This window comes from Pigmentiphaga humi, from assembly GCF_900606115.1.
Classification (GTDB): Bacteria; Pseudomonadota; Gammaproteobacteria; order Burkholderiales; family Burkholderiaceae_B; genus Pigmentiphaga; species Pigmentiphaga humi.
In genome coordinates, this window is record NZ_UWPJ01000016.1 from 1 (window position 1) to 113,618 (window position 113,618).

General features: G+C 68.3%; 102 protein-coding genes (1 of these 102 running past the window's edge). 44 read left to right on the plus strand and 58 right to left on the minus strand.

What is annotated here, in order from left to right; translation table 11 throughout:
- Positions 1-167: 167 nt before the first annotated feature.
- From phoU to PIGHUM_RS09200, 7 genes are all read right to left on the minus strand, one after another.
- Positions 168-869 carry a phosphate signaling complex protein PhoU gene (gene phoU, locus PIGHUM_RS09170; RefSeq protein ID WP_124079282.1) on the minus strand — a complete coding sequence of 234 codons (702 nt, stop codon included), beginning with the start codon at positions 867-869 and terminating at the stop codon, positions 168-170.
- A 123-nt stretch (positions 870-992) separates the two neighbouring features.
- Positions 993-1,679 (minus strand): ribose-5-phosphate isomerase RpiA, encoded by a 687-nt coding sequence (gene rpiA, locus PIGHUM_RS09175; protein WP_124079283.1) that lies wholly within the window; start codon positions 1,677-1,679, stop codon positions 993-995.
- A gap of 109 nt (positions 1,680-1,788) precedes the next feature.
- The gene (locus PIGHUM_RS09180; protein ID WP_124079284.1) at positions 1,789-2,811 is read right to left on the minus strand and encodes a hypothetical protein; all 1,023 of its coding nucleotides are present in this window, start codon (positions 2,809-2,811) and stop codon (positions 1,789-1,791) included.
- 24 nt (positions 2,812-2,835) lie between these two features.
- On the minus strand, positions 2,836-3,795 hold the full coding sequence (locus PIGHUM_RS09185; RefSeq protein WP_187697769.1) for a UDP-glucuronic acid decarboxylase family protein: 960 nt from the start codon (positions 3,793-3,795) through the stop codon (positions 2,836-2,838).
- A 144-nt stretch (positions 3,796-3,939) separates the two neighbouring features.
- The gene (locus PIGHUM_RS09190) at positions 3,940-4,530 is read right to left on the minus strand and encodes a cupin domain-containing protein (RefSeq protein WP_124079286.1); all 591 of its coding nucleotides are present in this window, start codon (positions 4,528-4,530) and stop codon (positions 3,940-3,942) included.
- Positions 4,531-4,546: 16 nt separating this feature from the next.
- On the minus strand, positions 4,547-5,524 hold the full coding sequence (locus PIGHUM_RS09195) for a Bug family tripartite tricarboxylate transporter substrate binding protein (RefSeq protein WP_124079287.1): 978 nt from the start codon (positions 5,522-5,524) through the stop codon (positions 4,547-4,549).
- Between the two features lie 5 nt (positions 5,525-5,529).
- A complete protein-coding gene (locus PIGHUM_RS09200; protein WP_124079288.1) occupies positions 5,530-6,393 on the minus strand; it encodes an amidohydrolase family protein in 864 nt (287 codons plus the stop codon).
- Between the two features lie 122 nt (positions 6,394-6,515).
- Here PIGHUM_RS09200 and PIGHUM_RS09205 point away from each other — a divergent pair, with 122 nt between their 5' ends.
- Positions 6,516-7,424, plus strand: coding sequence for a LysR family transcriptional regulator (locus PIGHUM_RS09205; protein ID WP_160142218.1), 909 nt, complete (start codon positions 6,516-6,518; stop codon positions 7,422-7,424).
- Positions 7,425-7,548: 124 nt separating this feature from the next.
- Here PIGHUM_RS09205 and PIGHUM_RS09210 read toward each other — a convergent pair whose 3' ends face one another.
- From PIGHUM_RS09210 to PIGHUM_RS09245, 8 genes are all read right to left on the minus strand, one after another.
- Positions 7,549-8,526, minus strand: a complete 978-nt coding sequence (locus PIGHUM_RS09210; RefSeq protein ID WP_124079290.1) for a Bug family tripartite tricarboxylate transporter substrate binding protein — start codon at positions 8,524-8,526, stop codon at positions 7,549-7,551.
- Positions 8,527-8,576: 50 nt separating this feature from the next.
- A complete protein-coding gene (locus tag PIGHUM_RS09215; RefSeq protein ID WP_160142219.1) occupies positions 8,577-9,368 on the minus strand; it encodes an IclR family transcriptional regulator in 792 nt (263 codons plus the stop codon).
- The gene (locus PIGHUM_RS09220; RefSeq protein ID WP_124079292.1) at positions 9,365-9,940 is read right to left on the minus strand and encodes a VOC family protein; all 576 of its coding nucleotides are present in this window, start codon (positions 9,938-9,940) and stop codon (positions 9,365-9,367) included. The genes PIGHUM_RS09215 and PIGHUM_RS09220 overlap by 4 nt, the downstream gene beginning before the upstream one ends.
- A gap of 163 nt (positions 9,941-10,103) precedes the next feature.
- Complete coding sequence (locus tag PIGHUM_RS09225; RefSeq protein ID WP_124079293.1) at positions 10,104-11,777, minus strand: isovaleryl-CoA dehydrogenase; 1,674 nt, start codon at positions 11,775-11,777, stop codon at positions 10,104-10,106.
- A 104-nt stretch (positions 11,778-11,881) separates the two neighbouring features.
- Entirely contained in the window at positions 11,882-13,366 is a 1,485-nt protein-coding gene (locus PIGHUM_RS09230) for a DNA recombination protein RmuC (protein ID WP_425466702.1), read from the minus strand.
- Between the two features lie 68 nt (positions 13,367-13,434).
- A complete protein-coding gene (locus PIGHUM_RS09235; RefSeq protein ID WP_124079295.1) occupies positions 13,435-13,866 on the minus strand; it encodes a group II truncated hemoglobin in 432 nt (143 codons plus the stop codon).
- Between the two features lie 134 nt (positions 13,867-14,000).
- Positions 14,001-16,532 (minus strand): ABC transporter permease, encoded by a 2,532-nt coding sequence (locus tag PIGHUM_RS09240; RefSeq protein ID WP_160142220.1) that lies wholly within the window; start codon positions 16,530-16,532, stop codon positions 14,001-14,003.
- 142 nt (positions 16,533-16,674) lie between these two features.
- Positions 16,675-17,874: a BMP family ABC transporter substrate-binding protein gene (locus PIGHUM_RS09245; RefSeq protein WP_246013058.1), complete on the minus strand. Its 1,200-nt coding sequence runs from the start codon at positions 17,872-17,874 to the stop codon at positions 16,675-16,677.
- 219 nt (positions 17,875-18,093) lie between these two features.
- Here PIGHUM_RS09245 and PIGHUM_RS09250 point away from each other — a divergent pair, with 219 nt between their 5' ends.
- Entirely contained in the window at positions 18,094-19,542 is a 1,449-nt protein-coding gene (locus PIGHUM_RS09250) for a catalase (protein WP_124079296.1), read from the plus strand.
- Positions 19,543-19,726: 184 nt separating this feature from the next.
- Entirely contained in the window at positions 19,727-22,144 is a 2,418-nt protein-coding gene (locus PIGHUM_RS09255; RefSeq protein WP_124079297.1) for a penicillin acylase family protein, read from the plus strand.
- 10 nt (positions 22,145-22,154) lie between these two features.
- Here the strand turns inward: PIGHUM_RS09255 and PIGHUM_RS09260 are convergent, their stop codons facing one another.
- Genes PIGHUM_RS09260 through PIGHUM_RS09270 form a run of 3 tightly spaced genes read right to left on the minus strand, consistent with a single transcriptional unit; the run spans position 22,155 to position 25,640 of the window.
- Positions 22,155-23,078: an ABC transporter permease gene (locus PIGHUM_RS09260; protein WP_124079473.1), complete on the minus strand. Its 924-nt coding sequence runs from the start codon at positions 23,076-23,078 to the stop codon at positions 22,155-22,157.
- Complete coding sequence (locus tag PIGHUM_RS09265) at positions 23,078-24,151, minus strand: ABC transporter permease (protein WP_124079298.1); 1,074 nt, start codon at positions 24,149-24,151, stop codon at positions 23,078-23,080. The genes PIGHUM_RS09260 and PIGHUM_RS09265 overlap by 1 nt, the downstream gene beginning before the upstream one ends.
- Positions 24,138-25,640, minus strand: coding sequence for an ABC transporter ATP-binding protein (locus PIGHUM_RS09270; protein ID WP_124079299.1), 1,503 nt, complete (start codon positions 25,638-25,640; stop codon positions 24,138-24,140). Before PIGHUM_RS09270 ends, PIGHUM_RS09265 begins: the two co-directional genes overlap by 14 nt.
- A 232-nt stretch (positions 25,641-25,872) precedes the next feature.
- Here PIGHUM_RS09270 and PIGHUM_RS09275 point away from each other — a divergent pair, with 232 nt between their 5' ends.
- A complete protein-coding gene (locus PIGHUM_RS09275) occupies positions 25,873-27,729 on the plus strand; it encodes a sensor histidine kinase (protein WP_160142221.1) in 1,857 nt (618 codons plus the stop codon).
- A 75-nt stretch (positions 27,730-27,804) separates the two neighbouring features.
- Here PIGHUM_RS09275 and PIGHUM_RS09280 read toward each other — a convergent pair whose 3' ends face one another.
- Positions 27,805-28,248 carry an SEL1-like repeat protein gene (locus PIGHUM_RS09280; RefSeq protein ID WP_246013060.1) on the minus strand — a complete coding sequence of 148 codons (444 nt, stop codon included), beginning with the start codon at positions 28,246-28,248 and terminating at the stop codon, positions 27,805-27,807.
- Positions 28,249-28,364: 116 nt separating this feature from the next.
- Between PIGHUM_RS09280 and PIGHUM_RS09285 the strand changes: the two genes are divergently transcribed.
- On the plus strand, positions 28,365-29,270 hold the full coding sequence (locus PIGHUM_RS09285; RefSeq protein ID WP_124079301.1) for a LysR family transcriptional regulator: 906 nt from the start codon (positions 28,365-28,367) through the stop codon (positions 29,268-29,270).
- Between the two features lie 132 nt (positions 29,271-29,402).
- Here PIGHUM_RS09285 and pnp read toward each other — a convergent pair whose 3' ends face one another.
- From pnp to PIGHUM_RS09300, 3 genes are all read right to left on the minus strand, one after another.
- Positions 29,403-31,496: a polyribonucleotide nucleotidyltransferase gene (gene pnp / locus PIGHUM_RS09290; protein WP_124079302.1), complete on the minus strand. Its 2,094-nt coding sequence runs from the start codon at positions 31,494-31,496 to the stop codon at positions 29,403-29,405.
- 207 nt (positions 31,497-31,703) lie between these two features.
- The gene (gene rpsO, locus PIGHUM_RS09295; protein WP_087841341.1) at positions 31,704-31,973 is read right to left on the minus strand and encodes a 30S ribosomal protein S15; all 270 of its coding nucleotides are present in this window, start codon (positions 31,971-31,973) and stop codon (positions 31,704-31,706) included.
- Positions 31,974-32,084: 111 nt separating this feature from the next.
- Entirely contained in the window at positions 32,085-33,344 is a 1,260-nt protein-coding gene (locus tag PIGHUM_RS09300) for a branched-chain amino acid ABC transporter substrate-binding protein (protein ID WP_124079475.1), read from the minus strand.
- 72 nt (positions 33,345-33,416) lie between these two features.
- Here PIGHUM_RS09300 and PIGHUM_RS09305 point away from each other — a divergent pair, with 72 nt between their 5' ends.
- Together PIGHUM_RS09305 and PIGHUM_RS09310 are read left to right on the plus strand one after the other, a co-directional pair.
- On the plus strand, positions 33,417-33,929 hold the full coding sequence (locus PIGHUM_RS09305) for a hypothetical protein (protein WP_124079303.1): 513 nt from the start codon (positions 33,417-33,419) through the stop codon (positions 33,927-33,929).
- A gap of 63 nt (positions 33,930-33,992) precedes the next feature.
- Positions 33,993-35,348, plus strand: coding sequence for an alpha/beta hydrolase (locus PIGHUM_RS09310; RefSeq protein ID WP_124079304.1), 1,356 nt, complete (start codon positions 33,993-33,995; stop codon positions 35,346-35,348).
- A 24-nt stretch (positions 35,349-35,372) separates the two neighbouring features.
- On the opposite strand, the gene PIGHUM_RS09315 is transcribed toward PIGHUM_RS09310, so the two are convergent.
- The 3 genes from PIGHUM_RS09315 to PIGHUM_RS09325 all read right to left on the minus strand — a co-directional run bounded on the left by PIGHUM_RS09315 (position 35,373) and on the right by PIGHUM_RS09325 (position 37,753).
- Positions 35,373-35,654, minus strand: coding sequence for a DUF1330 domain-containing protein (locus PIGHUM_RS09315; protein ID WP_124079305.1), 282 nt, complete (start codon positions 35,652-35,654; stop codon positions 35,373-35,375).
- Between the two features lie 77 nt (positions 35,655-35,731).
- Entirely contained in the window at positions 35,732-36,739 is a 1,008-nt protein-coding gene (locus PIGHUM_RS09320; RefSeq protein ID WP_124079306.1) for an isopenicillin N synthase family dioxygenase, read from the minus strand.
- 33 nt (positions 36,740-36,772) lie between these two features.
- Positions 36,773-37,753: a Bug family tripartite tricarboxylate transporter substrate binding protein gene (locus PIGHUM_RS09325; RefSeq protein ID WP_124079307.1), complete on the minus strand. Its 981-nt coding sequence runs from the start codon at positions 37,751-37,753 to the stop codon at positions 36,773-36,775.
- Positions 37,754-38,004: 251 nt separating this feature from the next.
- Here PIGHUM_RS09325 and PIGHUM_RS09330 point away from each other — a divergent pair, with 251 nt between their 5' ends.
- Positions 38,005-38,895 carry a LysR substrate-binding domain-containing protein gene (locus tag PIGHUM_RS09330; RefSeq protein ID WP_124079308.1) on the plus strand — a complete coding sequence of 297 codons (891 nt, stop codon included), beginning with the start codon at positions 38,005-38,007 and terminating at the stop codon, positions 38,893-38,895.
- A gap of 51 nt (positions 38,896-38,946) precedes the next feature.
- Here PIGHUM_RS09330 and PIGHUM_RS09335 read toward each other — a convergent pair whose 3' ends face one another.
- Both PIGHUM_RS09335 and PIGHUM_RS09340 read right to left on the minus strand, forming a co-directional pair.
- Complete coding sequence (locus tag PIGHUM_RS09335; RefSeq protein ID WP_246013062.1) at positions 38,947-39,357, minus strand: cupin domain-containing protein; 411 nt, start codon at positions 39,355-39,357, stop codon at positions 38,947-38,949.
- Between the two features lie 153 nt (positions 39,358-39,510).
- Positions 39,511-40,212, minus strand: coding sequence for a class II aldolase/adducin family protein (locus tag PIGHUM_RS09340; protein WP_124079309.1), 702 nt, complete (start codon positions 40,210-40,212; stop codon positions 39,511-39,513).
- A 181-nt stretch (positions 40,213-40,393) separates the two neighbouring features.
- Between PIGHUM_RS09340 and PIGHUM_RS09345 the strand changes: the two genes are divergently transcribed.
- A complete protein-coding gene (locus PIGHUM_RS09345) occupies positions 40,394-41,368 on the plus strand; it encodes a Bug family tripartite tricarboxylate transporter substrate binding protein (RefSeq protein ID WP_124079310.1) in 975 nt (324 codons plus the stop codon).
- Here PIGHUM_RS09345 and PIGHUM_RS09350 read toward each other — a convergent pair.
- From PIGHUM_RS09350 to PIGHUM_RS09360, 3 genes are all read right to left on the minus strand, one after another.
- Positions 41,355-42,278 (minus strand): LysR family transcriptional regulator, encoded by a 924-nt coding sequence (locus PIGHUM_RS09350; RefSeq protein WP_124079311.1) that lies wholly within the window; start codon positions 42,276-42,278, stop codon positions 41,355-41,357. The two genes, PIGHUM_RS09345 and PIGHUM_RS09350, sit on opposite strands and share 14 nt — an antisense overlap.
- Before the next feature lie 125 nt (positions 42,279-42,403).
- A complete protein-coding gene (locus tag PIGHUM_RS09355; protein ID WP_124079312.1) occupies positions 42,404-43,378 on the minus strand; it encodes a Bug family tripartite tricarboxylate transporter substrate binding protein in 975 nt (324 codons plus the stop codon).
- An 8-nt stretch (positions 43,379-43,386) separates the two neighbouring features.
- Positions 43,387-44,400, minus strand: a complete 1,014-nt coding sequence (locus PIGHUM_RS09360; RefSeq protein WP_246013064.1) for a Bug family tripartite tricarboxylate transporter substrate binding protein — start codon at positions 44,398-44,400, stop codon at positions 43,387-43,389.
- Between the two features lie 239 nt (positions 44,401-44,639).
- Between PIGHUM_RS09360 and PIGHUM_RS09365 the strand changes: the two genes are divergently transcribed.
- From PIGHUM_RS09365 to PIGHUM_RS09380, 4 genes are all read left to right on the plus strand, one after another.
- Positions 44,640-45,428, plus strand: a complete 789-nt coding sequence (locus PIGHUM_RS09365) for a helix-turn-helix domain-containing protein (RefSeq protein ID WP_160142222.1) — start codon at positions 44,640-44,642, stop codon at positions 45,426-45,428.
- A 121-nt stretch (positions 45,429-45,549) separates the two neighbouring features.
- Positions 45,550-46,533, plus strand: coding sequence for a fumarylacetoacetate hydrolase family protein (locus tag PIGHUM_RS09370; RefSeq protein ID WP_246013065.1), 984 nt, complete (start codon positions 45,550-45,552; stop codon positions 46,531-46,533).
- 103 nt (positions 46,534-46,636) lie between these two features.
- Positions 46,637-47,317, plus strand: a complete 681-nt coding sequence (locus PIGHUM_RS09375) for a Fe2+-dependent dioxygenase (protein WP_124079314.1) — start codon at positions 46,637-46,639, stop codon at positions 47,315-47,317.
- 14 nt (positions 47,318-47,331) lie between these two features.
- Positions 47,332-48,456: an alpha-hydroxy acid oxidase gene (locus PIGHUM_RS09380; RefSeq protein ID WP_124079315.1), complete on the plus strand. Its 1,125-nt coding sequence runs from the start codon at positions 47,332-47,334 to the stop codon at positions 48,454-48,456.
- Positions 48,457-48,505: 49 nt separating this feature from the next.
- On the opposite strand, the gene PIGHUM_RS09385 is transcribed toward PIGHUM_RS09380, so the two are convergent.
- Together PIGHUM_RS09385 and PIGHUM_RS09390 are read right to left on the minus strand one after the other, a co-directional pair.
- Positions 48,506-49,252, minus strand: coding sequence for a phosphatase PAP2 family protein (locus PIGHUM_RS09385; protein WP_124079316.1), 747 nt, complete (start codon positions 49,250-49,252; stop codon positions 48,506-48,508).
- On the minus strand, positions 49,249-50,898 hold the full coding sequence (locus PIGHUM_RS09390; RefSeq protein ID WP_124079317.1) for a phosphoethanolamine transferase: 1,650 nt from the start codon (positions 50,896-50,898) through the stop codon (positions 49,249-49,251). Before PIGHUM_RS09390 ends, PIGHUM_RS09385 begins: the two co-directional genes overlap by 4 nt.
- Before the next feature lie 127 nt (positions 50,899-51,025).
- On the opposite strand from PIGHUM_RS09390, the gene PIGHUM_RS09395 reads away from it, so the two are divergent.
- Positions 51,026-51,709: a response regulator transcription factor gene (locus PIGHUM_RS09395; protein WP_124079318.1), complete on the plus strand. Its 684-nt coding sequence runs from the start codon at positions 51,026-51,028 to the stop codon at positions 51,707-51,709.
- On the plus strand, positions 51,699-52,967 hold the full coding sequence (locus PIGHUM_RS09400; protein ID WP_124079319.1) for a sensor histidine kinase: 1,269 nt from the start codon (positions 51,699-51,701) through the stop codon (positions 52,965-52,967). The genes PIGHUM_RS09395 and PIGHUM_RS09400 overlap by 11 nt, the downstream gene beginning before the upstream one ends.
- Before the next feature lie 22 nt (positions 52,968-52,989).
- Here PIGHUM_RS09400 and PIGHUM_RS09405 read toward each other — a convergent pair whose 3' ends face one another.
- The 15 genes from PIGHUM_RS09405 to PIGHUM_RS09475 form a co-directional block, all read right to left on the minus strand.
- Complete coding sequence (locus PIGHUM_RS09405; RefSeq protein WP_124079320.1) at positions 52,990-54,531, minus strand: 2-isopropylmalate synthase; 1,542 nt, start codon at positions 54,529-54,531, stop codon at positions 52,990-52,992.
- 38 nt (positions 54,532-54,569) lie between these two features.
- Positions 54,570-55,325, minus strand: coding sequence for a CDP-diacylglycerol--serine O-phosphatidyltransferase (gene pssA, locus PIGHUM_RS09410; protein WP_124079321.1), 756 nt, complete (start codon positions 55,323-55,325; stop codon positions 54,570-54,572).
- Between the two features lie 138 nt (positions 55,326-55,463).
- Complete coding sequence (locus PIGHUM_RS09415) at positions 55,464-56,381, minus strand: LysR substrate-binding domain-containing protein (protein WP_124079322.1); 918 nt, start codon at positions 56,379-56,381, stop codon at positions 55,464-55,466.
- Positions 56,382-56,432: 51 nt separating this feature from the next.
- Positions 56,433-57,416: a tripartite tricarboxylate transporter substrate binding protein gene (locus PIGHUM_RS09420; protein ID WP_124079323.1), complete on the minus strand. Its 984-nt coding sequence runs from the start codon at positions 57,414-57,416 to the stop codon at positions 56,433-56,435.
- 65 nt (positions 57,417-57,481) lie between these two features.
- Positions 57,482-58,528, minus strand: coding sequence for an aromatic ring-hydroxylating oxygenase subunit alpha (locus PIGHUM_RS09425; protein WP_160142223.1), 1,047 nt, complete (start codon positions 58,526-58,528; stop codon positions 57,482-57,484).
- Between the two features lie 375 nt (positions 58,529-58,903).
- A complete protein-coding gene (locus PIGHUM_RS09430; protein ID WP_124079325.1) occupies positions 58,904-59,737 on the minus strand; it encodes an NAD(P)H-binding protein in 834 nt (277 codons plus the stop codon).
- A gap of 7 nt (positions 59,738-59,744) precedes the next feature.
- Positions 59,745-61,280, minus strand: a complete 1,536-nt coding sequence (locus tag PIGHUM_RS09435) for an FAD-dependent monooxygenase (RefSeq protein ID WP_124079326.1) — start codon at positions 61,278-61,280, stop codon at positions 59,745-59,747.
- Between the two features lie 167 nt (positions 61,281-61,447).
- On the minus strand, positions 61,448-62,329 hold the full coding sequence (locus PIGHUM_RS09440; protein WP_160142224.1) for an ABC transporter permease: 882 nt from the start codon (positions 62,327-62,329) through the stop codon (positions 61,448-61,450).
- Complete coding sequence (locus PIGHUM_RS09445) at positions 62,322-63,149, minus strand: ABC transporter permease (RefSeq protein WP_124079328.1); 828 nt, start codon at positions 63,147-63,149, stop codon at positions 62,322-62,324. Before PIGHUM_RS09445 ends, PIGHUM_RS09440 begins: the two co-directional genes overlap by 8 nt.
- A complete protein-coding gene (locus PIGHUM_RS09450) occupies positions 63,146-63,934 on the minus strand; it encodes an ABC transporter ATP-binding protein (RefSeq protein WP_124079329.1) in 789 nt (262 codons plus the stop codon). The genes PIGHUM_RS09445 and PIGHUM_RS09450 overlap by 4 nt, the downstream gene beginning before the upstream one ends.
- 38 nt (positions 63,935-63,972) lie before the next feature.
- A complete protein-coding gene (locus tag PIGHUM_RS09455; RefSeq protein ID WP_124079330.1) occupies positions 63,973-65,040 on the minus strand; it encodes an ABC transporter substrate-binding protein in 1,068 nt (355 codons plus the stop codon).
- A gap of 270 nt (positions 65,041-65,310) precedes the next feature.
- A complete protein-coding gene (locus tag PIGHUM_RS09460) occupies positions 65,311-66,525 on the minus strand; it encodes a MarR family winged helix-turn-helix transcriptional regulator (protein WP_124079331.1) in 1,215 nt (404 codons plus the stop codon).
- Between the two features lie 102 nt (positions 66,526-66,627).
- The gene (locus PIGHUM_RS09465) at positions 66,628-67,599 is read right to left on the minus strand and encodes a tripartite tricarboxylate transporter substrate binding protein (protein ID WP_124079332.1); all 972 of its coding nucleotides are present in this window, start codon (positions 67,597-67,599) and stop codon (positions 66,628-66,630) included.
- A gap of 55 nt (positions 67,600-67,654) precedes the next feature.
- A complete protein-coding gene (locus PIGHUM_RS09470; RefSeq protein ID WP_124079333.1) occupies positions 67,655-68,452 on the minus strand; it encodes an alpha/beta fold hydrolase in 798 nt (265 codons plus the stop codon).
- Positions 68,449-69,051, minus strand: a complete 603-nt coding sequence (locus PIGHUM_RS09475; protein WP_124079334.1) for an amino acid synthesis family protein — start codon at positions 69,049-69,051, stop codon at positions 68,449-68,451. The genes PIGHUM_RS09470 and PIGHUM_RS09475 overlap by 4 nt, the downstream gene beginning before the upstream one ends.
- A gap of 106 nt (positions 69,052-69,157) precedes the next feature.
- Here PIGHUM_RS09475 and PIGHUM_RS09480 point away from each other — a divergent pair, with 106 nt between their 5' ends.
- Entirely contained in the window at positions 69,158-70,066 is a 909-nt protein-coding gene (locus PIGHUM_RS09480; protein WP_124079335.1) for a LysR family transcriptional regulator, read from the plus strand.
- A 160-nt stretch (positions 70,067-70,226) separates the two neighbouring features.
- Here the strand turns inward: PIGHUM_RS09480 and ilvC are convergent, their stop codons facing one another.
- From ilvC to PIGHUM_RS09495, 3 genes are all read right to left on the minus strand, one after another.
- Positions 70,227-71,243, minus strand: a complete 1,017-nt coding sequence (ilvC, locus tag PIGHUM_RS09485; RefSeq protein ID WP_124079336.1) for a ketol-acid reductoisomerase — start codon at positions 71,241-71,243, stop codon at positions 70,227-70,229.
- A 170-nt stretch (positions 71,244-71,413) separates the two neighbouring features.
- Complete coding sequence (ilvN, locus tag PIGHUM_RS09490; RefSeq protein WP_124079337.1) at positions 71,414-71,905, minus strand: acetolactate synthase small subunit; 492 nt, start codon at positions 71,903-71,905, stop codon at positions 71,414-71,416.
- Between the two features lie 9 nt (positions 71,906-71,914).
- Positions 71,915-73,636, minus strand: a complete 1,722-nt coding sequence (locus PIGHUM_RS09495) for an acetolactate synthase 3 catalytic subunit (protein ID WP_124079338.1) — start codon at positions 73,634-73,636, stop codon at positions 71,915-71,917.
- Between the two features lie 420 nt (positions 73,637-74,056).
- Here PIGHUM_RS09495 and PIGHUM_RS09500 point away from each other — a divergent pair, with 420 nt between their 5' ends.
- The 5 genes from PIGHUM_RS09500 (at position 74,057) to PIGHUM_RS09520 (ending at position 79,976) form a co-directional block, all read left to right on the plus strand.
- Entirely contained in the window at positions 74,057-74,488 is a 432-nt protein-coding gene (locus PIGHUM_RS09500) for an RDD family protein (RefSeq protein WP_124079339.1), read from the plus strand.
- Positions 74,489-74,842: 354 nt separating this feature from the next.
- Entirely contained in the window at positions 74,843-77,053 is a 2,211-nt protein-coding gene (locus PIGHUM_RS09505) for a TonB-dependent receptor (RefSeq protein ID WP_187697772.1), read from the plus strand.
- Between the two features lie 283 nt (positions 77,054-77,336).
- Positions 77,337-78,101 (plus strand): tetratricopeptide repeat protein, encoded by a 765-nt coding sequence (locus PIGHUM_RS09510; protein ID WP_124079341.1) that lies wholly within the window; start codon positions 77,337-77,339, stop codon positions 78,099-78,101.
- Complete coding sequence (locus PIGHUM_RS09515) at positions 78,098-79,012, plus strand: esterase/lipase family protein (protein ID WP_124079342.1); 915 nt, start codon at positions 78,098-78,100, stop codon at positions 79,010-79,012. Before PIGHUM_RS09510 ends, PIGHUM_RS09515 begins: the two co-directional genes overlap by 4 nt.
- 64 nt (positions 79,013-79,076) lie before the next feature.
- Entirely contained in the window at positions 79,077-79,976 is a 900-nt protein-coding gene (locus PIGHUM_RS09520; protein WP_425466706.1) for a UDP-2,3-diacylglucosamine diphosphatase, read from the plus strand.
- Positions 79,977-80,050: 74 nt separating this feature from the next.
- On the opposite strand, the gene PIGHUM_RS09525 is transcribed toward PIGHUM_RS09520, so the two are convergent.
- On the minus strand, positions 80,051-80,269 hold the full coding sequence (locus PIGHUM_RS09525; RefSeq protein ID WP_124079344.1) for a hypothetical protein: 219 nt from the start codon (positions 80,267-80,269) through the stop codon (positions 80,051-80,053).
- A 250-nt stretch (positions 80,270-80,519) separates the two neighbouring features.
- Here PIGHUM_RS09525 and PIGHUM_RS09530 point away from each other — a divergent pair, with 250 nt between their 5' ends.
- From PIGHUM_RS09530 to PIGHUM_RS09560, 7 genes are all read left to right on the plus strand, one after another.
- Positions 80,520-80,771: a FeoA family protein gene (locus PIGHUM_RS09530; RefSeq protein WP_187697770.1), complete on the plus strand. Its 252-nt coding sequence runs from the start codon at positions 80,520-80,522 to the stop codon at positions 80,769-80,771.
- Positions 80,772-80,782: 11 nt separating this feature from the next.
- Entirely contained in the window at positions 80,783-82,630 is a 1,848-nt protein-coding gene (feoB, locus tag PIGHUM_RS09535; protein WP_124079345.1) for a ferrous iron transporter B, read from the plus strand.
- Between the two features lie 113 nt (positions 82,631-82,743).
- A complete protein-coding gene (locus tag PIGHUM_RS09540) occupies positions 82,744-83,028 on the plus strand; it encodes a DUF6587 family protein (RefSeq protein WP_124079346.1) in 285 nt (94 codons plus the stop codon).
- 205 nt (positions 83,029-83,233) lie between these two features.
- Positions 83,234-84,205 (plus strand): Bug family tripartite tricarboxylate transporter substrate binding protein, encoded by a 972-nt coding sequence (locus PIGHUM_RS09545; RefSeq protein ID WP_124079347.1) that lies wholly within the window; start codon positions 83,234-83,236, stop codon positions 84,203-84,205.
- Between the two features lie 13 nt (positions 84,206-84,218).
- Complete coding sequence (locus PIGHUM_RS09550; RefSeq protein ID WP_124079348.1) at positions 84,219-85,991, plus strand: thiamine pyrophosphate-binding protein; 1,773 nt, start codon at positions 84,219-84,221, stop codon at positions 85,989-85,991.
- Positions 85,992-86,017: 26 nt separating this feature from the next.
- The gene (locus PIGHUM_RS09555) at positions 86,018-87,490 is read left to right on the plus strand and encodes an aldehyde dehydrogenase family protein (RefSeq protein ID WP_124079349.1); all 1,473 of its coding nucleotides are present in this window, start codon (positions 86,018-86,020) and stop codon (positions 87,488-87,490) included.
- Between the two features lie 29 nt (positions 87,491-87,519).
- Positions 87,520-88,737: a citrate/2-methylcitrate synthase gene (locus PIGHUM_RS09560; RefSeq protein ID WP_160142225.1), complete on the plus strand. Its 1,218-nt coding sequence runs from the start codon at positions 87,520-87,522 to the stop codon at positions 88,735-88,737.
- A gap of 6 nt (positions 88,738-88,743) precedes the next feature.
- Here the strand turns inward: PIGHUM_RS09560 and pncB are convergent, their stop codons facing one another.
- Positions 88,744-89,922 (minus strand): nicotinate phosphoribosyltransferase, encoded by a 1,179-nt coding sequence (gene pncB / locus PIGHUM_RS09565; RefSeq protein ID WP_124079351.1) that lies wholly within the window; start codon positions 89,920-89,922, stop codon positions 88,744-88,746.
- A 2-nt stretch (positions 89,923-89,924) separates the two neighbouring features.
- A complete protein-coding gene (gene panB / locus PIGHUM_RS09570; protein ID WP_124079352.1) occupies positions 89,925-90,773 on the minus strand; it encodes a 3-methyl-2-oxobutanoate hydroxymethyltransferase in 849 nt (282 codons plus the stop codon).
- Between the two features lie 209 nt (positions 90,774-90,982).
- Between panB and fdxA the strand changes: the two genes are divergently transcribed.
- The 6 genes from fdxA to PIGHUM_RS09600 all read left to right on the plus strand — a co-directional run bounded on the left by fdxA (position 90,983) and on the right by PIGHUM_RS09600 (position 95,295).
- Positions 90,983-91,306: a ferredoxin FdxA gene (gene fdxA, locus PIGHUM_RS09575; RefSeq protein WP_124079353.1), complete on the plus strand. Its 324-nt coding sequence runs from the start codon at positions 90,983-90,985 to the stop codon at positions 91,304-91,306.
- Positions 91,307-91,426: 120 nt separating this feature from the next.
- Positions 91,427-92,236 (plus strand): ferredoxin--NADP reductase, encoded by an 810-nt coding sequence (locus PIGHUM_RS09580; RefSeq protein ID WP_124079354.1) that lies wholly within the window; start codon positions 91,427-91,429, stop codon positions 92,234-92,236.
- 86 nt (positions 92,237-92,322) lie between these two features.
- Positions 92,323-93,570, plus strand: coding sequence for a polyhydroxyalkanoate depolymerase (locus PIGHUM_RS09585; protein ID WP_124079355.1), 1,248 nt, complete (start codon positions 92,323-92,325; stop codon positions 93,568-93,570).
- A 5-nt stretch (positions 93,571-93,575) separates the two neighbouring features.
- On the plus strand, positions 93,576-94,226 hold the full coding sequence (gene rsxB / locus PIGHUM_RS09590; RefSeq protein WP_124079356.1) for an electron transport complex subunit RsxB: 651 nt from the start codon (positions 93,576-93,578) through the stop codon (positions 94,224-94,226).
- A gap of 34 nt (positions 94,227-94,260) precedes the next feature.
- Positions 94,261-94,899 carry an endonuclease III gene (gene nth / locus PIGHUM_RS09595; RefSeq protein WP_124079357.1) on the plus strand — a complete coding sequence of 213 codons (639 nt, stop codon included), beginning with the start codon at positions 94,261-94,263 and terminating at the stop codon, positions 94,897-94,899.
- 117 nt (positions 94,900-95,016) lie between these two features.
- Entirely contained in the window at positions 95,017-95,295 is a 279-nt protein-coding gene (locus PIGHUM_RS09600) for a MatE family transporter (protein WP_124079358.1), read from the plus strand.
- A gap of 203 nt (positions 95,296-95,498) precedes the next feature.
- Here PIGHUM_RS09600 and PIGHUM_RS09610 read toward each other — a convergent pair whose 3' ends face one another.
- Together PIGHUM_RS09610 and PIGHUM_RS09615 are read right to left on the minus strand one after the other, a co-directional pair.
- Positions 95,499-96,881: a sigma-54-dependent transcriptional regulator gene (locus PIGHUM_RS09610; protein WP_124079360.1), complete on the minus strand. Its 1,383-nt coding sequence runs from the start codon at positions 96,879-96,881 to the stop codon at positions 95,499-95,501.
- A gap of 82 nt (positions 96,882-96,963) precedes the next feature.
- Positions 96,964-97,284 carry an ElaB/YgaM/YqjD family protein gene (locus tag PIGHUM_RS09615; protein ID WP_124079361.1) on the minus strand — a complete coding sequence of 107 codons (321 nt, stop codon included), beginning with the start codon at positions 97,282-97,284 and terminating at the stop codon, positions 96,964-96,966.
- A 428-nt stretch (positions 97,285-97,712) separates the two neighbouring features.
- On the opposite strand from PIGHUM_RS09615, the gene PIGHUM_RS09620 reads away from it, so the two are divergent.
- A complete protein-coding gene (locus PIGHUM_RS09620) occupies positions 97,713-98,780 on the plus strand; it encodes a sigma-54 interaction domain-containing protein (RefSeq protein ID WP_124079362.1) in 1,068 nt (355 codons plus the stop codon).
- Here PIGHUM_RS09620 and cls read toward each other — a convergent pair.
- Positions 98,740-100,128: a cardiolipin synthase gene (gene cls / locus PIGHUM_RS09625; RefSeq protein ID WP_124079363.1), complete on the minus strand. Its 1,389-nt coding sequence runs from the start codon at positions 100,126-100,128 to the stop codon at positions 98,740-98,742. The genes PIGHUM_RS09620 and cls overlap by 41 nt on opposite strands.
- A 203-nt stretch (positions 100,129-100,331) precedes the next feature.
- On the opposite strand from cls, the gene PIGHUM_RS09630 reads away from it, so the two are divergent.
- Positions 100,332-101,762 carry an RNA polymerase factor sigma-54 gene (locus tag PIGHUM_RS09630; RefSeq protein ID WP_246013088.1) on the plus strand — a complete coding sequence of 477 codons (1,431 nt, stop codon included), beginning with the start codon at positions 100,332-100,334 and terminating at the stop codon, positions 101,760-101,762.
- A gap of 47 nt (positions 101,763-101,809) precedes the next feature.
- Positions 101,810-103,774: an AsmA family protein gene (locus tag PIGHUM_RS09635; protein WP_124079365.1), complete on the plus strand. Its 1,965-nt coding sequence runs from the start codon at positions 101,810-101,812 to the stop codon at positions 103,772-103,774.
- 15 nt (positions 103,775-103,789) lie between these two features.
- Here the strand turns inward: PIGHUM_RS09635 and egtB are convergent, their stop codons facing one another.
- Positions 103,790-105,046: an ergothioneine biosynthesis protein EgtB gene (egtB, locus tag PIGHUM_RS09640; RefSeq protein WP_124079366.1), complete on the minus strand. Its 1,257-nt coding sequence runs from the start codon at positions 105,044-105,046 to the stop codon at positions 103,790-103,792.
- The gene (gene egtD, locus PIGHUM_RS09645) at positions 105,043-106,047 is read right to left on the minus strand and encodes an L-histidine N(alpha)-methyltransferase (protein WP_246013071.1); all 1,005 of its coding nucleotides are present in this window, start codon (positions 106,045-106,047) and stop codon (positions 105,043-105,045) included. Before egtD ends, egtB begins: the two co-directional genes overlap by 4 nt.
- 350 nt (positions 106,048-106,397) lie before the next feature.
- Between egtD and cydD the strand changes: the two genes are divergently transcribed.
- The 7 genes from cydD to PIGHUM_RS09680 form a co-directional block, all read left to right on the plus strand.
- Positions 106,398-108,083 (plus strand): thiol reductant ABC exporter subunit CydD, encoded by a 1,686-nt coding sequence (gene cydD, locus PIGHUM_RS09650; RefSeq protein ID WP_124079368.1) that lies wholly within the window; start codon positions 106,398-106,400, stop codon positions 108,081-108,083.
- Positions 108,080-109,744, plus strand: a complete 1,665-nt coding sequence (locus tag PIGHUM_RS09655) for an amino acid ABC transporter ATP-binding/permease protein (RefSeq protein WP_124079369.1) — start codon at positions 108,080-108,082, stop codon at positions 109,742-109,744. Before cydD ends, PIGHUM_RS09655 begins: the two co-directional genes overlap by 4 nt.
- A gap of 16 nt (positions 109,745-109,760) precedes the next feature.
- On the plus strand, positions 109,761-111,359 hold the full coding sequence (locus tag PIGHUM_RS09660) for a cytochrome ubiquinol oxidase subunit I (RefSeq protein ID WP_124079370.1): 1,599 nt from the start codon (positions 109,761-109,763) through the stop codon (positions 111,357-111,359).
- A complete protein-coding gene (gene cydB / locus PIGHUM_RS09665) occupies positions 111,356-112,510 on the plus strand; it encodes a cytochrome d ubiquinol oxidase subunit II (RefSeq protein ID WP_124079371.1) in 1,155 nt (384 codons plus the stop codon). Before PIGHUM_RS09660 ends, cydB begins: the two co-directional genes overlap by 4 nt.
- 21 nt (positions 112,511-112,531) lie before the next feature.
- Positions 112,532-112,651, plus strand: coding sequence for a cytochrome bd-I oxidase subunit CydX (gene cydX, locus PIGHUM_RS09670; RefSeq protein ID WP_124079372.1), 120 nt, complete (start codon positions 112,532-112,534; stop codon positions 112,649-112,651).
- Between the two features lie 40 nt (positions 112,652-112,691).
- Complete coding sequence (locus tag PIGHUM_RS09675; protein WP_124079373.1) at positions 112,692-113,297, plus strand: methyltransferase domain-containing protein; 606 nt, start codon at positions 112,692-112,694, stop codon at positions 113,295-113,297.
- Between the two features lie 62 nt (positions 113,298-113,359).
- Positions 113,360-113,618, plus strand: partial view of a GntR family transcriptional regulator gene (locus PIGHUM_RS09680; RefSeq protein ID WP_124079374.1) — the beginning only. The gene runs 470 nt beyond the window's last position; the window shows 259 of its 729 coding nt (coding positions 1-259); it begins with the start codon at positions 113,360-113,362; its stop codon lies beyond the right edge, outside the window.

Here is a 113,618-nt window from a genome sequence, read left to right on the forward strand (position 1 = left end):
GCCTCGCCCCGCCTTGCGTCAGATCAACTCCCCCACCACTCCGCACGCGTCACGCCCTCAATACAACAGAACGCACCCCGCCCCCCAGACGGGCACAGCGGATCCGGCTCCGCCGGTCCGCCAGTGCCGCCCCCTGGGGGGCGCGCGTAAGCGCGTAGGGGGGGGCTTCAATTAGCCGCGGCCTCCCGCTCCACGTTGTCCACGCCCGTATGGCGCACGTCGCGGCCCTTGACCATGTACACCACCAGTTCGCACATGTTCTTGGCGTGATCGCCGATGCGCTCGAGGGCCTTGGCGATGAACAGCAATTCGATGGAGCGCGATATCTTGCGCGGGTCTTCGATCATGTAGGTGATCAGCTGGCGGATGACGCCCTGCCACTCGGCGTCCACGCCCTTGTCCTGGCGCACCACCTGCGCGGCGGCCTGCGCGTCGAGGCGGGCGAAGGCGTCCAGCGCCTTGCGCAGCATGGTCACGACGGTATTGGCCATGTGCCAGAGCTCGACCGCAGGCATGTTCATGCGGCCGGCTTCGTGGATCAGCTTGGCCATGCGGGCGATCTTCTCGGCCTCGTCGCCGGCGCGCTCCATGTCGGTGATCATCTTGATCACGGTGATCATCATGCGCAGATCGCCGGCGGTAGGCTGGCGGCGGGCCAGGATATGGCTGCACGCCTCGTCCAGCTCGATCTCGAAGCGGTTCACCTCCGCGTCGCGCGCGATGACGCGCTCCAGCGAGGCCAGGTCGCCGTTGGCCAGGCCGTCGATGGCGCCCGTGATCTGCGATTCGACCAGCCCGCCCATTTGCAGAAAGCGCGACCGGACCTCTTCGAGTTCGGCGTCGTATTGTTTGTGGGTATGTTCAGTCATGCCGGCTCCCTGCTCAGGACTTGTGGACGAGCGTGCGTGCCCGCGGAAAACGGGCATCGATCGCCTAGTTTATGAACGTCATGTGACAAGAATATGTCGCCCGGCCGCGCTGCCCCGCAGACCTCACACGTGGCGCGGCTTGTCCAGGCGGCGTACGCCGGCCTGCGTGGCCAGCAGCGCGACGTCGGCGCCGTGCAGCGCGAACAGCCCGCAGGTGACGACCCCGGGCAGATCGTTGACGACCTTCTCCAGGCCCTGCGGCTCGGCAATGCGCATGCCGTGCACATCCAGGATGACGTTGCCGTTGTCGGTCACGAAATCTTCTCGCAGCCGGGGCTGGCCGCCCAGCAGCCGCAAGGCGCGGGCCACGGCTTCGCGCGCCATTGGAATGACCTCGATGGGCAGCGGAAAGGCGCCCAGTTCGGCGACCAGCTTGGATTCGTCGGCGATGCAGATGAAGCGCTCGGCCACCGACGCGACGATCTTCTCTCGCGTGAGCGCGCCGCCGCCGCCCTTGATCATGTGCAGATGGTCGTCGATCTCGTCGGCGCCGTCCACATAGATGGGCATCCAGGCGACGTCGTTGAGGTCGAGCACCCGGATGCCATGGCCGGCCAGGCGCGCAGCGCTGCGTTCGGAGCTGGCTACGGTGCCCAGGATGCGGTCCTTGTAGGCGGCCAGGCCGTCGATGAACAGATCCGCGGTCGAGCCGGTGCCGACGCCGATGACCGCGTCGGGAGCGGCCACTTCGGCCACGAATGCCAGCGCGGCATCGGCCGCCTGCTGTTTGAGTTCCTGTTGGGAAAGCATGATGAGGGCTGCAAGAATGCGCAAGGGTTCCGGACGGGGACACTTTAGCATCTGCCGGCCGCGGCGAGGGCTGCCGCCCGGCCAGCCGCGGGGCGCGGCCCGCCTCGCCCTACCCGCTGGCGGACGCGCCGGAGCGGGCGAATTCCTCGATGCTCATCCGGCGCGCCGGCGGCAGCGGGCGGCGGTGGATCCTGGCCGTCCAATGCGCCAGCTCCAGGCGCGAATAATCGTAGGTGCAGGCAGCCATGCGCGCCAGTTCCCGTTCCAGCCTGGCAGGGGTGACGTCGGCCCAGTCTTCGACGATCAGCACTGGCAGATCGTCGAACAGCTCATCCAGGCTGGAGTGCTTGACGATGGGAATGGAGCCCAGGACCATGGCCTCCCAGGTACGGTGGCAATCCATACCGATGCCGAACGGGCTGAGCGTGAAGGCGTGCTCGGCATTGCGGCGCCAGGTCTGGTCGCGCGTCGAGAACTCGGTCTGGTAGACCATCGCGTCGGCATGCGCGCGCTCCATGCATTCGCGCCTGTCGCCGCGGTCGAGCGCGAAGTGCCAATTGCAATAGGCCTTGGGCACGCGCGCCGCGAGCGGAGGCGCGGCGGCGCACAAGGCCTGGATCTGGCGCTCCTGCTCGCGGGGAGGAACCGCTCCCCCCCACGGATGCGGGTCCTTGCTCTTGGTCCGCGTGGCCGTCGAGATCGTGTGGTAATCCATGCCGATCGGAATCGAATGGAGCTTGGGATGCTCGAACACGCGGTTCTGGGCGAACCAGTGCGTCAGCAGCGGGTTCTCCAGCAAGGCCGCGATGGTGGCCTGCGCGAGCTGCCGGCCCGGCGCGATCGCGATGTCGGAATCGCCGGTCACCAGCGTGAACGGACGCGAAACCGCCGGCATATGCTTTCTGACGAAGCGGTCCAGCATCTCCGGCGTCAGATAGAAGCTGTCGAAGCCCGCCCGGAAACCGATGCGCACCGGAACGGGAATGCGGCCCGACGACGATACCGGCGTCGGCGCGTGCAGCTCGCAAGACCTGAGCAGCCCGCGGCTGGAAACGAACCGGCAGGCATGCTCCAGTTCCGCGCCGTCCGGCGTCCCCACCAGGCCGGATGCCTGCAAGACCTTCTTCAGCATGCCGCTTCCTCGCCCGGTTGCCGCTCACGCCAGGGCGGCGGCATCATGCTTGAGCAATTCGTCGAAATACGCAATGGTCTTTTCCAGGCCCTCGCGCAGCGGGATCGCGGGCTCCCAGCGCAGGATCTCCCGCGCACGCGCGATGTCGGGCTGGCGCTGCATCGGGTCGTCCTGCGGCAGCGGCTTGAAAATGAGTCTGGACCTGGAACCGGTCATCTCGATGACCAGTTCGGCGAGCGCGCGTATGGTGAACTCGTTGGGATTGCCGACGTTGATCGGGCCGGTAACGTCGTCGGGCGTGTCCATCATGCGGATCATCGCTTCGATCAAATCGTCGCGGTAGCAGAACGAACGGGTCTGCAGCCCTTCGCCGAAAATGGTGATGTCTTCGCCGCGCAAGGCCTGCACGATGAAATTCGACACCACGCGCCCGTCGTTCGGATGCATGCGCGGCCCATAGGTGTTGAAAATGCGCACGACCTTGATGCGCAGCCGGTGCTGGCGGTGGTAGTCGAAGAACAGGGTCTCGGCGCAGCGCTTGCCCTCGTCGTAGCAGGAGCGGATGCCGATGGGATTGACGTTGCCCCAGTAATCCTCGACCTGCGGATGGACCACCGGATCGCCGTAGACCTCGGAGGTCGAGGCCTGCAGGATCTTGGCGCGCAGCCGCTTGGCCAGTCCCAGCATGTTGATGGCGCCGTGGACGCTGGTCTTGGTGGTCTGCACCGGATCGTGCTGGTAGTGGATGGGCGATGCCGGGCAGGCCAGGTTGTAGATCTCGTCCACTTCCACATAGAGCGGGAAGCAGACGTCGTGCCGCATCAGCTCGAAGCGGGGATGCCCGATCAGGTGCTCGACGTTGCGCCGCGTGCCGGTGAAGAAGTTGTCCACACACAGGATCTCGTCGCCGCGCTCCAGCAGCCGCTCCACCAGATGCGAGCCGAGGAAGCCGGCGCCGCCGGTCACGAGAATTCGTCTTACCATTGAATGTCCTATGTGCCGTTCCAGGACATGGGGCGGCGGAAGGTGGCGGGATTCGGAAAGGTGCGTATTTTAACGTACGTCCCCTATTCCAGGACTGCATTCGCCTGGCAAGCCGCATCAGCAAGACCAGGACCCGGACGCCCGCTAGTCCGGCATGCTGCCCAGGTCCTCCTCGTACTCCCCGTCGAGCAGGACGAAGGCGATCCTTGCCGGCTCTTTGCCCCGGTTCGACCAGGCATGGTTGGTCCCGCATTGAACGAGGACATCGCCGGCATGCAAGGTCACCTCGCCATCATCCAGCAGCATGGTGATTTCACCCGCAAGGACGATGGCGTAATCGACGGTCTCGGTCCGGTGCATCATCGGATGCCTGCCCGTTTGCCCGAAGGTGGAACCCTCGGCATTCCCCATTCCCTCGAACAGCCGGGCGACCTGCTCCCCGCTGAAACTCCTCGATGCGTCGGTTTCCGGTACCAGGGTATTGATGCGGATGACGCTGCCCCGCTTTGCTGGCAACTGCCTGCGAGGTCCCATCGTAGGCTCCTGCGCCACAGCGGGGATGGGGACGGGCATGGCATCGGTTCGCCAGATGTCCGTGGAGGCATACCCTGGACGCAAATCGGACGTATGGACGAAGGGCGCAGGCCCATCGGATATCACGACGGCCCGGCCACGCTCGTCATGGCCGGTCACGACGCGGCGGACATAGCCTGGATCGCCGGGTTTTGCACTCATCGGGCATTCCTCGTTCTTACTGGACAGTGATTTTCTTCGTGGCAACGATTTCGCTCCATCGCGCGATCTCGGATTCGATGTCGCGGCGCATGTCCTGGGAGGATCCCGAGAGCGGCGTTCCCCCCAGGCTGGCAAAGCGCTGCTGGATCTCAGGCGTGGCAAGCACCCTATGGATTTCCCGGTTCAGCCGCTCGATCACCTCGGCGTTCATCCCCGCCGGCCCGGCAATGCCCAGGAACGATGACGCTTCGTAGCCAGGATAGGATTCGGCAACCGCGGGTATGCCGGGCAGCAAGGGCGAACGCGCGCCGGAAGTGACGGCAAGCGCCCTCACCCGGCCCGCCTTCAATTCGGGCTCGATGACGGACAAGGTGTTGAAAGTCAGGTCCAGGCGGCTGCCTCCCAACAGCTCCGTCAAGGGCGCCGACCCGCCCTTGTAGGGCACGTGCATCATATCGATGCCAGCGCTCGACTCGAACGATTCGGTGGCGAGATGGAAGAGCGATCCCACCCCGGCCGAGGAATAGGCCAGCTTGCCCGGAGACGCCTTTGCCGCCGCGACCAGGTCGGGAATCGTCTTGAAGGGCGAATCCGCGGGCACCGTCACGACCAGCGGGTAGCTGATCATCATCGAGATCCAGGAGAACCCCTTGATCGGATCGAAAGGCAGTTTCGCCGTGGTGGCAACCAGCGTCGGATAGGCGCCGCTGACCAGCAGCAAGGTGTAGCCGTCCGGACGTGCGCGGGCGACGGCATCGGCCGCGATGACGCCGTTGGCCCCCGGACGATTCTCGACGACCACCGCCTGGCCCAGGCCTGTGCTCATGCGAGCCGCGACGAGCCGCAGGACGATATCGGCGTTGCCGCCCGGGGCGAAGCTGTTGATGACCGTGATCGGCCTCGACGGATACTCCTGTGCCTGTGCGCCGAGAGCGCCGAACACCAGTAGCGAGGCGGCCAGGCTGCGTGAGAGATTGATCGCGAATGTAGCCATATCGTTCAGAAACCGTAGAGGATGGAAGGATTGGTGACCAGGATCCGACGGCGCAGCGCTTCGTCCGGCACCCACTTGGAGAACGCATCGAGCAGGTCCCCATCGTTCTGCATGTCGTCGTACTGATTCGGGTGCGGCCAATCCGTGCCCCACAGGACGCGGTCCGGGCGCAACCGGACCACCGCACGTACGAGCGGCTCCATGTCGGACCAGGGGAAACCCATTTTCGACATGCGGTGCTGGCCGGATATCTTGACCCAGCAGTTGCCCGCTTCGAGCAGCCGGGCAAGCGCATGGAATCCGGGCGAAGCCAGCCCTTCGCCGAGGCGTATCCGGGCGATGTGGTCGACGACGAGCGGACAACCGGTCTCCGCCAGACGCTCGGCAAGATCGGCAAGCTCCTGGGACCGGTCGACATGCACGACGAGATGCCAGCCGAAAGGCTTCACCTTGGCAGCGACAGCCTCCAACAAGTCGAAGCCGGGGGTTCCTTTCACGACGGTGGAAAGCCTTGCGCCGCGAAAACCCAGCTCATGAAGCCGGCGCACATCGCGCTCGGGAGTGTCGGGGCGAATGATCGCAACGCCGCGCAGGCGGTCTCTGGCGGATTCGACCGCGGCGGCCACGGCCCGGTTGTCGGCGCCGTGGACGGAACCCTGGACGAGAACCGCGCGCTCGATGCCTATTGCATCGAGCATGCGCAGATAGTCCGTTACCGACGCATCGGGAGGCGTGAAGCTTCGGTCTGCGATGAACGGGAAAAGCGCAGAAGGCCCGAACACGTGGGCGTGGCAATCGGTCGCCCCGGGCGGCGCTCGATAAAGGGGCGTGCGCGGACATGGGTCCGGGCCCAGGCAATCTCGGATCATGCCGTCTCCTGTTCTGTCTTCTCGTTTGCATCCATGGCGGCCATGATCCTGTAATCGTGCCGGGAAAGGAAGCGCGTCTAAGGCATAATGGTTTTTCCTCTTATTCCGAACAGCGCCCTCGCATGGACAAATTCTCCGCGATCGCGGCGTTCGCCAAGGTCGCCGGCCTGGGGAGCTTTACGGCGGCCAGCGGCCAATTGGGCGTAAGCCCATCCGCCGTCACCAAGAACGTTTCCCAGCTTGAGAAACACCTGGGTGTGCGCTTGCTGAACCGCACCACCCACGGCGTTGCCCTGACCGAAGAAGGCTCCGCCTTCCTGGCGCGCTGTCTACCTATCCTCGGCGACCTGGCGGATGCGGAACGGCAATTGTCGGTTCAACGAGGCGCCGCGGCAGGCCGGCTCCGGGTAGGCATTCCCCACGCAATGGCGAGGCTGTACGTAACGCCGCATCTGCCTGGCTACTTCGCATCGCATCCGGACATTCGGCTGGAACTGATCCTGGTCGATCACGTCACCGATCTGCTGCAATACCAACTGGACCTCGCCATACGCGTGGGCGCTCCGCGCGACGGCAGGTCCATCGCGAAAGAACTGGCGCGCACGCAGCGGGTGACGGTCGCCACGCCCGGCTATCTAAGCCAGCACGGCGCGCCGCGCAGCGTTGCCGAGCTACGCGGCCACAACTGCATGTGCCTGCTGTTCAATGGCAAGCGCAGGCTCTGGCGGTTCTCCGTGGGCGGACGGACCCGCTCCTTCACGCCGCACGGAAATTTTGTCGTCAACAGCGGCGACGAACTGCGCGAGGCTGTCCTGCAGGGAATCGGCATCACCCAGATCAACTCGATCCTGGTAGAGAAAGACCTGGCGGACGGCAAACTGGTGCCCGTCCTGGCGCGCCACGCCGTATCCAGCGATACGCTCTACGCCGTCTATGCGCAATCCCGCTATATGCCTCCGCGGGCCCGATCCTTCGTCGCGTTCCTGGAGGAAGTTTTCAAGCCGTTCCGTCGTCCGTCGCGGCTGGGCTGACGCAGTCCCGAGACAGGGTCGTCCAGGCGGGCGGCCTCTATACGAAAGCGCGGCACGCCCCTGCCGGGACCGTGCCGCGCTCCATCGGAGCCTGGCGCGAGGCTCCTGTCGGGATGGACCAGCCTCAGTCGGCCTGGATCTTGCGCTGGACCACCACGGCGCGCAGGCGCTCGATGTCGCTTTCGACCCGGGTCCGGAATTCGTCGGGCGACGAGGCGCGCGGCGTGCCGCCCCAGTCCACCAGTTGCTGGTGGACGGCGGGGATGTCGAGCACGGCGCGCAGTTCGCGGTTCAGGCGCGCGATCACCTCGCGCGGCGTGCCCGCGGGCGCGGCGATGCCGAGCCACGAGTCGTACACCACGGCCGGCAGCGAATCGGCCACGCTCGGCACGCCCGGCAGGGCCTGCACGCCCTTGGGCGCGGTGCTCGCCAGCAGCCTGACGCGCTGCGACTTGTAGAGCGGCGCGGTGTTGGTCATGGTGTCGATCATCACGTCGACGCGGCCGGCCAGCAGCTCGGTGATGGGCGCGGATCCGCCCTTGAACGGCACATGCAGCGCGCTGCCGCCGCTTTCGGCCATGATCCATTCGCCTACCAGGTGCATGGCGGTGCCCACCCCCACCGAGGTATAGGTATAGCGGTCCTTTTCCGTGCGGATGCGCTGCAGGAAATCGCCGAACGACTGGATGGGCGAGGACGGTGCCACGGACAAGGCGAGCGGATACGTGGTGATGGTGGACACCCACTCGTAGCTCTTGACCGGCTGGAACGGCAGGTCTTTGCGCATGGCGGCGTTGGTCGCGTGGCCGCTGGTCATGAGCACCAGCGTGTAGCCGTCCGGCTCGGCCTTGGCCACCTGGGCCGAGGCGATGTTGCCGCCGTCGCCGGCCCGGTTCTCGACGATGACGGCCTGCCCCAGCCGCTCGCCCAGGTTCTTGCCGACCAGGCGCGCAACCACGTCGCTGCCGCCGCCGGCCGCAAAGCCCACCAGCAGCTTGATCGGCCGGGCCGGATATTCGCCCTGCGCGTGCACGGGCAGGACGCAGGCGGCGAGCAGGCCCGCCAGGACCAGGCGCGCGCCCGGAATGTATTGCTTGATCATTGCTATCTCCTTATGGATTTTTCCGTGTAGTCGATCGCCGCGGCGCGGACTCAGGCTTCCTGCAGAAGCCTGTCGCCGAGCGCGCGGCTCGTTTGCTGCAGCGCGGCCCCCAGCGCCGCGCCGTTCAGGAAATCGCTGCGCCGCTTCGAGCAGACCAGCGATATCGTTCCGATGACTTCGTCTTCGAGCATGACCGGCGCGCCGTAGCCCACCACGTCCGGATCCAGCCCCTCGTGGCTCACGCAATAGCCCGCCTTGCGCACGGCGCGCAATTGCGACCAGCAGTCGTCCCAATCGGCGCCGCCGGAGGGAAAAGTCTGGTCGAACAGCTTGCGCACGCGCGCGCGCGGCCAGAAGGCCAGCACGCTGAACGACGGCGCGCCGCGGAACCACGGCAGGCTCTTGCCGCGCAGGTAGGTCAGCTCCAGCGGCTCGATGCCGGGTTCGACCAGCACGTTGAGCAGGTGGTCGCCGTAGACGTTGGACAGCAGCACGTGGCAGCCGGTCTCTTCGGCCAGGCCGCGCAGCATCGGCTTGCCGACCCGGATGACCGGATCGGTCTCGCGGATCAGCGCTTCGAGCTCGACCACGCGCGCGCCCACTGCGTAGACCCCGCGCGGCAGGCGCACCAGCAGGCCGGCCTTGCACAGCTCCTTGACGTAGCGATAAGTGGACGAAGGCGTAAAACCGAAGTGCGCCGCCAGGTCGTCGACGTTCCAGGCATGGCGCTCGTGCGTGTAGGCGTCGAGCAGGCGCAGCATGCGCTCCAGGCTCGAACCGCCTTCGCCCGAGCCGTCGCGGCCCGCCGCGTCGTCGGCATCCGCAGCCGGCGCTGGACTCATGCCTGCGCGCCCGACGCGGCGGCGTCCATCTTGCGCGCCATCTTCGCGCGCCATTCCTCCCGGCTGCAGAAGCCGGGCAGCGCGCGCGCATGGCGCTCGGACCAGGCCATCAGCTCGTCGGGCGGCAGTTCGATGGGCATGGGCACGCGCATGGGCTGCGACACGTACCAGGGCGTATCGACATAGAGCTCCAGCCGGTTGCCCTCGGGATCGCGGCAATAGAGCGAAAGCGCGTTGCCGTGCGTGACGGGCTGCAGGTCGCTCACGCCGGGATCGTCCTTGAGGCGGCGGTAGAAGGCCTGCAGGGTTTCCAGCGAATCGGCCTGCAGCGACAACTGGTTGATCACGTTGAACGGCACGTGTTCCGGGCGGCCCGACACCAGCACGATCTGGTGATGGACGTCCGGGTCGCGGCTGGTGAAGACCAGGTCCAACGGGCCATGCGGGCTGTCGAGCTTGCCGCGGTCGGTGATCGTGAAATCGAGCACGTTGGAATAGAAATCCGCCATGCGGACGATGTCCCTGACGAAAATACCGACGTGACTGAAGGAAAGACCGGGCTTTTTCTGCATTACAGGAATCCTCTAGCTCTATACGAATGATAGAAGCGATAATTTATCTAGTTTTTCGCATTATGCGCAAAAAACCAGAAAAAATCACCCACGAAAACCCTGATTCCGGAAGAGCGCACGAAAAACGTGGAGAATCGCGGCCGACCGGCGCGCCCGGCCGGTTTCAGGCCTGCCGGGCGGCCGGCGGCCAGGCCCGGGCCAGCAGCAGGCCGCAGACCGCGTCGCCATGGCCGGTGCCGCTGTCCCCGTACAGCCAGCCGGGCTGGGCCAGGCGTGCCGCGATAAAGGCATCGGCCGCCATGCCGCCCGGCGACTCGCGCAGCAATGCCGCCTGCAGCAGGCAGGTCAGCAGGCCGGCGATGCGGCGCGCCTTGAACTCCGCATCCTCGGGCTTGGCGCACAGTTCCATCCACGCCTGCCATGCGGAACGGAACTCGACGCTGCCGCCGCCGCGCTCCCGCAGGTATTCGGCCAGCGCCTCGAAACCCTGCGGATCGCGGCGCATGGCGCGCAGGACGTCCAGGCACATGACATTGCCCGAACCCTCCCAGATCGCATTGACGGGCGCCTCGCGATAAAGCCTGGGCATGGGGCCGTCTTCGACGTAGCCGTTGCCGCCGCAGGCTTCCATGCACTCGGCGATGGCGGCCTCGGCGCGTTTGCAGACCCAGTATTTGGCGGCCGGCGTCACGATGCGCCGGATCGCGCGCTCCAGCGGATCCTGCCCGGCGAAGGCGCGCGCCAGCCGCAGCCCCAGCACCGTGGCGGCTTCGCTCTCCAGCGCCAGGTCGGCCAGCACGTGGCGCATCAGCGGCTGCCGGACCAGCGGTCGGCCGAAGGCGTGCCGGTGCGTGCAGAAGTGCAGCGCCTGCACGAGCGCCTGGCGCAGCAGCGCGGCGCTGCCCAGCACGCAATCGAGCCGGGTGCAGGCGGCCATCTCGATAATCGTGGGCACGCCGCGGCCGGGCTCCCCCACCATCATTCCCCAGGCGCCGTGGAATTCCACTTCGGCGCTGGCGTTGCTGCGATTGCCCAGCTTGTCCTTGAGCCGCAGGATGCGCACCGCGTTGCGGCGGCCGTCCGGACCGTAGCGCGGCACGAAAAAGCAGGACAAGCCCTCGGCCGCCTGCGCCAGCACCAGGTGCGCATCGGCCTGGGGAACGGAATAAAACCACTTGTGGCCGGTCAGCAGGTAGCCGCGCCCGCGGCCCGGCGCGCCGCAGGGATCGGCGCGGGTAGTGTTGGCGCGCACGTCCGAGCCGCCCTGCTTCTCGGTCATGCCCATGCCGACCAGCGCGCCGCGCTTGGCCGCGATCGGCGCGTCGGCCGGATCGTAGCTGCGCGAACACAGCACAGGCCGCCAGTCGCGCGCGAAATCGATCTCGCCGGGAGGTTCGGCGGCCAGTACCGCCGCGGCGGCGAAGGTCATGGTGGTCGGGCACAGCGTGCCGGCATCGACCTGGCCCTGCATGACGTAGCCCGCCGCGCGCGCCACCAGCGCCCCGGGCTGCGGCGCGGACCAGGGGCCGTCATGCAGCCCCTGCGCCACGATGGCGCGCATCAGCACATGCCAGGCGGGATGGAAGCGGACCTCGTCGATGCGCCGCCCGACCGGGTCGATGGGAACGAAGCATGGCGGGTGAAGATTGGCGTCGCGGCCGGCGTCGAGCGCCTCGCGGCTGCCCAGCCAGCCTCCGTGCGCGCTCAACTGCCCATGCGCCCGGCCCGCGCCTTCGCGCTCTACCGCCTCGCGCAGGGCGAGGTCGGTGTCGTAGAGGGAGTAGTCAGCCAGCGGGTCCACCACATTGGCCGGCTCGCCTGCATCGCCATCGGTCATGATCGGCTCCCCGGCCGCGCATGCGGCATCGCCGGACCCAGGCAGTGTAGCGCCGCGCCGGCGACGGTGGAACCCGTGCGCGAGGATCGGCTCCCGGCCGCGGATCAGGCGCCGTCGGCGGGTTCTTCCTCGTCGGCGGCCAGGTTGTCGTCCTCCGACCCCAGCAACTGGCGCGCCTGGTTCTCGGGCAGCGCTTCCACGGTCTTGAGGTTGCGCAGCATCGCGCGGGTGCGCACTTCGGTCTGGCCGATCTTGTTGCTGGCCGTCTCCAGCGTTTTCTTGACGCTGGCCAGCGCATCGCCGAACTTGCCGAACTCGGACTTGACCGCCCCGAGCACCTTCCACACCTCGGACGAGCGCTGCTCGATCGCCAGCGTGCGGAAACCCATCTGCAGGCTGTTGAGCAGCGCCGCCAGGTTGCTCGGTCCCGCCACGCTGATGCGCAGCGCATGCAGCTTGTCCATCAATCCGGCGCGCCGCAGCACTTCGGCGTAGAGGCCCTCGGTGGGCAGGAACATGATGGCGAAATCGGTAGTGTGCGGCGGCGCGATGTACTTCGAGCCGATGCGGCGCCCCTCCAGTTCGACCCCGCGCTCGAAGGCGGCGCCGGCGCTGCGCACGGCCTCGAGGTCGGCGCGATCCTGCGCATCGACCAGGCGCTCGTATTCTTCCTTGGGAAACTTGGCGTCGATGGGCAGCCAGACCGGCACGGCATCGTCGCCGCGCCCCGGCAGCCGGATGGCGAACTCCACCAGTTCGTCGCTGCCCGGCACGGGCTTGATGTTGCGGCCGTACTGGGCAGGGGTCATGGTCTGCTCGATCAGCATGCCCAACTGCACTTCACCCCAGGTGCCGCGCGTCTTGACGTTGGTCAGCACGCGCTTGAGGTCGCCCACGCCGGCCGCCAGGCTCTGCATCTCGCCCAGTCCCTTGTGCACCGCTTCGAGCCGGTCGGACACCAGCTTGAAGGATTCGCCCAGGCGCTGCTCCAGCGTGGCGTGCAATTTCTCGTCCACGGTGCGGCGCATTTCTTCGAGCTTGACCGAGTTGTCGGCCTGCATGTCCTTGAGCCGCTGTTCGACCGTGGCCCGGACCTCGGTCATGCGGCGTTCGTTGGCCTCGGTCAGCACGCGCAGTTGCTCGGAAAAACGATCGGCGAAGCGCTGCAGCGCCAGCGCGCCCTCTTCGCGGCTGACCGCCGCGTCGCGCGTGAGCGAGACGCGCAGCGCCTCGAAGCGTTCCTGCAGTTGTGCCGTCAGCGTGGTCAGGTTCTGCGCGAAGGCATCGAGCTGCTGGTTCAGGACCTGGGCCTGCTGCGCCTGCTGGCCGCCCAGCGCCTGCAGGCCCTGCGCCAGGGTCTGGCCCAATTCGGAGCGCAGGCTGCGGGTCGATTCGGCCAGCTCCGTGCGCAAACCGCGCTGGCTCTCGGCGATCTCGGCGCGCAAGGTCCGCTCCATGCGCTCCTGCGCCTCCAGGATGCGGTCGGGCCGTTCATCGTCGCGACGGGATGCGCGCAGCAGCGCGAGCAAGGCGAACAGGGCGGCCAGCACGGCGGCTCCGGTGCTGGCCCACAACAGGTAATCGGTCAAGGCTGGATCCCCAAAAGCCGGCATTGTAGAACCTGGCCGCGCTCGGGAGCTTTCCGCGCGGCGCCCGGCTAGCCCTGCCTATTGCGCATCCAATCTGCAGTGTTGTAGAACGAGGCCAGCAGCTTGTCGGCCAGCCCGGCATCGATCCCCACCTGCTGCATGGCGCGGCCCATGCATACCACCCATTGGTCGCGCTCCGCATTTCCGATCGAGAACGGCAGGTGGCGCGCGCGCAGGCGCGGATGGCCGAAGCGGCTGATGTAGTGGTCCGGGCCGCCCATCCAGCCGCACAGGAACCAGAACAGCTTGTCGCGCGCCTGGTCCAACGAAGGCCCGTGCACGGCGCGCAGGTCGGCCAGGTCCGCATCGAGATCCATCAGATCGTAGAAGCGGTCCACCAGCTCGCGCACCCGCGCCTCGCCGCCTATGCGTTCGAACACCGTCTCGCCGACCGATGTCGGCTCGGACGGCTGCTGGATCAATATCGTTCTGTCATTCATTTCAATTATCCATGCGGCTGCGCGCACCTCGGATGCGTCAAACCGCCGCTGCCCGATCCAGGGCACCGCGGATCCGGCTCCGCCGGTCCGCCAGTGCCACCCCCTGGGTGGCGCACGTAAGCGCGTAGAGGGGGCTACCCTTCTCTCAGCGTGGCCAGCGGCGGATGGCGCAGCACGCCGCGCAAGCCCATCCATCCGCCCACCCAGGCGCAGGCCACGCCTGCCAGCAAACCCGCGCCCCATATCCACAGCGCCGGGGTCCACGCGAAGTTGAACACGAAACGCGCCAATAGCCATGCGATGGCCGATGCGCCGACGGCCGCCAGCAGGCCCGCCGCCCCGCCGATCACGCCCAGCTCCAGCCATTGCGCCACCGACAACTGGCGGCGCGTCGCCCCGAGCGCGCGCAGCAGGCCCGCCTCGCGCACCCGTTCGTCGCGCGTCGAGGCCAGCGCCGCATAGAGCACCAGGCAGCCCGCCGCCAGCGTGAACAGGAACAGGAACTGCACCGCCGCAACCACCTGCTCCAGGACGCCCTGCACCTGCCTGAGAATCGCGCTGGTGTCGAAGATCGTCAGGTTGGGGAACTCGCGCACCAGTGCGTTGGGCAAGGCGGCCTGGTCCGCCGGCAAGTGCAGCGCGGTGATCCAGCTCTGCGGCATGTCGCGCAGCGCGGCCGGCGACATGATGGCGAAGAAGTTGACCTGCATGGAATCCCAGTCCACCGCGCGAGTTCCCGCAACCTTCACGTCCACGGTATTGCCGGCGATGTCGAAACGCAGCGCATCGCCCAGCTTCACGCCGAGGGTCTTGGCGATGCCCTCTTCCATGGAGACCTCGTGCGCCGCCGGGTCCAGCCAGCGCCCGGACACGGACCGGTTGTGGCCCGGCATCGCGTCCATGTAGGACAGGTTGAACTCGCGGTCCACCAGCCGCTTGGCGCGGTCTTCCTCGTAATCGTCCGGCCCCACGGCACGGCCGTTGATCTCGATCAGGCGGCCGCGCACCATCGGGTACAGCGCGGCCTGGCCGATGCCGGCGGCGCGCAGGCGCTGCGCCACGGCGTCGCGCTGATCGGGCTGGATGTTGATCAGGAAACGATTGGGCGCATCGGGCGGCGCGGCCTGGCGCCAGCCGTCGACCAGGTCGCCGCGGGTCACCGCCAGCAGCAGCAGGGCCATCAGCCCCACCGCCAGCGCGCATACCTGCGCCACCGTCGCGCCGCGCCGCCGCACCACGCCCGCCAGCGCAAAGCGCAGCGCCACCGGGCCGCGCTGCCATTGCCGCAGCGGCTCGAGCCAGCGAACCCCCAGCCACGCCACGCCGGCGAACAGCAGGAAGCCGGCCAGGAAGCCGCCCGCCACCATCAGGCCGAGTGTCAGGTCGCGCGCGAACCACAGCAGCAGCAGGGCGAAACCCAATGCGCCCACGCCGTAGCCCAGCGCCGTGCGCGCCGGCGCGGCGCCGGCGGTTTCCCGACGCAGCACGCGCACCGGCGAAACGTTGCGCAACTGCGCCAGCGGCGGCAGCGCGAAGCCCAGCAGCAGCCAGACGCCGGCCAGGAAGCCCTGCACCGCCGGCAGCGCGCCCGCGCGCGGCAGGTCCGCCGTGATGAGACCGCCCAGCAGCACGATCAGCCCTTCGTGGGCCGCATAGCCCAGCGCGCTGCCCGCCAACGCGGCCGCCAGCGCGATGATCAAGAATTCGGCGCAGAACAGCCTGGCCAGCATGGGCTGCGTCGTGCCCAGGCAGCGCATGACCGCGACGCTGTCGACATGCCGCAGCGTAAAGCGCCGGGCCGCCAGCGCCACCGCGACGGCCGCGATCAGCGCGGCCAATAGAGCCACCAGCGACAGGAATTGCTGGGCGCGGTCTATCGTGCGGCGCATTTCCGGACGCCCCGAATCCAGCGTCTCGACGTGCTGGCCGCGCTGCGGATGCGCCTCGAGCCAGGCGGCGTAGTCCCGCACGGCGGCCGGTGGACCCGCGGCCAGCAGCCGATACGAAATCCGGCTGCCGATGGTCACCAGCCCGGTGGCCTCCAGGTCGTCGGCGCGCATCAGCACGCGCGGCGCGACATTGATGAAGTTCATGCCGCGGTCGGGCTCGACGGTCAGCACGCGCGCCACGCGAAACGCGCTGTCGCCCAATTGCAGCGTGCCGCCCACGCCGACGTCGAGCAGCGTCAGCAATTGCGGGTCCACCCATACCGTTCCGGACTCGGGGATCTCGCTCGTCGCCGCATCCGGCGCATTCGGGCCGTCCGCGACCCGCAAGGCGCCGCGCAAGGGGTAACCTGGCTGCACCGCCTTGAGCGCGGCCAGTTGCGAGCGCTGCGCATCGCCCTCGCCCGCACTCGCCATGGAGGGGAACTGCAAGGTGTCGGTCAGTTGCAGCCCCCGGCTGCTCGCCGCCTCGCGCTGCGCGTCGGAGGCGGGCGCATCGGAGCCCAGCACCAGGTCGCCCCCCAGCAACTGCGCGGCATCGCGCTCCAGCGCCAGGCGGATGCGGTCGGCCAGGAAGCCCACGCTGGAGACGGACGCCACCGCGATGACCAGCGCCAGCGCCAGCAGCCGCAGCTCGCCGGAACGCCAGTCGCGCAGCGTCATGCGCCAGGCCTGCAGCAAGGAGGAAAAGAACGAAAGCGAACGTGCGTCAGGAGTCATGGACCGGCGCGAGCAGAAACGAAGGAGGCGGGCGGCTGCCCGCCCGGCGAAGGCGAAACGCAAGCGGATGAGACCGGCGCCGCAGCCGCCGGTTCAACCGCCAGCGCGTACTTTACCGGTTCCGTGCCGCGCCGCAGTCTCTTCAGCGCGCAGGGGGCGGGCCTCCCACGCCTTCGACGAACCAGTCCATGTGGGCGATATCGTTCTCGGCCAGCACGCCGGACTGCTGGCGCACCTTGCCCTGGCTGTCCACCAGGCGACCGCCGAAAGGATGCAGCGCGCCGGCCGCGATGCGCTGCCGGGCCTGTTCCACCGAGGCGCGCACGGCCTGCGGCACCTTGGGCGAAAGGGCCTCCAGCCCGATCATGCCGTCCTCGAGGCCGCCCATCACCGCCTGCGGCTTCCAGTTTCCGTCCAGCACCGCGTGCGCGGTGCGCACATAGTGGTCGCCCCAGCGGTGCACCACCGCGCCGAGCTGGCGCGTCGGCGCGTACCTGCTCATGTCCGAGGTGTAGCCGAGCATCCATGCGCCGCCCGCCTCGGCGGCCTGCGCCACCGCCGACGAGCCCGAATGATTGGTCAGCACGTCGGCGCCCTGGCGCATCGCGGCCTGGGCCGCATCGCGCTCGCGCGGCGGGTCGAACCAGGTCTGGGTCCAGATCACCCGTACCTGCACCTGCGGATTGACGCTGCGCGCCGCCAGGGTGAAAGCATTGATGCCCTGGATCACTTCGGGAATCGGCAGCGCCGCGACATAGCCCAGCACATTGCTGCGCGTCATCGCGCCGGCCACCAGTCCGGCCAGGTAGCGCCCCTCGTAGAAGCGGATGTTGTAGGACCCCAGGTTGCGCGCCAGCCGGTAGCCCGAGGCCTGGTCGAACGCCACATCGGGGAACTCGCGCGCCACCCGCGTCACCGCGTCCATGTAGCCGAACGAGGTGGTGAAAACCAGCTTGCAGCCCTGCCTGGCCAGGTCGCGGATGACCCGCTCGGCATCGGCGGTCTCGGGCACGTTCTCGACCACGCGGGTCTGCACGCGCGAACCCAGCGCCTGCACCATCTGCAGCCGGCCGTCCTCGTGCTGGCGCGTCCAGCCCGCGTCGGTGATGGGCGTCACATAGACGAAACCGATCTGCAGCGGCGCGGCGGCCGCCCAGGTCCGCCCCGGCAGCGCCAGGCCGGCGCCGGCGGCGGCCAGCCAGCCCAGCATGCGGCGGCGCCCGCCGGCCGGACCGAGGCCCGGTTCGTCGGACGGGGAAACGGAATGGGCAAATGCGGAATGAAAGGACGAAGGACGAATGAAGTCACGGCGCCAGCCAGGCACCGAAACGAGGTTTTTCACGCAGGTTCTCCTCGAACACGGCTTCCGGAATAAAGACCGGCCGGGCGGGAAGCACGCCGCGGCAGGCGGTAAACCAGCCGTCATTTTAGCAAGGAGCCATGCCCTGCCCGGCCCTCATTGGGAAGAGCTATTGTTTTTATTAATTCAATTCAATATACCGATAGCATTCAACGCTATATCTTGATGGCTCCGACAACCGCAACGACAAGAGAGCCACCCATGACCACGAAGCTCACGACAGCCTCCGGCGCGCCCGTCGCCGACAACCAGAACTCGCGCACTGTCGGCCGGCGCGGCCCCGTCCTGCTCGAGGACTTCCATCTGATCGAGAAACTCCAGCACTTCAACCGCGAGCGCGTCCCCGAGCGCGTCGTCCACGCCAAGGGATCGGGCGCCTACGGCGTGCTCGAAGTCACCCACGACATCACCCGCTACACCAGCGCGGATCTGTTCTCGCAAGTGGGCCGGAAGACCGAACTGTTCATCCGCTTCTCCACGGTAGGCGGAGAAAAAGGCTCGGCCGATACGGAACGCGATCCGCGCGGCTTCGCCATCAAGTTCTATACCAATGAAGGCAACTGGGACCTGGTCGGCAACAACACGCCGGTATTCTTCGTGCGCGACGGCATCAAGTTCCCCGACTTCATCCACACGCAGAAGCGCGATCCGGCCACCAACCTCAAGAGCCCGACCGCGATGTGGGACTTCTGGTCGCTCTCGCCCGAATCGCTGCACCAGGTCACCACGCTGTTCTCCGACCGCGGCACGCCCGACGGCTATCGCCACATGCACGGCTTCGGCAGCCACACCTTCAGCATGATCAATGCCGAGGGCGAGCGCGTCTGGGTCAAGTACCACGCGCTGACCCTTCAGGGCATCAAGAACCTGCATCCGCGCGAGGCCACCCGGCTGGCCGGCGAGGATCCGGACTACGCGCAGCGCGACCTGTACCGGGCCATCGAGCGCGGCGACTTCCCGCGCTGGCGCTTCTGCATCCAGGTCATGACCGAAGCGCAGGCGCGCCAGGTCCGCTTCGATCCCTTCGACCTGACCAAGGTCTGGCCGCACGCGGACTTTCCGCTGATCGACGTCGGCACCATCACGCTCAACCGCAACCCGGAGAACTATTTCGCCGAAGTCGAGCAGGCGGCGTTCTCGCCAGCGGCCGTCGTGCGGGGCCTGGGCTTCAGTCCGGACAAGATGCTGCAGGCGCGGCTGTTCGCCTACCACGACGCGCACCTGTACCGCGTCGGCACCAACCACCAGTTGCTGCCGGTCAACCGGCCGCATGCGCCGGTACGCACCTACCAGCGCGACGGCGCGATGCGTCTGGACGGAAACTTCGGCGGCGCGCCGAACTACGAGCCCAACAGCTATGACGATGCGCCCCGGCAGGACCCCGCCTACCGCGAAGCGCCGCTGGCGGTCGAGGGCGACGCCGACCGCTACGACCATCGTCAAGGCAATGACGACTATACCCAGGCAGGAGACCTGTTCCGCCTGATGACTGCCGAGCAGCAGGCGCTGCTGATCGACAACATCGTCGGCGCGATGCGATCGGTGCCGCGCGCCATCCAGGAGCGGCAGATCGCGCATTTCGCCAAGGCCGATCCGCGCTACGGCGCGGCGGTGGCCGAAGGACTCGGGATAGAGGCCGCGCAAGGCTGAGGTCGGGCGGGCAGGAGCGAATCCTGTCCCGCCAAGGCTGGAAAATACGGAAACGCTGCATTCGTCCGGCCGCTCCAGGCACAATTGCGCCATCGCCTCGAACGGACCGTCCCATCGTGAACGACGTATTGCTCCGCACCGCACGCCCAGCGTCCCTGCCCCGCTTGCCGGCGCGGAGGCAATAATGCCTTCGCGCCGCCTGTTTGCCCGGGCCGTCGGCATCGCATTGGTCCTCGCAGTCGCCGTGCCGGGGCTCGGTGCGGCGGGAGCCTGGTTCTACCTGCGGGCCAGCCTGCCGCAGATCGACGGCCGGCAACAGGCCACGGGCATGCGCGCGCCGGCCGACATCGCGCGCGACGCGCAAGGCACCGTCACCATCCGCGCCGCGAGCCGCGAAGACGCCGCGTACGCCACCGGCTACGCCCACGCCCAGGACCGTTATTTCCAGATGGACCTGACCCGCCGCGCCGCCGCCGGCGAACTCTCCGCGCTGGTCGGCGAGGCGGCGCTGCCGCTCGACCGGAAGGTCCGGCTGCATCGTTTCCGCGCACGGGCCGCGGCGGCCTATCCGACCCTGCCGCCGGAACACCGGGCGCTGCTGGAACGCTATGCGGCGGGCGTCAACGCCGGCCTGGCCGCGCTCGATGCGCGGCCCTTCGAGTACGCCGTGCTGCGCGCCGCGCCCGAACCCTGGCTGCCGGTCGACACGCTGCTGGTCATCGACGCCATGTATCTGGACCTGCAAGGCGGCGAACTGCAGCGCGCCCTGTCGCTCGAAGGCCTGCGCCGCTTGCTGCCGGCGGAACTGGTCGAACAGCTCGCGCCGGCCGGCAGCCCGTGGGACGCGCCGCTGGACCGCGCGCCCGCTGCCTCGCAGCCGCCCGCTTCCGCCGCGGCGCCCATGCCCCGGCCCGACTGGCTGGATGCGCGCCGACCTGCCCGCCAATACGGACCGACGCCGGCCGAACTGATGGTCGAAGCTTCGTCCGCGCTCGGCAGCAACGCCTGGGCGGTAGCGGCCACCCAAGGCGCGGACGGCCGCGCCCGCGTCGCCAACGACATGCACCTGGGGCTGCGCCTGCCGGGCACGTGGTACCGGCTGACCCTGCAATTTCCGGCCGACGGCGGCACGCGGCGCGTCAGCGGGGTCAACCTGCCCGGCGTCCCCGTCGTCGTCGCCGGCAGCAACGGCGACGTCGCCTGGGGCTTCACCAACAGCTATGGGCATTTCATCGAACTCGTCCGGCTCGACCTCGATCCCGCCGATCCCCGCCGTTACCGCGATGCCGACGGCGCCTGGCGAACGGCCGCCGAAACCGTGGAACGCATCGAGATCAAGGGCGAACCGGCGGTCGACCTGCCCGTGCGCGAAACGCACTGGGGGCCGATGCTGCAGGTGGGGGACCAGACCTACGCGCTACGCTGGATCGCCTACCTGCCCAGCGCCGTGAACGTGGTGCTGGCCGACATGGAAACCGCGCGCGGCCTCGGGCAGGCGCTGGATATCGCACGGCGGACGGGCATGCCCACGCAGAACCTGGTCGCGGCCGACCGCAGCGGCCGGATCGGCTGGACGCTGGCCGGCCCGCTGCCGGCCACGCCGCTCGAGCCGACGGGTTTTCCCGTCGAAGCGACGCAAGCCCGGGCGCCCATGGCGCGGCTTGCGCCGGATGCGTACCCCTCGGTCATCGACCCCGCCTACGGCCGCCTGTGGACCGCCAACAGCACCCAGCTCGCCGACTCTGCCGCCCAGCGCAGAATCGGCGACGGCGGCGCAGACGTCGGCGCGCGCGCCACGCGGATCCGCGATGCCCTGTTTGCCGCCGACCGCTTCGACGAACGCTCGCTGCTGGCGATCCAGTTGGACGACGAGGCCCGCTGGATCGGCTTCCTGCGCGACCAGGCGCTGGCGGCGCTCGATGACGCGGCGGTCGCCGGCGATCCCCGGCGCGCGGCCTTCCGCCGCCTGGTGCAATCCTGGGACGGCAAGGCCTCGGCCGGCAGCGCCGGCTACGCGCTGCTGCGCGGCTATTACGATGCGCTCTACGACGCCTGGTTCGGCCCGCTCGACGAACGCCTGGGCGCCATCGAGCAGGGGCTGTCGGCCCGCCGCGCCTCGTCCCGGCTGCTGCCGGTCATGGAACGCCTGGTACGCGAGCGGGCCTGGATCCCCGCCTATGCCGCCGACTGGCGCGCCTTCATGCTGGACCGCATCGATACGACCATCGAAGCGGCAACGGCCGGCGGCACGCCGCTCGAAGCAGTCCGCTGGGGCAATCGCAACCGCCTGTCCATGGCCCATCCGCTCGCCCGCGCGCTGCCCGCCTTCGTGCTCCCCTGGCTGTCGGCGCCGGCCGAACCCATGCCGGGCGACATCCACATGCCGCGCATCCAGGGCCGTTCGTTCGGCGCCTCGGAGCGCTTCGTGGTGGCGCCGGGCGACGAGGAATCAGGCATCCTGGAATTGCCGGGCGGCGCGTCGGGCCACCCCCTGTCGCCCTTCTTCCTGGCCGGCCACGACAACTGGGTAAAAGGCGCGCCCAGTCCGTTCCTGCCGGGACCGGATGCGCACGTGCTGACCCTGGACCCCGCGGGGGGGTGAACGGCGCCGTTCAGCGCTCGGGCAGGAAGGGCCGCCCGAGCGAACGGGGCATGTTCCGGCGCAGCCAGGCGGGATCGGCCCCGCGCAGCGCCAGCACGGCGATGGTGCAGACGTAGGGCAGCATCGCCAGGAATTGCGAAGGCAGCTGGACGCCCATGCTCTGCAGCTGGAACTGGAGTATGGTCAATCCGCCGAACAGGTAGGCGCCCAGCAGTATGCGCAGCGGATGCCACATGCCGAACGCGATCAAGGCCAGCGCCATCCAGCCGCGGCCGGCCACCATGCCTTCGCTCCAGAGCTGGGTGTAGACCACGGAAAGATAGGCCCCAGCCAGCCCGCAGCAGACGCCGCCAGCCAGGATGGCGAGCAGCCGGACGCGCCCGACTGCGTGTCCCAGCGCATGGGCGGACTCGGGCGATTCGCCCACCGCCCTGAGCAGCATGCCGGCCCGCGTGCGGTACAGGAACCACCCCGACAGCCCGGCCAGGGCCATGGTGGCGAACACCAGCGGATGCAGCGAAAACAAGGTCGGCCCCAGCCACGGGATCTCCCGCAGCAGCGGCCAGCCCGCCTGCACGCGCTCCAGCGAACGGCCGGCGTAGGTCCCGCCGGCGAAGGCAGAGAGCCCCGAGCCGAACAGCATCACCGCCAGGCCGCTGCCGTACTGGTTGGCATTGAACACGATCACCAGCAAGGCGAAACCCGCCGCCGGCGCCGCCCCGGCCGCCGCCCCTGCAGCCAGGCCCCACCAGGGGCTGCCGGTCTGGAAAGCGACGGCGAAGCCCGTCGCCGCGGCCAGCAGCATCATGCCCTCGGCGCCCAGGTTGATCACGCCCGCCCGTTCGTTCAGGGCCAGCCCCAGCGCGGCCAGCGCCAACGGCGTGCCGGCATTCAGGGTGGCGGCCGCCAGGGTCAGCAGGCCATAGGCGGTCATCATGCTCGGACTCCCGGATATCGCCGCCAGCGCACGCGGTGGCGCACCAGCGTATCGCCCAGCAGCAGCAAGGCGAGCGCCAGGCCCTGAAACACGCCGACGATGGATGCGGGCAGTCCCAGGCGCGACTGTGCCAGTTCCCCGCCTATATAGAGCGCGGCCATGACCACGCTCGCCAGCAGCGTGCCGACGGGATGCAGGCGCCCCAGGAACACGGCGATCACCGCAGCGAAGCCGTAGCCCGGCGAGACCGAGGTGGTCAGCCGCTGCATCGGCCCCGCAACCTCGCCCACGCCGGCCAGTCCCGCCAGCGCGCCGCAAGCCAGCATCGAGGTCCACAACGCCCGCCGCGGCGCATACCCGGCATAGCGGGCGGCGGCGGGCGCGGCGCCGACCACGCGCAGGCGAAAGCCGGGCTGCGAGCGGGCCAGAAAAAGCCATGCCAGCGCCACCGCAGCCACGGCCAGGACCGCGCCGGCATGGGCGCGCGTACCCGCCCACAGCACAGGCAGGAGCGCCGGCTCGTCGAACGGGCGCGACTGGGGGAAGTTGAATCCGTAGGGATCGCGCCAGGGCCCGAACACCAGGTAGCCCAGGAGCAAGTGGGCCACGTAGGCCAGCATCAGGCTGACCAGCATTTCGTTGGCGCCGTAGCGGTCCTTGAGCCACGCGGTCAGCGCCGCCCAAGCCATGCCGCCGAGCATGCCCGCCGCCATGACCGCGATCACGTAGCCCGGCCAGCTGTCCGGGCCGGCCAGCAGCGCGATCCCGCCACCGGCGATCGCCCCGGCGATGAGCTGGCCTTCGGCCCCGATGTTCCACATATTGGCGCGAAAGCACAGCGCGAGCCCTACGGCGCACAGGGCCAGCGGCGTGGCCTTGACCGCCAGCTCGCCGAGCGCATAGGCATCCGCGAACGGCTCCACCACGAACAGGCGCAGACCTTGCCAGGCATCGATGCCGAGCGCGGTAAACAGCAGGCCGCCGCCGGCCAGCGTCAGGAGCATCGCGGCCAGCGGCGAGAGCCACAGCGCCAGGCGCGAAGGCTGTCCACGCGGTTCAAGCCGCAGCATGGCCCCAGCCTCCTTCCATCCAGCGCCCCAGCGCCTCGGCGCTCACCTCCGCGCGCGTAACCACGGGCGAGATGCGCCCGGCCGCCATCACCGCCAGCCGGTCGCAGACGGCCAGCAGTTCGTCCATGTCCTCGGAAATGAGCAGCACCGCCGCGCCGGTATCGCGCAGGTCGATCAAGGCCTGGTGGATGCGGGCCGCGGCGCCGACGTCCACGCCCCAGGTCGGCTGGGCCACGACCAGCACCGTCGGCGCTCCCTCCAGTTCGCGTCCCACCATGAACCGCTGCAGATTGCCGCCGGAAAGACTGCGCGCCGGCGCGCGCGGCGAGGCCGCCCGCACACCGTAGCGCGACACGATTCCCGCGGCGGCGGCCGTCAGCCGGCGGCGATGCAGCCACCCGCCGGACGGCGGCGCAGTCAGCAGCACGTTCTCGTCCAGCCCCATGTCCGGCACGCAGCCGCGTCCCAATCGTTCCTCGGGAATGGCGCGCAGCCCCAACTCGCGCCGCGCCGCCGGCCCCAGGCGTCCGATGGGCCGCCCGTGCAGCCGTACCGCGTCGTCCAGCGCGGCGGTGCGTTCGCCCGACAGCACCGCGAACAGCGCCGACTGGCCGTTGCCCGACACGCCGGCCACGCCCAGTATTTCGCCGGCACGCAGCGCGAGCGACACCTCGCGCAGGCCGATGCGCTCGCCTTCCCCGGCCGGGACGGACAGGGCTTCCACGCTCAGCGCGATCTCGCCCGCGGACGCGGCGCCGCCGGGAGCCACACGGTCCACAGCTTCGCCCAGCATCAAGGCCGCCAGCTCGTCCTGCCCCGTGGCGCGCGGATCGAGCACCGCCACCGTTCGTCCGGCGCGCAGCACGGTGCAGCGATCGCACAGCTCGCGGATCTCGGCCAGCTTGTGGCTGATGTAGACCACGCTGCGGCCCTCCTGCGCCAATTGCCGCAAGGTCCGAAACAAGGCCTGCCTGGCCGCGGACGACAGCACCGAGGTCGGCTCGTCCAGGATCAGCAGCCTGGGCCGCGCGGCCAGCGCGCGCAGCAGCTCCACCCGCTGACGTTCGCCCACCGACAGGTCGCCTACGTAGGCATCGGGATCCAGGTCCAGCCGATAACGCTCGATCAGCGGGGCGAGCCACGGCCGCGCCGCCTCGCGCGCCATCGCCGCCGGCAGCCCGAGCGCCACGTTCTGCGCCACCGTCAGCGTCTCGAACAGCGCGAAATGCTGGAACACCATGCCCATGCCCAGCGCGCGGGCATCATCGGGCGACGCCAGCCGCACCGGCCGGCCGTCCCAGCGCACCTCCCCGGCGTCCGGCGCCAGCGCGCCATAGGCGATCTTCATCAGCGTGGACTTGCCTGCGCCGTTTTCGCCCAGCACCGCGTGGATCTCGCCCGGCGCCACGCACAGCGAAGCCTCGTCGTTGGCGAGGACGCCGGGATAACGCTTGGTGATCCCGCGCAATTCGAGCCGGGGGACGGTCATGGCATCAGGAAGAGAGCGGACTGGGCGGCCATTGTAGACGCGCTGCCAGCCGTGGACGATACGGGTAGATCGGTGCAGACAAGCCCGCCGCGCCCGACTACCATGCATGCACGGCCCCCTGCGGATGCACGCGGCCCGCGACACCCCCAGCGGACACCACGACAATGGCAGCGACGGACACGGATTCCCGCAACACCACTTCCCAGGCCACCCAGCACGGCCTCGTCGAGCGTTGAGCGCGCCGGCCGGCTCCGGACAGGCGCGTTATTCGTCCTGGAGCATCGCTTGGCTGATCGCCGCGCTGATTCTGCTGAGCCTGACGGCCTCGCTGCTCGCCTTCCATGCGCCCGACGACAGCCAGGCCATCCGCGATCCGCTATGCGAAGCGCGCCATGCCGACGGCACGCCGGCCCGGCCGGCGCACCGGCTCACGCTGCCCTATGCGGCGCCCGCCGCCGATAGCCAGGCGGGCTACGTCACGGCCTGCCGCATCGACATCCCGCTCTCCGCCGATGCGCTACACGGCACGGCGCTGTTCATCCCCTCGTTCATCGATTCGGTCGCCATCGCGGTCAACGGCAGGCGCGTCGCGCTCGCCGAGCTCTACCTGATGCGCAACCTGCGTTTCGCCACGCTGCCCGCCTTCGTGCCGCTGCCGGCCGGCGTGCTGCGCGAAGGCGTCAACACGGTCGAGATCCAGCTCTGGGCCCGGCCCGGCCGGCGCGCTTCGCTGGACCGGATCTTCATCGGCAATGAAGCGGCGCTGCGCCCCTACTTCCATGCGCGCTGGTTCGCCTCGGCCGTCCTGCCCACGCTGGTGGTGGGCGCCGGCCTGGCCCTGGCGCTCGTCTTCGCCGTGCTCTGGACCGCGCGCCCGCGCGAGCGCGAGTTCGGCTGGCTGTCCGCCGCGCTGCTGCTGGGCGCCCTGCGCGGCTCGGTGCTGATACCCGATTTCGGCCTGAACCTGTCCGACCGGCCGCTGTGGAATATTTTCGTCGCCTGGGAAACCACCGCCATCCTGATGTTCTGCCGCGCCGTGGCGCGCGCCCCCCGGCGCCGCGGCGAGTGGCTCTGGGCGGTGCCGCCGCTGGCGTTGACGCTGGTATTCGCGTTCGGGGCGACGGAGGCCGTCGCCGACGGCGTGATCAGGACGACCATGGCGCTCATCTTCGTCCAGCTGCTCGCCGCGCTGTGGATCCTGGGCCGCGCCGCCGTGCGCGGCAACCAGGAAGCGCTCATCGTGCTGCTGGGCCTGGCGATGCTGTTCGCCTTCGTGGTGCGCGACTTCGTCATGGTCCTGTTTCCCGGCCCGAACCTGATCTTCCTGGCGCGCGCCGTCTACGGCGGCTTCCTGGCCGCCGTGACCCTGCTCATGATCCTGCGCTTCGTACGGGCGATGCGCGAGCTCGACAACACCTCCGACGTGCTGCGCGAACGCATTGCCGCCACCCAGGCCGAACTGCACAAGACCTACGGGGAACTGCGCGCCCGGCGCGAGGCCGAGGCGATCGAACGGGAGCGCAACCGGCTCATGTGCGACCTCCACGACGGCCTGGGCGGAGACCTGGTCTCCATGCTGGCGCTGGCCGAATCGCCCCAGCCCCGCCCCGAAGAGATCGCGCGCCACGCGCGCTCGGCACTGACCGACATGCGGCTCATCATCAGTTCGCTGGAAGACTACGGCGGCAACCTCCTGCTCACCCTGGGCACCTGGCGCGAGCGCGCGGATCCGCAGCTGCGGGCGGCGGGCCTGCGCCTGGTCTGGGCCGTGCGCGACGTCCCGGTCCTGTCCGGGCTCGGCCCCGCCCAGATCCTGGACATCCTCCGTATCCTCCAGGAGGCGGTCACCAACATCATCCGGCACGCCGATGCCCGCACGGTAACCATCGAAACCTTCGACACCGAACAAGGCACCGTCCTGGCGATCAGCGACGACGGCACGGGCCGGGCGGCCACCCCCGGCACCTCGGGCGGCCACGGCATCGGCAACATGCGCCTGCGCGCGCGCAGGCTGGGCGCCCACCTCGACATCACCCGCAGCGCCCAAGGCACCCGCGTCACGCTGCGCCTGCCGCGCCAATTCGCATAACGCGCCGAATCGGGACCGCCCGGCCGGCACGCGCATACGAACACCGCGCAGCGACCGGATCTCGATACCTCATCGCTATCCCGGCGCAGGACCGCAGCCCTTCCGGATACGCGGCACGTCGCGCAGCCCGTTCAGGATCATCCATTGATGCCGTCCGGTTTCGCTGCCCTGCTCCGCGGCCAGCCGGGCCCAGTGCGTCGCCTCGCACGGATCGGCCTTCACGCCGGCGCCGTAGAGCGCGGGGCCGGCCAGCAGGACCGAGGCCAGCATTTCCTGCGCTTCCAGCTCGCCGCGGGTCGCGGCCTGCCGCAACAGCGTCAGCATGGCGCCATAGTTGCGTTCGGAGCGGGCCTCCAGCGCCATTTGGTAGAACTGCTCGGACGTGGCGATTTCCGACAGCGGCGGCGCGGCCGAGGCGGCAGGCGCCAGGACAGCCGCGGCAAACAGCCACGGGACCAGGCGCAAACAGGCCGCGCCCGGGGAACAATCGATGCGATGGAACATGCGCGAGCGCTTCACGGTCGTCTCCTTTCCTGAAGTGTCTATTGGGCTCGCCGCCGCGTTTTGGCACAATGCGGTTCTTTCCTTCGTACCTTCGGTTGATCCGAAGGCACCCCCGGCAAGGGAGAACCTCCATGCGCCTCGATCTCGCGGATCTCCGCCTGTTTCTCTGCATCGTCGATGCCGGCAGCATCACACAAGGCGCGGCTCGCGCGAACCTGGCACTGGCATCGGCCAGCGAACGCCTGCGCAACATCGAGGCCGATGCCGGCGTGCGGCTGCTGGAGCGCCTGCATCGCGGCGTGGCGGCCACCGAAGCCGGCGAGGCGCTGGCCCACCACGCCCGGCTGATCCTGCGCCAACGGGAACTGATGCAGGGCGAATTGCTGGACTTCGCGTCCGGCGCCCGCGGCACCGTCCGCATCCACGCCAATACCGCGGCGCTGACGGCCTTCCTGCCCCGCAAGCTCGCTCCGTGGATGGCCGCCCGCCCACACCTGAACGTGGACATCCGGGAGCGCACCAGCAACGAGATCGTCAAGGCCGTCTCTGCCGGGTTGGTCGAGGCCGGCATCACGTCCGACCAGGTCGACCCCGCGGGGCTGCAACTCCACCCCGTCGCCACGGACCACCTCGTGCTGATCACGGCTACCGGCCATCCTCTGGGACAAAGACGCGTGGTCCCATTCTCGGAGGTCGTACGCGAACCTTTCGTGGGGCTGGCTCCGGGCAGCGCATTGCAGGACCATATCGACGAGCATGCGCGGCGCACCGGCCACGCGCTCGCCCTGCGCATCAGGATGAACACCTTCGGGGGCTTGTGCGAAATGGTGTCGCACGGCGTGGGCGTAGCCATCGTCCCCGACAGCATCGCCGTGAGCCATCGCCGCCGCCATCCCTACCAGCGCATCGCCCTGGCGGACGGCTGGGCGCACCGCCGCCTGTGCCTGTGCGTGCGCGACTGGGCCGGCCTTTCACCCCCCGTCCGGGATCTGCTGACGCACCTGGCCGGCGACAAGGGCGTGGCACCGCCCCTATAGCGGCATAAAAAAACGGCGCCCCAACCAGGACGCCGTTTCACAACCGCCTTCAGACCCAGGGTACTGACGGACCCGCTCCGCAGGTCCGCCAATGCCGCCCCTGGGGCGCGCGCAAGCGCGCGGGGGGTTCTATTACTCTACCGCAATCGCCTTCATCGACAGACGCAGGCGGCCCTTGTCGTCGGCCTCGATGACCTTGACACGGACCTGCTGGCCCACCTTCAGCACATCGTTGATGTTGGCGATGCGATGATTGGCGATTTCCGAGATGTGCAGCAGGCCGTCGCGGCCCGGCAGCACCTGGACGATGGCGCCGAAATCCAGCAGGCGCAGCACGGCGCCTTCGTAGATCTGGCCCACTTCCACGTCGGCGGTCAGGTCGGCGATGCGGCGCTGCGCCTCCTTGGCGCGGTCCAGGTCGGCGCTGGAGATCACGATGGTGCCGTCGTCCGAGATGTCGATCTGGGTGCCGGTTTCTTCGGTCAGCGCACGGATGGTGGCGCCGCCCTTGCCGATCACGTCGCGGATCTTCTCGGGGTTGATCTTCATCGACAGCATGCGCGGCGCGAAGGCCGACAGCTCGCCGCGCGAACCTTCGAGCGCCTCGCGCATCTTTTCCAGGATGTGCAGGCGGCCTTCGCGGGCCTGGGCCAGCGCCACCTGCATGATTTCCTTGGTGATGCCTTGGATCTTGATGTCCATCTGCAGCGCGGTCACACCATTGACGGTGCCGGCCACCTTGAAGTCCATGTCGCCCAGGTGGTCTTCGTCGCCCAGGATGTCGGTCAGCACGGCGAACTTGCCGCCGTCCTTGATCAGACCCATGGCCACGCCGGCCACGTGATCCTTGACCGGCACGCCGGCGTCCATCATGGCCAGCGAGCCGCCGCACACGGACGCCATCGACGACGAACCGTTCGATTCGGTGATTTCCGACACCACGCGAATGGTGTACTGGAAGTCCTGCGGCGCGGGCAGCAGCGACACCAGGGCACGCTTGGCCAGGCGGCCGTGGCCGACTTCGCGGCGCTTGGGCGTGCCGATGCGGCCGGTTTCGCCGGTGGCGAACGGCGGCATGTTGTAGTGGAGCATGAAGCGATCACGGTACTCGCCCATCAGCGCGTCGATGATCTGCTCGTCCTGCTTGGTGCCCAGCGTGGCGACCACCAGAGCCTGGGTTTCGCCGCGGGTGAACAGCGCGCTGCCGTGCGCGCGGGGCAGCACGCCCAGGCGGATGCTGATGGGGCGCACCGTGCGGGTGTCGCGGCCGTCGATGCGGGGCTCGCCGTTCAGGATCTGGCCGCGGACGATCTGGGACTCGAAGTCGAACAGGATGTCGTCCACTTCGACGCTGTCGATCGCGGAGCCCGAAGCCTCGGCCGCCAGCCTGGCCTGTACGTCGGCATAGACTTCACGCAGCTTGGCGGTGCGGTCCTGCTTGGAGCGGACCTGATAGGCGGCCTTCAGGCCTTCCTCGGCCACGGCGCGCACCGAGGCGATCAGGGCCTCGTTCTTGGCCGCAGGCTTCCAGTCCCACTCCGGCTTGCCGGCTTCGCGCACCAGGTCGTTGATGACGCCGATGACGGTCTGCAGATGCTCGTGGCCGTAGACCACGCCGCCCAGCATGATTTCCTCGGACAACTGCTGGGCCTCGGATTCGACCATCAGCACGGCGGCGTCGGTGCCGGCCACTACCAGGTCAAGCTTGGAGCTCTTGAGCTGCGAAGCGGTGGGGTTCAGCACGTACTGGCCGTCGACCCAGCCCACGCGCGCGGCGCCGATCGGACCGTTGAACGGGATGCCGGAGATCGCCAGCGCGGCCGAGGCGCCGATCATGGCGGCGATATCCGGATCGATCTCGGGATTGACCGAGACGGTATGGATCACGACGTGGACGTCGTTATAGAAGCCTTCGGGGAACAGCGGACGCAGCGGCCGGTCGATCAGGCGCGAGGTCAGCGTTTCCTTTTCGGAAGGCTTGCCTTCGCGCTTGAAGAAACCGCCCGGGATGCGGCCCGCGGCGTAGGTCTTCTCGATGTAATCGACGGTCAGCGGGAAGAAGTCCTGGCCGGGCTTGGCTTTCTTGGCGCCGACCACGGTAGCCAGCACGACGGTGTCTTCGATGGACACGAGGACCGCGCCCGAAGCCTGGCGGGCGATCTCGCCCGTTTCGAGGGTGACGGTATGCTGGCCGTACTGGAAGGTTTTTGTGACTTTATTGAACATGACAGGCATCCTTTTCGGTTGCCCCTCTGAAACGAAAATGCCTGTGACAGGCGGTTCCTGACACAGGCACTCTCTTTTTTCAGGAGGGTAGTGCTAGCGTGCCGGCCGCGTCCCGCCCGAAGGCGAAACGGCGGAACCGGCAACCACCGGAAACGCCGAGCGGCGCTGCGAGGGCAGCGCCCGCCGGGTTTCCCATCCCCTGGAAAATCACTTACGCAGACCGAGCTTCTCGATCAGGGCGCGGTACGCGTCGGCGTTGCGGCCCTTGAGATAGTCGAGCAGCTTGCGGCGACGGCTGACCATGCGCAGCAGTCCGCGGCGGGAATGGTGGTCTTTCGTGTGCTCTTTGAAGTGGCTGGTCAATTCGTTGATCCGGGCGGTGAGCAGAGCCACCTGCACTTCGGGCGAACCGGTGTCGCCTTGGGCGCGCTGGAACTCGGAAACGATATTGGCCTTGTTGATGTCGGCTACGGACATGCTTTCCTCTCGGACTGGCGGCAAGGCCGAGGCGCCTTGCCGTGAAGTTGAAAAAATTGGATATATGCGCAATCTGCCCCATGCCTACATAGAGCAGCCAGTGATTATAGCTCAATCCGGCAGTTTCGCCATCTTGCAGGTGGTAGGCAGGGCCAGGTCGGCCGCCGGCACCTTCAGCGTGGTCTCGAAGCCGTAGCCGCTGCCTTCCACGTCGCGCCGCACCGCGCCCTGCCCAGCCTTCTGCATGGTGAACACGTACAGGGGCTTGATGGCCTGGTGGTCGTCGGGCCGCATCCACAAGTCCGCGCCTTCGGCGGTCCAGCGCATGCCGGAGAGCCGGCGCGCGACCGCCGCCGCGTCGACCGCGCCTGCCTGCTCCAGCGCAGCCGCCAGCATGTCGGTCATGTGCAGCATGCGGGCGTTCAGGTAGTCATCGGAGGGGCGCGGGAACATTTTTCGGTAGTCGTCGTAGGCGCGGTCCATGTCCGGCTCGCCGGCGTTGTAGTGCCATTCGGCCACCGCGCGGACCTTGCCCACCCCGGCATCCGCCAGCGCCGCCGGGGCGCCCAGGGCATTGCCGTAGAAGGTGTAGAAACTGCCTTTGACGCCGGCCTCGCGGGCCGCCTTGACCAGCAGGGTCAGGTCGTTGCCCCAGTTGCCGGTAATGACCGTATCGGCGCCGCTGGCCACGATCTTGGCCGCATAGGGGGCGAAATCCTTGACTTTGCCGATCGGGTGGAACTCGTCGGCCACGATCTGCACGTCGGGCCGCTTGGCGCGCAGCATGGCGCGCGCGCTCTGCGCCACCTGGTGGCCGAAGCTGTAGTCCTGGTTGATCAGGTAGGCCTTGCGCACGGCGGCGTCGCGCTTGAGCACCTCGGTCAGCGCGGCCAGGCGCATGTCGGAGCTGGCATCGAAGCGGAAATGCCACGGGCTGCATTTCTCGTTGGTCAGCGCCGGATCGACCGCGGAATAGTTCAGGAACACGATGCGCTGGCCGGGATTGCGCTGGTTGTGGCGGTTCACGCCATCGATCAGCCCGGCCGCCACGGCCGAGCTGTTGCCCTGCATCACGATGCGGATGGACTGGTCGGCGACGCTGCGCAGCAGCAGCAAGGCCTCGTCCACCTGGTTCTTGCTGTCCAGCGGCACTAGTTCCAGCCGGTGGCGGCCGTCGGCCAGCTTCACCCCGCCGCGCGCGTTGACGCGCGCCACCGCGAAGCGCAAATTGCGCATGATGGCCTCGCCGGTGTTGGCGAACGGCCCCGACATCGCCTCGATCACGGCGATCCGCACCGGCGGCGGCTCCTGCGCCGCGGCGGGCACCGCCGCCATGGCCGCCACGATCCAGCCAAGCCCTACAATCCACATATACGAACCACGCCCGCGCGACACCTTCACATTTGTCTCCGGCAACGATCAAGATAACCAGGGAGAATTGTAATGAGCCTGTGCACCGTTTTGCGCCGCAGCGCCTGCATGCTGGGACTGGCGGCGCTGCTGGCCGGCTGCGCCACCCCAGCCGGCATCCAGCCCGGCGAATCCGCCTCCGCAGCGATCGCGCGGATCGGCGCGCCCACGTTGCAGCGGCCGCTGCCCGACGGCGGCGAGCGCCTGCTGTGGTCCACCCAGCCCATGGGACAGTTCGTGTGGATTTCCGACGTGGGCCCCGACGGCAAGGTGGTCGAGACCTTCCAGGCCCTCACCAGCGAACGCTTCGCCATGCTGGACTCGGGCACCTGGAATACCGACCGCCTGCTGTTCGAGTTCGGCCCGCCGGCGGAGATCAGCCGCGTCGGCCTGCATGGCGAGAACATCGTCTGGGACTACCGTTTCCGCGAGGACGGCGTCTGGAACTCCATGATGTACGTCTATGTCAATGAGCAGGGTGTTGTCACGCGCCATCATCCGGGTCCGGATCCGTTGACCGAGCTGCGCTTCCAGATGGGCAGATGAAGCGCCGCGAGCCATAATCCTCCCGTCGCGGCGCATGCGCCGTTTTCCGCCCAGCGCCAACGCATGTTCCCGAGAGTCGCCGCCCGCATCGCCAGCCTGTCCGCGCTCTGCCTCGTCCTGTCGGTGCTGGCCGGCGGCCCCGCGCGGGCCCAGCCGGCCCTTCCGCAACTGGCGCCCTGCCCCAGGGAAATCCCGGCCGATACCAATTGCTATGCCGGGCGCGACACGGCCGGCGCCTACTACTGGATCGCCATTCCCGCCAATTGGAACCGGGTGCTGGTCGTGCACGCCCACGGCGGGCCAGACCTGGGCCCGCCCACGCCGCGCCGCAGCCACGCCGATCTCGCGCGCTGGTCGGTCCTGGTCAAGGCGGGCTATGCCTGGGCCGGCTCGTCGTACCGCCGCGGCGGCTACGGCGTCACCATGGCGGCCGAAGACGTCGAGCGCCTGCGCCGCCTGTTCCTGCGGGAATTCGGCCAGCCCCGCCGGACCTTGCTGCACGGCCAGAGCTACGGCGCCAGCGTCGCCGCCAAGGCGGCCGAGCTATTCGGCGGCGTGGAAGGCAAGACGGCCCCCTACGACGGCGTGGTGCTGACCAGCGGCCTGCTGGGCGGCGCGCCGGCCGCCTACGCTTTCCGGCTGGATCTGAGGGTGGTCTACCAATACGTCTGCCGCAACCATCCCCGTCCCGACGAACCCCAGTACCCGCTCTGGATGGGCCTGCTGCCGGACTCGCCGCTCACCCATGCCGAGCTGGCCGCGCGCATCCGCAGCTGCACGGGCATAGGCTTGCCGCCCGCCCAGCGCAGCGCCGAGCAGTCCGCGCGCCTGCGGACGATTCTTTCCGTCGTCAAGATTCCCGAGCGCACCTTCGTGTCCCACATGAACTGGGCCACCTGGATGTTCCGCGACATCACCCAGGAACGCCTGCAAGGCCGCAACCCGTTCGACAACCACGCGGCGGTCTACGCCGATTCGTCCGACGACGCCGCGCTCAACGCCGGCGTGGCGCGCTACCGCGCCGATCCACTGGCCCTGGGGCAATTGCTGGCCGACAGCCGGCCGACCGGGCGCATCCCCGTGCCCGTGCTGACCCTGCATGCCATCCACGACCCCACGGCCCCGGTCGAACTGGAATCGCTCTACCGGGCCATCGTGCACCATGCCGGCCACGGCGACCGGCTGGTCCAGGTCTATACCGACGAAGCCGAGCACAGCTACCTGAGCGCGCCCGAATACCCCGCCCTGTTCGCCGCCCTGCTGGACTGGGCGGACAAGGGCGAGAAACCCACTCCCGCTCTGGTGGCGGCCCTGTGCAAGCGGTACGAGAAGGAGTATGGCGACGGCGGCAGGGAGGCCTGCCATGTGGCGCCAGGCTACAAGCCGCCGCCGCTGGGCACGCGCGTGCCCGCCCGGTAGATGGAATCGGCCCGCGCGATAGCGCTAGGGCTCGATCACGCACAACCGCAGATTGGTCTTGCCTTCGCGCAGCTTCTTGGCGGCCTGGTATTCCGGCGAGGCGTACCACTTGCGGGCGGTCTCGCCGTCGGGGAATTCGATCAGCAGCACGTTGTGCGCCGGACCGCCCTCGAACACGAAGGGCTCGGCGCCGCGCGCCAGGTAGCGGCCGCCGTACCTGGCCACCGCCTCGGCCACCATGCGTCCGTAGGCGCCGAGCTCGTCGGGCTTGAGTATCTTTACTTCTCCGATTACATAGGCGGGCATGGATCCTCCAGGAATGCGCCGCGCCGACCCGGCCTCGCGGCGGGGCGGCGGCAATGCCGGGCCGGCTGCGCGCCGGGCTAGGCGGTTTCTTTCTGCGGCATGATGCGCGCCACGTTGCGCGACTTGAGCTCGCCGTAGACGAACGGCCGGCGCGGGAACGAGGTGGGCAGGTCCTCGGGCGCGATATTGGCCGGATCCGGATTCTGGATCAGCGGCTGGATCAGCGCGTCGTAGCTCGGGTACATGAAGAACGGGATGGAATAGCGTTCGTTGCCGGAGCGGTTGATCACGCGGTGCACCGCCGACGTGAACACGCCGTCGGTCCAGACCTTCAACACTTCGCCGACGTTGACCACCAGCGTGCCGGCCATGGGCGGCACCGCCACCCATTCGCCTTCGCGATTGCGCACCTCCAGGCCTCCGTTCACATCCTGGGCAAGAATGGTGAACGCATTGGTGTCCGTGTGATTGCGCGCACCGAGGTGCTCGCCGGACTCGTCGGGACGCTGCGGCGGATAGTGCAGCAGGCGCAGCGAGTTCATGTCCTTGGCGAAGCTGGCCTTCAGCGTATCGGCCGCCAGCCCCAGGCTTTGTTCGAACATGCCGAGCAGCCAATAGCCCAGCTCGTTGACCTTCTCGTAGTAGGCCATCATGCGCGGTTCGAGGTCCGGCATCGCAGGCGGCCAGGGAATCAGTCCATGCAGCGGCTTGCCGGCCAGCAGCCCGGGATCGTCCGCGGCCAGCGGGCGCCGGATCTGGAAGGCTTCCTGCAGGTTCTCGCTGATGTTCTTGTCGTTGCCCTTGCTCATGCCGTACAGGTAGCCCTGAGCGTGGTTGTTGAGCTTGACCGAGACGGCCATCTTGTCTTCCAGCGGCAGGCTGTGGAAATCGACGGCGGTCTGGAAGATGGCGCGGATGTCTTCGTCGGACAGGCCATGGTTCTTGATGTAGAAAAACCCCACGGTCCCGGCGGCGTCGGCGATGGCCTGGGCCACCTCCTGCCGGCCGGCGGCATCGCGCCAGGCCGGCGCCAGATCGACCACGGGCACCTCCGAAAAAGAGAGTTTTCTGGCAGTAGGCAACATATGCAGTCCTCGTTGAAATCGAAACCGCCCGGATCAGGCTTCGGGCTTGATGTTTTCCTTGCGCGCGAGCTCGTTCCAGCGGGCGAACTCGCTGCGGTTCCAGGCCGCGAACTCGGCATGGTTGCGTACCGAGACCTCGAAGCCGGCGGTCTGCAGGCGCTGGATGTTCTCGGGCATCCTGCCGCCCTTGACGATGGCGTCGCTGAGCTTGTCCAGATTGGCCTGCGGCGTGCCTACCGGCGCATAGGCGCCGAGCCAGCCGGTGGCGACGAAATCGGTCATGCCCAGCTCCTGCATCGTGGGCACGTCCGGCAGGGCCGCCGAGCGCTTGGCGCCGGTGACGGCGATCGCGCGCAGCGAACCGGAGCGGATCAGCGCCGCCACGGACGGCAGGTTGGCGAACGAGACCTGGATGTCGCCGTTCTTCAGGCCGGTGATGATCTCGCCGCTGGAGCGATACGGGATGTGGACGAAATGCGTACCGGCGCGCTGGTTGAACAGCACCGACGTGAAATGCGCCAGCGTGCCGACGCCGTTGGAGCCGTAGTTGAGCTTGCCCACCCGGGTCTTGCCGTAGGCGACCAGCTCCGGCAGCGTGCGCGCCTCGACGTCGCGCCCCACCACCAGCACGTTCATCAGCTCACAGAGCTGGGCGACGGGCACGAAGTTCTGCTGCGGATCGATGGGCAGGTTGGGATTCAGGATGGTCGGCAGGATCAGGCCGCCCAGTCCGCCGGAAAGCAGCAGATGGCCGTCGTGGGGCTGCTGCAGGATGTACTGCTGCGCCACCGTGCCGGTGCCTCCGCCCTTGTTCTCGACGATGACGGGCTTGGCGGGAAACTCCTTGGCCAGAATGTCCGCCAGCACCCGCCCCAGCAGATCCGTAATGCCGCCGGGCGGATAGGGAACGACGACCTTCATCAGGCGATTCGGAAAGTCTTCCTGTGCCCAGGCTTTTCCCATGGCGCCCATACCGGCGGCCAGACTCAGACACAGTACATCTCGGCGATTCATCGACTTGCTCCTTTGCTACGAGTGCTTCCGGCCATCGCTGCAGCCCGTGCGCCACGCCCGACGGCCACGGGCCCCGCTGCGCGCGGGCGCTGTCGTAACATAGGGCGGCAACCGGGACGCGGCATGAGCCGGTCTTTTCCGGCTGCGCAGACCAGCCGGGGGGAACAACAAAGCGCGAAGACGAAGTTATCGGAAACGCCGGTGCCCTAAAAGCGACGTCTCATCATGAATTCATTAGCAGGATTAATGACATGCGCCGCAAGATTCCATCGCCCGCCATGCTCCAGGCGTTCGAACTGTCCGCACGCACGCTCAGCTTCACCCAGGCGGCCAGCTCGATGAGCCTGACGCAGAGCGCCATCAGCCACCAGATCCAGGGGCTGGAGGAGTTCCTGGGCGTCAAGCTGTTCGAGCGCGTGCGCAAGCGCCTTCAACTCACGTCAGCGGGAGAAATCCTGCTGCTGCGCCTGACGCCCGCGCTCGATGCGCTGGAGTCGGCGATCATCGAGACCATCTCGACCGAGCCGGCCTACAGCGTGCTGCGCCTGGGCGTCGTACCCGCGGTCGCCGCGCAGTGGCTGATCCCGCGCCTGGGAGACCTCCAGCGCAAGCATCCCCGCCTCACGCTGAACCTGGTCACGCGCCTGCCCTTCAATTTCCACAACAACAGCCTGGATGCCGCCATCAACCTCGGCAACACCCGCTGGCCCGGTTCGCAGTCGGACTGGCTGATGGACGAACACATGGTGGTGGTCTGTAGTCCGGAGCTGGCGGCCTGTACGCTGCACGGCCCCGCCGACCTGCGGCGCGTGGACTTGCTGCAGATGACGCTGCGCCCGCATGCCTGGCGCGATTGGCTGACCGCCGGCGGCCTGCCTGTCGAAAACGCCACGCGCGGAATGAAATTCGAGTCGTTTTCTCTGGTGCTGCGCGCGGCAATGGAAGGCCTGGGCGCGGCCGTGGTGCCGCGCCTGCTGGTCGAGGAAGAACTGGCGGACGGCAGGCTGGTCTCGCCATTCGGACCGGTGGTCCGTTCGCAGATGTCGTACTACCTGGTCTATCCGCCGGCCAACGCCGCGTTGCCGGCGCTGCAGACATTCCGCAGCTGGCTCCGCAGCCAGTCCGGCGCAGCCGGCGAATGAGCCGCTCGCCCCGATGCGCAGATTCGGCAGGGGCGGACGGGCATGGCCGGCCTACTGCTCCGACAGCGGCATGTCCGCCACGCCGGCATAGAACACGACCAGGACCACCGGCTGCGCCCCCGTCACGCCCCGGTGGTAGCCGCCCACCATCTCGGGCAGCACGTCTCCCTGCCTGAGCAGCCGCTTTTCCCCGGTATCGCGCTTCTCGACCGTCAACTCGCCCGACAGCACATACGCCGCATTCGGCATCGGATGCGTATGCCAGGGCAAGGCCGAATTCGGCGCGATCGTGATTTTCAGAATCGTCAGGCGCGGCGCTCCCGCCGGATAACCCGCATAAGCCTGCCCGTCCCACGACGCGCTGCTCTCGAGCAGCTTCTCCACCTGCACGCCGGTCGTCTCCGCAGCAGCCACCGCCCCCGCGAACAACAACCCCGCCAACCCCCAGGCCCATCTCCTCACGATTTCCCCTCTTGTCTCATGTCGACCTCGCGCACCATACCACCGCCCCTTCCCCGAAGCTCGTTGGGGTTTAACCCAGGAAACCGCGGATCCGGCTCCGCCGGTCCGCCGGTTTCGCCCCCTGGGGGGCGCGCGTAAGCGCGTAGGGGGGGGCTACACCTCTTCACACCACAGATCCCAACACCGCTTGAGCTGCCCGCGATTCGACTCGGTCGCCAGGTCGGACTCGGTTTCCGACAGATGGCGCACGTTGCGCGACAGCTGCATGGCGCCCAGCTGTATCCCTGCGTTGGCCTCGGCATAGACCGCGCGGTAGACCGCCTCTTCCAGGCTGCCGCCGACCATGGTCGAACCGTGGCCCGTCATCAGCACGGCGCTGGCCGGGCCCAGGGTGTCGGCCAGGTGGCGGCCCAGTTCGTGGTCGCTGATCAGCATGTCGGTCTCGCGGCCGGAAGCTTCGCGGATGTCGAAGCGCGCCACGCGGGTCAGAAAGCCCGCCATGTGGTACATGGGACGCAGCTGCACGTCGGTTGCGCCTATCGTGATCATGGCGGCGGAATGGCTGTGGACGACGGCCTGCACGTCCGGACGCGCGCGGTAGATTTCGCCGTGGATGAAGCGCTCCAGGTAGAGCCGGCGGGTATCGCCTCCCACCGGGTTGGACTCGGCGTCCAGCTCGACGATGTCGGCCTCGGTCACCAGCTTGGGCGCGCGGTTGCACGAAAGCAGGTAGTGCCCGGGGTTTTCCGGATGACGGCAGCTCACGTGGCCGAAGCCATCGACGACGCCTTTCAGGTAGAGGATGCGGTTGGCCCGCGCGAGGTTGCGCCGCGCTTCCAGCACGATATCGCTCATGAGTGTTCTCCGTCGGTTCTGCTATTCATGGATGAGGGCCGCGAATCGGCCGCCAGTATTGTGCACTCCAAACAGGCATCAATATTTTTGATTTTCATCATCAATAAACACGATTTCATTCGGCATTCGCCTGTGAAATACTCTTCGGCGATAAAAAGCCCAATTCCTCCGGAGGCCCCCCATGCGTCTTGCTCCCCTCGCCCGCTCTCTCGCCCTGCTCGGCGGCCTGGCCGCCCTTGCGCCCTGCCATGCCGCGGCCGCCGCCGACGCCTGGCCCAGCCGCGCGATCACCTTCATCGTGCCTTCCTCCCCCGGCGGCGGCACCGATATCTACGCCCGCCTGCTGGCCGAAGGCGTGAGCAAGGAAATCAAACAGACCGTGGTGGTCGAGAACAAGCCCGGCGCCAGCGGCAACATCGGCGCGGCTGCCGCGGCGCGCGCCGCGGGCGACGGCTATACCTTCCTGGTCTCGGCCACGCCCGCCATTGCGGTCAACCCCTACCTCTACAAGAACCTGCCCTACGACGCCGATAAGGATCTCGTGCCGGTGGCGCGCGGCGTCGATGCCCCGCTGGTCTACGTCGTTCCGCCCAACTCGCGCTACAAGAGCCTGGACGACATCCTGGCCGCGGGCAAGCGCGACCCCAACAAGCTCTCCTTCGGCTCCGCCGGCCACGGTTCGCCCACCTACCTGGGCGTGAAGGTCATGGAGGAGAAAACCGGCGCGGCCTTCATCCACGTTCCCTACAAGGGGATGGCGCCCACCATCCAGGATTTCATCGGCGGCCGCCTGGATTTCCTGCAATCGGACGTCGCCTCGGTGCTGCCCCAGATCAAGGCCGGCAAGGCCATCCCGCTGGCCATCAGCGCCAAATCGCCGCTCTTCCCCAAAGTGCCGGTCTGGACCGACAAGGGCCTGCCCGACGTGCCGCAATCGTTCAGCGTGATGGCCCCGGCCGGCACGCCCGGCGCCGTCATCGAGAAGATGAGCCAGATCGTGGTGAAGGCAATGGAAGAACCGTCGGTCAAGCAGCGCCTGATCGAGCAGGGCTATATCCCGGTCTCCGATACCCCCGCGAAGTTCAGCCAGCAGTTGAAAGCCGAGCGCGCCATGTGGAAATCGCTGATCGAGCGCAACAACATCACGGTCGAATAAGCGCCTGCGGCGGCGCGCCGCCCTGCACGATGCGGGCCAGCACCCTGCGCAGCCACCGCGCCCCGGCATCCTTGCGGTGCCGCGGGTGCCAGTGCTGGTGCACCACGTAGGACGGGGATTCGAACGGCAACTCCACCTCCATCAAGGGGGCGAACCGCATCAAGGCCCGGCTGAGCCGGGCCGGCACCACCGCCACCAGGTCGCTATCGGCCAGCAGGTGCTCGATGCCCGCGAAACTCGATTGCTCCAGGCGGATATCGGGCCGGGCGCCCAGCTTGTCTTCGGCATGCTCTTCCCAGCGCTGCCGGTTGCGTCCGCGGCTCGCCACCGACAGATGCGGCAGCCGCAGGAATTCGGCCACGGCCATGCCCGGCCGCAGCGCGGGATGGCCGATGCGCGCCAGGCACACGTAGTGCTCGCGGTACAGGCGCTGGCGGATGACGCTCCGGCCCATGGTCGGCACATGCCCCAGCACCAGGTCGAGCGTGCCCGACTCCAGATGCCACGGCGTCTCCGTGGTGATCTCGATCTGCTCCAGGCTGACGCGCGGCGCATCGCTGGCCAGGACGGCCCGCAGCCCCGGCATCAGCACATAGACCCCGACCTCGCTCATCGCCACCCGGAAACGCCGCTCGGTGCAGGCCGGATCGAACGCGTCCCCGTCCAGCGTACTGGCCTGCAGCAGGAACTGCGCCTCTTTCAGCGCGGGATAGATGGATTCCGCCTTGACCGTGGGCCGCATCCCCACGCCCGTGCGCACGAACAGATCGTCCTGATAGATCGCGCGCAACCGCGCCAGCGCCATGCTGACCGTGGACGGATTCAAGCCCAGCCGCGTCGCCACCCGGGCAATGCCGCCCAGTTCGAACAAGGCCGTAAAGATGCTGACCTGCTTGTAATCCGGAACCATTTCCCCCCTATTCGCTGACGCGTGCCAAGCGACATGTTTACCACGGGCACCGCGGATCCGGCTTTGCCGGTCCGCCAGTGCCGCCCCCTGGGGGGCGCGCGAAGCGCGTAGGGGGGGTCCTCCTACTACTCGATGTTCAGGCTGCGGATGAACGGGACCCAGGCGGCGCGCTCCTTGCGTTCGAAGTCGGCGGCCTGGGCGGGGGTGGAGGGGCCGAGCAGTTCGGCAGTCTGCGCCTGGGCGAACTGTTTCACCTGCGGGTCGGCCAGTGCGCGGTTCAAGGCGTCGTTGAGCTTGGCGACGACCTCCTTGGGAGTGCGCGCGGGCACGAACAGGTTGTTCCAGGTATAGCCCTTGAAGGCCGACATGCCGGCTTCGGCGAAGGTGGGCACGTTCGGCGTGGTGGCGCCGCGCTGGCCGATGCCGTTCGCCAGGACCTTGACCTTGCCCTGCTCCACCAGTCCGGCCATGCTGGGCAGGGTTACTAGCATCATGTCCACCCGGCCGGCGGCGAGGTCGGCGGCCGCGGCCGCAGCGCCCTTGTAGGGCACGTGCAGCATGTCCACGCCCGCCTGCTGCGCGAAGGCCGCGCCGGCGATATGGTTGATGGACCCGACGCCGCTGGACGAATAGGTCAGGTGCTGGGCCTTGCTCTCCTTGGCCAGCTTGACCAGGTCGGCCAGCGAACCGGGACCGTCGGCCCGGACGGCCAGCGCCAGCGGCGTGCGCGACACCAGGCCGATCGGCGCCAGGTCGCGGTCCACGTCGAAGGGCAGCGTTTTCTGCAGGCCGACGTTCATCACCAGCTGGGAACTGGTCCCCAGCCCCACGGTATAGCCGTCGGGCGCCGCCTTGGCCACGTAGTCGGTCCCGACCACGCCGCCGGCGCCCGGCTTGTTCTCCACCACGACCGGCTGGCCCAGGTAGGTATACATGGTCTTGGCGAGCTCGCGCGCCATGGCGTCGTTCACGCTGCCCGGCCCGAAGGCGACGATCAGGCGGATGGGACGGGAAGGATAGGCTTGCTGCGCCTGGGAAACGGCGGGCAGGCAGGCCAGCATGGCGAGCGCCAGGCCGGAAAGGGAAAGCGATTTCGACATGGCGGCTCCTATTCGGGCTGTATGCCCAGGTCTGCGATGGTGCGGGTCCAGCGTTCGCGGTCCTCGACGAGCGCTTCCTTGAAGCGTGTCGGCGAGAGCCCCGGATACTCCAGTCCCATGCTGTCCAGCTGCTGTTCGACGTCGGGCTGGCGCATGATGCGGTCGATATCGCGCCACAGCTTGTCGCGTATGCCGGCCGGCAAGCCCTTGGGGCCCAGCACGCCGTACCAGTTGACCACCTTGAAGCCCTTGAGCGTCTCGCCCACGGTGGGCACGTCGGGCAGGATGCGCGCCCGCTTCTCTTCGGTCACGGCGAGCAGCCGCAGCTTGCCGGACTTCACGTGCGGCAGCAGCAGCGACGTGCCTCCCGCGAACAGTTGGGTCTCGCCTTGCAGCAGGGAGGTCACCGCCGGGCCGCCGCCCTTGTAGGGCACGTGCAGCAGCTCGATGCCGGCCGTCCGGGCCAGCGAGGCGATGGCCAGGTGGTTGATGCTGCCGATCCCGCCCGAACCGTAGGCGATCTTGCCCGGGTTGGCCTTGGCATAGGCCAGCAGCGAAGGCAGGTCCTTGAACGGCGAGGAAGCCTGCACGGCAATCGCCGTGGTGGCGTAGACCAGCATGGACACCGGTTCGAAATCGCCGACCGGATCGAACGGCAGCTTGCGGTACAGCGCGCCGGACATGGCGTGGGTCGAAACGCCGCCGACTTCCAGCGTATAGCCGTCGGCGGCCGCGCGCGCCACGGCGGCCGCGCCTATGGTCCCGCCCGCGCCGGGCAGGTTTTCCACGACCACGGGCTGGCCGGCGTCGGGCAGCAGCTGGCGTCCGACGATGCGGGCCAGGATGTCGGTGGTGCCGCCCGCGGCGAAGGAAGAAATCATCCGGATCGCACGGTCGGGATAGGCCGCCACCGCGTCCTTGGCCGCGGCGTGTGCGGACGGCAGCGCGGCGCAGGCCGCCAAGGCCAGCAGGGCGCGGCGCGAAATCGGCATCGCGCGGAGCGCGTGCGCGGGGGATGTCATTTCGGTCTCCTCCCGGAGGAAATAAGGGGGCCGGACCGCGGGAATGCGTCCGGGATGCCGCCTCTACGGACGGATCGGGCGCAGTATGCTGCCGTGGGCCGGGACGCGGCGCTTTCCCCGCACGATCGTTCCGCACGGCGGAATCCGGCCCCGCACCAGGCCGTCCGGAACGCTATGATCGAACCGGCGCGGGGCCGCGCGAGCCCAGGCCCCGGAACACAACCAAGGAGACGGACCCGATGTCCACGACAGGCGTCATCGGCCCGGTCGTACGTGCGCTGCACGTGCTGCGGGCGCTCAATCACGCGCCGCAGAGCACGCTGCAGGCCTTGCATGCCGCCACCGGACTGCCCAAATCGACGGTGCACCGCCTGCTGATGACGCTCAAGAGCGAAGGCTATGTGCGCGCGGACGTCGTCAAGGGCACGTACGCGCTGACCGAGAAAGTGCGCTGCCTGAGCGAAGGCTTTTCCGAACCCGACCAGGTGGTGGAAGTCGGCGCTCCCATCCTGCTCAGGAACACCCGCAATACCGGCCTGCCGCTGGCCATCGGCACGCTCGAGCGCGGCCACGTCGTGGTCCGCTACAGCTCCATGCCCTACAGCCCCATCGGCTCGGAGCACACGACGGTCGGGCACATCCACGACCTGGTCCACTCCGGCATGGGGCAGGCCTTCCTGGCGTTCTGCGGCGAAGCCGAGCGCGAGCGCCTGATGCAATGGATGCAGGCCACCATTCCCGACCCCGCCGGATGGCCGCAGATCGAACGCGACATCGAACGCAATCTCGCCGCCACGCGCAAGCGCGGCTACGGACTGCGCAAAGGATCGGGCCGCGGCTCCAGCACCACGCTGGCCGTGCCCATCGAGCACGACGAACGCGTGCTGGGCGTGCTGTCGCTGACCACTTTCGGCGCGCTGCTCACCCCCGAGCGCCTGCACGAATGCCTGGGGCTGCTGGCGCAGACCCGCGGCGAGATCACCGCGGCCCTGGCCGCGCGGCAAGAACGCGGGCAGCGCATTCCGTAGTGCGGAACGGGGCGCCGCGGCGGTTTCGCGCGCCGGTCCCGGCTACTAAGCTGTGCCGCATCGTTCCACGGCCGCCGCCGTGCCCTGAAAAGCAAACGCCCGCCCCGGGCAGGAGATCCGCTTGAAACTCGCCAGCTACGCCACTTCCACCGCCCCCGGCGCCGCCCGGACCGGCTTTGTCGTGTCCGACCGGGAACTGGTCGACGTCGAATCGGCCTGCCGCCAGCTCCTGCCCGACTTCGCCGCGCCGCGCGACATCCATGAACTGATCGAAGCCGGCCCCGAGGCCTGGGCCGCCCTGCGCGGCCTGGCCGCCGAGCTCGACGGCCCGCGCGGCGCCGCCCTGCCCCGCATCGCGCTCGACAGCGTGCGCATGCTGCCGGCCGTGCCGCGCCCCTCGAAACTGTGCTGCCTGGCGCTGAACAACAGCGCCAACAGCGAACGCATCGTCAAGGGTCCCAAGCACCCGGCGGTGTTCACCAAGCCCTGGTCCGCGCTGGTCGGCCACGGCGAGCCCATCCGCCTGAAGCCCCAGTACGGCCGCGTCCATCCGGAACCCGAACTGGCCGTGATCATCGGCAAGCTGGCGCGCGACATCGACGCCGCCGACGCCTACGACCACGTGTTCGGCTACACCATCCACAACGACCTGACCTCGCCCACCATGCGCGACGAGGACAGTTTCCACTACCGCGCCATCCATCCGGCCGCCGAAGGCGAAGGCATCCGCTACGTCGAAAGCCACGTCTCGTACAGCGGCCGCTACAAGGGCTCGGACACGTTCTCGCCGCTGGGCCCCTGGATCGTCACCCGCGACGAGATCGCCGATCCCCACGCCCTCGACATCTCCTGCCACGTGCGCGAGGAAATGTTCGCCAGCGACAACACCGCCAACCTGTTCCACAAGCTGCCCGAGGTCCTGGCCTTCCTCTCGACCTACATGACGCTGGTGCCGGGCGACGTGGTCTCCATGGGCACCGCGTTGGCCTCAGGCGGCAAGCCCGGCCGCGCGGTGCAGAACGCCGACCTGAACAAGATGGGCGGGCCGGTGAGCGTGACGGTGGCCGGCATCGGCCGGCTGAGCAATCCGGTCGAGCAGGTCTGATAGAGGCGTTCGGCCCGGTCTCGACGGTGCCGGGCCGCCTGCCGGGCCTGACGGCCGGCAGGCAAGGGTAAACTTCCCCGGATTCGAATCGAGGATCTTTGCCATGATGCTGACCCTGCCCGACGCGCTGACGGCCGATCAGGTCGCCCAGTTCCGCCACGCGCTGGAACGGGCCACCTGGCAGGACGGCCGCGCCACCGCGGGGCACGTCGCGCTGGAGGCCAAGCGCAACGAACAGCTGGCGGCGAACGATCCGCTCGCGGTGCAGCTGGGCAATGCCATCCTGGACGCGCTGGGCGGCAATCCGCTTTTCATCTCGGCGACGCTGCCGCTCAAGGTCCTGCCGCCGTCCTTCAACCGCTATGCCGGCGGCGGCACCTACGGCAACCACGTCGACAACGCCATCCGCGCCCTGCCGGGCAGCGCCCACCGCGTGCGCACCGACATCTCCGCCACCCTGTTCCTGACGCCGCCGGAGGACTACGACGGCGGCGAACTGGTCATCGAGGACACCTACGGATCGCATGCGGTGAAGCTGCCGGCGGGCCATCTGGTCCTCTACCCCGGCACCAGCGTGCACCGGGTCACGCCGGTCACGCGGGGCGTGCGCCTGGCCGCGTTCTTCTGGGTCCAGAGCCTGGTGCGCGACCAGACCCAGCGCGAGACGCTCTACCGGCTGGACACGGCCATCCAGCAACTGACCCGCGAGGCGCCGCAAAGCAGTGCGCTGGTGGAACTGACCGGGGTTTATCACAACCTGCTGCGCCAGTGGTCGCACACCTGAAAGGCCCGGCGAGCATGAGCACCCTGCCTCCCCCTTTGACCCAGATACCGGCGCAGATTGCCTGCGCCGGCGACTACGAGCCCTATGCGCGCGAACGCATGACGCCGTCGGCCTGGGCCTATCTGGAAGGCGGCGCGGCCGATGAAACGACGCTGCGCGCCAACCGCGCGGCCTACGAGCGCGTCCGCATCCTGCCGCGCGTGCTGGCCGACCTGGCCGGCGGCGGCACCGAACTCGATCTGCTGGGCCTGCGGCTGCCCCACCCCATCCTGCTGGCGCCGGTGGCCTACCAGAAGCTGGCGCACCCCGAAGGCGAACTCGCCACCGCGCTGGCCGCTTCGGCCATGCAGGCGGCCATGGTCGTCAGCACCCAGGCCAGCGTCGCGCTGGAAGACGTCGCCCGCGCCGCCAGCGCGCCGCTGTGGTTCCAGCTCTATTTCCAGGCCGACCGCGCCGCCACGCTGCAACTGGTGCGGCGGGCCGAACAGGCAGGCTACCGCGCCCTGGTGGTCACCGCCGACGCGCCCGTCAACGGCGTGCGCAACCGCGAGCAGCGCGCGTCGTTCGCGCTTCCGCCCGGCGTGGAGGCGATCAATCTGCGCGGCATGCCCCCCATGGGCGGCGGCGTCGCCCGCGCGGGCGCCAGCCCGGTCTTCGGCAGCGGCGTGCTGGCGCATGCGCCGACCTGGCGCGACATCGAATGGCTGTGCGGCGCCACCTCCCTGCCGGTCGTCGTCAAGGGCATCCTGGCCCCGGCCGACGCGCAGCGGGCGCTGGAAGCGGGCGCCAGCGCCATCGCGGTCTCCAACCACGGCGGCCGCACCCTGGACACGGTTCCCGCGACGCTCGAGGCCCTGCCCGGCATCGCCGCCGCCGTCGCCGGCCGGGTGCCGGTACTGCTGGACGGCGGGATCCGCCGCGGCACCGACGTGTTCAAGGCGCTCGCGCTGGGCGCCAGCGCCGTGCTGTTAGGCCGCGCCTACATGCACGGGCTGGCCGCCGCCGGCGCGGTCGGCGTGATCCACGTGCTGCACATGCTGCGCACCGAACTGGAAATCGCGATGGCGCTCGCTGGCTGCCGCACGCTGGCGGACATCGACGAGCAGGCGCTCTGGCCCGGCGCCGCCGTTGCCGGGTGAAGCGGTAAAACATTCCCCGCCACATCTGCGGCCGCTGCCCGAAGAGTCGTCACGCGCCTGGAGCGGATGCGCACGTGATGTCCACCGCGGCAGGCCGGTACAGCATCCATCGATACACCGCCGCGCAAATGGTCCAGTCGAGCAATAGCGTCCACAGATTGTGCGAGAGGAAATGCGCGCCCTGGACCATGCGCACCGCGGAAAGCAGCGCGCCTGCCGCCAGCGCTCCGGCCAGCGCCAGCCGCGCGGCGCGGGGAGACGTATCGCGCAGGAGGAAGAACAGCGCCAGCAGCGCGAAACCGTTCGAGGCATGGCCGCCGGGCCAGCACCTGCCCGGATGATCGGTGGCCGGCCGCGGGCCGAGCAGCGGCGAATGCGCCTCCGTACCGCCGAACTCGGCCAGGTTCCACGGACACTGCACCGCCGTCGCCGCCTTCAGGGGCGCGATGATGCCGGTGGACAGGCCGACCGCCACCAAGAGATAGCCCAGCGGCCTGCGCAGGCGTGCCAGGCCGCGATGCAGCAGGCTCGCCGCGAAAACCAGCAGGACGCCGGCCATGGACAGCGCCATGGCGCCGCGCACGCCTCGGTGCAGCACGGCCTCCAGCACCACGCTCCGCCGGCCCGCGAACCCTATGCCCGGGTCGTAGAAACGGTTCGCCAGCGCGAAATCGATGGCGGTGGTCTCCACCGCCAGCAGCACGGCCATCGCGCACAGCGGCAGCCCCAGCCACAGGACGAAGTCGAAGGGACGCGAGGCCGCGCGCCCGGGCGGACATGCGCGCGCCCTCGTCATGCGTCGCCAGGGCCCGCGATGGCCTTGCGGCGGCAGGGCGCGAACATGTCGAGCTCCGGCTCGTACGCCGACGTCTGGATCTGCAGCAGCCCCAGCACCGAATGGAAATAGTTGTCGTGGCTGTATGCCTGCTGCCGGGAGCGCCGCACGCATTGGAGGTCCAGGCCGAAATCCTGCGCGTACGAGGGCGAGAACCACGCCAGCATCGCCACGTGGGTCTGCTGGGACGGGGCCAGCATATAGGGCGTGCCGTGCAGGTACAGCCGGTACTCGCCCAGCGACTCGCCGTGGTCCGAGACATACAGCATGGCCACGTCCAGCTTGTCCTGGTTGGCGCGCAGTCTGTCGATCAAGGCGCCGAGCACGTGGTCGGTATAGGCGATCGTGTTGTCGTAGGCATTGACGATGCTGTCGCGGCTGCACGTGTTGAGCGCATTGCTGGCGCAGACCGGACCGAAGCGTGCCGCCGCCCTGGGATAGCGCCTGTAGTAGTCCGGCCCGTGGCTGCCCATCTGGTGCAGCACCAGCACGGCATCGCCCTGCAGCGTGTCGATGTAGTCCTGCAGGCCGTGCAGCAGCACTTCGTCGTGGCACTCGCCTTCGGCGCAATAAGCCGGCAGCGCGGCCTCGCGCACGTTTTCGAAGGCCACCCGGCTGCACGTGCCTTTGCAGCCCGACTGGTTGTCGCGCCAGGTGACGCGCAGGCCCGCGCGCTGGATGACGTCCAGCAGGCCTTCCTGGCGCCTGGCGCGGTTGGCGTCGTAGTCCCGGCGCGGCATGTTCGAGAACATGCACGGCAGCGACACGGCGGTTTCCGTCCCGCAGGAACTCACGTTGCCGTAGGCGATCAGCCCGGGCTCGGCCGCCAGGCGCGGCGTCGTGTCGCGCGCGTAGCCGAGGACGCCGAAGTTTTCCGCGCGCGCGCTTTCTCCCACCACCAGCACGGTCAGCGAGCGGCGCTTGTGGCCGGCCCACGCGGCCGCGCGCCGGGCGTCCTGGCCCAGCGCCTCGATCGGCCGCGCGGGCCCGGCCATTTCTTCCTTGGCGAAGCCGACCAGGGCGGCCAGGTAGTTGCTCGGCACCACCATCATCCGCAGTTCATGGTGATTGCGCAGCAGCGCGGCCAGCCCCTGGTAGTTGCCCAGCGCGACCAGCGCCAGCACACCCAGCGCCGCCAGCATCGCGGCCGCCTTGCCGAGCAGTTCGCGGCGCAGCGGCCGGTACGCCACCGGCACCCTGATGATCAGCCACGAGGGCAGCACGCCCAGGCCCAGCACCATCAGCAGGAGCCGGGGCGACAACAGGCCGCGCACCTCGCGCACATCGGTTTCCGCCACGTTGCGCAGCATGCCTTTGTCGATCAGGACGCCGTACTGGAGCATGAAATAGGCCGCCACCGAACTGGCCATGCAAAGCACGACCAGGGCGGGCTTGAACACCCAACGGAACGAGGCCAGCACCAGCACCATGGTGAAAATGGACAACACCATGGCGGCGAATGCGAACTGCATGGCCAGGCCGCCCTGGTCGCCGGCGGGCGCGATCGCGCCCAGGCGGCGCCACAGCGGAATGTTGTAGAAGGCGAGGAATAGCAGGCCGGCCAAGAAAGCCAGCGCTTCCGGCGCGAGGGGTCTGGATCGGAACATGGGGATCGGAAACTTGAACGAAGCAGGCAGCCGTGCTCAGATAACGGCCTGGACGCAGACTATTCCCGCCCCCGTCAAATTTTCGTGAAGAAAACCTCGCAAAATCGTTAGCCGCCGGCACCCCCCCATGCGCATCCTGGTCATCGAAGACAACCGCGACATCCTGCTGAACGTGCTCGACTACCTGCAACTGCAAGGCTACGTGGTCGACTGCGCGCAGGACGGCCTCGGCGGCCTCCACCTGGCGGCCACGCAGGACTACGACCTCATCGTGCTGGACGTGATGCTGCCCGGCATAGACGGCATCCAGGTCTGCGCCCGGCTGCGCCAGGATGCCGGCCGCGATACGCCCATCATCATGCTGACCGCGCGCGACGCGCTCGACGACCGCCTGCAGGGCCTGGGCGCCGGCGCCGACGACTACCTGGTCAAGCCCTTCGCGCTGTCCGAGCTGCTGGCGCGCATCCAGGCGGTGCTGCGGCGGACCCAGGGCAGCCGCAAGCGCGTGCTGCAGCTGGCCGACCTGAGTTTCGACCTGGACACGCTGCAGGCCACCCGCGCCGGCGTGGCGCTCAAGCTCAATCCCATCGGGCTCAAGCTGCTGGAGATCCTGCTGCGCAAGAGCCCCGCCGTGGTGCGGCGCGACACGCTGGAAGAAGCCCTGTGGGGAGACGAGCGCCCCGACAGCGATGCGCTGCGCAGCCACATCCACCAGCTGCGGCAGGCGCTGGACAAGCCCTTCGGCCAGCCGCTGCTGCACACCCTGCACGGCGTCGGCTATCGCCTGGCCGAACGCGCCGATGGCACTTAGGCAGCCGTTCCAGCGCCGCATCGTCATCGCGTTCACGCTGATGACCCTGGTCGTCAGCGGACTGTTCTCGCTGGGCATCGTCGGCATCGTCCAACTGGTCGAGGCGGAATTGATCTCGCGCGAGATGCAGAGCGAGCTGCGCGGTGTGGTCGAGCAACTGCCGCATCTGCCCGACCTCGATCACGACGTCTCCTTCTACGCGTCGGTGCCGCCGGGTCCGCCCATTCCGCCCCAGTTCGACCGGAAGGCCGGCTTCTCCGAAGTCCTGTCCGGCAGCGGCGCCTATTACGTCTATGCGCGCCACGAAAGCAGCGGCGCGCGCTATGTGCTGGTCCAGGAGCAGCACGAATTCGAGGCGCGCGAGCAGGCGTTGTTCGACATCGTGCTCGCGGGCTTCCTGCTGAGCGTCGCGGGAGCCTGGCTGCTCGGGTGGATCGTGGCGCGCCGCATCATGGCGCCGGTGGCGCAACTGGCCGCCGACGTGGCGCACGGCGACCAATTGCGTCCCGACGCGCCGGTGCTCGCGCCCCGCTATGCCGACGACGAGATCGGCCGCCTCGCGGCGGCCTTCGACGACAGCTTCGGGCAGTTGCGGCAGTTGCTGGAGCGCGAGCGGCTGTTCACCAGCGACGTCAGCCACGAACTGCGCACCCCGCTCATGATCATCGCCTCGTCGTGCGAATTGCTGGAAACGCGCCCGCTCGACCAGCGCGAACGCCAGCAGGTGGACCGCATCCACCGCGCCGCGCAGGACATGCGCGATCTGGTGCAGACTTTCCTGGAGCTGACCCGGCCGCGCTCGCAGGCCACGGTCCAGGGGGCGCAGCGCACGCTGGCCGACGTGGCGCGCGAACAGGCCGCGCACTGGGCGCCGCAAATGGCGGATCGCAAGCTCGTTTTCGCCGTTCGCACCGAGGCCGACGACACGGGGCTCTACAACGGCACGCTGCTGGCCAGCGTCATGTCCAACCTGCTGCGCAACGCACTCCACTACACCGGCCAGGGCCAGGTCAGCCTGGTTCTGCGCCGGGGCGGCTTCGACGTCCAGGACAGCGGCACGGGCATACCCGATTCCCAGAAAGCCGCCGTCTTCGCGCCCTTCGTGCGCGGCGAGCCCAGCCGCGGCGAGGGGCTGGGCCTGGGACTGTCGCTGGTCAAGCGCATCTGCGCCAGGCAAGGCTGGGACATCGCGCTCGAAGACGCCGCGCCGCACGGCAGCCTGTTCCGCGTCCGGCTGGATGCCGGGCCGCGGCCTTAGCGTTTGCCGCGGCAGTCCGGCATCACACCCCCTGGGCGTGGACCTTCTCGACCGGCGATTGCAGGCGGTTCAATGCCGACAGATAGGCCTTGGCGGCGGCCACGACGATGTCCGGATCCGCGCCCACGCCGTTGACGATGCGGCCCGACTTGGACAGGCGCATGGTCACTTCGCCCTGCGATTCGGTGCCGGTGGTGATGGCGTTGACCGAGAACAGCTGCAGTTCGGCCTCGCTGCGCACGTGGCTTTCGATGGCGTTGACGGTGGCGTCCACCGGCCCGTTGCCATCGGCCTCGGCCACGACCTCCTGGCCATGCTCGGAAAACACCACGCGCGCATGCGGCCGCTCGCCGGTTTCCGAGCGCTGCGACAGCGCCACGAAGCGGTAGGCGCCGTCGCCGGCCTCGCCCTGCTCGCCCGACACCAGTGCATGGATGTCCTCGTCGAAAATCTCGGACTTGCGGTCGGCCAGATCCTTGAAGCGCGTAAAGGCTTCGTTGACCGCCTGCTCCGAATCCAGCTCGATGCCCAGCTCCAGCAGACGCTGCTTGAACGCATTGCGGCCCGACAGCTTGCCCAGCACGATCTTGTTGGCGGCCCAGCCGACATCTTCGGCGCGCATGATCTCGTAGGTCTGGCGCGCCTTGAGCACGCCGTCCTGGTGGATGCCCGAGGCGTGGGCGAAGGCGTTGGCGCCGACGATGGCCTTGTTGGGCTGGACCACGAAGCCGGTGATGCCCGACACCAGGCGCGACGCCGGCATGATCTGCGTGGTCTCGATGCCCACGTCCAGGCCGAAGTAATCCTTGCGGGTCTTGACCGCCATGACCACTTCCTCGAGCGAGCAATTGCCGGCGCGCTCGCCCAGCGCGTTGATGGTGCATTCGACCTGGCGCGCGCCCCCTATCTTGATGCCCGCAAGCGAATTGGCCACCGCCAGGCCCAGGTCGTCGTGGCAGTGCACGGACCAGACCGCCTTGTCGGAATTGGGAATGCGCTCGCGCAGCATGCGGATGAATTCGCCGTACTGCTCGGGCACCGCGTAGCCCACGGTGTCGGCGACGTTGATGGTCGTCGCGCCTTCGGCGATGACCGCTTCCAGCACGCGGCACAGGAAATCCGGGTCGGAGCGGCTGCCGTCTTCCGGCGAGAACTCGATGTTGTCGGTGTACTGCCGGGCAAAGCGCACCGCCAGCCGGGCCTGCTCGAAGACCTGGTCGGGCGTCATGCGCAGCTTCTTTTCCATGTGCAGCGCACTGGTGGCGATGAAGGTGTGGATGCGGGCGCTGTTGGCCCCGCGCAAGGCTTCGCCGGCGCGCGCGATGTCGCGGTCATTGGCGCGCGCCAGGGAACAGACGGTGGCGTCCTTGATGGCCAGAGCAATGGCACGGACCGAATCGAAATCGCCGTTGCTGGCGGCCGCGAAACCGGCCTCGATGATGTCCACGCGCAGCTTTTCCAGCTGCTTGGCGATGCGTACTTTTTCTTCGTGCGTCATCGACGCGCCGGGGCTTTGTTCGCCGTCGCGCAGCGTGGTGTCGAAAACGATCAGTTTGTCGCTCATGGGGGCTCTCCTGGTTGCCCCCATTCTAAACCGCGGCCCTAGCCCGCCGAACGCCGCGAGCGCTGCAGCCGCCGCGCCTTGTTCCAGCGCATGCCCCACAGCACGTAGCCCGACAGGCCGTAGGCCACGAACAGCCCGAACAGCACGATGGGCGGATCGCTGGAGATGAAGACGAAGGCCAGCACCACCAGCAGGATCATCCAGAACGGCACGCTGCGGCCCAGCGCGAACGACTTGCCGCTGTAGAACGGCGCGTTGGAGACCATGCTGACGCCCGCGTAGACCGTCAGGCCGAACGCCACCCAGGGCATCCAGAGCTCGCGTATGGGCAGTTTGTTGTCGATCGCCAGCCAGACGAACCCGGCCACCAGCGCCGCCGACGCCGGGCTGGGCAGACCCTGGAAGAATCGCTTGTCGACCACGCCGATGTTGGTATTGAAACGCGCCAGGCGCAAGGCCGCGCCGGCCACGTAGATGAAGGCGGCCAGCCAGCCCCAGCGCCCCAGGTCGGTCAGTATCCATTCGTACATGACCAGCGCCGGGGCCACGCCGAACGAGGTCATGTCCGACAGCGAGTCGTACTGCTCGCCGAAGGCCGATTGCGTGTTGGTCAGGCGCGCGACGCGCCCATCCATGCCATCGAGCACCATGGCCGCGAAAATGGCGATGGCGGCGGCCTCGAACTGGTTGTTCATGGCCTGCACGATGGCGTAGAAACCGGCGAACAGCGCCGCGGTCGTGAAGGCGTTCGGCAGCAGGTAGATGCCGCGGTGGCGGTGTTCCAGGTCTTTCATGGCCGGACTCCGGCGTAGCGAAAAGCGTCGAGGTGCCACGTGGCGATACCCTCCTGGATAGAGGATGGGGGAATGATGGTCGGCATGCCACAAGGTTAACCGATGGCGCGGCGGCAAGCCAGAAGCCTCGCGCAGGCCCTACCCGCCGTCCGCCCTCGCCAGGCTGTCCATGTGCCCCACCGCGCGGCGCACCAGCGTGCAGAAATAATCCGCCGCCGGGGTCAGCGGCATTCCCGTGCGGCGAATGATGCAGATGGGCGGGGCCGGCAGCGGCTCCCGTACCCGGATCTGCACCAGGATGTTCTTCCACAGCGGAAAGTCCACCCACTGCCTGGGCAGCATCATCAGCAAGTCGGAGTAGGCCATGGTGACCAGGAAGGTCATCGCCGACTGCGCCCTGACCACCAGCTTGGGCGGCGGCAGGCCGTGCTCGGCGAACAGGGGGCCGAGCTCCTCTTCCGCCTTGTAGGTGATCGAGGTCGTGATCCACTCCGCCCCGGCCAGCTCCCGCAGCGACCGGGCATGCGCCAGCGGGTGTCCCTGGCGGCCCAGGATGATGCGGGAGTTGTCGAACAGCTTCTCGCTCTGGAATTCCGCCGGCAGGCGCGCCGGCGGCGGGCCGATGTAGCAGTCTATCGTGCCATCTTTCAAGGAGGCTTCCACCGTCGGGAACACCGCGTCGATGATGCGCAGGTCCACCTCGGGAAAACGCGCGCGGAACGGCGTCAGCGCATTCGGCAGCAGGGCCAGGTGCGGCACGCTGGACAGGCATACCGTCATGGTGCCGTGCGCGTGGCCGCGCAGCTGGTCCACTTCGTCCCGGGCGCGCTGCAGCTCGTTGCGCACGGCGGTCGCGCGCCGCAGGAAGACCTGGCCGATCTCCGTCAGCTGCACGCCCCGGTGGCTGCGCTCGAACAGCGGCACGCCCAGCTCCTTCTCCAGCTCGCGGATGCTGCGCGTGATCGCCGGCTGCGGCACGCCCAGGGCCCGGGCGGCGGCCCGCAGCCCGCCCATCTCGGCAACGACGATGAAATCCCTGACGGCGCTGAATTTCATGTCCGTTCGGCCACCCCGGCGGGTTCCCGCGCGCAGGCGCAGCCGGTCCGCTCAATCGGCCTTGATCGACGCATCGGCGATAACCTTCTTCCAGCGCGCCAGGTCGTTGGCGATCAGCGTGCGGAACTCTTCCGGTGTATCGGTGCTGATGCGCAGCCCCTGGGCCGCCAGCGAAGCGCGCACGTCGTCGCGCTTGAGCACGTCGATGAAGTCGCGGTTGATGCGGTTCACCACATCGGCCGGCGTGCCCGCCGGCGCGATGACCCCGTACCAGGCATCGACGCTGTCCATGACGGTGATGCCCTGCTCGCGGAAGGTCGGCACGTCGGGCACCAGCGGGCTGCGCTCGGCGCCGGTGACCGCCAGCAGGTGCACTTTGCCGGCCTGCGCAGTGGGCCGCATCGAATGCACGGTGGCGAACATCATCTGCACCTGTCCGCCGCCGATGCCGGTCAAGGCGCCCGAGATGCCCTTGTAGGGCACGTGCATGATGTCCACGCCGAAGTGCGACTTGAACAGCTCCATCGCGAGGTGCTGCGGCGTGCCGCTGCCGGGAGTGCCGTAGTTGATCTTGCCGTCGTTCTTCTTGATGTATTCGAGCATGGACTTCATGTCGCGCGCGGGCACGTCCGCATTGACCGCGAAGGTATAGCCCGCCTCGGCCAGCTTGCCCACCGGGGTGAAGTCCTTGACCGCGTCGAACGGCAGGCTTTTGTACAGGAACGGCGTCATCGTGAACGAGTTGATGGCCATCAGCAGGGTATGGCCGTCCGGCGCGGCGCCGGCGACGTGCTGCGCGCCGATGTTGCCGCTGGCGCCCGGACGGTTGTCCACGATCACCGGCTGGCCCCAGCGCTCGGACAGCTTGGGCGCGAGCACGCGGGCGATGATGTCGCTGCCGCTGCTGGGCGTGAACGGCACGACCAGCATGACCGGTTTGGTCGGGAACGCCGGCTGCGCGGCGCCCGTTCCCGGCGCGGCTGCGGCCAGGATGGCGGCGGATGTCAGCGAAAGGCGAAAGAAGGCAATGTTCATGGTGGCGTTCCTCGGTGGGAAAAACTACGGCTTGGGCAGCGGTTTCGGGGGATGGAAGAAAGCGGTCACTGGCCGCTTTCGTCGCGCAGCATCTCGTCCAGGAGACGCTGGCAGCGGACGGGGCCGGCATCGATGGCCGGCAGCAGGACGGGCGCCACGCCCGGATGGCGGCGCACGTTTTCCTGCTGGGCCTTGAGCATGGGGTCGTCCTGCTCTTTGAATGCATAGCGGCGCAACTCGGCAATGCGGGCCTTGAGCGCGTCTTCGCCTTCGTCGGCCTCGGCCCCCAGGGGCCCCTGCCTCGCGGCAGCGGTGAAGTAAAGCGTCGAATCCTCCGATACCGGCGTCAGGATGTGACAGCCCAGCTGGCCGGAAAACCGCGTGCGGTCGCTGTCCGGCGCATAGGTCCCGACGTCGTTGAGCACCGCCGAGGGCGCGCTCCAGCGTATGGTCTGCCACATGTTGACCGGCGCTCCGTCGCGCTTGAACAGCAGATCGCGCAGCAGCGGCGGCGGCACGTTCTGCATGTCCCGCCGGACGTAGACATAGGGCCCTTCCTGCCGGACCTCGATGTCGGCCCACGCGGTTTCCGCATTGCCCAGCAGGCCGTCGTGCAGATAGGCGGCATGGCTCAGGTCCAGCAGATTGTCGATGATGGCCCGGTAGTTGGCGTCCATTTCTATGGTGTCGCGGCGCCCCACGTCGTAGCCGGAATCCGCGTCCAGATAGCCGAAATCCGGGATGAGTCCCTCGTCCGGTTCGCCGTTCCCCATCCAGATCCAGGCCAGGGTGTGCTTCTCCACCATCGGATAGGTGCGCACCTGACAGCCGCGCGGAACGCGCCCGTTGCCATGCGGGTTCTTCACGCACTGCCCGGAACTGTCGAACTCGAGCCCGTGATAGCCGCACTGGATGGTCCCGCCCGGCAGCAGCTTGCCCAGGCGCAGCGGCGCCAGACGGTGCGGACACATGTCGTCCATCGCCACGGGCCGGCCGGCATCGTCGCGGTAGAGCACCAGAGGCGTGTCCAGCAAGGTGCGCGCGGCCAGCTCGCCCGTTTTCAGTTCATCGGCCCAGATGGCCGCATACCAACAGTTTTTCAGAAATGCCATGACCGTCTCCATCGATCCGGGAACTGCGCGGCGCAGCCGCCTGTGGCGCAAGCGCGCAGCGGCCCGGCTTGCCGGTCGGGAACCAGAGGAGCGAAAGACAGAGATGAGCGTAGGCAGGACGCGCCGCGATCGGCGCGCTGGCCTGCGCGCGGCCCGCGATGCGGTCCGTGCGGCGCCCCCTATGCTGGGGAGCGGTTCGATGCGTCTCCTCGGTGCTTCCGATCTCGTTCCATGCCGGAATGACGGAATCTTACGTAGCGAGACTGCCTCTCGTAAGATGTTGATTGGCACCGATCGATAACAGGATTGAATCACCCCGGTCGCCGGCGGAGCGGCCGGGAACGTCGCGGCAAACTCCCCGGCCCGGCTGGCCGCTCAACGGAAATCGGCGGCGTGATCCTGTGCCCAGCGCGCGAAGCTGCGCGCCGGACGGCCGGTAACATCCTCGACCGCGGAGGTCACGAGCGGCGGTACGTGCACCGACTTGGCCGCGTAGTCCAGCAGCTTTTCGGCCACCGGGCGCGGCGTATGCGCCGCCATTTCTTCCAGCGCGCATTCGCGCGTCAGTTCGACGAAACGCACCGGGCGGCCGATGGCCTGGCCGATCGCCTCGGCCTGCCCGGCCTGGGTGATGATGGCCGGACCGGTCAGCAGGTAGGCGGCCTGCTCGTGACCACTGCCGAGCAGGGCCGCGACGGCCACCGCCGCCACGTCTTCCTCGTGGATGGGATTGCGCTGCGCCTGCGGATAAGCGCCGCGGACTTCGCTCTGGGCGCGGATGCCCGCGGCCCAGGCCAGCGCATTGGCGGCAAAACTGTCGGGGCGCAGGAAGGTCCACGCCAGGCCCGCCGCCTGCACCGCCTTCTCCGCCGCATCGTGGCGCGCGGCGATCGGATTGACGCGCGGATCGGCCTTCTGGGTAGCCGCCGACGACAACAGCACGGCCCGCCGCACGCCCGCGGCACGCGCCGCGCTGGCGACGCTGCCGCAGCCGCTCGCCGGCGTGAACAGGAACATCCGCTCCACGCCGTCGAAGGCCTGCGCCAGGCCGGCCGGTTCCGCGAGATCGCCGGCGCAGGCCTGCACGCCGGGCGGAAAAGCCGCGGACGACGGATCGCGCACCAGCGCGCGTACCCGCTCGCCCGCCTCCACCAGTTGGCGCACCACGCAGCGGCCGATGTTGCCGCTGGCTCCCGTCACCAGGATCATGGCGTCCTCAGCGGCACAGGACCGTGCGCAGCGCCGGCTCGATGCCGGCGTTGTCGGCGCCGCGCCAGGCCACCACGCCGTCCGGACGCACCAGCACGGTCTGCTGCTCGCCGGCGTGCAGCGGCGCGGTGGACTTGACCTGATAGGCCTTCATCGCAACGCCCAGTTCGTCGGCCGCGGCCCGGGCCGCCTCGGCGCCGCCCGGCACCGCCGTGAACGCCATGAACCAGGGGCCCAGCAAGTGGCGCGGCGACACCTTGGCGCCATCCTCGCCTTCCAGTTCGACGTAGGGCACGCGCGCGCCCGGCCGCCCCGAGGCCTGCGCGGGATGCTCGAAGCGCCGGTCCTCGTTGCCCAGTTCGGCCGCCAGCGCGCCGTTGGGCGGGCAGATGTAGCCGAACAGCAGCGTGGCGTGGTCCAGCGGCGCGCCGATGCGCTCGGCCAGCGTATCGATGCGGCGGCGTTCGGCCAGGTTGGCGACCTGCCAGTTGCAGACCTCTTCGGCATAGGGCTGGCGCTCGATCTCGTAGCTGTCCAGCAGCGCCGGACCGGCCTTGCCCTGGATGACCGCGGCCAGTTTCCAGCCCAGGTAGTAGCCGTCCTGCACGGCGGTATTCCCGCCCTGCCCGCCCGTGGGCGGCATGACGTGCGCGGCATCGCCGGTCAGCAGCACGCGGCCGGCGCGGAAGCGGTCGGCGATGCGGTGGCCGTAGTCGTAGCTCACCGTGCCGATGATCTCGAAGTCCAGGTCGGGCAGGCCGGTCATGATCTTGATGATCTCGCGCATGCCGCCCTCGTCGCGCTGCGGATCGGCGGACATGTTGGCGACCCACTCGTTCTTGTAGTCGGTGCTGACCAGCACGCCGGCGCCATCGGGCAGCGCGGGATTCTGCAGGTAATGGATGACCATGGCGTTGTCGCCGGCCCACTGGCTCAGGTCGGCCTTGAAGCGCACGGCGGTGACCGACTTGATCGCGCCCAGGCCATGGGTGCCTATGCCCAGCCAGCCGGCGATGCTGCCGCGGATGCCGTCGGCGGCGATCACGTATTTCGCGCGCACCGCATAGGTCTGCTCGGTGTCCAGATCGCACAGCGCCAGGTCCACGCCGTCGTCGTCCTGGGCCAGCGAATCGCAGCGGGTCTTGAAGCGCACTTGCGCGCCCAGCTCCTGCGCGCGGCGCAGCAGCGCCTCTTCGGCGCGCGCCTGGCTGGCCATGCCCGGACGCTCGGGCGAGAACATCGAGAAGTCGGGCCGGTGCGCGACGTGGTCGTACAGCACCTTGCCGGTCAGGCTCTCCGACACCACCGAGGTGATGGCCGGCTTGCCCGGGGGCATGGCCTTGTGGATGGCTTCGGCCAGGCCGGCAGTGCGCAGCGCTTCCATGGTGACCGGATTGGCGCCGCGCGCCTTGGGCAGGATGGACGTGCCTTCGCGGCGTTCGATGACCAGCGCCTTCACGCCGTTCATGCCGAGGAAGACGGCGCTGGAAAGACCGGCCAGGCCGGCACCGACGATCACGACGTCGATCTGTTCAGTACTCATGATGTTGCTCCGAGGGGAAGCCCACCCCTACCCGCTCACGCGGGCCCCCTCGAGGGGGCTCTGCTTGCGGACCGGCGAAGCCGGATCCGCGGCGCCCAGGGTCGGGGACGGGGATTTGTTTATGAAAGCTTGGGTGTGAAAAAAACGAAATGGTCAGAGGCGGACGGTTAGAGCGAGGCGCCTTTCTCCCAGAACACGACGCGGCTGCGCAGCTTGACGACGATGCGGTCGCTGACGAAGCCGATCGCGCCCAGGGTGGCGACGACGGCGAATGCCGAGGCGGTGTCGAAATACGAAGCGGAGCGCGCGATCAGGTAGCCCAGTCCTTGCGAGTCGCCGATGAATTCGGTCACGGTCATGACGATCAGCATGATGGGCACCGCCACGCGAAGGCCGGTGAACACGAAGGGCAGCGCGCTCGGCATGATCACGTCCTTGAGCAGCCGCCAGCGTCCGGCGCCGGTATTGCGCGCCAGCCACTCCATCTTCGGCGCGACGGCGCGGGCGCCGGCATAGCAGTGCACGAAGATCGGGAAGAAGCACTCCAGCGCCACCTGCGCGATGCGCGAACCGGCTCCCAGCCCGAGCAGCAGGATGATGACCGGATAGAGCGCCAGCTTGGGCACCGGATAACCGAAGGTCACGAAAGGCCCGAGCGCCGCATCCACCACCCAGCTGCGCGCGGCGATGAAGCCCAGCAGGCCCGCCACCAGGAACGAGATCGCCAGGCCGGCGAAGCCGCGCGTCAGCGTGGAGGCCGCGTGCTCCAGCAATTCGCCGTCTTCCAGCATCTGCATGAAGCTCGCTCCGATCACCTCCAGGCCGGGCGTCAGCCGCGTGCCGTTGAGGGTGGCGTAGAGCTGCCAGGCACCCAGCACCGCGGCCAGGCCGAGCGCCTTGAGCACCGGGCCGGACAGCAGGAGCGCCGACAGCACACGACCGTGCGCTGCCCGATCCTGGGCACCGCGGATCCGGCTTTGCCGGTCCGTAGGTAGAGTCCCCTGGGGCGCGCGCGTCAGCGCGTAGGAAGGGGCTTTCATCCTAGCCATGGCTCGCTCCTCCCGAGTGACGGCCGACGCCGAGGCCGCGCGCGACCAGTTGCAGCACCGCATTGGCCACGACGCCGCACAGCGCCACCGCCACGATGCCGGCGTACATCGCGCCGTACTCGCCGTCCCGGTAGGCCTGCATCAGCCCCGCGCCCAGACCGTTGGAATGCCCCACCACTTCGGTGGCGACCATCAGCACGAAGGAAATCATCAGGCTGATGCGCACGCCCACCAGCGCGCGCGGCATCGCCGCCGGCACCACCACCTGGAAGAAGCTGCGCAGCTTGGACGCGCCGACGTTGCGCGCCACCCAGAGCAGGCGCGCATTGATGCCGAGCGCGCCGTTCATGGCGTTCAGGTAGGACGGGTAGAAGGCGCTGATGGCGATCACCAGGATGCGCGACTTGTCGGTGAAGCCGAGCAGCACGGCGATGGCGGGGAACAGCGCGATCTTGGGGATGGGATGGGTGAAGGACTGCGTCAGGTCGAACAGGTCCCGGAACACCCGGGACACGCCGGCGAGCAATCCCAGCATCACGCCGATCGCGCTGCCGATGAAAAAACCGCTGAGGGCGCGATAGAGGCTGGGTCCGGTCTGCGCGGCCAGGTCGCCGCTGCGGGCCAGCGCCACGAAGGCCGCGGCGATCTCGACCGGCCCGTAGATGTACTCGGGCAGGACGCCGGCCATTGCCAGGCCTTCCCAGGCCGCCAGGACGAACACGGTGAACGCCGTCGAGATCAGCCAGGTCTGCTCGCGCGCGGCCCCCAGGAAAGACTGCTTGCGCATCAACTGCGCGGCCATGCTGCCGGAGGTGCTCATTGCCCGGCTCCCGCCATCGCCGGCGCGCTCTTGGCCGATTCGCGGCGCAGCACTTCCCACAGATGCGAACGATAGGCCAGGATGCGCGGATCGGCCTTGGTTTCCGACGAACGCGGGCGTTCCAGTTCGATGACGCAATCCTCGACCACGCGGCCGGGCGAGGCGCCCATCACCACGACCCGGTCGCCCAGGAAAATGGCTTCGTTGATGTCGTGCGTGATGAACACCACGGTCAGGCCCGAGGTCTGCCACAGCCGCGTCAATTCTTCCTGCATGACTTCGCGCGTCTGCGCATCGAGCGCGCCGAAAGGCTCGTCCATCAGCAGCACGCTGGGCTCCATCGCCAGTGTCCGGGCCAGCGCGGCGCGCTGGCGCATGCCGCCCGACAATTCGCCGGGGTAGGCATTGCCGAAACGCTCCAGCCCCACCATCGCCAGCAATTCGTCGGCGCGGGCATGGGCCTGGCGCCACGGCGTGCCGGCCACTTCCAGCGGCCAGGCCACGTTGGCCCGCGCCGTGCGCCACGGAAACAGCATGGCCTCCTGGAACACCATGCCGCGGTCGCGTCCCGGGCCGGCGATGGGCTTGCCCTCGATCTCCACCGAACCCGTGGTGGGAAACTCGAAGCCTCCCAGCATGTGCAGCAAGGTCGTCTTGCCGCAGCCGCTGGGGCCCAGGATGGTCAGGAACTCCCCTTTGCTGACGGTCAGGTCGACCGCCGCCAGGGCGTTGACGATGTGTTTGCCGCGACGAAACGTCTTCGTCACGTGTTTGACTTGTAGCAAGAGAACTCCTTGGGCCCGCGCAGCGGGTAGGCGGTGGGCTACTTCACCAGCGAATAGCCCGGCATCACGAGCTTGGCGGCGGGCTGGACCATGGCCGGCGGCATGAAGCGGGCCGCGGCCATGTCTTTCATGGTCGCGTCGAGCTCGGCCAGCGGGATCACGCCCCCTTCGCTGCGGCCGCCGTCCGCGCCCGCCTTGGCCGAGAACGGCGTCACGTACTTGGCGGCGATCAGCTTGGGATAAGCCGCCTCGCGGTTGGCGCTCCAGTTCGACAGGGCCTGCTGGTAGTCCTTGCGCCAGGCGCAGTAGGCCTGCGGATTCGCCTGTATGAACTTGGGCGAGAAGAAGATCAGCAGGCTGGGCTGGTTCTGCCCGCCGGTGGCCTCGAAAGGCGTCATGATGGTCTGGACGCCGCCCGTGGACGTGGCCTTGAACAGGAACTGGCGCGCCAGCCAGGCAACGTCGATCTGGCCGTTGCGCAAGGCCTGCTCCTGGGCCGGCGGCGGCAGTGAGACGAAAGAGACGTCGTTGGGCTTCATGCCGGCGCGCCGCAGCGCGCTCTTGACCCAGTATTCGCTGATCGTGTTGGGGCCGTAGTAGCCGACCTTCTTGCCCTTGAAATCCTTGATGTCGCGGATGTTGCTGCTGTCCAGCGCGGCGAAGGCTCCTTCGTTGTCTTCTTTGTTGACCTGGATCAGCGCGGCGACGGCGCGCGCGTCGATGCCCACGTGCACCGCCGTCACCAGCGCGGGAAAGCTGATGGTGCCGGCATCGATCTGCCCGGCCTGGAAGGCGGTCATGCGGTCGGTGGAGGTGAACTCGGTGACTTCCAGCGAGTAGAACTTGCCGTTGTTGGGATAGGCGGCCTTGTCGGCCCACAGCAGCGCCAGCGGTTCTTCGCCGCCGCCGGTAGTGCCGTAGCGGATGGGAACCGGCTTGGCCGGCGCTGCCGAGAGGTCGACGGCAGCGCATGCGTCGGCATTGGCGCCGGCCGCGGCCGCCTGGCCGGCGCACGCCGCCACGGCAAGGCCGAGCATGCCGCGCACCGCGAAACGGGACAGCGCGCCGGCCCTGCGGACGAACGAACCTGGGGTGAAATCGTGCATCGCGAATGCTCCTGTTATGAGGCGGGACGCAACGCGGGCCTACCTTCCGGCACACCCACCGCACACGTCATCCGTGGAAGCATTCTCCGGCTTTTTACTTGATACAGTCAAATATTAAAGGGCTATCGTTTTCCCGTATCCAGCATGAAAAAAATGTGATTTTTCAGTGCCTTAACGCTATTTCGAGGCACAAACCCTCATAAAGCATGCACCACAACCGGGAAATTTCGCCTTTTAAATATGAACAAGTCATATATTCCAGGGCGATTTCTACTCCACCAATTGCCGGGCCCGCGCGATGAACCCGTCCAACCGGGCATAGACACGCGAAAGCTCCTCTTCCGCAAGCCCGCCGACGACGTGCCGGTTGCGGGCCGCGGCCGCCTCGGCCAACCGGTGGCGCATGGCTTCGCCTTCGGGCGTCAACGTGAGCACCGCCTCCCGGCTGTCCTGCTCGCTGCGCTCGCGCACCACGAAGCCGCGCTTGGTCAAGGCCGATACCGCCCGGCTCATCTGGCCCGCATCCAGCATCGCGTGATAGGCCAGCTCGCCGATGGAGACCGGCTGGAACGCCCCCAGCAAGGTCACCGTCAACCACTCCACCTGGGACAGCCCGTACTCCGAGCGCGCGAATTGCACGGCGCTGCGGGTCAGCACCCGGCTCAGGGCATTGATGCGCGGCGCCAGGAGGCCGAAACGCTGGAAGGAGAAACCCCGGACCGGCGCCTCCGCCGGCCGTTCGGCCAAGGCGTCCCGGCCCGCGCCCGGCGACGGGCACACCCGCAGGAATTCACGGACCTCGTCGGGGGACGGCTGGCGGCCGGCCAGGGCAGGCCGCAACCGTTCGTAGAACTGCAGGCGCGCCTGGTGGTCGCGCCGCGCGCCGCCATGGGCCGCCACCAGGCTGCGCCGGGAGAAACGCTCGAACCTGCGCATTTCGCGCACCAGGAATTCGGCGATACGGACCAACTCGGGTTCGTGCACGGCGTCGAAACCCGGCATGCGCGGCTCGGGGGCCTCCCGGCCGCGCCGCGCGCCCGCGCCGGGCAGGCCCAGCACATAGGCGCGCTGCACGTCGGAGAACCCGTCGTAGGCGGCCTCGAACACCTCCCACATCTCCAGCACCGCCATTACGAAACGCGCATCCTCGGGCGAAGCGTTGGACGACGCCTGGCTGTAGAGCGCTCCCATTTCGAGGTCGGCGGCCCAGTGGTTGCCGGTGGCGAACCCCCGGCATACCGCGTCCACCCGCGCGGACGACGCCCCCAGATGGCGGAACAGGTCGCCCATGAAGGCCATCAGCGTTTTCTCGCCGTCGCTGAACCGAGGGCCGCCCGCGGCCGCCGCGCCGCCCAGCCCACGCTCGATCAGCATGCGTATGGCCTGGGCGCGGGACGCCCCCGCCATATGGGCATCGCGCCAGGCATCGATGGCGGCTGCGGAAGCCTCGTCGAGCCGCATCTCAAACCGTTCTGTTTTGGCCATGCCGGATCCTGTCGGGTTATGTACGAGATAATACCGTACAAATTCCGTAATCACCTAGCCAAACGAACAACGCAGTCTCCACTTCCCCGCCGCTTCCCTTCCTCATGGCGCGTCGATGCGCACCTTGCCGGAACGCACCAGCTCGCTCACCGCGCGCACTTCGGCGAGCAGGCTTTTCCCGAGTTGCTCGGGCGTCCCGCCCACGGGAATAAAGCCCTGCTCCACCAGCTTTCCGCGCACGTCCGCATCGGTCAGCGCCTGGTTGACGGCGCGATTGAGCAGCCCCACCGCCGCGGCCGGCGTGCCGGCCGCGACATAGGTGCCGAAGGCGATCTCGGCCTCGAAGCCCGGCATGCCCGCCTCCGCCGCGGTCGGCACGTCGGGCAGCCGCTCCAGCCGCTCGGCGCTGGTGACCGCCAGCGCGCGCAGGCGGCCGGACTTCACGTATTGCTCGGCCGCCGCCACGGTTGCGAACACCAGTTGGATCTGCCCGCCCATCAGGTCCGTCATCATCGGGCCCGTGCCGCGGTACGGCACGTGCAGCAGTTCGATGCCCGCCTCGGAGCGAAAGCGTTCCGTCGCCAGGTGCTGCGGCGTCGCATTGCCCGGCGAGCCGAAGCTCAGCGAGCCGGGCTTGCGCTTGGCCAGCTCCACGAGTTCGCGCAGGTTGGCGGCCGGCACGCCGGGGTTGACAGCGACAAGATAGGGCGAGCGTGCAATCATGCAAACCGGCGCAAGCTCGCTGCCGAGCTGGGAGAGCGGCCGGCTGTAATAGCGGACCGACGGCACCAGCCCGGAGAACAGCATGGTGTTGCCCTGCCGGTCGGCGTTGGCCACATACTCGGCGCCGACGATGCCGCTGGCCCCCGGCTTGTTCTCGACCACGACCGGCCGCCCCAGCACCTTTTCGAGCCGGGCGCCGATTGCGCGTCCCAGCACGTCGGTTCCTCCGCCCGGAGGAAAAGGCACGATCACGTGCAGCGGCACATTGGATGCGCCCTGCGCGCGCGCCGCGCCCAGCCAAGCCGATGAAGCCAGGGCGGTCAGCGCCGCCAGCATTTGCCTGCGTTCCATCATTCGTCTCCTTGCTTTTGATCATTCCGCGGGCGGCCCGAAGCGCCGCCCGCGCTCAAGCCCGCAGCGGCTGCGCCGCTTCGTCCGCGCCGGCAAAACGCGCCAGCATGCCGGCCACTGCACGCGCGGCCTCGACCGGCAGCATGTGCTTCTGCCCGGGTTCGATATGCAGCGCGGCGTGCGCAACCGCCTGCGACAGCTCCCTGGCCATGCGGGCCGTGGATCCGCTGTCCTGCTCTCCGGTCATCACCAGCGTCGGACACCGGATGGCGGACGCCGCCTGCGGCAGCGCCTCGTCCGCCGTCGCGAACACGCGATAGGCGGCGAGAAAATCCTCGCGGCGATTGGACAGCAGTCTGTGCCTGACCACCGCCACCGCGGCAGGATGGGCGGCCGCGAACTCGGGCGAGAACCAGCGCGCCAGCGAAACCTCGGCGTTGGCCGCGGCATGGCCCGATTCGGCCTGGCGCAGCCGCGCGCGCACCGCCTGGCGTTCCTCCTCGCTGCGCCGGAAGACGGTGCTCATGAGCACCAGCCGGTCCACGCGCTCCGGATGCAGGGCGGCAAACCGTCCCGCGACCAGCCCGCCCATCGAATACCCGACGATGCATGGCCGGCTCAGCCCCTCGGCGTCGAGCACCTTGCCCAGTTGCTCCACATAGCAATCCAGGTCGGGCTCGTGCGCCTCCAGCGGCGTGCCGCCGTGGCCCAGCATGTCGTAGCGCACGAGTTCGCAGCGGCCGCCGATTTCCCGCTCGAGCGCGTCCCACATGCGCAGGTCCAGGCCCACGCCGTGGATCAGCACTACTTGCGGGCCCGTCCCGCTGCGCTCGATCCGCGTGCGCCCGCTCACTTTGCGCCCGCTCCGGGAGCGGCCAGCCCCATTTCACGCATGTCCTGGTAGCGGTCGCCGATACGCGCATGCGGCCGTCCGCCCACGCTGGCGCCCAGCGCGACGACGATCTCGTCCGGCCCCGGCGCATCGGCAATCGTGGTCTGCACGGTCAGGTAATGCGAGCGCATGCCTTCGTCGTTCTTATGCATCATCGGCACGACGATCGGGCAGCCCATCGGCCCGCGCGTATTCGTGAAGCTCAGGTAGCTGGTGCCGGATACCGCGTCGCGGTACGCGTTACCGAAGCGCAGCGTGTGGATCAGCGCGGACGCATGCTCGACTTCTCCGCTCGCTCCCGCCACCGCCGCCTTGCCATAGGCCTCGACGCGTTCCCCCGAGCCGACATGGCCCAGCACCCGCGCCACCAGCAGCTCGCCCAGCGGCGGCGCCAACTCCATGATCTCGGACCGCAAGTCCTCCTGGAATGGCCGGCCCGCCCAGGGATTCTTCACCACCGCGGCGCACAGCACCATCAGCAGCGGCCGCGGCACGGCGCGCCCGCCTTCGATGCGCGTTTCTTCGATGTACGAAACGACTTTACGGACTTCCAGCGTCATACGTCCTCCTTGGATGGACCTATGCTCACGCCGTCCGAAATTTTTGCCAAGCTAAATTAGTGGAAATAAAATTCGGTAATTCCGAATTAAAAAGGCCGAGGCCGGCATGGAAGCGTTCAAGATCCAGCACCTGCGGCAATTCGTCGCCACCGCCGATCACGGCAGTTTCCAGGCAGCGGCCCATGCCACCTTCCGCTCGCAAGCCGCCGTCTCGGCCGCCATGGACGACCTGGAGCGCCAGGTAGGCGGCGCCCTGTTCGAACCTGGCAAACGCGCGCGCCCCACGCCGCTCGGCATGAGCCTGCTGCCGCTGTTCCGCGAACTGCTGGCCGTGCACGACCGCATCCGCACGGAAGCCCACGAACTCGCGCATGCCCGCCGCGGCGCGGTCGCGCTGGCCGTCATGCCTTCGCTGGCCGATGAGTGGCTGCCCGACATCCTCGCCCGCTACACGCGGGATTTTCCCAAGGTGCGCCTGCGCGCCGTGGATATCCCGTCGCAGGCGGTGCGCCAGCTGGTGCTGAGCGGCGAAGTGGACATAGGCATCGCCGGCCTGCTGGCCGACGAACCGCGCCTGGACTTCCTGCCTATCGCCCGCGACGAATTCGGCATCATCTGCCCCGCCGGCCATCCCCTCGCCCGCGCGCGCACCCCGGTCGAATGGAGCGCCTTGGCCGGCGAACGCCTGATCGGCAACGCCACCTTCGAGGCCTTGCGCCACCCCGGCATCCCCGCCTGGGTCAGCGACCCGGACATGACCATCACCAACCGGACCTCGCTCATCGCCAGCGTCCGTTCGGGCCTGGGCATCACCATCCTCCCCGTCCTGGCCCGCCCCGCGCGCCGGCACAAACTGGCCTTCGTGCGCCTGCGCTCCTCCGTCATCGCCCGCACCGTCGGCCTGGTCACCCGCCCCGGCCAAAGCCTCTCCCCCGCCGCCCGGCACATGTTCGACCTGCTGGTCGAGCTGATGCGGGAACTCGCTACGGACAAGAGCGGCGAACTCATCGTCTAGCCACGGTCTGACCGTCACAAAAACAAAAAGCCCCCACGCCAAAACGTGAGGGCCTTCATGCCACCGCACCCAGATTCACACCCAGGGCACAGCGGATCCGGCTCCGCCGGTCCGCCAGTGCCGCCCCCTGGGGGGCGCGCGTAAGCGCGTACGGGGGGGCTTAATTTTTGCTTTGATCCACCAGCTTGTTCTTGCGGATCCACGGCATCATGTCGCGCAGCTTGCCGCCGACTTGTTCGATGTCGTGCTCGGCCGTCAGGCGGCGGCGCGACTTGAGGGTCGGGGCGCCGGCCATGTTCTCCAGCAGGAAGCTCTTGGCGTATTCGCCGGTCTGGATGTCCTTCAGGACGGCGCGCATGGCGTTCTTGGTGTCTTCGGTCACGATGCGCGGGCCGGTGACGTATTCGCCGTATTCCGCGTTGTTCGAGATCGAGTAGTTCATGTTGGCGATGCCGCCTTCGTAGATCAGGTCGACGATCAGCTTGAGCTCGTGCAGGCACTCGAAGTAGGCCATCTCGGGCGCGTAGCCGGCTTCCACCAGCGTTTCGAAGCCGGCCTTGATCAGTTCGACGGTGCCGCCGCACAGCACGGCTTGTTCGCCGAACAGGTCGGTCTCGGTCTCTTCGCGGAAGTTGGTCTCGATGATGCCGGCACGGCCGCCGCCGTTGGCCATGGCGTACGACAGGGCGATGTCGCGGGCGGAGCCGGACTTGTCCTGGTGCACGGCCACCAGGTGGGGCACGCCGCCGCCCTGGGTGTAGGTGCCGCGCACGGTGTGGCCGGGGGCCTTGGGCGCGACCATGATGACGTCGATGTCTTCACGGGGCACGACGGCGCCGTAGTGGACGTTGAAGCCGTGGGCGAAGGCCAGCACCGCGCCCTTCTTCATGTTCGGGCCGACGTTCTCGGCATAGACCTTGGCGATGTTCTCGTCGGGCAGCAGGATCATGACCACGTCGGCGTCCTTCACCGCCTCGTTCACTTCCTTGACCGTCAGGCCGGCATTGGCCGCCTTGTCCCACGACGCGCCGCCCTTGCGCAGGCCGACCACGACCTTCACGCCGGAATCGTTCAGGTTCTGGGCATGGGCATGGCCTTGCGAACCATAGCCGATGATCGCGACGGTCTTGCCCTTGATCAGCGACAGATCGCAGTCTTTATCGTAGAAAACTTTCATAGGGTTTCTCCAAAATCCATTCAATATCGATATTCGAATTCAATACTCAAACACTACCGTCCACCCCACTCGGCCCCAAGAACCTCTGGGGCCCAGGGCACAGCGGATCCGGCTCCGCCGGTCCGCCAGTGCCGCCCCCTGGGGGGCGCGCGTCAGCGCGTAGGGGGGGGCTATATTTTCAGTACGCGTTCACCCCGACCCACGCCGCTGCTGCCGGTGCGGACCGTTTCCAGGATGCTGGCGCGGTCCAGCGCTTCGATGAACGCGTCCAGCTTGCTCTTGTCGCCGGTCAGTTCGACCGTATAGGACTTGTCGGTCACGTCGACGATATGGCCGCGGAAAATATCGACCATCCGCTTCATTTCCTCGCGCTCCTTGCCGACCGCGCGAACCTTGATCAGCATCAGTTCGCGCTCGATGTGGGGAGCCTCGGTGAGATCGACCACCTTGACCACCTCGACCAGCCGGTTGAGGTGCTTGGTGATCTGCTCGATGACGTCGTCCGAGCCCGAGGTGACGACGGTCATGCGCGACAGCGTGGCGTCCTCGGTCGGGGCGACGGTCAGCGTCTCGATGTTGTAGCCGCGGGCCGAGAACAGCCCCACCACGCGGGACAAGGCGCCTGCTTCGTTCTCCAGAAGCACGGATATGATGTGTCGCATGTGTGCTCCTTAGAGATCTTCCGAACCGAGCAGCATCTCGGTCAGGCCCTTGCCGGCCTTCACCATGGGCCACACGTTCTCGGTGCGGTCCGTGATGATGTCCAGGAACACCAGGCGGTTCTTGTGCGTCGTGAAGGCCTCGCGCAGCGCGCCCTCCACGTCGGCCGGCTTGTCGATGCGCATGCCCACGTGGCCGTAGGCCTCGGCCAGCTTGACGAAGTCGGGCAGCGAATCCATATAGGACTCGGCATAGCGCGAACCGTAGTCGATCTGCTGCCACTGGCGCACCATGCCCAGGTAGCGGTTGTTCAGGCACAGGATCTTGGGGCTGAGCCGGTACTGGTGGCAGGTCGACAGTTCCTGGATGTTCATCTGGATCGACCCTTCGCCGGTGATGACGGCGATGTCGGCGTCCGGATGGATCATCTGCACGCCCATGGCGTACGGCAGGCCCACGCCCATCGTGCCCAGGCCTCCGGAATTGACCCAGCGGCGCGGCTTGTTGAAGCGGTAGTACTGCGCGGCCCACATCTGGTGCTGGCCCACGTCGGAAGTCACGAAGGCCTCGCCGCGGGTGACCTCGCACAGCTTTTCGATCACGAACTGCGGCTTGATGACTTCGTCCGAACCCTTGTACTTCAGGCACTCGCGCTCGCGCCAGGCGCCGATCTGCTTCCACCACGCGGCGGTCTGCTCGGGCGCGCGGCGGGTTTCCTTGAGCGCGGCCTCGACGTGCACGATCAGATCCTGCAGCACGTCCTTGACGTCGCCCACGATGGGCACGTCCACCTTGACGCGCTTGGAGATCGACGAGGGATCGATGTCGATGTGGACGATCTTGCGGGCGTTCTGCGCGAAGTGCTTGGGATTGCCGATCACGCGGTCGTCGAAGCGCGCGCCGATGGCCACCAGCACGTCGCAGTGCTGCATGGCCATGTTGGCTTCGTAGGTGCCGTGCATGCCGGGCATGCCCACGAAGCGGCGGTCGTCGGCCGGGAGCGCGCCCAGGCCCATCAGCGTGTTGGTGCAGGGCACGTCCAGCAGCTGCACGAGCCGGGTCAGCTCGGGCGCGGCATCGGACAGCACCACGCCGCCGCCGGTGTAGATCATCGGGCGCTCGGCCTGCAGCAGCAGCTGCACCGCCTTCTTGATCTGGCCCTGGTGGCCCTTCACGACCGGCGAGTACGAGCGCATCTTGATCTCGCCCGCGGGCGGCGTGTACTTGCAGCGGGCGATCGTGATGTCTTTGGGAATATCGACCAGCACCGGGCCGGGACGGCCGGTGCGGGCGATGTAGAAGGCTTTGCGGATGACGTCCGCGAGGTCCTTGACGTCCTTGACCAGGAAGTTGTGCTTGACGCACGGCCGCGTAATGCCGACCGTATCGGCTTCCTGGAAGGCATCCTGGCCGATGGCCGACGTGGGCACCTGCCCGGTCAGCACCACCATCGGGATGGAGTCCATGTAGGCGGTGGCGATGCCCGTCACCGCGTTGGTCACGCCCGGGCCGCTGGTCACCAGCGCCACGCCGACGCGATCGGATACGCGCGAATACGCGTCCGCCGCGTGCACGGCAGCTTGCTCGTGACGCACCAGGATGTGCTTGAATCGGTCTTGCTTGAAGATCTCGTCGTAGATGTAGAGCACCGAGCCGCCGGGATAACCGAACACATGTTCGACTCCCTCATCGGCAAGGGCGCGCACGACGATTTCGGCGCCTGTGAGTTCCATTGGATTTTCGTCCATTCAAGTTCGCGCTGACGCCCCGGGCGGTACTGCCACTGGCAGGGAAACCAAACCTGCGCGGATACCGGCAACATGCGGCGACGCATCACGGTTCACGGAACCGCTCCGCTCGCCCACCCTGCCGATTTCGCGCACGTTCACCGGAACGAGCACTGAAGGTTGAAACGGAAGGCCAAGACCGGACGCTTTTGGCGCGGGCTCGGGCTGTTTACTGCAAGAAATGGCGCCGAAGGGTGACGGCGTCAGACTACGCTCTGCCGTCGGCTTTGGTATGACTTTCGGCTAGCCCGCGAGGTTAGCAGACATGTTGCAGTGCGGTCAACAAACCGGCCTGGCCTGGTGTTTTCCCGCACTGCGTGCCGGCGCGCCCTTGCGCGCGGGACAGCCGGGTTATCGTAGCCCCCCATGAACGCGAGCCCTCCTTCCCCTCCTCCCGCCACGCCCGGCCGCTGGCGCCGCTTCGCCTGCATGCTGTACGAGGCCATCCTGCTGTTCGGCGTGGTCTTCGTGGCCGACTACCTGTTCGACACGCTGACCCAGAGCAAGCACGCGCTGATGCTGCGCCACGAGCGCCAGGCCTGGCTGTTCTTCGTGATCGGCGCCTATTTCGTGCTGTGCTGGCGCCTGGGCGGCCAGACCCTGCCCATGAAGACCTGGAACATCCGGCTCACCGACGGCAACGGCGGCCGCCCGCCGGTCTGGAAGGCCATCGTGCGCTACGTGCTGGCCTGGCCGTTCACGCTGACCGGCTTCGGCTTCCTGTGGAGCTTCTTCGACCGCGACCGCCAGTTCCCCCAAGACAGGCTGCTGGGCACGCGCCTGGTATCCACGCGCTGACGCCCCTCGGCCCGCCGAACCCGGCGGGATACGGGCCGCGCGCCCGAGCCCCCTTCCATGCGTCCCTTTTCCGACGCCCGCCGCCGGTCGCACGCTGTTTGTTGCGTATTTCCCGAATACGGCAACACGTTCAGCTTTTTGTCAGCGATCACATTTATTCTTCACACCCGAAGGTAATGCGAATCGTTCTCTATTAGGTTCGCATCTCGATTCCTGACGATGGGCCCGCCCCATCCGCTTTGGATTTATTCATACAGACCGGGCAGCACACCTGCCCTCGGGGGATTTACGGTGAATCAAGCGAACCCATTCCGGTTCAATACGCTGGCGGCCGCCATTGGCGGCGCGCTGGCCATGATGCCTGCCTTGCAGGCCCAGGCGCAGAGCGCCACGTCGGCCGACGCGCCGCACACCAGCGGGCAGCTCGCGCCCATCACGGTGCGCGGCGACAACGACACGCCGTACAAGGCCGACAGCTCCGCCTCGCAGAAATTCACCGCGCCGCTGGTCGATACGCCCAAGACCGTCACCGTGATTCCCCAGGAAATCATCGAGAACACGGCCTCCACCACGCTGACCGAAGCACTGCGCCTGACGCCGGGCATTTCGTTCGGCGCCGGCGAAGGCGGCAACCCGCTGGGCGACCGGCCGTTCATCCGCGGCTACGACGCACAGTCGAGCACCTACATCGACGGCATGCGCGACATCGGCGCCACCGTCCGCGAAGTGTTCAACCTGGAACAGATCGAAGTCACCAAAGGCCCGGATGGCGCCTACGGCGGCCGGGGCGGCGCCGGCGGCAGCATCAACCTGATCACCAAGGCTCCCAAGGCCGAGCGCTTCACCAACGCCAGCCTGGGCCTGGGCACCGACAACTACAAGCGCGCCACCGTCGACAGCAACTGGCTGCTGGGCGACACCATGGCCTTCCGCCTGAACGCCATGGCGCACGACGCCGACGTGGCCGGCCGCGATTCCGTCGACGTGTCGCGCTGGGGCATCGCGCCGTCGTTCATCTGGGGCCTGAACACGCCCACCCGCGTCACGCTGAGCTATTCGCACGTCCAGACCGACGATACGCCCGACTCCGGCATTCCGTTCATGTACGGCAACAAGTTCCCGGCGGGCACCACCCAGATCCGGCCGGTTACCGTCAACATGGACAACTTCTATGGCCTGGCGAGCGATTTCTACAAGACGCGTTCCGACGTCGCCACCGCGCGCGTCGAACACGACATCAGCAGCAACCTGACGGTGCGCAACACGCTGCGCTACACCTCCGTGGACCAGCGCTACATCTGGACCAACCCCGACGACAGCCAGGGCAATGTGAACGACGGCCGCGTCTGGCGCAGCGCGAAATCGCGCACCGGCGGCGTCCACACCATCGCCAACCAGACCGAGCTGTTCGGCAAGGCGAACCTCGGCGGCTACGAGCACAGCTTCAACACCGGCATCGAGATCTCGCGCGAGAAATCCGACACCGGCTCGTACACCGTGGACCGCACCTTGCCGAGTCCCAACAACAACGGAGCTGCGACTTGCGCCGCCGGCACGGGCGCGGCATCCGGCTACAACTGCACGGACCTCTACAATCCCAACCCCAACGACCCGTGGGCCGGTTCCGTGGTCGAAGGCGACCGCAACAATCACTTCAAGGCGACCTCGTTCTCGGTCTATGGTTTCGACACCATCAAATGGACCGACAAGTGGCTGACCAACGTCGGCCTGCGCGTGGACAACTACAAGACCGGCCTGGTCAGCCCGACCGCCGACGTGGGCCGCAGCGACACGCTGTTCAACTACCAGCTCGGCATGATCTACAAGCCCGCGCAGAACGGCAGCGTCTACCTGTCGTACGGCACGTCCTCCACGCCGGCCAACTCGACGCTGGGCCAAGGCTCCGAGTCGCAGGGCCTTACCCCGGGCCGCGGCGGCGTGGGCGTCAACGCTCAGGACATGGCTCCGGAAAAGAACCGCACGCTCGAGCTGGGGACCAAGTGGAACGTGCTGGAGAACCGTCTGGCGCTGTCCGGCGCGATCTTCCGCATCGACACCACCAACGCGCGCGTGACGCAGCCCGACGGCACCTACGCCATGGCCGGCAATCGCCGGATCAACGGCTTCGAAGTCGGCGCCTCGGGCAACATCACCAAGGCTTGGCAAGTGTTCGGCGGCTACACGTTCCTGGATAGCGAGATCCGCGACCAGGGCAGGGATACCGCCGCCGCGCGCGGCCAGGAATTCCCCAACACGCCCAAGCACACTGCCACGCTGTGGACCACCTACGCCATCAACAGCGATTTCTCGATCGGCGGCGGCATGTTCATCTCCAGCAAGCAATACGGTTCGAACTCTTCATCGACCACGACAGTGCGCCGCTACATCCCGGGCTACACCCGCTTCGACGCAATGGCCGCCTACCGGATCAACCGCAACGTCAGCCTGCAGCTGAACCTGCTGAACCTGACCGACAAGCGCTACTTCACCACGACTTACTCGACGCACTACGCGTCGGTGGGCGCGGGCCGCGTGGCGATCCTGAACCTCAACTTGAAGTATTGACCCCCCCTACGCGCTTACGCGCGCCCCCCAGGGGGCGGCACTGGCGGACCGGAAGGGAAGCCCGCCCCCAAGCGGCCTACGGCCGCTCCCCCTCACGGGGGCGAAGCGGGTGGACCGGCAAAGCCGGATCCACCGCTTCCTGGGTTAGAGCACTTTGAAACCCGGCGTCATCCCTTGGGGTGGGCCGGGTTTTCGTTTTCTTGATGGCTGGTGTCTTCGGGCACAGTAAGATAAGTTGGCCGGGGCGTTCCCGGTTGTCGATTTTTTTCTTCCGCATCGTTCCATGTCATCGATCTCCCCCCAGCAGTTGAACGCGGCTTCGGCCGAGGACTTTGCCGAGATTTTGCGCGGGCCGCGGGACCGCGCGGCGGCCTGGTTGCGGACGGCGGCGGAAGGGGGAGTGGTGGAAGCGCAGGCGGTGTATGCGCAGATGCTGCTCGACGGCGACGGCGTGGCGGCGGATCCGGAACAGGCGGTCTACTGGTTCAAGCGCGCTTCCGACGCCAATCACGCCATGGCCATGAACATGCTGGGCCAGTGCCACCGCCACGGCTGGGGCGTGGCGCAGAACCTGGTGCTGGCTGCCTACTGGTACCGTCTCGCGGCCCAGCGGGGGCTGGACTGGGGCATGTACAACCATGCCACCGCGCTGGCGCTGGGCGAAGGCGTGCAAGCCGACCGGCAGGAAGCGCTCGCGTGGTTCGAGCGCGCCGCCGGGCTGGGGCACGCCAAATCCATCAACATCCTCGGCGGCTTCCACGAGGACGGCTGGGGCGGCTTGCCGGCCGACAAGGAACAGGCCTACGCATACTATCTGCGCGCGGCCGAAGGCGGCGATTTCCGCGGCCAGTTCAACATCGCCCGGCTGTTGATCGAGCGCGGCGAAATCGATGCCGCGCTGCCCTGGCTGGACCGCATTCCGGATACGGCCACGGCGGCCTTTCTCGCCAAGGCCGCGAGTTTCCTGGCTGAAAGCGGCGACGACCGCCTGCGCGCCAAGGCGCACGAATTGCGCCGGCAGGCGCTTGCGCGAGGCGCCTTCGCATGATGGCGTGGGCCATGCGCCGCTTCACGCTGGGCGTGGCGGCGCTGGTCGGGCTGACGGCGTGGGCGTTGACGGCCTGGCTGCCATGGCCCGCCGCGCTCTTGGCGGCGCTCGCGCTCGCGGTGCTGAACCACGCGCTCATCGTCGCCTCGGGCTTCCTGCTCGCCAAGCGCTGCGCCGACCGCGCGGGCACGCCGGCCCCGCGCGGCTGGCTCGCCGCGATTCCCGCCGAAGCCCTGCTCTCGATGCGCAACATGTACCTGGACATGCCCTGGCGCCAGCGCTGGACCACGCGCCAGCCTCCCCGCACACGCGGCGCGGTGCTGCTGGTGCATGGCTACGGCTGCAATCGCGGCGTCTGGCGGGATCTCGATACCTGGCTGGCCGGCCGCGGCTGGGCGGTCGGCGCCGTGGACCTCGAACCGCCGCGCGCCAGCATCGATGCATTCGGCCCCCAGGTCGCCGCGGCGGCCGCGGCGCTGGCGCGGCAGACCGGCCACGCGCAAGTGGCCGTCATCGCCCACAGCATGGGTGGCCTGGCGGCGCGCGCGGCGCTGCGCAGCATGCCTGAGGCACCGATCCGGCACGTCATCACGCTGGGCACGCCGCACGGCGGGACCTGGCACGCGTGCCTGGGGCGGGGTGTCTGCGCAACCGAAATGGCTCCCGACAGCGCCTGGCTGACCACGCTGTGCGGCGCGGAGGGGCCCGCGCTGGCGGCCAGGTTCACCTGCGTGGCCTCGCACCATGACAACATCGTCAGCCCGGCGTCGCGCGCCGTGCTGCCCGGCGCCTCGTCGGTACGGCTGTTCACCCGCGTCGGCCACATGGCGATGCTGCATGCGCCGCCGGTGCGCGCCTTCCTCGCCGAACGGCTCGAACAACTGTACGCGGCCCCCGGCGACGCGGCCTGACCACACTGCCGGCCGACGTCACAAACACGTCATCCCGGCATGTTTCCATTCCTGGCATGGCAACATCCTCCTGGCCAGCGTGACGACATCGCCCCCCACCCAATGGCGCACCATCTGGATCTCGGACCTGCATCTGGGAACCTCGGGCTGCAATGCCGGCCACCTGCTCGACTTCCTCCGGCACAACGAGTCCGAGACGCTCTACCTGGTCGGCGACATCATCGACGGCTGGCAGCTGCGCAAGACGTGGAACTGGCCGCAAGCCCACAACGACGTGGTGCAGAAGGTGCTGCGCAAGGCGCGCAAGGGCACGCGCGTGGTGTTCATTCCCGGCAACCATGACGAATTCGCGCGCCAGTTCATCGGCTATGCCTTCGGCGACATCGAAGTGCGCAACGACGCCGTCCACGTCACGGCCGACGGCAGGCGGCTCTGGGTGACCCACGGCGACCAGTTCGACGGCGTGATCCAGCACAGCAAATGGCTGGCGCACCTGGGCGACACCCTCTACACCTTCGCGTTGTGGCTGAACCTGCACCTGAACCGGGTGCGCCGCCGCCTCGGCCTGCATTATTGGTCGCTGTCGCAGTATCTCAAACACAAGGTGAAGAACGCCGTCGCCTTCATCACCGACTTCGAGAACGTGCTGATCAACGAGGCGCGCCGACAGGGCTACGACGGCGTGGTCTGCGGCCACATCCACAAGCCCGAGATCCGCATGGCCGACGGCGTGCTCTACTGCAACGACGGCGACTGGGTAGAAAGCCTGTCGGCGCTGGCGGAAGACCATGCGGGCCAGTTGCACCTGGTGTACTGGACCCAGCTCGCCGGCGGCGGCGATGCCGCGCCGGCCAAGACGGTGCGCCGCAGGCGGCCGGTGGAATTGCCGGCGCTGCCCTCTACGCTGGCGCCGGTGCGCGAGGCCCCGCCCGCGGAAACGGCCAGGGAAACGGCCGACGTTTGAGCGCCGGCGCGCCGCACGCCGGCTATGCGGCGCACCGCGCGATTACCCCGCCTTGGCGCTCCCGCAGGAACGGCTCAGCGGCGGCGGCCCAGCACGATCACGACCGCGCCCGCCGCGATGGCCACGATGCCTGCCCATGTCGGGATGGGCACCGTTTTCTCGGTATCGGCCGTCGCCTCGACCGGGCCGACCTTCAACAGCGTTTCCTCCGAGGTGTACGAAAAGCTCTTGTAGCCGAGCGCCACCACGCCCAGCACGATCAGAACGATGCCGACGATCACGGATGCCTTCATGTATTCCCCCTTCCCCTTGAAAACCGCTCCGCATGCCGCGTCCGACCCGGACGCCACGGAAAATGTAACGGCGATGCAGGCAAGATATCCGATATTCCCGAGCTCGGCCGTAGCGTGTGAAACGGCGTAGCAATCCTTACCGCTTGTCATGAGAATGGCGCGGACTGCAGCGTCCCCAATTTTCAGCATCTGCGGGAAAACTATAACTATAATTGGTAATCGTTTTCATCTTCTCTCACCTGCCCAGCCCATGGCGATCCCTCTTACCGAGCTACCTTTTGGCCATGAAGCCGATGTCCAGACCGTCGAAAACGTCACGCCCGACGATCCCATCGCCCTGCGGCTGCGCGATCTCGGCTTCGTCGCCGGCGAGCGCATCCGTCTCGTGGCCCGGGGCCCGGTCGGCGCCGACCCGCTGCTGATCCAGATAGGCTTCACGCGTTTCGCCCTGCGCCGCTCCGAAGCCGCGCGCGTCCTGGTTGAACCGGCAGCCGCTTCCTGACTCGAATCCCCATGTCCACCACATCCCTGTCGAATCTGCGCGTTGCCCTGGTCGGCAACCCCAACTGCGGCAAGACCGCGCTGTTCAACCTGCTGACCGGCAGCCGCCAGAAGGTCGCCAACTACGCCGGCGTAACCGTGGAACGCAAGGAAGGCCGCATGGCGCTGCCTTCCGGCCTGCAAGTCAGCGTGCTCGACCTGCCCGGCGCCTACAGCCTGCACGCGGCCAGCCCCGACGAGGCCATCACGCGCGACGTCTGTCTGGGCCGATTGCCGGGCGAGCCGCGCCCCGACCTGGTGATCGCGGTGGTGGACGCCACCAACCTGCGCCTGCATCTGCACCTCGTCCTGGAGCTGCAGCGCCTGGGATTGCCGATGGTGCTGGCGCTGAACATGGTGGATGCGGCCAAACGCCGCGGCATCCACGTCGATCGCGCGAAGCTGCAGGAATCGCTGGGCATGCCCGTGGTCGAGACCGTCGCCGTCCGGCGCGACGGCGCCGCGCAGTTGCTGTCGCGCCTGGACGGCGGCGTGCCGGCCGCGCCGTCCGCCCTGCCCGGCGATGCGGACCTGCACCAGGAGGTCAACCGCCTGCTGCGCGCGGCGGTCACCATGCCCCGCCGCACCGCCGCCATCGACGATGCGCTCGACCGCTGGCTGCTGCACCCGGTGCTGGGCCTGTTGATCCTGGCCACGGTCATGTTCCTGATGTTCCAGGCAGTGTTCTCGTGGGCCGAGCCGGTGATGGAGGGAATCGAGACCTCCGTCGCCGCCGTCGGCGAATGGGTCGGCGCGGTCCTGCCGGAGGGGCTGCTCAACAGCCTGCTGGTGGACGGCATCATCGCCGGCGCCGGCAGCGTGCTGGTGTTCCTGCCGCAGATCCTGATCCTGTTCTTCTTCATCCTGCTGCTGGAAGAATCCGGCTACCTGCCGCGCGCGGCGTTCCTGCTGGACAGGATGATGGTCGGCGCCGGGCTGACCGGACGCTCGTTCATCCCGCTGCTGTCCAGCTTCGCCTGCGCCATCCCCGGCATCATGGCCACCCGCACCATCCAGGACCCGCGCGACCGCCTGACCACCATCCTGGTGGCGCCGCTGATGACCTGCTCGGCCCGCCTGCCCGTCTATACGCTGCTGATCGGCGCCTTCATTCCCGAACAGACCGTGCTGGGCATCTTCAATCTGCAGGGCGTGACGCTGTTCGTGCTGTACGTGGCCGGCATCGTCAGCGCGCTGGCGGTGGCCTGGGTCATGAAGCTGCTGCGGCGCGACAAGACCGAACATTCGCTGCTGCTCGAACTGCCCTCGTACCGCATCCCGCATCTGCGCGACGTCGCCACGGGGCTGGTGGAGCGTGGCCGCATCTTCCTGACGCGCGTGGGCGGCATCATCCTGGCGCTGACGGTGCTGATCTGGTTCCTGTCTACCTTCCCGGCCCCGCCCGAAGGGGCCACGGGCCCGGCCATCGAATACAGCTTTGCCGGTCGCATCGGCGAATCCCTGCAAACGATATTCGCGCCCATAGGATTCAACTGGCAGATCTCGATCGCGCTGATTCCCGGCCTGGCCGCGCGTGAAGTCGCCGTCAGCGCGCTCGCCACGGTCTATGCCTTGTCGGCGGCCGACGACGATGCCGCCGCGACCATGCTGACCCCGCTGATCGCGGCGCAATGGCCGCTGGCCACCGCGTTCTCGCTGCTGGCATGGTTCATCTTCGCGCCGCAGTGCCTGTCCACGCTCGCCGTCATCCGGCGCGAAACCAGTTCGTGGAAAGTGGTGGCAATAGCGGCCGGCTACCTGTTCGCGCTGGCCTACATCGCGTCGTTCATCACGTACCACGTGACGTCGATGCTAGGATGACCCCACCCCCTACCCGCTTACGCGGGCCCCCTCAAGGGGGCGACGCTGGCGGACCGGCAAAGCCGGATCCGCGGCGTCCTGGGCTGAACCCAGCAAGATAGAGGAATCATCTTATGACTGCTTATTCCCTGCTCGAAATCGCCATCGTGGCGCTTATCGTTGCGGCATGCGCGGTCAAGGCTTTCGGCCGGTTTTTCCCCAAGACCCGCATGCGGCTGCAGGGCAGCCTCGCCCAAGGCCTGGACCGCCCGGGCCGGGCCGCATGGCTGCGCGGACTGGGCCGCAAGCTCGGCTCTGCCGCGCCCGACGCCGGCTGCGGCAGCGGCTGCTCGACCTGCGGCAGCTGCGGCCCGGCCGACGACGCCAAGCCGGTACGGCTGCATCCTCCCAGGCGCTGACGCCCTGCCGCGGCGCGGCGGGTCCCGCCCGCTGCGCGACAGTCTCCTGCCGCGCCCGCTGCTCTTTTTCCTCCCCCTCTCTTCCCTCGCTTTTCCCTCCATCCGGCGCGCATCGCGCCGTCATGTTGAATCAACATTCAAGATTGACACATCCCTGCGCGGATTCCAGGATGCCTCCCACTACTTGAAACGAGATGGAGACACCATGGTAAAGCGCCGCACCTGCATGCTTGCAGCCGCCGTCCTCGGCGCGCTGGCCGCGTCCCCCGCCTGGGCCGACACCTATCCTTCCAAGCCCGTGCGCATCGTCGTCCCGCTCGCGCCGGGCGGCTCCAACGACATCCTGGCGCGCATGCTGGCCTCGGACATGACGGCCGAGTTCAAGGAAACCGTGTACGTGGAGAACCGCCCCGGCGCGGCGGGCAACATCGCCACCGATTTCGTCGCCAAATCCGCCGGCGACGGCTATACGCTGGCCATCGCCCCGAACCAGACCGTCTCGGTCAATCCCGCGCTCTATCCCAGCCTGCCTTTCGACGTGCAGAAAGACCTGCGCGGCGTCACCCTGCTGGCGACGCTGCCGCAGATCCTGGTGGTCTCGTCCAAGGTGCCCGCCAACACCATGGAGGAACTGATCGCCTATGCGCGCAAGAACCCCGGCAAGCTGACCTTCGCCTCGGCCGGTCCGGGCAGCCCGCAGCATATGTCGGCGGCCATTTTCCAGAACCTCACCGGCACCGAAATGACCCACGTGCCGTACAAGGGCTCGGCGCCCGCCATCGTGGACGTCCTGGCCGGCACCGTCGACGTCATGTTCTGCCCCGCCAACAGCGCGCTGCCCCACGTCGCCGGCAAGCGCCTGCGCGCGCTCGGCATTACCGGCGACGAACGCCATGCCCAATTGCCCGACGTGCCGCGCGTGGCCGAGGTGGTCAAGGATTTTCGCAGCGACATCTGGATCGGCATCGTCGCGCCCAAGAGCACGCCGGACGACGTCGTCGCCAAGCTCAACGGCGCTTTCAGCCGTTCCATGAAGAATCCGGCCAACCAGAAAAAGCTGGCCGAACTGGGCATCACCACGCGCACCTCCACGCCGGCCGAGTTCGACAGCCTGATGGCCGAGGAAACGCAGATGTGGACCCGCGTCATCAAGCAGAACCAGATCAAACCGGAGTAACCAGGAAGCCCGTATGCCTCATCCCACGCCGCACGTCTTCGATGCCCCGCTGCCCTCCGCCGAGTCCGACCGCCGCTGGGGCAGCGACGCGATCGCCGAACTGATCCGCGACCTGGACATTCCCTTCATCGCGCTGACGCCCGGCGCCAGTTTCCGCGGACTGCACGACTCGCTGGTCAACCACCTGGGCAATGCCAATCCGCCCATGCGCATCGTGCTGCACGAAGAGCACGCGGTGGCCATCGCGCACGGCTATGCCAAGCTCACCGGCAAGCCGGTGGCGGCCGTCGTGCATTCCAACGTCGGGCTGATGCACGCCTCGATGGCGATCTTCGACGCCTGGGCCGACCGCGTGCCGGTGCTGGTGCTGGGCGCGACCGGACCGCTCGACGCCGCGCGCCGCCGGCCGTGGATAGACTGGATCCATACCAGCCAGGACCAGGCGGCCATGATCCGGCACTACGTCAAATGGGATGCGCAGCCCACTTCGGTGCCGGCCACGCTGGAAGCCATCGCGCGCGCCTGGCGTACCATCCAGACCGTCCCCCACGGACCGGCCTACGTGTGCCTGGACGCGGAGGTCCAGGAAAGCGAACTGCGCGCGGCCGTGACGCCGCCCGACCTGGCGCGCCACCAGCCGCCCGCCTCGCCCGTGGCCGCGCCGGCCGACCTGGCGCGGCTGGTCGATGCATTGAAGGGAGCCTCCCGCCCCGTGATCCTGATGGGCCGCATGGGCCGCAGCGAACAAGGCTGGCAGGCGCGGATCGCGCTGGCCGAGGCGCTGGGCGCGGCGGTCCTCACCGACCTGAAGGCGGCCGCCTCGTTCCCCAACGAGCATCCCCAGCACGCCGCCGCGGCGGGCACCTTCCTGGGCAACGACGCCAAGCACGTCATCGCCGGCGCCGACGTGATCCTGAGCCTGGACTGGGTGGACCTGGGCGGCACGCTCAAGCATGCGTTCGACGGCCCGGTAACCAGCACGGTGATCCAGGTATCGGTGGACCACCACATCCACAACGGCTGGAGCATGGACCACCAGGGCCTGCCGGTGGCCGATCAGTTCATCGCCTGCGACCCGGACGCCATCGTCGCGCAGCTCAACGAGGCGCTGGACGGCACGCGCAAGCCGGCCTGGGCCGCGCCGCAGCCGCCGCTGGCCATCCACGGACCGATGCAGGAAGGCCCGATGACGGTGCAGCGCCTGGCCCATCACCTCTGGCAGGCGCTGGACGGACGGCCCGCCGCGCTGGCGCGCACGCCGCTGAGCTGGAACGGCGATTTCTGGCCCGTGCGCCATCCGCTCGACTACCTGGGCACCGACGGCGGCGGCGGCGTGGGCTCCGGCCCCGGCATGGCCGTAGGCGCCGCGATGGCGCTGCAGGGCAGCGACCGGCTCGCCGTTTCCCTGCTGGGCGACGGCGACTACCTGATGGGCGTCAACGCGCTCTGGACCGCCGCCAAGTACCGGGTCCCGGGGCTGGTGATCGTCTGCAACAACCGCTCGTTCTTCAACGACGAAGTCCACCAGGAACGCGTGGCGCGCCAGCGCGAGCGCGAAGCCGCCAACAAGTGGATAGGCCAGCGGCTCGACGATCCCGCGCCCGACCTGGCGGCCCTCGCGCGCGCCCAGGGCCTGGTCGGCATAGGCCCCGTGCAGGACGACGCCGCATTGCGCAGCGCGCTGGACAGCGCGATCGAGCAGGTCAGGCAAGGCGCGTTCGTGGTCGTGGATGTCCACGTGGCCACGGGCTACAGCCCTTCCATGACATCGGGCCTGACCCGGTAACCCTCCGCAGGAGTTCAGGAGTTCGAATGAAGAAGCAGGACATACCCGCGGGCATTCTGCCCGCGCACAACGATCTGTTCTATGGCGGCGCCTGGCACCGCCCGCAATCGGGCCAGTATCTTCCCACCCGCAATCCGGCCGAAGGCGAGGATCTGATGGACGCCGCCCAGGCCGGCGCGCAGGACGTGGACGCGGCCGTGCGCGCCGCGCAGGCGGCCTTTCCGGCCTGGGCCGCCATGCCGCCGCGCGAGCGCGCCGCCCTGCTCAAGCAGGCCGCCGGCCGGCTGCGCCAGCACGTGGACGACCTGGCGCTGCTCGATTCGCTCAACAACGGCAATCCGGTGCGCGCGCTCAGGCCGGACGTGCTCGCGGCGGCCGATGGCCTGGAATACTTCGCGGGGCTGGCCACCGAGATCAAGGGCGAGACCATCCCCATGGGCGCCGGCGCGCTGAACTTCACGCTGCAGGAACCGCTGGGCGTGGTGGCGCGGATTACCGCCTACAACCATCCGCTGATGTTCGCGGCGCTGCGCATCGCCGCGCCGCTGGCCGCGGGCAACTGCGTGGTGGTCAAATCGCCCGACCAGGCGCCGCTGTCCACCTATCAGCTGGCCGAGCTGATCGGCGACATTTTCCCCGCCGGCGTGGTCAACTTCCTGTCCGGCAGCGTCGAATGCGGCGCCGCGCTCACCACGCATCCACTGGTGCGCAAGGTCACCCTGATCGGCGGCGTGCCGACCGGCAAGGCCGTGATGGCAGGCGCCGCCCAGGGCCTCAAGCCCGTGCTGCTCGAACTGGGGGGCAAGAACGCGCTCATCGTCTACCCCGACGCCGACCGCGACGCCGCCATCGAAGGCATCGTCAACGGCATGAACTTCACCTGGTCGGGCCAGAGCTGCGGCTCCACCAGCCGGGTGTTCCTGCACGAATCCGTCTACGACGACTGGCTGCCCCGCATCGTCGAGGCGGTCCAGGCCCGCCATCGGCCCGGCGACCCGACCGATCCGTCCACCACCATGGGCGCGCTGGTCAGCCCCGCCCAACTGCGCAAGGTCGAGTACTACGTCGGCGTGGCGCGCGACGAAGGCGCCCAGGTGCTGTGCGGCGGCAAGCGTCCCGACGACGCGCAGTTGGCGGCCGGCTGCTTCTTCGAGCCCACGGTTCTGGGCGGCGTGGATCAGGACATGCGCATCGCCAACGAAGAAGTGTTCGGCCCGATCATGTCGGTGCTCAAGTGGAAGGACGAGGACGCGCTGTACGAACAGGTCAACCGGGTGGATTTCGGCCTGACGGGCTCGATCTGGACGCGCGACCTCGACACAGCCATGCATGCCGCACGCCGGATCATGACGGGCTACGTCTGGATCAACCACACCGGCCAGCACTTCCTGGGCGCGCCGTTCGGCGGGGTCAAGCAATCGGGCATCGGCCGCGAGGAATGCTTTGCCGAATTGCTCGAATTCACCTACAGCAAAAACGTGCACGTTCGACTAAGTTAGTGGCTTCGCCATTCTTGGAAGCCCGAGCCGTGTCCGCTTCGTCCCTGCGCCTGCTCACTGCGGAGGAAGCGCTCCGGCTCCTGTCGATCCGCCGCCAGACCCTCTATGCCTACGTCAGCAAAGGGTGGATCCGCAGCGTGGCGGTGCCGAACTCGCGCGAGCATCGGTACCTGTACGACGATTGCCAGCGCGTGCACCAGCGCGCGCTGGCGCGCGCTGGCCATCGGGCGGCGGCGTCCGCCGCGCTCAGCGGCGACACGCCGCTGATCTCGAGCGCGATTACCGAACTGCGTCCCTCCGGCCCCTGGTACCGCGGATACAGCGCGCTCGAACTGGCGGCCGCCGGCATTTCCTTCGAAGCCGTCTGCCACCTGCTCTGGCAAGGGGAGCTGGCCGAGCCCGTCGCCTGCCCGCCTGCCACGCTCACGCTGCAGACCGCCTACCACCCGGGCCCGAACGGCGATTCGCGCCACTGGCACCGGCAGTTCGCCAGTTGCCTGCTGACCTCGGACACCCTGGAAAAGCCCACGGGCTATGCCGACTGCCTGGCGCTGCAGCAACACGCCATCGGCTATCTCGGACACCTGGGGCCGGCCAGGCGCTTCATTCCGGCTCAGCCCCGCCAACCCTGCGTCGCCCACCTGGCCGCCGCGCTCGGGCTGGCGGACACGCCGCTGGTGCGCCAGAGCCTGGGCCTGTTCCTGATCCTGTTCTGCGAACACGAGTTGTCGCCCTCGACCTTCGCGGTCCGCACCGCGGCATCCACCGGCACCGCCGTCACCGCCGCGCTGGCCTCGGCCCTGGCGGTAACCACCGGCCACGCCCTGCACGGCATCTACATCGAACTGCAGGACTGGCTGGCCCGCCACCCCGGCCTGCCCGCGCTGCAAGCCGCCGCGCACGCCAGCCTGGAAGCCGGACGCGGCCTGCCGGGCTACAACCATCCGGTCTACCACGACCAGGACGTTCGCACCACGGCGCTGCTGGAACACCTTCGCACCCACTACGCCCACTTGCCCGCCCTGCAGCCCCTGCTCGCCTACATCGACTGGCTGGCCGCGGAACATGGCCTGCACCCCCGCCACGAACTGGCCTGCCTGGCCCTGGGCCGCGCGCTCGGCCTGCCGCTGGAGCAAGTTCCCGCGGTGTTCGTCGTCGCCCGCCAGGCCGGCTGGATCGCGCACTACCTGGAGCAATGCGAACAGGGCCAGCTGTTCCGGCCGAGGGCGTATCTCACGCCCGGGTAACGGGCTTCACACCGCCGGCGTGTCGATTTCAAAGACTTGGCGCAGGTAAGCCAGGTAGGCCTTGTCGTCGCACATGGTCTTCTCGGGCGTGTCCGATACCTTCGCCACGGGCTGGCCGTTGCACTTGACCATTTTCATCACCACTTGCAGCGGCTGGTAGCTCAGGTCGTTGGTCAGGTTGGTGCCTATGCCGAAGGCGGTGATGCAGCGGCCGGCGAAGTACTTGGCCAGCTGGATGGCTAGCGGGAAGGTCAGGCTGTCGGAAAACACCAGGGTCTTGGTGCGCGGATCGACGCGGTTTTCCTTGTAGTGTTCGATGAGCCGGTCGCCCCAGATGAACGGGTCGCCGGAGTCGTGGCGGGCGCCGTCGAACAGCTTGCAGAAATACATGTCGAAGTCGCGCAGGAAGGCGTTCATCCCGTAGACGTCGGACAGCGCGATCCCCAGGTCTCCCCGGTACTCGCGGGCCCAGACTTCGAAACCGTAGATCTGCGAGTCGCGCAGGCGCGGTCCCAGGCCCTGGCAGGCCTGCAGGTATTCGTGCGCCATGGTGCCCAGCGGCGTCAGGCCGTACTTCATGGCGAAGTAGACGTTGCTGGTGCCGGCGAAGTGCGCGCCCATCTGCTCCTTGAGCGTGACCATCACCTCTTCGTGCCAGGCCTTGGAAAAGCGCCGCCGCGTGCCGTAGTCGGCGATGTGGAAATCGTGCAGTTCGGGATCGCTGCGCACCATGTCCATCTTGGCCGCCAGGCGCTGCCGGCCCTCGCCGTAGGCGGGAGCGAGATGGTTGTTGCGGAAGTAGACCTCGTTGACGATGGCCAAGACCGGGATCTCGAACAGAATGGTGTGCAGCCAGGGGCCCTTGACGACGATGTCCAGTTCGCCTCCCGGCAGCTTGCTCACCGAGATGCAGCGCCTGGGCAGGTGGAACAGGCGCAGGAAATCGACGTAGTCGCTCTTGATGAAGCGCAGGCCGCCCAGGTAGGTCAGTTCCTCGTCGGTGAAGCGCAGCTCGCACAGCGCGTCGATCTCGCGCTGCATTTCGTCCGCGTAGGGATGCAGGTCGATGCCGGGCGTGCGGCACTTGTATTTGTACTCGACCTGCGCAGCCGGGAATTGATGCAGCACCACCTGCATCATCGTGAACTTGTAGAGATCGGTGTCCAGCAGCGAGGTGATGATCACGGCTAGGCTCCGCGCTGCCCGTACAGGGCGCCGATGGCGGCGGGCGCCGCGCCGTAGACGTGCTCGGGCCCGGGGAAGGCGCCCGATTCGACCTCCTGCGCGTAGCGCCGGAAAGCCTGGGCGACGGCATCGCCTTCGGCGCCCGCGCCGACCATGTAGTTCTTGACGAACTTGGCCGGGCTGGCGGTCAGCCCGAGCATGTCGTGCATGACCAGCACCTGGCCCGAGCACGCGACCGAAGCGCCGATGCCGATGGTGATCAGCGACGCGGCGGCGCAGACCTGGCGGGCCACCGGATCGGGCACGGCCTCGATCACCAGCATGGCCGCGCCGGCAGCCTGCACCGCCCGGGCATCGGCGACGATGCGGTCGGCCTCGGCGCTTTCCTTGCCCTGCACGCGGTAGCCGCCCAGCGCATGGACGTGCGAAGGCAGCAGGCCGATATGGCCGCAGACGGGAATGCCGCTGCGCACGAGCAGTTCGATCGTGGGCGCCAGCTCGGCGCCGCCTTCGAGCTTGACCATCTGCGCGCCGGCCTGCATCAGCACGACCGCGTTGCGCAGCGCCTGGGCGGGGCCTTCCTGGTAGGTGCCGAACGGCATGTCGGCCACCAGGAAGGGACGCCGGGAGCCGCGCGCGATGCACTCGACGTGGTAGGCAATGTCCTGCAGCCGCACCGGCAGCGTCGAGTCGCGTCCCTGGACCACCATGCCCAGCGAGTCGCCCACCAGCAGGGTATCGACTCCCGCCTCGTCCATGACGCGCGCAAAGCCGGCGTCATAGCACGTCAGCATGGAAATCTTCTTCCCCGCGGCAAGTTTCTTCCGCAAGGCGCTGAGGGTGGTTCGCATCGTACGGTCTCCAGTGATGCCTGTTTTGCGTAGCCGGTCAAAATAGCACAAGAGCGGGAATACCCGCGCGCCAGGCGGCGCCTGGACCTCCCATGGGGGCCTGAGGGGTATCCCGGCCGAATCTCCCGACTCCGGTAAAATAGCAGGCTGACCCGAACTTACTTCATTGCCAGCCGAACGCTGGAGCCACTTATGTGGCGGAGCCTCTTATGACCCATGTCGTGACCGAAAACTGCATCAAGTGCAAATACACCGATTGCGTGGACGTTTGCCCGGTCGACTGCTTCCGCGAGGGCCCCAACTTCCTCGCCATCGATCCTGACGAATGCATCGACTGCGCCGTCTGTATCCCCGAGTGCCCGGCCAATGCCATCCTGGCCGAGGAAGACGTACCCGCCGACCAGATGGCCTTCGTCCAGCTCAACGCCGAACTGTCGGCCAACTGGCCCAGCATCACCCGCACCAAGCCGCCCCTGCCCGACGCCGACGAGTGGCGCGATAAGCCCGGAAAGCTACCGCTCCTCGAGCGGTAGCTTCGGGATGCCCCTGCGGAGCCCGTTAGTGAAGACCCAGGAAGCCGCGGATCTGGCTCCGCCAGTCCGCCAGCTTCGCCCCCTGGGGGGCGCGCGAAGCGCGTAGGGGGGAACCCTTTTATGACTGCTGATAAATACACTGCCGAGACGATTACCTGGGTGAAAACCTGGGTGCCGCACAAGCTGTTCTCGTTCCGGACGACGCGCGCGCCGGGGTTTCGCTTCGTGCCGGGGCAGTTCGCTCGGCTGGGGGTGGAGCGGCCGGATCCGGATGCCGAAGACGGCTCCGGGCGCAAGATCGTGTGGCGGGCGTATTCCGTCGTGTCCTCGCCCTACGACGACTTCCTGGAGTTCTTTTCCATCGTCGTCCCCGACGGCGAGTTCACCAGCACGCTCGAGCACATGCGCGAGGGCGATACGGTGCTGGTGGACAAGACCAATTTCGGTTTCCTGACCACGGCGGCCTTCCCGTCCGGCAAGGATCTCTGGATGCTGGCCTCGGGCACCGGGCTGGCGCCGTTCCTGTCGGTGCTGCAAGACCTGGAAGTCTGGGATACCTACGACCACCTGATCGTGGTGCACAGCGTGCGCACGGCCGAGGAACTGGTGTACCGCGACGTCATCGAGGGCTTGCGCACGCACGAAGTGTTCGGCGAATACTGCCAGGACCGGCCGGACAAGCTGGTCTATCTGCCTTCGGTGACGCGCGAGCACGTCGAAGGCGCTATGGACGCGCGCATCACCGCCCTGATCGCCGGCGGCGAACTGGAGCAGCGTGCCGGGGTGACGCTGGACCCCGTCCGCTCCCGCGTCATGCTGTGCGGCAATCCGGAAATGGTGTCGGATCTGCGCAAATTGCTGGGCGAACGTGGCTTCAGCACCACACGACGGGGAAAACCAGGCAATCTCGCAGTGGAAAACTACTGGTAACGTAGCGTTGCCGATCGCTTATTGTGCATTGCAATATAATCGGTTTTCCGGCGATGATCGATTCCGCCCCATGGTTTGGAGCAACAATGCTGTACCAAATGCATGAATGGCAGCGCTCGCTGCTGACGCCTTTTGTCCACTTCGCCGACGCGACGGCGCAGCTGTTTTCCAATCCGTACAGCCCGCTGGCCTATACGCCCGTCTCGCGCCGCATGGCCGCTGCCTACGAATTGCTCTACCGGCTGGGCAAAGACTACGAAAAACCGGCCTGGGGCCTGCATACCACCATCATGGACGGCGTCGAGGCCAGGATCTCCGAGCAGGTGGCGTCCGCCCGCCCGTTCTGTAATCTGGTGCACTTCGTGCGCACTCCGGTCCAGCCCGTGCCGGCCGAGCGCCGGCCCGACCCGGTCGTGCTGCTGGTGGCGCCGCTGTCGGGGCACCACGCCACGCTGCTGCGCGATACCGTGCGCGCGCTGCTGCCCAGCCACGATGTCTACGTGACCGACTGGATCGATGCGCGCATGGTGCCCGCCTCGGCCGGCCCGTTCCACCTGGACGACTACGTGGACTACATCCGCGGCTTCATCGGCCAGCTCGGGCCGGACGTTCACGTCATGTCGGTGTGCCAGCCCACGGTGCCCGTCCTGGCCGCGGTGTCGCTGATGGCCACCGACAAGGACCCGAAGCTGCCGCGCAGCATGATCATGATGGGCGGCCCCATCGACACGCGCCGCTCCCCGACCCAGGTGAACAACCTGGCGCTCACCAAGCCCTTCTCGTGGTTCGAGCACAACCTGATCCACCGCGTGCCGCCGCGCTTCCCCGGCGCCGGCCGCAAGGTCTACCCGGGCTTTCTGCAGCATGCCGGTTTCGTCAGCATGAACCCGGACCGCCACCTGACTTCGCACTACGATTTCTACCTGGACCTGGTCCGCGGCGACGACGAGGACGCCGAGGCGCACCGCCGCTTCTACGACGAATACAACGCCGTGCTGGACATGCCCGCCGAGTACTACCTGGACACCATACGCACCGTGTTCCAGAAATGCGAACTGCCGCGCGGCACCTGGAAAGTGCGCGGCCAGCTCGTCAAGCCGGCCGACATCGAATCGGTAGCGCTGTTCACTGTCGAAGGCGAGCTGGACGACATCTCCGGTTCGGGCCAGACCCAGGCGGCCCAGGACCTGTGTTCCGGCATCCCGGCTGACCGCAAGCGCCACTATACGGCGCCGGGCGCCGGCCACTACGGCATTTTCTCGGGACGCCGCTGGCGCGAAATGATCTGTCCGCAGATCGCGGAATTCATTCGCCAGCACAGCACCCCGGCCTGACAAGCGTGGCAGTGGACCTGGTCGACCTCATCGATGCGCAATTGCCGCAAACCCAGTGCACCAAATGCGGCTACGACGGCTGCCGGCCCTATGCCGAGGCCCTCGCGCACGCCGGGGCGCCGATCAACCAGTGCCCGCCCGGCGGCGAGGAAGGCATCGCCCGGCTCGCCGCCTTGCTGCGCCGCCCCGCCCTGCCCCTGGACGAGAGCCGCGGAGCGCACCTGCCCCTGCAGGCCGCGCGCATCGACGAGCAGCATTGCATAGGCTGCACGCTGTGCATTCAGGCCTGTCCGGTGGACGCCATCGTGGGCGCCAGCAAGGTCATGCACACGGTGCTGGCGGAATACTGCACCGGCTGCGATCTGTGCGTGCCTCCCTGTCCGGTCGATTGCATCCGCATGGAGCCCGTTTCGCCGGCCCGCGACTGGTCCACCGCCGATGCGGCGCTGGCGCGGCAGCGCTATCGCCGCCGCGAGAAACGCCTGGCGCGCGAAAGCCGCGCGGACCAGGCCAGGCTGGAGGCGCGGTCGCAAGCCGCGCCGCAAACCGCATCGCCTGAAAGCGCTCCCGCCACGTCCCCCGCCGACGCCGCCGAGCGCAAGCGCGCCATGCTGGAAGCCGCCCTGGCCCGTGCGCGCGCCCGGCGCGCGCACTGACCACCACGACGGCCCGCGCCGTGTCCGCATCCGCATGAACGCCACCAAACGACTCGCCATCTTCGAGCGGCTGCGCGCCGCCAATCCCAGCCCGCAGACCGAACTCGAGTACGGCTCCACGTTCCAGTTGCTGATCGCCGTCATGCTGTCGGCCCAGGCCACCGACAAATCGGTCAACCTCGCCACCCGCCGCTTTTTTCCGGAGCATGGCACGCCCGAGGCGATCTACGCGCTCGGCGAGGAAGGGCTCAGCCAGTTCATCCGCACCATCGGCCTGTACAAGACCAAGGCCAAGAACGTCATTGCCACCTGCCGGATCCTGCTGGACCAGCACGGCGGCGAAGTGCCCGCCAGCCGGGAAGCGCTGGAAGCGCTGCCGGGCGTGGGACGCAAGACGGCCAACGTGGTGCTGAACACGGCATTCCGCCAGGTCGCCATGGCGGTGGACACGCACATCTTCCGCGTCTCCAACCGCACCGGCCTCGCCCCAGGCAAGACCGTGCGCGAAGTCGAGGACAAGCTGCTCAAGGTCGTACCCAAGGAATTCCTGCTGGATGCGCATCACTGGCTGATCCTGCACGGCCGCTACATTTGCGTGGCCCGCAAACCCAAGTGCCCGCAGTGCGGAATCTCCGATCTGTGCGAATACAAGGCGAAGACGCCGCCGGCCTGATCGCCGGACGCCGGCCACGGGCGGGCACGCCGGTTGCTGTGTCCATGCTCGACCGGGATAGCCGCGGCACCGCTGCCGCGGCCAGGATCCCGGCAGGCACATGCACAGGAGAACACCATGGAGAGCACGTTGCAAGATACGCATCCCGTCCCCGAGACGCCGCGCGACAACGGGCTGGGCCCCAGCGATACATCGGATTCCGGCAGCGACCTCGCCGGCCTGCCCCCCGATCCGGCCGGCACCGATGCCAGCCATACCGGGGAACGCGCCTCGGTCGATCCGGACGATGAAACGCGCACCGGCAGCGACGTGCTGCCGGACGAGGTCGTCGACGAGGAAAGCGCGGTGCGTTCGCACCCGGGCGACGACGAGGACGACGCCACCCGGCCGCGCTGAACGCCCTCACTCCTCCGAGGGCGGCGGCGGCTTGTGAGGCAGGTCCGGATCGATGGGATCGGGCTGCTGGGCGGGCGGTACGGGCGGATCGCCCACCGGCTGGCGGGGAGGATCCCCCACTGGCGGGGGATCGCTGACAGGCGGGTCGGGCGGTACGGAGTGCAGTTGCACGGCCATGGATGCCTCCGGGGCGTTGGTGGATGTCAGGAAACCGGCATGCCGTGCACGTCGTCCTGGCTCTCGCCCGCGGCGTACTCCTCCAGCCGGTTGTATAGCGTCTTCAGGCTGATCCCCAGCACCTCGGCGGCGTGTTTCTTGACACCCCCGCAATGCTGCAGGGTCGCGAAAATCAGCTTCCTGTCCGCTTCAGCAAGCGACGTGCCCACCGCAATCGAAATAATGGACTCCGTCTCGGCCTTGCCCGCCGGCGCCAGGCGGATGGGCGCCGCCACCGTGTCGATCAGGCCATCGTCGCTCATGATGAAGGCCCGATGGACGTAATTCTTGAGTTCGCGCACATTGCCCGGCCAGGCGTGGGCCGCCATGTCCGCCAGCATCGCCGGCGCGAAGGACTTGGCGGTGCGATGCGCCTCGTTCAACTGGTCGAGAAAGCTCTGCGCCAGCAGTTCCACGTCTTTGCCGCGCGCGCGCAGCGGCGGCAGGTCGATCGGGAACACGTTGAGGCGGTGGTAGAGATCCTCGCGCAGCTTGCCGTCGGCCACCGCCTCCTGGGGATTGCGGTTGGTGGCAGCGACGATGCGCACATCGCACTCGATTTCCTGGTTCGTGCCCACGCGCATGAACATGCCCGTCTCGAGCACGCGCAGCAGCTTGACCTGCAGCTCGATGGGCATTTCGGTGATCTCGTCCAGGAACAGCGTCCCGCCGTGCGATCGCTCGAAGTAGCCCTTGTGCTGGCGTTCGGCGCCCGTGAAGCTGCCGCGTTCGTGGCCGAACATCTCGCTCTCGATCAGGTTGGGCGAAATGGCGCCGCAGTTGACCGCCAGGAAGGGCCGCTTGCGCCGCAGGCTCAGCTCGTGGACGGTCTGGGCCGCCAGTTCCTTGCCGGTGCCGCTTTCGCCCACCAGCAGTACCGTCGCCTCGGTGGGCGCCACCTTGCCGATCTGGTCGTACAGGCTTTGCATGGCCGCCGAGTGGCCCAGCATCCGGCCGAAACGGCCGAAGCGCCGCAATTCGCCGCGCAGCGAGCCGATCTCGGCCTTGAGGTCGCCTGCCCGGGGAATCCGGTCGAGGATGGCCTTGAGCCGCTGCATGTTGATCGGCTTGATCAGGTAATCCGCTGCTCCCAGCCGCAGCGCATCGACCGCGCTTTCGACGCTGGCGTGGCCGGTGATCAGGATCACCTCGACCGGAATGGACGGATCGAGTTCCTTGAACAAATCCATGCCGCTGCCGTCCGGCAGCTTCAGGTCGGTCAGCACGACATCCGGATTCTGCCGCACGATCTGGATGCGCGCCTCGCGCAGGTCGGCCGCCACGGCTGTAGTAAAACCCTCGTCGGCCACGATTTCTGCGAGCGCGGCACGGGTGTTGGGTTCGTCGTCCACGATCAGGACGTGGGGCATGCGTGGGTGCTCCTCGGTGCTGCAATGAAATGAAGGCCCCCCTGCGCGCTGACGCAGGGGTACAGTCGCGGATGGCGCGAATTCAGCGCCGCGTGGCGAGCAGGCCGATCACCACGCCGACCGCCGCGGCAATGCCGATGGCGCGCCAGGGATTGTCGTGCACGTAGGCATCGGCCTGCGCGGAGGCCTCGCGATAGGTCTGCGAGGCCCGGTCCTGGGCATCGCCATAGATGGTACGCGCGCGGGCGAGCTGGTCGTGCAGGCGCTCGCGCGCCACCGCGAGTTCGTCGCCAGCATGCCCGGCCGAGGAGCGCAGCAGCGTTTCCGCCTCGTCCAGCAGGCCGCGCACCTGTCCGGCTATCCTGTCCTTGCTGCGCGCCCAATCATCCGAATAAGTCGCCATCGTTCTTCCCCATTGAATGGCGGGCGGGCCACGCCGCCCCAGCCTGTCCAGACGCCGCTCCGCCCTGCGCGGGATGCACGAACGACGCGGTCGAATCCACTACATTACGGCCAAAATGCGCAAGCGCCGCAAGACCCTTTACTCCTTGTATATAAGTCCTGCGGCTCATGCATGCGCCATCATGCCATTGCATGGGCGTGCCCCGCGCGCCTATTCTTGGACAGGCGCCGCCAAGTGCAAGCAATGCGTAAAAACTACATGAAAACATGTAAATAAACGCGGCTCGGGGAAGACTTGCGACAGGCCGTTACCAGGCGCTTCGGCGGCGGCCGCCGGGCTGCCTAGAATGGCACGACGCGGAGCGCCCGCCCGTGGCTGCGCCCTGCGGGTATGCTCTGAACCGACCACGCCTGAACGACGGGAGAACAATGCGCAAGCCACAGGCCACGCCGCTCGAACACGCTGAACGCGCGAAGCGTGCGGCCGGCTCGCACGCGCAATCGGGCGCGCTGGAGCACTACGGATCGCTCTACGGCGCCTCGGGTCCCATGCGCGAGCTCTACCAGCAGATCGGCCGGGTCTCGCCCACGACGCTGACCGTGCTGGTCATCGGCGAAAGCGGCACCGGCAAGGAACTGGTGGCGCGTACGCTGCACGACCAGAGCGCGCGCCGCAGCGGTCCGTTCATTCCGGTCAACTGCGGCGCCATACCGGCCACGCTGATCGAAGGCGAATTGTTCGGACACGAGCGCGGCAGCTTCACGGGGGCGGTGCAGCAGCACGCCGGCTATTTCGAGCGCGCCGCAGGCGGCACGATTTTCCTGGACGAGATCACCGAGATGGCGCCCGATATGCAGATCAAGCTGCTGCGGGTGCTCGAAACCGGCACGTTCCACCGCGTTGGCGGCACCGAGCAGTTGAACACCGACGTACGCGTCATCGCCGCCACCAACCGCGATCCCCAGATCGCCGTCGAAGAAGGCCGCTTCCGCGAGGATTTGCTATACCGCCTGGCCGTCTTCCCCTTGCGCGTGCCGCCGCTGCGCGAACGCCCCGACGACATCGACCTGCTGGCGCACCGTTTCCTGGACCAGCTCAACGGCACGGAAAAGGCTCAGAAGCGCTTCGCCAAGGGCACGCTGGAGAATCTGCGCCAGCATCGCTGGCCGGGCAACGTGCGGGAGTTGAAGAACGCCATCCACCGCGCCTTCATCCTGGCCGACCGGGAAGTCTCGGTACAAAGCCCCGAACCGGCGCCGCAGAGCACCCAGGTAGTGCGGCGCGACGACTGCCTGGAAATGGCCGTGGGCATCGCGCTGCACGACGCGCAGCGCGAACTGATCCTGGCCACGCTGGCGCATTTCGGCGGCGACAAGCGGCAGGCCGCCAACACGCTGGGCATCAGCCTCAAGACGCTCTACAACCGGCTCGACAGCTACCGCGATGCGACAGCGCCTACATCCAGCGCTCCAGCAGCCGCGACACGAACTCCTTGAAGCGCCGGGAAACCGGCCGCCGCTTCCAGCGTTCGTAGTCCACTTGCACGGACGCGCGCCGGTCGGACTCGAACAAGGCTTCCATCTGCGCACCGAAGCCGGGCCCGAGGATGACCGCGTTGATTTCATGGTTCAGGGTGAAGCTGCGCCAGTCCAGGTTGCTGGAGCCGGCGGTGGACCAGACGCCGTCCACCACCGCGGTCTTGGCGTGCAGCAGGGCGTCCTTGCGCTCGTAGATCTTGACGCCGGCGGCCAGCAGTTCCTCGTAGTGCGAACGGCCGGCATAGACCACCATGGAGAAATCGCTGAAGCCGGGCAGCAGCAGGACCACGTCCACCCCGCGCCGGGCGGCTTCGCATAAAGCCTCGATGAATGCGGGATCCGGCACGAAATAGGCCATGGTGATGTGGATGGAGCGCTGCGCGCTGTTGATGGCAGACAGCAGCGTCAGGTAGATGGCGTGGTTGTCGCCGGCCCCCGGCTTGTTGACGAGGATGCGCACCACGTGGGGGCCCGCGCGCGGCTGGGGCGGCAGAAAATCGATGTCGCCGAGCTCGGGGCCGTTCTGGCTGCGCCAGCCTTCCAGGAATACGCGCTCGACGGCCTGCACCGCAGGGCCGCGTATGCTGATATGGGTATCGCGCCAGGGCGCATTGCTGCGGTCGCCGGAGGCGCCCGGCGACGAGCCGCTGACGGGCCGGGAGGAATAGACGTCGCTGACGTTGATGCCGCCCACGAACGCCACGGCGCCGTCCACCACCAGTATCTTGCGATGGCTGCGCTCATTGAGCGACCAGGTGCCGCGCCCGGCGAGCGGATTGACCGGATTGAAGGCGACGACCTCGATGCCCGCGCCGCGCATGCGGTCGAACAGTTCGCGCGGGACGGCGATGGTGCCGACGTCATCGACCATGACCGCCACGGCGACGCCCGCCGCACGCCGGGCCATCAGCAGTTCGGCCATGCGGTTGCCCACGTCGTCGTCCTCGAAGATGTAGCTTTCGAGGTGGATGAAGCGGCGCGCCGCCGCGATGGCCTGCTCCATGGCCCGGTAGGTGCTGGGGCCGTCGCTGAACAGCTGGACCTGGTTGCCGGCCACCAGCGGCGTGCCGGCGACGGCTTCTTCCACCTGCAGGTGGTGCGCCAGGAAATCTCCGGCATCGCCGGGCCCTCCCAGCTTCCGGATGATGCGCTGGCTGTCGCGATAGGTCAGCCAGCCCGAAGCCGTGGAGATCCGCACCGCCTGCCTGGGCTCGCTGCCCGCCTGGACTTCGGGCAGGGGGTGGGCACAGGCGGCCAGCAGCGCCACGCACGCGGCGTACAGGAGGACGCTCAAACATCTGGGCATATCGGAGTCACTCCTGTTTCATCGAACCCGACTGGGCTGTAAATCTTACGGTACGGGGCAGCACCTGCACGCTATTTTCCACACTCCCCCGCGATTTGCCTACGGAAACGCGCTGGCATGGAGTTTGCACGAGCATGGCAGGAAACATGCCGGCCCGTACCCGGCAATACCAGGAGAAAGGAGTGATACAAGCCGTTTACGACATGCGCGCGCGCCAGCAATTGGCGTTGACCCCCAGGCTGCGCCAATCGGTCAAGCTGCTGCAGATGTCGGCGCTCGAGTTTACGCAGGAACTGCAGCAGGCCATCGCCTCCAACCCTTTCCTCGAAGAAGACGAACAAGAATCCGCCGCGCCGCATGCGGAAGAAGCCATCCTGCCGATCGCGCGCAACGCGGAACCGGCTGGCGCCGACGAAGCCAGCGCTTCCCCGGCGGCCGCCGAGACAGCCTATGACGGCTCTTACGAGAGCGAGCCCTATTCGAGCTATCCGTCGAGCGGCGCCCGCGACGACGATGACGACAAGCCGGACATCGGCCAGTGGCGTGCCGGCGGCGAAGGCCTGCACGAACACCTGCATCGGCAACTGTGCGGCTACCGCCTCGAGACGCGCGACCGGCTGCTTGCGGAGATCCTGGTCGAGGCGCTCGACGACGATGGCTATCTGCGCCAGGATTTCGACGAACTGGCGGCCTCGATCCCGCTGCAGCCCCAGCCCGCTGCGGAAGAATGGCAGGTGGCGCTCAAGCTCATCCAGCACATGGACGCGCCCGGGCTGGGCGCGCGCAGCCTGTCGGAATGCCTCACGCTGCAACTGGCCGCCAAGCCGCAGGAGACGCCGGGACGCGAACTCGCGCTGGCGCTTGCCGGCGCACACCTGGACTTGCTCGCGCGCCGGGAAAACGCCGAACTGCGGCGCAGGCTCGGCTGCGACGACGCGGCCTTGGGAACCGCCTGCAGGCTGATACGCAGTCTCGACCCGCGCCCCGGGCTGGCCCATGCCCGCGCGGAGACGGACCACATCGTGCCCGACGTGATCGTGCGCAAGGTACGCAACCAATGGGTCATTTCCACCAATCCGGCGGTCATGCCGCGCGCCAGGCTCCACCATGCCTACGCCAACCTGTTCCGGCGGGCGCGCTGCGACAACCGTGCGCCGCTGTCGCAAGAGCTGCAGGAAGCGCGCTGGCTGATACGCAACGTCGAACAGCGCTTTGCGACCATCCAGCGCGTGGCCGAAGCCATCGTCGCGCACCAGCGCACCTTCTTCGACTATGGCGAGATCGCGCTCAAGCCGCTGGTGCTGCGCAAGGTGGCCGAAGAACTCGATCTGCACGAGTCCACCGTCTCGCGCGCGACCAACAACAAGTACATGGCGACGCCGCGTGGCGTCTTTGAATTCCGGCATTTCTTCTCGCGCGAGCTCGCCACGGAAACCGGCGGACGCTGCTCGGCCGCCGCCGTGCGCGCCCTGATCCGCGATATGGTAGAGGCCGAGAACAAGCGCGACCCGCTGTCCGACGTCGCCCTGGCCCGCATGCTGGCGGAGCAAGGCGTCGTCGTGGCCCGCCGCACCGTGACCAAATACCGCGATGCGCTGAAGATCGGGCCGGCAGAATTGCGCAGGGCGCCATGAACCACCGAACCGCCGGCATCGCAGCATAGCCTGGCAAAGGATCGCAGATGCGTACGACTACCAAGCTGCTCGCGGCCGTTGCGGGACTCATCGTGATTCTCGTGATAGCCGCCTTCCTGACCGACTGGCGCTTTCTGCGCGGCCCGGTCGAACGCATCGCCAGCGACAAGCTCGGACGGCAGGTGACGCTGGACGACTTCCGCATGCGACTGCGGCCGGTCACGCGCATTCGGCTGCAAGGCCTGAAGGTGGCCAATATCGACGGCGCCGAGCACCCCGAGATGGCGCGGGCCGATACGGTGGAACTGCACGTGCGCGTGCTGCCGCTGCTGCACCGGGCGGTCGTGCTGGAGCGGCTCGCCGTGGACGGCGCGCGCGCCTACCTGGCCCGCGCCAAGGACGGCTCCAACAACTGGACGCTCGCGCGCGAGGACGACGGCGGTCCGCCGCTCGATCTCACCGTCCGCACCTTGTCCCTCAATGAAGTCGAGGTGAACTACGACGACCGGATGCTGGACGTCTCGGCCAAACTGCACGCCGCCAGCGACACGCCCGCCCCCTCCGGCCCGGCCTACGGCATGAAGCTGGACTTCAGCGGCAAATACCATGGCGGCGCCTTCGGCGGAAATGCGCGCACCGGCGGCATCATGACCCTGCGCGATTCGGGCACGCCCTTTCCGTTCTTCATCGATGCCAAGGCGGCCGCCACCCAGGTGCGCGCCGAAGGCGAGGTGGGCGACATCTTCGGCGACGCCAGGATAGACGTGGCGCTGGACATCGCCGGGCCGACGCTGTCCGTCCTCTATCCCTACATCAACCTGCCCTTGCCGACCACCCCGCCCTATCGCATCAAGGGACATCTCAAGCGCACCAGCACCCAGTACGATCTGACCGGCATGGAAGGCCGCATCGGCTCGACCGACATCGCCGGCGACGCCAGCTACCATATCCGGCCGGAGAGGCCCCTGCTGCGCGCCAAGCTCAAGAGCCGCGTGCTGGACATGAAAGACCTCGGCCCACTGATCGGCGTCGATCCCGACGAGCCTGCCAAGCCGGCGGCGGGTATGGCGCAACCGCAGCAGGCCGCCGACCGCCGCGTGCTGCCGGACGCCGAATTCCGGCTCGAACGCCTCAACGCCATCGACGCCGACGTGACCCTGGACGCGGCCGACGTGCGGGTGCGCGGCCCCTGGGCCTTCGACGACTTTTCCGCCCACCTCATCCTGCAGGACGGCGTCCTCAAGCTGGTTCCGCTGAACTTCGGCTACGCCGGCGGCGAGCTGCGCTCGGACATCACGCTCGATGCGCGCGAAAAACTGATACGCACCAACGCGGCCATCGCGGTCAAGCGCGCGCGCCTGAGCCGGCTGTTCCCCGACGTGGAACTGATGAAGAAGAGCGAAGGCACGCTGGGCGCCGACATCAAGCTCAAGACCGCCGGCAATTCGGTGCGCGCCATGCTGGGGCGGGCCGACGGAACAATGGGGGCGGCCGTGACGGGCGGCGACATCTCTCACTTGATCGTAGAGGCGATCGGCCTGGATGCCGGCCAGGCGCTGGGCTTGCTGATCAGCGGCGAGAAGGAGCAGCAGACCCGGCTGCGCTGCGCAGTCGCGACCTTCGACGTCAAGGATGGCGTGGCGACCTCTCAGGCCCTGGTGATCGATACCGACGATACGCGCATCGACGGGCACGGCACGATCGATCTGTCCAAGGAGCGGCTGAATGTGCGCCTGGAACCGCAGCCCAAGGACAAAAGCATCCTGGTCGCGCGCTCGCCCATCGACATCGTCGGCACCTTCGCCGACCCCGACTTCAAGATCGACAAGACCACGCTGTTCGCGCGGGCCGGTGCCGCGCTGGCGCTGGGTCTCATCAACCCCATCGCGGCGCTGATCCCGTTGATCGAGACCGGCCCCGGCACCGATGCCGATTGCCAGGGACTGCTGTCCAGCATGCGCGGCGCCCGCAACAATGCCGGCGGCCCGCCGCCGCCGGCCAAGGGCCGCTGAGCGGGGCTGGCGTGCTCAGCGCGCCAGCCGGATCCCAGAAAACTGCCAGCGCGCCGCCGGCCAGAAAAAGTTGCGGTAACTGGGACGGATGTGGCTGGCCGGGGTGGCACAGGAGCCGCCGCGCAGCACCATCTGGTTGATCATGAATTTGCCGTTGTATTCCCCCACCGCGCCGGCCGCGGGCGCAAAACCCGGATACGGCAGGTAGGCGCTCTGGGTCCATTCCCATACGCTGCCGAAGAATGCCGAGTGGCCGGGCTCCAGCGGCCGGGGGTGGAAATGGCCGGATTCGGCGAAATCCCCGTCTTGCACGCCGCCCGCCTGCCGCGCCGCATGTTCCCACTCCAGCTCGGACGGCAGCCGCGCGCCGGCCCAGCGCGCATAGGCTTCGGCCTCGTAATAGCTGACGTGGCAGACCGGCTCGGCGCCGTTCAGCGGGCGCAGGCCGGCGCAGGTATACGTATGCCAGCCGCCGTCCTGCCGCAGCCAGTACAGCGGCGCCTGCCAGCCTTCGCGCCGGCAGGCGTCCCAGCCGTCGGACAGCCAGAGCTCGGGCCGCTCGTAACCGCCGTCCTCGACGAAAGCGAGGTACTCCGCATTGACGACCGGGCGCTGCGCCAGTTCGAAAGCCTCGAGCCAGACGCGGTGGCGCGGCGATTCGTTGTCGAACGCGAAGCCCTCGCCGTCGTGGCCGGCCTGCGCCAGTTCCGCGGGATAGCGGCGAAACGTCAGCGCGCCGGGGTCCTCCCGCGCGCCCTCCCTCGCAGGACGCCACGCGGGCAATGCGGGGTTGTGCCAGAAATGGTGCTTGAGGTCCGTGGCGATGAGTTCCTGGTGCTGCTGTTCGTGCTGCAGGCCGAGCTCGATCAGGGCCAGCGCCTGCGGATCGGCGGCCCCCCGCTCCAGCCAGTCGAGCAGGCGCTGCAGCACCGTCTCCTGATAGCCCAGCACGCGCTCCAGCGGCGGCCGGGACAGCAGGCCGCGCTGGCCGCGGGGATGGCGCGCCCCCACGCCCACGTAGTAGGAGTTGAACAGTTCGCGGAACGACGCGTCGTAGGGCCGGAAGCCCGGCTCGCGCGGTTCGAGCACGAAGGTTTCGAAGAACCAGGTCACGTGCGCCACGTGCCATTTCACCGGACTGGCCTCGGGCATGGATTGCAGCAGGCAGTCCTCGGCCGACAGCCCGGCGAGCATGGCGAGCGTGGCCTGGCGCACGCGCTGCGCCCGCCACGCGAGCTGGGCGGCGTCCGGCAATCGATCGCGCGCGTTCATGGCTGCGCCAGGAAAACGCCGAACCAGCCGCGCGCGTCGGTCCACATGCGGCAGCGCGAGAATCCGGCCTCGGCCAGCAGTCCTTCGAACTGCGCGGGCGTGTATTTATAGGAATATTCGGTGACGATGGCTTCGCCCGCCTGGAAGGCCCGTTCGCCGCCCGGCCAGCGCACGCGCTGGGGGGCACGCGCCACCAGATGCATCTCGATGCGGCCGTGGGCAGCGTCGAAACAGGCTTCGTGGTCGAAGCATTCAGGGTGGAAATCGCTGCCCAGGACCTGGTTGCAGACCCGCAGCACATTGCGGTTGAACGCCGCCGTCACGCCCAGGTCGTCGGCATAGGCATGTTCCAGGACGCCCGGGTCCTTGCGCAAGTCCGCGCTGATCAGCAGGCAGCCCGCCGGACCGGTCTGGCCGCGGATGGCACCGAGCAGGCCGACCGCGCGTTCGGGCGGAAAGTTGCCGATGGACGACCCGGGGTAGAAGAATACCGGCGGCATCCGCGCCACGTCGCCCAGTTCGTCCGACAGGTCCAGGCCCTGCGCGAAATCCGCGGCTACCGCCACGCAATCGATGCCGGGGAACTGCCTGCCCAGGCGGTCGACCTCGGCGCGTATCCAGTCCACCGCGATGTCCACGCCCAGGTAGCGGCGCACGTCGGCGTGGGCCAGAAAGCCGCGCGACTTGGCGCAATCCCCGCAACCCAGGTCCACCCACTGCGCCCCGGCCGGCAGCGCGCCGACGATGGCGTCGCGGTGCGTCTCGAAAATCGCGCGTTCGGTACGGGTGGGGTAGTACTCGTCCAGCTCGCAGATGGCGTTGAACAGCACGCAGCCCTGAGTGTCGTAGAGGAATTTGGGATCGATCATGGCGCGCGAGCGCCGCAGGCCCGCTGCCAGTTCGGCGGCGCGGCGGTCGGATGGCCGCGCGGCTGCGTGACCGCTCTGGGCAATATCTGCTTTGGCCCGGTCTTGCAGTGGGCCCTGGCGTGGGATGGTCAATCTCGGCTCCTCGAGTAATGGGTGGAAGACTCCCCGCGACGCCGGGTACGTCCGGATGACCGGCCCGGGTCTTTTTCTCTTTCCATCTATACGCCCGCTGCTTTGCGCGCGCGCCCGCGGGATGTAACGCATGCTTTCCAGCTATTGCCGCGGCGAACCCGGCCGGCGGCGAATTTGCCGACTCTGTCCCGCCGGCGGGCGTTACACGCTGCTACCATTGCGGCCCCGCGAAAAGCGCGTCCGCCCCGCCTGCGAGCGGGTGACGCAGATTGACGCAGAGCATTGCCACGGCCGAAGCCGCCCTGATAAGGTGGCGCCATTCCCGCATGCCGGGACGTCGTGACGAGTCTATGCCCCGACCTTCTTCTGCGCCATCCCCTCTACCCCGGCCAGGCTCCGGAGACTGGCTGCAACTCGCGGCATCGCTGCTATGGCTGGGCCAGGCGGCCGCCCTGGCGACCGCCGTGCAAGGCATGGCTGACGGCGCCTCCTTTGCCCGCGGCGCTGGCTGCGCCGCCGCAGTGCTGGCGCTCGGATTGCTGCGCGCCGCGCTCGATGCCGCCGGCGCGCGCAGCAGCTTCCGGCGCGCGAGGCGGCATCTGGGCGAACTGCGCGCCCAGGCCCTGTCCGCGCTGTCCGGCAGTTCGCCGCTCGACCCCGGCCGGCCCGCCGCCGGCGAAGCAGCAAGCGTGCTGGCCGAACAGGCCGACGCCGCCCTGCCCTACCTCTCGCGCTACCCCGCGGTCCAGTTGAAGGTGTCCATCGTCCCGCTGGCCATCGTCGCCGCAGTGCTGCCGCTGTCCTGGGTCGCCGCGCTGGTCCTGCTCGTGGCCGCCCCGCTGATCCCGGTATTCATGGCGCTGGTGGGTTGGCGGGCGCAGCGCGCCAGCCAGGAGCACCTGGCCGAGATGGGCGGCATGAATGCCTTCCTGCTCGATCGGCTGCGCGGCCTGGCAACACTGCGCGCGCTCGACGCGGTCCAGGCCACCGCCCGCCGCATCGACGACGTTGCGCAAAATCTACGAACGCGTACCATGGCTGTGCTGCGCATCGCCTTTCTGTCCTCGGCGGTGCTGGAGCTATTCTCCGCTATCGGGGTCGCCATGGTCGCCGTCTACGTGGGGTTCCATCTGCTCGGGCAAGTGCCCGTCGGCACCTGGGGCACGCCGCTTTCACTCGGGCAGGGCCTGTTCATCCTGCTGCTGGCGCCGGCATTCTTCGAACCCTTGCGTGAACTGTCCGCGGTCTGGCACGACCGCGCCTCCGGGCAGGCGGCGCTGCAGGCCCTGGCGGCGCTGCGTGCGCCGGCCCTCTGCCTGCCCGGCACGCACGCCCGCCCGGCGTCCGGCGCTACGGTCCATGCCGCTGCGCCGGCCATCGCGATGCACGCCGTCGATTTCCGCTATGGTCCGGAACATGCCGAAGCCCTGCGCCGGTTCGACCTGGCCGTCGCGCCCGGCGAGCACGTCGCCATCGTCGGGCCCAGCGGCGCCGGCAAGTCCACCGTGCTGGCGCTGATCGCCGGCCTGGCGCCCGCCCAGGGCGGCCGGATATGCATAGGCGGCACCGAGCTGACCGACGACACCGCCGCGACGCTGCGCACCCGCATGGCCTGGATAGGCCAGCGCGCCCACGTTTTCGCGGGCACCCTGCGCGCCAATGTCGCGCTCGGGCGCGGCATGTCTCCGGCCGCGATCGACGCAGCGCTGCGCGCCGCCACGCTGGACCACCTCGCCGACGACCCGGCCGGCCGCTCGCTGGGCGAATCGGGCACCGGCCTGGCCGGCGGCGAGATCCTGCGCCTGGCGCTGGCGCGCGCCGCCGCCTCGCCGGACTGCGACGTCTGGCTGGCCGACGAGCCCACCGCTCATCTCGATGCCGCGACCGCGCGCGAACTCACGCGGCGCCTGCTCGCCCTGGCGGCGGGCAAGACCCTGGTCGTGGCCACCCACGATCCCGAACTGGCCGCCTGCATGGATCGGGTCGTCCCTATCGGCGCGGGCGTCGAGGCGTGCGCGCAGGAACGGTGTGTATGAAGCATTCGCGCGATACCGCCGCCCTGCTCGCCGTCCTGCGGCTGTTCCTGGCCGGCCGCACGCGGCTGCTGCTGGGCGGGGCCGCCCTCGCCTGTCTTGCCACGCTGGCCGGCATGGCGCTGCTGGGCCTGGCAGGCTGGTTCCTGACCGCTACCGCGATCGCCGGCCTGGCCGCCGGCACCGCGCTGGCCTTCGACGTGTTCACGCCCGGCGCGGGCATCCGCCTGCTGGCGCTGCTGCGCACCGGCGCCCGCTACGGCGAGCGCGTCGTCAGCCACGATGCCGCGCTGGCGGTGCTGGCGGCCGTACGGCGCCCGCTGTTCCTGGGCTGGGCCAGGCCCGAGGCCGCGCGCCGTCTCGCTGCCCGGCCGGCGCGGCTGCTGCACCGGCTGACCACGGACGTCGACGCGCTCGATGCCTTGTACCTGCGCTTGCTGGTGCCGGCCGCCACCGCCCTGCTCGCGGCGCTGGCGGCCGGCGTTGCGCTCGGCTGGCATTCATGGGCCGGCGGCCTGGCGCTGACCGGCTGGCTGGCCGCGAGCGGCGCCGGCATCGTCGCCTGGACCGCCCGCCGCAGCCGCGGCGCGGCGCGCCGGCGCGCCTACGCCGCCGAGATCCTGCGCGCTCAGGCCATCGACCTGGTCACAGGCCAGGCCGACCTGGCCATGGCCGGCCGCCTGCGGGCACAACACGACACGGTACTGCGCAGCGAAGCGCGGCTGGCCCGCGCCGACGATGCGCTCAATCGCCTGGACGTGCGCGGCGGCCTGGCGCAGGGCGCGGCGTGGACCTGTGCGCTGGCCGGGGCCCTGGCCGGCTGTGCCTGGCTGGTCCAGGCCGGCGCAATGGGCGCGCCGGTCGCCGCGATGGTGCTGCTGACCGTGTTCGCCACCGGCGAATCCCTGGCGCCGCTGCGCCGCGGCGCGCTGGAGCTCGGCCGCACCCTGATCGCGGCGCGCCGGCTCGCGCCGCACCTGGCCGAACCCGCTGCCTCCGCAGCGCGTCCCGCCCGCGGCGCAATCGCCGTGGAGCGGGTCCGGCTGCTGAACGCCACCGTCTCTTTCCATATTCCCGATGGACAGCGCGTGGCCATCATCGGCGCCAGCGGCGCAGGCAAATCCACCTTGCTCGGCCTGCTGGCCGGCGAACGCACGCCGCCCAGCGGCCGCCTCGCCGCGCCGGCCTGCTGCCTGCTGACCCAGCGCACCGAGCTGTTCCGCGACAGCGTGCGCGACAACCTGCTGCTGGCCGCGCCGGATGCGAGCGACGCGCAGCTCTGGCAGGCGCTGCACGCCGCCGGCCTGGACGATCACGTCGCCGCCCAGCCGGGCGGGCTCGACACACGGCTGGGCGAAGGCGGCCTGGGACTGTCCGGCGGCCAGGCGCGCCGCCTGGCGCTGGCCCGCCTGCTGCTGCGGCCGGTCGGCCTGTGGCTGCTGGACGAACCCACCGAAGGCCTGGACGGCGCCACCGCGCGCGACGTACTCGCCAGGCTGGACCAGCACGCCGCCGGCCGCACGCTGGTCATCGCCACCCACATCCGGCGCGAGGCCGCGCTGGCCGACCGCCTGCTCGTGCTGCGCGACGGCGCCATTCAGGCCGACCTGCGGCGCGGCACGCCCGCTTTCGAGCACCAATTGGATACCCTGAGAACGGACTGAGGAGAAGAGGCCGCCTATGGATCTGGACATCGTCTCGCTATCGCGCCTGCAATTCGCGCTGACCGCGCTGTACCACTTTTTATTCGTGCCGCTGACCCTGGGCCTGTCCGTGCTCATCGCGATCATGGAAACGGTCTACGTCATGAGCGGCCGCAAGATATGGCGCCAGATGACCAAGTTCTGGGGCACGCTGTTCGGCATCAACTTCGTGCTGGGCGTGGCCACCGGACTGGTGATGGAATTCCAGTTCGGCATGAACTGGAGCTACTACAGCCACTACGTGGGCGACATCTTCGGCGCGCCGCTGGCCCTGGAAGGCCTGATGGCATTCTTCCTGGAAGCCACCTTCGTCGGCCTGTTCTTCTTCGGCTGGAACCGGCTGTCCCGCATCGGCCACCTGGTGGCCACCTGGTGCGTGGCGCTGGGCTCGAATTTCTCGGCGCTGTGGATCCTGATCGCCAACGGCTGGATGCAGAACCCGGTCGGCTCGGCCTTCAACCCCGAGACCATGCGCATGGAAATCACCGATTTCTTCGCGGTGATCACCAACCCGGTCGCCCAGGCCAAGTTCGTCCACACCGTGTCGGCCGGCTACGTGACCGCCTCGATCTTCGTACTGGGCGTATCGGCCTGGTACGTGCTCAAAGGCCGCCACCTCGACGTGGCCAAGCGCTCGATGACCGTTGCGGCCTCGTTCGGCCTGGCCTCGGCGCTGTCGGTGGTCGTGCTGGGCGATGAAAGCGGCTATCTCTCGACCGAGCACCAGAAGATGAAGCTGGCCGCCATCGAAGGCATGTGGCACACCGAGCCGGCGCCGGCGGCCTTCACCGTCATCGGCCTGCCCGACCAGCAGGCCCGCAAGACCCACTACGCGATCCACGTCCCGGCCGTCATGGGGCTGATCGGCACCCGCTCGCTCACCACCGAGATCCCCGGCATCACCGAACTGGTCGAACGCGCCAAGGAGCGCATCGAGAGCGGCATCGTCGCCTTCGACGCGCTGCAGCGCATCCGCGCGGCCGGCAGTTCCGGCGCCATCGCGCCGGCCGACCGCGCCGCTTTCGAGGACCACGGCCGCGACCTGGGCTACGCCCTGCTGCTCAAGCGCTACCTGGACGATCCGCGCCAGGCCACCCGGGCGCAGATCGACCAGGCCGCCTGGGATACCGTGCCCATGGTGATGCCGCTGTTCTGGTCCTTCCGCATCATGGTCGGCCTGGGCTTCTTCTTCATCCTGCTGACGGCCACCTTCTTCGTCCTGTCGGCGCGGCGCCGGCTGGACGCGCACCGCTGGCTGCTCAAGGTCGCGGTCTACTCCATTCCGCTGCCCTGGGTGGCCGTCGAGATGGGCTGGTTCGTGGCCGAGTTCGGCCGCCAGCCCTGGGCCATCGAAGGCGTGCTGCCCACCGCCGCCGCGGTGTCCAGCCTCGGCGTCGGCACCGTGCTGACGACCATCGTCGGCTTCGCGGCGCTCTACACCGTCCTGATCATCGTCGAGATGAAGCTGATGCTGCGGGCCATCCGCAAGGGCGTCGAACCCGATCCGGATCCCGAAGTCCTGCTGGTCGCACCGCACCTGTCCCAACACCTGAACGCCCAGGAGCAGCCGCAATGATTCTCCACACTCTCATCGACTACGACGTCCTGCGCGTCATCTGGTGGGCATTGCTGGGCTTCCTGCTGCTCGCCTTCGCCCTGACCGACGGCTTCGACCTGGGCAGCGGCATGCTGCTGCCTTTCGTCGCCCGCACCGACCTCGAACGGCGCGTCGTCATCAACACCGTGGGCCCCGTGTGGGAAGGCAACCAGGTCTGGCTGATCCTCGGCGGCGGCGCGATCTTCGCCGCCTGGCCGCCGCTGTACGCGGTGTCGTTCTCGGGCTTCTACCTGGCCATGTTCGCCATCCTGTTCGCGCTCATCCTGCGGCCGGTCGGCTTCAAGTACCGCAGCAAGCGCGAGGATCCGCGCTGGCGCGCGAGCTGGGACTGGGCCTTGTTCGTCGGCGGCTTCGTCCCCTCGCTGATCTTCGGGGTGGCGATGGGCAACGTACTGCTGGGCGTGCCGTTCCGCCTGAACGACGACCTGCGCATTTTCTACGACGGCAGCTTCCTCGGCCTGCTGTCGCCGTTCGCGCTGCTGTGCGGCCTGGTTTCGGTCGCGATGCTGACGATGCAGGGCGCCTGCTGGCTGGTCATGAAGACGCGCGGCCCGGTGGCCGAGCGCGCCCGCGCCTACGGCAGCGTCGCCGCGCTGGCGACGCTGGTGCTGTTCGCGCTGGGCGGCGTGGCGCTGTCGGCCTGGGTCGACGGCTACCGCATCACCAGCATTATCGACACCCTCGCCACGTCCAACCCGCTGCGCAAGACCGCCGAGCTCGCCCCCGGCGCCTGGTTCGACAACTACCACGCGCACCCATGGCTGATGGCCGCGCCCGCCGCCGGGCTGGCCGGCGCGGCGCTGGCGCTGGCGCTGCTGCGCCTGCGCAGGGAAGTCGGCGCGCTGCTGGCCAGTTCGCTGAGCATCGCCGGCATCGTCGTCGCGGTGGGCGTCAGCATCTTCCCGTTCCTGCTGCCCTCGTCCGCCGATCCGCGCGCCAGCCTGACGGTCTGGGACGCCTCTTCCAGCCACATGACGCTGTTCATCATGCTGGTCTCGGTCGTGATCTTCGTGCCCATCATCGTCCTCTACACCGCGTGGGTCTACCGGGTCCTGTGGGGCAAGGTGGACGAGAAATCGGTGGAAGACCCGCACAACCACGCCTATTGACGCCAAAACGGAGCAACGAGCATGTGGTACTTTTCCTGGATACTGGGGCTGGGCCTCGCGGCCACCTTCGCGGTCCTGAACGCCATGTGGTACGAACTGGTGCAGGACGACAACGACAAGCGCGACGCCTCGCCCCGCTGACACCGCGCCCGCGCAGGCGGGCGCCGCAAGGACGCGCTGCATGAAAACCTGGGACGAACGCTACGCCCAGCCCGGCTACAAATACGGTACCGCCCCCAACCGCTTTCTCACCGAACAGGAATCGCGGCTGGCCGCGGGCAGCCGGATACTGCTGCCGGGCGACGGCGAAGGCCGCAACAGCGTCTGGCTGGCCGGGCGCGGCCACCAGGTGCTGGCGGTGGACAATGCCCGAACCGGGCTGGACAAGGCCCTGGCGCTGGCGGCCGCCCAGGGGGCGACGATCACCACGCTGAACGCCGACCTGGCCGACTGGTGTCCACCCACCGGCACCTGCGCGGCCGTGGCGCTCATCTACGTCCATCTGCCCAGCGCATTCCGGGCGGCCGCCCATCGCCGCCTGGCCCGCGCGCTGGCGCCGCGCGGCTGGCTCATCCTCGAATGCTTCCATCCGCGCCAGATAGGCTACGGCAGCGGCGGCCCGCGCGACCCGGACATGCTCAACGATCTGGCCACGCTGCGCGGCGATTTTGCGCCGGTGCTGGAAGAGGTCGTGGGCTGGGAAGGAGAACTAACGCTGGACGAAGGCGACGGCCACCGCGGGCCGGCCTTCGTCACCCGCTACGTAGGCCGGATGCCGGCCTCGTGAAGGGCGCTGCCGCAGCGGCATATCCGCTATAGTTGTCGCAACGAGCCCGGCTGCCAGCCCGTATGCACCCGCCCACATCTTCCCCGCCCGCCACACCGGCGATCTCGCCCGATATCTTTTCGCTGTCCGACCTTGCCTCGCGCGCACCGTCCGTGCAGCAGGCCTATGCCCACGTGCGCGACGGCATCATGTCGGGCAAATTCCCCGAAGGCGCGCGCGTAACGGAGAAAGAAGTCTCGGAGGCGCTCGGGCTGTCGCGCACACCGGTGCGCGAAGGGCTGCGGCTGCTGGTGGCCGACGGGTTCCTGGTGCTGCGCCCCA

Excerpts from the sequence above, each read along its gene's own strand:
- phoU (WP_124079282.1), bottom strand. The coding sequence starts at position 869 with ATGACTGAACATACCCACAAACAATACGACGCCGAACTCGAAGAGGTC.
- rpiA (WP_124079283.1), bottom strand. The coding sequence starts at position 1,679 with ATGCTTTCCCAACAGGAACTCAAACAGCAGGCGGCCGATGCCGCGCTG.
- PIGHUM_RS09180 (WP_124079284.1), bottom strand. The coding sequence starts at position 2,811 with ATGCTGAAGAAGGTCTTGCAGGCATCCGGCCTGGTGGGGACGCCGGAC.
- PIGHUM_RS09185 (WP_187697769.1), bottom strand. The coding sequence starts at position 3,795 with ATGGTAAGACGAATTCTCGTGACCGGCGGCGCCGGCTTCCTCGGCTCG.
- PIGHUM_RS09190 (WP_124079286.1), bottom strand. The coding sequence starts at position 4,530 with ATGAGTGCAAAACCCGGCGATCCAGGCTATGTCCGCCGCGTCGTGACC.
- PIGHUM_RS09195 (WP_124079287.1), bottom strand. The coding sequence starts at position 5,524 with ATGGCTACATTCGCGATCAATCTCTCACGCAGCCTGGCCGCCTCGCTA.
- PIGHUM_RS09200 (WP_124079288.1), bottom strand. The coding sequence starts at position 6,393 with ATGATCCGAGATTGCCTGGGCCCGGACCCATGTCCGCGCACGCCCCTT.
- PIGHUM_RS09205 (WP_160142218.1), top strand. The coding sequence starts at position 6,516 with ATGGACAAATTCTCCGCGATCGCGGCGTTCGCCAAGGTCGCCGGCCTG.
- PIGHUM_RS09210 (WP_124079290.1), bottom strand. The coding sequence starts at position 8,526 with ATGATCAAGCAATACATTCCGGGCGCGCGCCTGGTCCTGGCGGGCCTG.
- PIGHUM_RS09215 (WP_160142219.1), bottom strand. The coding sequence starts at position 9,368 with ATGAGTCCAGCGCCGGCTGCGGATGCCGACGACGCGGCGGGCCGCGAC.
- PIGHUM_RS09220 (WP_124079292.1), bottom strand. The coding sequence starts at position 9,940 with ATGCAGAAAAAGCCCGGTCTTTCCTTCAGTCACGTCGGTATTTTCGTC.
- PIGHUM_RS09225 (WP_124079293.1), bottom strand. The coding sequence starts at position 11,777 with ATGACCGATGGCGATGCAGGCGAGCCGGCCAATGTGGTGGACCCGCTG.
- PIGHUM_RS09235 (WP_124079295.1), bottom strand. The coding sequence starts at position 13,866 with ATGAATGACAGAACGATATTGATCCAGCAGCCGTCCGAGCCGACATCG.
- PIGHUM_RS09240 (WP_160142220.1), bottom strand. The coding sequence starts at position 16,532 with ATGACTCCTGACGCACGTTCGCTTTCGTTCTTTTCCTCCTTGCTGCAG.
- PIGHUM_RS09250 (WP_124079296.1), top strand. The coding sequence starts at position 18,094 with ATGACCACGAAGCTCACGACAGCCTCCGGCGCGCCCGTCGCCGACAAC.
- PIGHUM_RS09255 (WP_124079297.1), top strand. The coding sequence starts at position 19,727 with ATGCCTTCGCGCCGCCTGTTTGCCCGGGCCGTCGGCATCGCATTGGTC.
- PIGHUM_RS09260 (WP_124079473.1), bottom strand. The coding sequence starts at position 23,078 with ATGACCGCCTATGGCCTGCTGACCCTGGCGGCCGCCACCCTGAATGCC.
- PIGHUM_RS09265 (WP_124079298.1), bottom strand. The coding sequence starts at position 24,151 with ATGCTGCGGCTTGAACCGCGTGGACAGCCTTCGCGCCTGGCGCTGTGG.
- PIGHUM_RS09270 (WP_124079299.1), bottom strand. The coding sequence starts at position 25,640 with ATGACCGTCCCCCGGCTCGAATTGCGCGGGATCACCAAGCGTTATCCC.
- PIGHUM_RS09285 (WP_124079301.1), top strand. The coding sequence starts at position 28,365 with ATGCGCCTCGATCTCGCGGATCTCCGCCTGTTTCTCTGCATCGTCGAT.
- pnp (WP_124079302.1), bottom strand. The coding sequence starts at position 31,496 with ATGTTCAATAAAGTCACAAAAACCTTCCAGTACGGCCAGCATACCGTC.
- rpsO (WP_087841341.1), bottom strand. The coding sequence starts at position 31,973 with ATGTCCGTAGCCGACATCAACAAGGCCAATATCGTTTCCGAGTTCCAG.
- PIGHUM_RS09300 (WP_124079475.1), bottom strand. The coding sequence starts at position 33,344 with ATGTGGATTGTAGGGCTTGGCTGGATCGTGGCGGCCATGGCGGCGGTG.
- PIGHUM_RS09305 (WP_124079303.1), top strand. The coding sequence starts at position 33,417 with ATGAGCCTGTGCACCGTTTTGCGCCGCAGCGCCTGCATGCTGGGACTG.
- PIGHUM_RS09310 (WP_124079304.1), top strand. The coding sequence starts at position 33,993 with ATGTTCCCGAGAGTCGCCGCCCGCATCGCCAGCCTGTCCGCGCTCTGC.
- PIGHUM_RS09315 (WP_124079305.1), bottom strand. The coding sequence starts at position 35,654 with ATGCCCGCCTATGTAATCGGAGAAGTAAAGATACTCAAGCCCGACGAG.
- PIGHUM_RS09320 (WP_124079306.1), bottom strand. The coding sequence starts at position 36,739 with ATGTTGCCTACTGCCAGAAAACTCTCTTTTTCGGAGGTGCCCGTGGTC.
- PIGHUM_RS09325 (WP_124079307.1), bottom strand. The coding sequence starts at position 37,753 with ATGAATCGCCGAGATGTACTGTGTCTGAGTCTGGCCGCCGGTATGGGC.
- PIGHUM_RS09330 (WP_124079308.1), top strand. The coding sequence starts at position 38,005 with ATGCGCCGCAAGATTCCATCGCCCGCCATGCTCCAGGCGTTCGAACTG.
- PIGHUM_RS09340 (WP_124079309.1), bottom strand. The coding sequence starts at position 40,212 with ATGAGCGATATCGTGCTGGAAGCGCGGCGCAACCTCGCGCGGGCCAAC.
- PIGHUM_RS09345 (WP_124079310.1), top strand. The coding sequence starts at position 40,394 with ATGCGTCTTGCTCCCCTCGCCCGCTCTCTCGCCCTGCTCGGCGGCCTG.
- PIGHUM_RS09350 (WP_124079311.1), bottom strand. The coding sequence starts at position 42,278 with ATGGTTCCGGATTACAAGCAGGTCAGCATCTTTACGGCCTTGTTCGAA.
- PIGHUM_RS09355 (WP_124079312.1), bottom strand. The coding sequence starts at position 43,378 with ATGTCGAAATCGCTTTCCCTTTCCGGCCTGGCGCTCGCCATGCTGGCC.
- PIGHUM_RS09360 (WP_246013064.1), bottom strand. The coding sequence starts at position 44,400 with ATGACATCCCCCGCGCACGCGCTCCGCGCGATGCCGATTTCGCGCCGC.
- PIGHUM_RS09365 (WP_160142222.1), top strand. The coding sequence starts at position 44,640 with ATGTCCACGACAGGCGTCATCGGCCCGGTCGTACGTGCGCTGCACGTG.
- PIGHUM_RS09375 (WP_124079314.1), top strand. The coding sequence starts at position 46,637 with ATGATGCTGACCCTGCCCGACGCGCTGACGGCCGATCAGGTCGCCCAG.
- PIGHUM_RS09380 (WP_124079315.1), top strand. The coding sequence starts at position 47,332 with ATGAGCACCCTGCCTCCCCCTTTGACCCAGATACCGGCGCAGATTGCC.
- PIGHUM_RS09385 (WP_124079316.1), bottom strand. The coding sequence starts at position 49,252 with ATGACGAGGGCGCGCGCATGTCCGCCCGGGCGCGCGGCCTCGCGTCCC.
- PIGHUM_RS09390 (WP_124079317.1), bottom strand. The coding sequence starts at position 50,898 with ATGTTCCGATCCAGACCCCTCGCGCCGGAAGCGCTGGCTTTCTTGGCC.
- PIGHUM_RS09395 (WP_124079318.1), top strand. The coding sequence starts at position 51,026 with ATGCGCATCCTGGTCATCGAAGACAACCGCGACATCCTGCTGAACGTG.
- PIGHUM_RS09400 (WP_124079319.1), top strand. The coding sequence starts at position 51,699 with ATGGCACTTAGGCAGCCGTTCCAGCGCCGCATCGTCATCGCGTTCACG.
- PIGHUM_RS09405 (WP_124079320.1), bottom strand. The coding sequence starts at position 54,531 with ATGAGCGACAAACTGATCGTTTTCGACACCACGCTGCGCGACGGCGAA.
- pssA (WP_124079321.1), bottom strand. The coding sequence starts at position 55,325 with ATGAAAGACCTGGAACACCGCCACCGCGGCATCTACCTGCTGCCGAAC.
- PIGHUM_RS09415 (WP_124079322.1), bottom strand. The coding sequence starts at position 56,381 with ATGAAATTCAGCGCCGTCAGGGATTTCATCGTCGTTGCCGAGATGGGC.
- PIGHUM_RS09420 (WP_124079323.1), bottom strand. The coding sequence starts at position 57,416 with ATGAACATTGCCTTCTTTCGCCTTTCGCTGACATCCGCCGCCATCCTG.
- PIGHUM_RS09425 (WP_160142223.1), bottom strand. The coding sequence starts at position 58,528 with ATGGCATTTCTGAAAAACTGTTGGTATGCGGCCATCTGGGCCGATGAA.
- PIGHUM_RS09430 (WP_124079325.1), bottom strand. The coding sequence starts at position 59,737 with ATGATCCTGGTGACGGGAGCCAGCGGCAACATCGGCCGCTGCGTGGTG.
- PIGHUM_RS09435 (WP_124079326.1), bottom strand. The coding sequence starts at position 61,280 with ATGAGTACTGAACAGATCGACGTCGTGATCGTCGGTGCCGGCCTGGCC.
- PIGHUM_RS09440 (WP_160142224.1), bottom strand. The coding sequence starts at position 62,329 with ATGGCTAGGATGAAAGCCCCTTCCTACGCGCTGACGCGCGCGCCCCAG.
- PIGHUM_RS09445 (WP_124079328.1), bottom strand. The coding sequence starts at position 63,149 with ATGAGCACCTCCGGCAGCATGGCCGCGCAGTTGATGCGCAAGCAGTCT.
- PIGHUM_RS09455 (WP_124079330.1), bottom strand. The coding sequence starts at position 65,040 with ATGCACGATTTCACCCCAGGTTCGTTCGTCCGCAGGGCCGGCGCGCTG.
- PIGHUM_RS09460 (WP_124079331.1), bottom strand. The coding sequence starts at position 66,525 with ATGGCCAAAACAGAACGGTTTGAGATGCGGCTCGACGAGGCTTCCGCA.
- PIGHUM_RS09465 (WP_124079332.1), bottom strand. The coding sequence starts at position 67,599 with ATGGAACGCAGGCAAATGCTGGCGGCGCTGACCGCCCTGGCTTCATCG.
- PIGHUM_RS09475 (WP_124079334.1), bottom strand. The coding sequence starts at position 69,051 with ATGACGCTGGAAGTCCGTAAAGTCGTTTCGTACATCGAAGAAACGCGC.
- PIGHUM_RS09480 (WP_124079335.1), top strand. The coding sequence starts at position 69,158 with ATGGAAGCGTTCAAGATCCAGCACCTGCGGCAATTCGTCGCCACCGCC.
- ilvC (WP_124079336.1), bottom strand. The coding sequence starts at position 71,243 with ATGAAAGTTTTCTACGATAAAGACTGCGATCTGTCGCTGATCAAGGGC.
- ilvN (WP_124079337.1), bottom strand. The coding sequence starts at position 71,905 with ATGCGACACATCATATCCGTGCTTCTGGAGAACGAAGCAGGCGCCTTG.
- PIGHUM_RS09495 (WP_124079338.1), bottom strand. The coding sequence starts at position 73,636 with ATGGAACTCACAGGCGCCGAAATCGTCGTGCGCGCCCTTGCCGATGAG.
- PIGHUM_RS09500 (WP_124079339.1), top strand. The coding sequence starts at position 74,057 with ATGAACGCGAGCCCTCCTTCCCCTCCTCCCGCCACGCCCGGCCGCTGG.
- PIGHUM_RS09505 (WP_187697772.1), top strand. The coding sequence starts at position 74,843 with ATGATGCCTGCCTTGCAGGCCCAGGCGCAGAGCGCCACGTCGGCCGAC.
- PIGHUM_RS09510 (WP_124079341.1), top strand. The coding sequence starts at position 77,337 with ATGTCATCGATCTCCCCCCAGCAGTTGAACGCGGCTTCGGCCGAGGAC.
- PIGHUM_RS09515 (WP_124079342.1), top strand. The coding sequence starts at position 78,098 with ATGATGGCGTGGGCCATGCGCCGCTTCACGCTGGGCGTGGCGGCGCTG.
- PIGHUM_RS09525 (WP_124079344.1), bottom strand. The coding sequence starts at position 80,269 with ATGAAGGCATCCGTGATCGTCGGCATCGTTCTGATCGTGCTGGGCGTG.
- PIGHUM_RS09530 (WP_187697770.1), top strand. The coding sequence starts at position 80,520 with ATGGCGATCCCTCTTACCGAGCTACCTTTTGGCCATGAAGCCGATGTC.
- feoB (WP_124079345.1), top strand. The coding sequence starts at position 80,783 with ATGTCCACCACATCCCTGTCGAATCTGCGCGTTGCCCTGGTCGGCAAC.
- PIGHUM_RS09540 (WP_124079346.1), top strand. The coding sequence starts at position 82,744 with ATGACTGCTTATTCCCTGCTCGAAATCGCCATCGTGGCGCTTATCGTT.
- PIGHUM_RS09545 (WP_124079347.1), top strand. The coding sequence starts at position 83,234 with ATGGTAAAGCGCCGCACCTGCATGCTTGCAGCCGCCGTCCTCGGCGCG.
- PIGHUM_RS09550 (WP_124079348.1), top strand. The coding sequence starts at position 84,219 with ATGCCTCATCCCACGCCGCACGTCTTCGATGCCCCGCTGCCCTCCGCC.
- PIGHUM_RS09555 (WP_124079349.1), top strand. The coding sequence starts at position 86,018 with ATGAAGAAGCAGGACATACCCGCGGGCATTCTGCCCGCGCACAACGAT.
- panB (WP_124079352.1), bottom strand. The coding sequence starts at position 90,773 with ATGCGAACCACCCTCAGCGCCTTGCGGAAGAAACTTGCCGCGGGGAAG.
- fdxA (WP_124079353.1), top strand. The coding sequence starts at position 90,983 with ATGACCCATGTCGTGACCGAAAACTGCATCAAGTGCAAATACACCGAT.
- PIGHUM_RS09580 (WP_124079354.1), top strand. The coding sequence starts at position 91,427 with ATGACTGCTGATAAATACACTGCCGAGACGATTACCTGGGTGAAAACC.
- PIGHUM_RS09585 (WP_124079355.1), top strand. The coding sequence starts at position 92,323 with ATGCTGTACCAAATGCATGAATGGCAGCGCTCGCTGCTGACGCCTTTT.
- nth (WP_124079357.1), top strand. The coding sequence starts at position 94,261 with ATGAACGCCACCAAACGACTCGCCATCTTCGAGCGGCTGCGCGCCGCC.
- PIGHUM_RS09600 (WP_124079358.1), top strand. The coding sequence starts at position 95,017 with ATGGAGAGCACGTTGCAAGATACGCATCCCGTCCCCGAGACGCCGCGC.
- PIGHUM_RS09610 (WP_124079360.1), bottom strand. The coding sequence starts at position 96,881 with ATGCCCCACGTCCTGATCGTGGACGACGAACCCAACACCCGTGCCGCG.
- PIGHUM_RS09615 (WP_124079361.1), bottom strand. The coding sequence starts at position 97,284 with ATGGCGACTTATTCGGATGATTGGGCGCGCAGCAAGGACAGGATAGCC.
- PIGHUM_RS09620 (WP_124079362.1), top strand. The coding sequence starts at position 97,713 with ATGCGCAAGCCACAGGCCACGCCGCTCGAACACGCTGAACGCGCGAAG.
- cls (WP_124079363.1), bottom strand. The coding sequence starts at position 100,128 with ATGCCCAGATGTTTGAGCGTCCTCCTGTACGCCGCGTGCGTGGCGCTG.
- PIGHUM_RS09630 (WP_246013088.1), top strand. The coding sequence starts at position 100,332 with ATGCGCGCGCGCCAGCAATTGGCGTTGACCCCCAGGCTGCGCCAATCG.
- PIGHUM_RS09635 (WP_124079365.1), top strand. The coding sequence starts at position 101,810 with ATGCGTACGACTACCAAGCTGCTCGCGGCCGTTGCGGGACTCATCGTG.
- egtB (WP_124079366.1), bottom strand. The coding sequence starts at position 105,046 with ATGAACGCGCGCGATCGATTGCCGGACGCCGCCCAGCTCGCGTGGCGG.
- cydD (WP_124079368.1), top strand. The coding sequence starts at position 106,398 with ATGCCCCGACCTTCTTCTGCGCCATCCCCTCTACCCCGGCCAGGCTCC.
- PIGHUM_RS09655 (WP_124079369.1), top strand. The coding sequence starts at position 108,080 with ATGAAGCATTCGCGCGATACCGCCGCCCTGCTCGCCGTCCTGCGGCTG.
- PIGHUM_RS09660 (WP_124079370.1), top strand. The coding sequence starts at position 109,761 with ATGGATCTGGACATCGTCTCGCTATCGCGCCTGCAATTCGCGCTGACC.
- cydB (WP_124079371.1), top strand. The coding sequence starts at position 111,356 with ATGATTCTCCACACTCTCATCGACTACGACGTCCTGCGCGTCATCTGG.
- cydX (WP_124079372.1), top strand. The coding sequence starts at position 112,532 with ATGTGGTACTTTTCCTGGATACTGGGGCTGGGCCTCGCGGCCACCTTC.
- PIGHUM_RS09675 (WP_124079373.1), top strand. The coding sequence starts at position 112,692 with ATGAAAACCTGGGACGAACGCTACGCCCAGCCCGGCTACAAATACGGT.